This window comes from Pseudomonas sp. PSPC3-2 (assembly GCF_049897085.1).
Lineage (GTDB): Bacteria > Pseudomonadota > Gammaproteobacteria > Pseudomonadales > Pseudomonadaceae > Aquipseudomonas > Aquipseudomonas paraveronii.
Map to the genome: position 1 here is coordinate 56,602 of NZ_JAFCVO010000010.1, position 112,229 is coordinate 168,830.

The window sequence follows — 112,229 nt, forward strand, 5'->3', positions numbered from 1 at the left end:
GAAGTGTCGCTGACCAACATCGTGGCCGGCGAGATCCTCGACGCCAAGCAGCTGCCGCTCAAGCTCGTCGCCCACACGCCATGCTTCCGCAGTGAAGCCGGTGCCTCCGGGCGCGACACTCGCGGCATGATCCGCCAGCACCAGTTCGACAAAGTCGAGATGGTGCAAGTGGTCGAGCCGTCGACCTCCATGGAGGCCCTCGAAGGCCTGACCGCCAACGCCGAACGCGTGCTGCAACTGCTGGAACTGCCGTACCGCGTGCTGGCACTGTGTACGGGTGACATGGGTTTCAGCGCCGTGAAAACCTACGACCTCGAAGTGTGGGTGCCGAGCCAGGACAAATACCGCGAGATCTCGTCGTGCTCCAACTGCGGTGATTTCCAGGCGCGTCGCATGCAGGCGCGTTTCCGCAACCCGGAAACCGGCAAGCCGGAACTGGTGCACACCCTCAACGGTTCGGGCCTGGCCGTAGGCCGTACCCTGGTGGCCGTGCTGGAAAACTACCAGCAGGCCGACGGTTCGATCCGTGTGCCGGACGTGCTCAAGCCTTACATGGCGGGCATCGAGGTCATCGGCTAAATGGAATTTCTGCCGCTGTTCCATAACCTGCGCGGCAGTCGTGTGTTGGTCGTCGGCGGCGGGGAGATTGCCTTGCGCAAGTCCCGGCTGTTGGCCGACGCTGGCGCGCTGCTGCGGGTGGTTGCTCCCCAGATCGAAAACCAGTTGCGTGAACTGGTGCAGGGCAGTGGCGGGGAACTGATCATGCGCGGTTATCAGGAGGCCGACCTCGACGGTTGCACCCTGATCATCGCCGCTACGGACGACGAACCGCTGAACGCGCAAGTGTCCAGCGATGCCAAACGCCGTTGCGTGCCGGTCAATGTGGTGGATGCGCCGGCCCTGTGCAGCGTGATCTTCCCGGCGATTGTCGACCGTTCGCCGTTGGTGATCGCGGTGTCCAGCGGCGGCGATGCGCCGGTGCTGGCACGCTTGATCCGGGCCAAGCTGGAAACCTGGATTCCGTCCACGTATGGCCAACTGGCCGGGCTGGCGGCGCGCTTTCGAGCCCAGGTCAAAGGGTTGTACCCGGATGTGCTGCAACGCCGCGCGTTCTGGGAAGAAGTCTTTCAGGGCCCGATTGCCGATCGGCAACTGGCCGGGCAGGGCGATGAAGCCGAGCGTCTGTTGATTGAAAAGGTCAACGGCGCACCGCCGAATGCGCCGGGCGAAGTCTACCTGGTTGGCGCCGGCCCCGGCGATCCGGACCTATTGACCTTCCGCGCCTTGCGTCTGATGCAGCAGGCCGATGTGGTGCTCTACGACCGCCTGGTGGCGCCAGCGATTCTTGAACTGTGCCGGCGTGACGCCGAGCGCGTGTACGTGGGCAAGCGGCGTGCTGACCACACCGTGCCTCAGGACCAGATCAACCAGCAACTGGTCGACCTGGCCAAGCAAGGCAAGCGTGTGCTGCGTCTCAAGGGTGGCGATCCGTTCATCTTTGGCCGTGGCGGCGAAGAGATCGAAGAACTGGCGGCCCATGGCATTCCGTTCCAGGTGGTGCCGGGCATCACGGCGGCCAGCGGTTGCGCGGCGTATGCCGGGATTCCGCTGACTCACCGCGACTATGCGCAATCGGTACGCTTTATCACCGGGCACTTGAAGAACGGCACCTCGGACCTGCCTTGGAGTGATCTGGTGGGCCCGTCGCAGACCCTGGTGTTCTACATGGGCTTGATCGGTTTGCCGATCATCTGCGAACAGTTGATCAAGCATGGACGTTCGGCGGACACCCCGGCGGCCTTGATCCAGCAGGGCACCACGTCCAACCAGCGCGTGTTCACCGGTACCTTGGCCGACTTGCCGCGCATGGTGGCGGAGCATGAAGTGCATGCGCCGACGCTGGTGATCGTCGGTGAGGTGGTAGTGCTGCGCGAGAAACTCAAATGGTTTGAAGGCGCCCAGGCCCAAGTCTGAGCCTAAATGCATCGGGGGCAAGCCCCCTCCCACATTGGAATGCATTCCAAAAAGTGGGAGGGGGCTTGCCCCCGATAAGGCCATTTGATCCAACCAGTCCTCCGGATCAGCTCCAGACACCCTTACCGCTCAACCGCCCACGATCATGCGGGGCATCAAACACCTGCAACGGCCCCTTGGGCACAATCCCCGTCGGATTGATGGTGCGGTGGCTGGCATAGTAATGCCCCTTGATGTGCTCAAAGTCTACCGTCTCGGCCACTCCCGGCCATTGATACAGTTCCCGCAACCAGTTCGACAAATTCGGATAATCCGCAATCCGGCGCAGGTTGCATTTGAAGTGGCTGTAATACACCGCATCAAAGCGAATCAGCGTGGTGAACAGCCGCACATCGGCCTCGGTCAGGTATTCACCGGCCAGGTAGCGATGCTCGCCGAGGTGCTGTTCCAGGTGGTCAAGTTCGGCAAACAGATCATCGAACGCACGTTCATACGCCTGCTGCGACGTGGCGAAACCTGCGCGGTACACGCCGTTGTTCACGGCTGGGTAGATGCGCTCGTTCAACGCGTCGATGCTCGGGCGCAGAGCCTCGGGGTAGAAGTCCAGGGTGTTGCCGGTCAGCCCGTTGAACGCACTGTTGAACATGCGGATGATCTCCGCTGATTCATTGCTGACGATGCGCTTGAGGTGTTTGTCCCACAGCACCGGCACCGTGACGCGCCCGGTGTAATCGGCCGTGTCGGCGGTGTAGCGCTGGTGCATGAAGTCGAAGCCATCGAGCGTGTCGCCGCTGGAGCCGTGGGCCTTGTCGAAGGTCCAGCCGTTTTCCAGCATCAGCCAACTGACCACGGACACGTCGATCAGGCCTTCCAGGCCTTTGAGTTTGCGCAGGATCAGTGTGCGATGGGCCCATGGACAGGCGAGCGACACATACAGGTGGTAGCGACCGGCTTCGGCCTTGAAGCCACCTTCGCCGCTGGGGCCGGGCTGGCCGTCAGCGGTCACCCAGTGGCGGCGTTGCGCCTGTTCCCGCTGGAAAGCGCCATCCGCGCTACTTTCGTACCACTGGTCGTGCCAGTGTCCTTCGATCAGCAAACCCATGACTGGCTCCTTGGCTAATAAGCGTTAGAGCCCAGTCTAAAGGCATGAGTTCGAACTAAAAGCGCAAAAACTGCGGCGCAATGATCGATTAAATCGATTTATCCCGCGCATCCCAGTAGTGCTGGGCCAGTTCGAACGCTCGCTCGCGCGGATGACCCAGACCGCGCAAGGCCAGGGCCATGGTGGCGATCAAGGCGAGTTGCGGGTAGCTGTCCTCGACATCGCCGCGCCACAGCGCTTTCAACTGCTCGGGCTCCAGGCTGGCCGGTTTGACATGGCGCTGGGCGGAGAGGGCGGGCCATTCTTCATCCCAACTTTCGCCGCCGGTGGTGCCGTAGAGGTGGCTGATCGTGTCGGGGTTGATCTCGATCTCACCGCCATCGCCCTTGACCACAATCACATTGTCGCCGAGCAGGCCGCTGGCATCGCGGTGTACACCCTGGTAACCGGGGTGGAAGATGCTTTGCAGGCCGCAGCGGGCGTTCAGTGGGTTGAGCAGGCGTGCCAGGGAGTGGATCGGCGAGCGCAGGCCCAGGGTGTTGCGCAGGTCGATCATGCGTTGCAGTTGCGGTGCCCAATCGCCCAGCGGGATGAACGCCAGGTTGCCGTGCGCGAAAGCCGTCTCGACCTGCTGCCAATTGCGGCACAGCGGGATCTGCAGGCCTTCGAGCAATTGTTCGGTGTACAACCGGCCAGCGGTGTGGGCGCCGCCGCCATGCATGAGGATGCGCACACCGTTCTGCGCCAGGCACTTGGCGGCCAGCAGGAACCACGGCAGGTGGCGCTTTTTGCCGGCGTAGGTCGGCCAGTCGACATCCACCTTCAGCGCCGGCGCGTGCAGGCGCTCGCGGACTGCTTCGGTGAAACCGGCGAGTTCTTCCGGGCTTTCCTCTTCGTGGCGCAGCAGCATGAGGAAGGCGCCGAGCTGGGTGTCTTCGACTTTTTCGTCAAGCAGCATGCCCATGGCTTCGCGGGCTTCTTCGCGGGTCAGGTTGCGCGCGCCGCGCTTGCCTTTGCCCAGGATACGCACGAACGGCGCAAACGGGTGCTCGGCGGGGGTTTCAAGGGTCAGCGGGGCAAAGTCGGTCATAAGCAATTCGTCGGCCTAGGCAGGCCCGCCAGCTTGGCGGCGAGTTTGGCGGGAGTGCCGTTGAACAGTTTATTCAGGTGCAGGCTGTTGCCCTTGTCTGCGCCCAGCTTCAAGGCGGTGTACTTGATCAGCGGGCGCGTGGCGGGGGACAGCTGGAATTCTTGATAGAACTGGCGCAGCAGCTCGAGGATTTCCCAGTGCGCCGGGGTCAACTCGAGGGCTTCGGCGGCGGCCAGGGCGTTGGCCACGTCGACCGACCACTCGTTCAGGTCGACGAGGTAGCCGTCCTTGTCCAGTTCGAGGGCATGCGTGCCCACGGTCAGGGTGTTCATAGCCAGGAGTTGACCTTGTCGTAGTCGATAGACAGTTGCACGAAACCTGGGTAATCCACGCAGTCGGCCCAGTCGGGCAGCGGCAGGTTGCGCGCCAGGCTGTCTTCGGCCAGCACAAACACCTTCACGCCCTTGAGTTGCAGGGCCGGGTGATGCAGCCCGTAGGCGCCGTCGCCACAGAGCAGGATCGCATCGTCGCTGCCGCAGATGCGCAGGCAGCTGTCGAGGCGGCTATCGGTAAACGGGGAGTGGGACACCACATGTAGAGTCGACATCAGAGGGTTATCACCTGGTCGTAACGGTCAATCAACTGGGAGATCTGTTCGTTGTTCAGCGGCTGCGCATTGACCGGGTGCGTCAGCCCGCGCGCGGCCAGGCTGTGCTCGCAGGCAAACACCTCGTCGATACCGAACAGCCCCAGTGCCTGCAGGTTGGCGCCGAGGTCTTTTTGCTGCACGGCCTTGGCGTCCTGGTGCGGTGCCAGTTGGAACACGCCGTCATCCAGAAACAGCAGGCCGATGGGCAGATCGAACGCGCCGCCGGCCAACACGATATCCAACGCTTCCCGCGCGCTCGGCCCGGACCACGGTGCTTGGCGGCTGATCACCAGCAAGGATGTGGACATGTCACGGCCCTCCAAAACAGATCAAGCGGTCGGCGGTCTGGCTCGCGTCGTGCAATTGGCCAAGGCCCGACAGCTCCCATGGCGCCTCCACGTTCACCGCGCTGCGTTGGTAGCGTGCGGCTTCTTCACTGTTGAGCACACCACGGCGCAGGGCGGCGGCGATGCAGACCACGGCATCCAACTGATGTGCGCTGACAAACTCACGCCATTGGCGGGCGATGTCTTGCTCATCCTGTGGCGCAACGATGCTGTTGGAGGCGCTGTAAACGCCATCCTGATAAAAAAACAGCCGCACAATCTCATGCCCGCCGGCCAGCGCCGCCTGGGCGAACAGCAAGGCGCGACGCGAGGAGGGCGCATGGGCGGCGGAAAACACTGCTATCGCGAATTTCATGGAACACCCTGCAAGCAAACGTGGGCCAATGATAAGGCCGCCGCCGGGAAAAAGCCCGCCGTGATCAAAACGGTCACGGCCGCTGATCGTTCTGACGATTGCCCTGGGCGCTGAAGGCTGACTACGCTGTGGTCTGTCAAATCGGAAACGGAGTCTCCATGTCAGGTCCCTTGGCGTCCCTTAAAGTACTGGATTTTTCCACCTTGCTGCCCGGCCCGTTCGCTTCGCTGATGCTGGCGGACATGGGCGCCGAGGTGCTGCGCATCGAATCGCCCACGCGCATGGACCTGCTACGCGTGCTGCCGCCCCATGATCAGGGCACCTCGGCGAGTCATGCTTACCTCAATCGCAATAAGCGCAGCCTCGCCCTGGATCTGAAGCAGGCCGAGGCGCTGGAGATTGTGCGCGAACTGGTCAAGGGCTACGACATCGTGCTCGAACAGTTTCGCCCTGGGGTGATGGAACGCCTGGGCCTGGGGTATGCGGCGTTGAAGGCGATCAACCCGCGGCTGATTTATGTGTCGATCACCGGGTACGGTCAGACCGGCCCCTACAAGGATCGCGCCGGGCACGATATCAACTATCTGGCGTTGGCTGGAGTGGCCAGCCATACCGGGCGTCAGGGCAGCGGGCCGCTGCCCTTGGGCGTGCAATTGGCAGATGTCGCCGGCGGCTCGCTGCACGCGGTGGTGGGCCTGCTCGCGGCGGTGATTGCGCGGCAACAGAGCGGCGTCGGCCAATACTTGGATGTGAGCATGACCGACTGCTCGTTCAGCTTGAATGCCATGGCCGGTGCTGGATACCTGGCCTGTGGCGTGGAGCCCGGTTGGGAGACCCATGTGCTCAATGGCGGCAGTTTCTACGATTATTACCGCTCCCGTGATGGGCGCTGGATGTCGGTGGGCAGTCTGGAGCCGGCGTTTATGCAGCAATTGTGTGCAACGTTGGGACGACCGGAGTTGGCGGCACAAGGCTTGTCGCCCAAGCCTGCGCAGCAAAAGGCGCTCAAGCAGGCGCTGCAGGTTGAGTTCGAGAAGCGCAGTTTTGAGGAACTGTGCGAGTTGTTTGCCGGGGTGGATGCGTGCGTGGAACCGGTGTTGAGTCTGAGCGAAGGCGTGGAGCATCCGCAGTTGAAGGCGCGGGAGTTGGTCGCCCAGGTGCCTCGGGCCGACGGCTCGACCCAGGCGCAAATGGCTTGCCCGCTTAAGTTCTCCGAGGGGTTGCCAGCGCCCCGGCATATTGGGGTCGCTGTGGGCGCACACAGTGATGAAGTGCTGATGGAGTTGGGCTTGAGCCCACAGCGCATCAGCGAACTGCGCAGCGCCAAGGTGATTGTGTAGTGACTGGGCGGGCGCTATCGGGAGCAAGCCCCCTCCCACATTTGACTGCATTCCAAAGGATGTACGCGGTCAAAATGTGGGAGGGGGCTTGCCCCCGATGAGGCGCTTACAGGCACCGCACCTTTCACTCGACGCGGGTTTCCCCGGTAAACACCAACGTCTGCCGACAGCGCCTGCACAGATAACGCCGCCCCTGCCTCACCAGCCCATGGCGCTGTGACGAAAACGGGAAGTCGCTGTCGGCACACGGGCAGCGGTAGATATAGCGGGTCACCTGGCGACGCTTGATTTCATAGGTGTGGCAACGGTCCGGCGGCAGTTCATACACGCCGCGCATGATCAGTTGCCATTCCTCGCCATGGGGCTGGATGCGTTCGCCAAACAATTGGTGGGCGATCAGGTGCGCCACTTCATGGGCCACGGTCTGTTTGAGGAAGTGTTGGCTGTTTTCTCGGTACAACTGTGGGTTGAAGCGCAGCAGGTTCTCGTGCAAATGCGCGACACCGGCCTTCTGGCCCCGCAGTTTGAGGCTGACCTGGGGGCGTTTGAAGTTTCGTTTGAAAAAGGATTCGGCTAGCAGGAAACAATCTTCGACGCGGGTATTGAGTTGCTCGGGCATGCTGTACCTATCTCCAGAGGCGCTCAGTATGCCGCAAAGGCGGGTGTTTCCGAATCGGTCAGGCGCCGAATGGTCATGCATGACGCACAAAGCCACCTTGCGGTGGCCTTGCCTGCTGGGTGAAACCGCTTAGTTGGTATAGATCGGGCCAACGCCCAGGCCCCAGACGATCACAGTAAACGCCATGATTGCCACCAGCACGACCAGGCCCACGGCCAACACCGAGCTGGAAAACAGGAAGCCTTCGTCCGGATCGATGCTCATGAACGTCGGTAACCCCACATACAGCAGGTACACCGTGTAACAGATCGCCGCCGTGCCGACGACCATCCCCAGCCACATGTGCGGGTAGAGCGCCGCCAGCCCGCCGATAAACAGCGGTGTGGCGGTGTAGGTGGCAAAGGCGATACAACGCGCCATGCTGGGGCTGGCGTCGTAGGTGCGCGCCATCCAGTGAATGAAGGCGCCCATGACCGCTACGCCGCCGAGCATCGCCACGTAAGACATGAGGGTCATCCACAAGGCGCTTTCCTGGGTCAGCATGACCGGGGAGCGGTTGCCGATGACCCAGCCGATCTGAGTGGTGCCGATATAGGCTGATACGGCGGGGATCGCCGCAAGAATCAAGGTGTGTGTGAGGTACATGTGGCCGACGCTTTCTTCTTTATCGCCACGAATTTCCCGCCATTCCTGGTCGGGATGGGTAAAAAGCCCCACGACGTGATGGATCATGCCAGTCACTCCTGTTGTTATTACCATCGCCCCCCATCGGAGCGCCCACGGGCCAGATGGCCTGAAAGGTCTGGATAGTTATGTGCGACCTCAAGTCGCAGTATAGGAAGTGATGACCGGAAAAACCGTAGGGCTTTAGAGCAAATTGCGCTGTAAACAGCGGGCTTAATCGCGGCGCGGTCTGTAGGTTGGCAATGCAGTCAAGTGTGGGAGGGGGCTTGCTCCCGATGGCAGTCTGTCACTAACAAATGGGTGGCTGACACCCCGCTATCGGGAGCAAGCCCCCTCCCACATTGGAACTTGGTCAACCTTACCGGTAAAATACCGCGCTTTTCGTCACACACCTCTAGCGGATCCAAGCGCCATGGGCACTCTTACGGTCAACCAGAACAAACTGCAAAAACGCCTGCGTCGCCTGGCCGGTGAAGCGGTCGCCGACTTCAACATGATCGAGGACGGCGATAAGGTCATGGTCTGCCTCTCCGGCGGCAAAGATAGCTACACCCTGCTCGACGTGCTGCTGCACTTGCAAAAGGTCGCGCCGATCAAGTTCGAGATCGTCGCCGTCAACATGGACCAGAAACAACCGGGCTTCCCCGAAGACGTACTGCCGGCCTACTTCAAGGCATTGGGCATCGAGTACCACATCGTCGAAAAAGACACCTATTCGGTGGTCAAGGAGCTGATCCCGGAGGGCAAGACCACCTGTTCGCTGTGTTCGCGCCTGCGCCGTGGCACGCTCTACACGTTTGCCGATGAGATCGGTGCGACCAAGATGGCCCTGGGGCATCACCGCGACGATATCGTCGAGACGTTCTTCCTCAACATGTTCTTCAACGGCTCCCTCAAGGCCATGCCGCCCAAGCTGCGCGCCGATGACGGACGCAACGTGGTGATTCGCCCGCTGGCGTATTGCAACGAGAAGGACATCCAGGCCTACTCCGATTTCAAGCAATTCCCGATCATCCCGTGCAACCTGTGCGGCTCCCAGGAAAACCTGCAGCGCCAGGTGGTCAAGGAGATGCTCCAGGACTGGGAACGCAAGACCCCGGGGCGGACCGAGAGTATCTTCCGCAGCTTGCAGAACGTGATCCCATCGCAGTTAGCCGACCGTAACCTGTTCGACTTCACCAGCCTGCGTATCGACGAGAGCGCCGCTTCGCGCTTCGTCAACGTAGTGAACCTCTGACGCTTTTCAACGCTCTGAACGACGGCGCTCACAGGCGCCGTTTTCATTTCAATCCCCAGGAGAGGGCATGCGCGATTACAAATGGCTGCACGAATATTGTCTGAACCGCTTCGGTTCGGCGGCCGAGCTGGAAGCCCACCTGCCTGTCCCCAACACCCCGGCGCAATTACGCCAGATCAGTGATGATCGTTACCTGTCGACCCTGGCGCTGCGGGTTTTTCGCGCCGGGCTCAAGCACAGCGTGGTGGATGCCAAATGGCCCGCGTTCGAGCAGGTGTTCTTTGGCTTCGACCCGGAAAAAGTCGTGCTGATGGGCGCCGAGCACCTGGAGCGCTTGATGCAGGACACGCGCATCATCCGCCACTTGGGCAAGCTCAAGAGCGTGCCGCGCAACGCGCAGATGATCCTCGACATCGCCCAGGAGAAGGGCAGTTTCGGCGCGTTTATCGCCGATTGGCCGGTGACCGACATCGTCGGGTTGTGGAAATACTTGAGCAAGCACGGTCATCAGTTGGGCGGGCTGTCGGCGCCGCGCTTTCTGCGCATGGTGGGCAAGGATACGTTCGTGCCGAGCGATGACGTGGTCGCGGCACTGCACGCGCAGAAGATCGTCGACAAGGCCCCCACCAGCCTGCGCGACCTGGCGACGGTGCAGGGGGCGTTCAACCAGTGGCATGCCGAGAGTGGGCGGCCGATGTGCCAGTTGTCGATGATGCTGGCGTATACGGTCAATCATTGAAACCGAGGTGACGCCATCGCGGGCAAGCCCACTCCCACAAGCACAAGGAACTGCATTCCAAGCGTGGGGCTTGCTCGCGCTGACGGCGGGTCAGGCTGGCTGACCCTCGCCCGCCAAGCGCCGATCCAACTGGAACCGCCAGCGCACATACAGCAGCGCCGTACAGAACAGCGCCAGGCTCGCGAGCATTTCCAGCACACCGAACCACTGGCGGTTCGGGTCATAGGCCGCCAGCGCGCCCTTGATGAAATACAGGTTCACCACAAAGCACATCCACGAGTGTCCGCGCGCGCTGCCGCTCACCATCCCCGGCGCCAGCACCAGCAGCGGCACCAACTCGATCAGCAGGATCACCCACGGGCGTGCGCCGTGCAGGTCGGCGATGAACAGGTAATACACGCAGAGCAGACCGACCAGGCCGAAAAACGCCAGCAGGCTCAGCGCGCGTGCGACTTTGACCCGCGGCGCCAGCCAGGCCTGGGGTGGCAGGATTTTAGGTTTTTTGGCCACGGCCGTTCTCCAGCAGCACAGCGGTTTTCGCCAGGCGCAGGCCAAGGGCCTTGCACAGGGCGATTTCATGTTGATCCAGCAGGCGCTTGCCGTCGGGCCCGGCATGGTGGCTGGCGCCGTAAGGCGTGCCGCCACCCTGGGTGTCGAGCAGCGCTTGTTCGCTGTAAGGCAGGCCGGTGATCAGCATGCCGTGGTGCAGCAGCGGCAGCAGCATCGACATCAGCGTGGTTTCCTGGCCGCCGTGCAGGCTGGCGGTGGAGGTAAATACCCCGGCCGGTTTGCCGACCAGGGCGCCGGTCAGCCAGAGGTTACTGGTGCCGTCGATAAAGTACTTCAACGGCGCGGCCATATTGCCGAAGCGGGTCGGGCTGCCCAGGGCCAGGCCTGAACAGTTCTTCAAATCATCCAGGCTGGCATACAGCGCGCCTTCGGCCGGAATGCTCGGCGCTACGGCTTCGCACTCGGTGGAGATCGCCGGCACGGTGCGCAGGCGTGCTTCCATCCCGCCTTGTTCGATACCTCGGGCAATGTGCCGGGCCATTTCGCTGACCGAGCCGTTGCGGCTGTAATACAACACCAGCACATACGGCGTACTCACGGCAGGATCTCCAGCACGTTCTCCGGCGGCCGGCCGATGATGGCTTTGTCGCTGGTTTCGAGGATCGGACGTTCCATCAACTTGGGGTGCTCGGCGATGGCGGCGATCAACTGTGTTTCGCTGAGCGTCGCGTCATCCAGGTTGAGGGTTTTGTATTCCTCTTCGCCGGTGCGCAGTAGTTGGCGTGCGCTGAGCCCCAGTTTGGTCAGCAGGGCTTTCAATTGCGCGGCATTCAGCGGGGTTTCCAGGTAGCGCACCACCGTCGGGGCGAGGCCGCGAGCTTCCAGCAGTTCGAGCGCTCCGCGGGATTTCGAGCAGCGCGGGTTGTGATAAAGCGTCAGATCGGTCATGTGCGGGTCGCATCTTGCGTAAGGTGGCGGGTATTCTACCTGCGCTGCGCCCGGTCCTTAAACCGTAAGAGGCGATCAGCCGCAGCCAACGTTCATTTTTGCGAAGGATTATCCCATGACAAGGCGACTGATCGGTGCATTGGCGATCATCACAACCCTGCTGCTCAGCGGCTGCGGTAATGACTACGGCGTTGACCAATATGGCCAGAAAGTAGCGGCCGAGCGCTTGGACAAGCAATGGCTGGTGGTCAACTACTGGGCGGAATGGTGTGGCCCTTGTCGCACGGAAATTCCTGAGCTCAACGCCTTGTCGGAACAGTTGAAAGGGCAGAACGTCGGCGTGTTCGGAGTCAATTTCGACAATGTGCAGGGCGCAGAACTGAAGGACGCCAGCGACAAGCTGGGCATCAAGTTCACTGTGCTGGCACAGAACCCGGACGGGATCTTTGATATTCCACGCAGCGAAGCGTTGCCGGTGACTTACATCATCGATGACAAGGGCAAGGTGCGTGAGCAGTTGATGGGCGAGCAGACGGCGCAAGGCGTGCTGGCCAAACTCAAGGCCCTGCGCGGTTGAATATGTAGGAGGGGCTTGCTCCCGATGGCGGTGTGTCAGTCGATACACGAGCTGACTGATAGGTCGTCATCGGGAGCAAGCCCCCTCCCACAGTTAGATCACATTGAGCCTGCGGGCTTCGCTATCAGCCTTCTTCAAGCCACAGGCGAATGGGTTTGCCTTCGGCAGGCCAGAAACGGGTCTGCTCGATCGGCGAGATGTCCCAGCGCTCAACGCCTTGCAGGGCCTGGAAGAAACGGTGTTCCTGTTCCATCAGGGCGTCGCCGCAGAGTTTGCGGGTACTGCCGATCTTGCCGAAGCTGAGTTTGTCGCCCTCCACGGTGTACGGTGCAAACCAGTGGTTGCACCCGCCGTTGCCGTAGGCGCGACCATCGGCGCCCAGGGTGACACTCAGGTGCGCGTAATCCATCAGCGGCCGCTCACCGATCCATTCCACCACGTAGCTGTGATCCTGCTCGAGCTTTACCGCATCACCGGCGCAGCCCATCAGGCCGGCCCCGACGGCGGCCAGCAGAAGCAGGCCCTTCATTGCGCAGCCTTCTGGCATTTCGGGCAGCGGTGCTTGGCGCCTTCGCTGGCCCAGCCCAACTCGGCAATGCGCGCATTGGCGGCCGGTTGCAGCGGTTCCTTGGTCAGCTTGGTCTCCACCGCGAATTCAAACTCCAGCACGGCCTCGCAGCTGTCGCAGTTGACGTTCCAGGTGTGAATCTCCAGTTCGCCGAACTTCGGCCCCTGGGCCATGGCGACCCACTGGCCCGCCGGGCGGATGGAGTAGCGCGCGTCACCTTCGACGGTGAGGCGCATCGACAGGGTTTTACTGCCGCGCAGGGTGACGATCAGTACGTCGCCATGCTTGATCGAACCACCGTTGCCGGTGACCTGGTAACGGCCCGGCACCAGGGCGCGGCATTCGATCAGGGTGTGTTGCGGGCTCAGCAAGCTGAAGCGGAAATCGTGTTCGGCCATGGTTCCTCCAAATAGGCGCGGCATCCTAGCACGCGCGCCTGCGGATCATGCGCCTGGTATGTGACCGCTGATCATCCGTCGACACGATTCTGCGCACGGCCATCGGCCCAGGCCGCGATATTGGCCAGGGTGGTGTCGGCGATCGCCGCCAGGGCCTCGCGGGTGAGGAATGCCTGGTGCGCGGTGATGATCACGTTGGGGAACGTCAGCAGGCGCGCGAGCACGTCGTCTTGCAGGGGCAGGTCGGAACGGTCCTCGAAAAACAGCTGGGCTTCTTCTTCGTACACATCCAGCCCCAGGTAGCCGAGTTGGCCGTCCTTGAGCGCTTCGATCAGCGCGGGGGTGTCCACCAGGCCACCGCGTCCGGTGTTGATCAGCATCGCGCCGGGCTGCATCTGCGCCAGGGAGCGCGCATTGATCAGGTGCTTGCTGTCGGCGGTGAGCGGGCAGTGCAGGCTGATGATCTGCGCCTCGGCCAGCAGTTCGGGCAGGCTCACATAGCGAGCGCCGAGGGCCTGGACCAGCGGGTTGGGAAACGGGTCGTAGGCCAGCAGGTGGCAGCCGAAGCCGGCCATGATTTTGGCGAAGGTGGCGCCGATCTGCCCGGTGCCGACCACGCCGACGGTCTTGCCGACGAGGTCGAAGCCAGTCAGGCCGTGCAGGCTGAAGTCGCCCTCGCGGGTGCGGTTGTAGGCACGATGCAGGCGCCGGTTCAATGCGAGAATCAGCGCCACGGCGTGTTCGGCGATGGCATGCGGCGAATAGGCGGGCACCCGCACGATGGTCAGGCCCAGGCGCTTGGCGGCGGCGAGGTCGACATGGTTGTAACCGGCCGAGCGCAGCGCGATCAAGCGGGTGCCGCCCTTGGCCAGGTGCTCGAGCACGGGTGCGCTGAGGTCATCGTTGATAAACGCGCAGACCGCTTCGTGGTGTTCGGCCAGGGCCACGGTGTCGAGGGTGAGCCGGGCGGGCTGGAATTGCAGTTCCAGGCCGGGCGGTAGCGGCACGCCGAGAAAACTGTCGCGGTCGTAGGTCTGGCTGCTGAAAAGAATGACGCGCATTAAAATGCTCCCTGCAATCTATGTTTTGGTAACGCGGACCCTGTGGGAGCGAGCGCACCCGCTCCCACACAAGTCCGCCTCCATAAAAAGTGTCAGGCGCTGACCCTCGCTTCACTGGCCAACCGGGCAATGGCCATGTCCAGCTCGTCCAGCGCGGCCATGGCCTTGGCGTCGTCCTGCTTGAGCAGGGTTTCGGCGCGTTGGCAGGCGGCGCGCAGTTGCGGCACGCCGCAGTAACGGGTGGCGCCGTGCAGGCGATGGACGCGTTCGATCAAGGCGTGGTTGTCATTGGCTTCGCGGGCGAGGGTAATCGCCAGGCGGTCGGCTTCCAGGGAGGCGAGCAACATCGCGAGCATGTCCGCCGCCAGGTCAGCCTTGCCCGCGGCCAGTCGCAGGCCTTCCTCGTGGTCCAGCACGAGCAATCGCACGCCTGGGCCGAGGCCTTCGGTCGGGCGTTCCGGCCCTTGGTTGCGCAGGGCCAGGCCGGTCCATTTCAACACCACCTGGGCCAATTGCCGCTCGCTGATGGGTTTGGTCAGGTAGTCGTCCATGCCGCTTTGCAGCAGCGCACGCTTTTCGTTGGCCATGGCGTGGGCGGTGAGGGCCACCACCGGCAGCGGCGTGCCGTGGCGCTCGCTTTCCCACTGGCGAATCGCCTCGGTACTTTGGCGCCCGTCAATGCCCGGCATCTGCACGTCCATCAGCACCAGGTCGAAGGTTTCCTGCTTGACTGCCTCGATGGCCGCGTAACCGCTTTCCACTGCCTGGACTTTGGCGCCCATGTCTTCCAGCAGGGTTTGCACCAGTAATAGGTTGGCCGGGTTGTCATCCACACAGAGCACGCGGGGCGCGCGGCTGGAGAGTGGCTCGCCCGGCTCGGAGCGAGAGGGGCGCGGGCTGATCAGGTCGGCCAGGGCGCGGCGCAGCTTGCGCGTACACGCGGGCTTGGCCTGCAACTGACTGTTGGGGTTGGGCACCGACTGGTTGAACAGCATTTGCTCGGTGGTCGGGCACAGCACCAGTACCTTGCAGCCCAGGTGTTCGAGGTCCCACAGATGCTGGTTGAGGCGCTCGGGCGGGATGTCATTGGCAGTGACGCCGAGTACCGCCAGGTCGATCGCCTGTTCGGTCTGGTGCGCGCTGGTGATGCCGTTGGTCAGGCTTTCCAGGGTATTGAACGGCGTGACTTCCAGGCCGCAGTCTTCGAGTTGGTGCTGCAAGGCCTGGCGCGCCAGTTCGTGGTTTTCCAGCACGGCCACGCGGCGGCCGAGCAGCGGCGCAGAGGGCAGGTCTTCGACGTCGTCGCGGGTCTTGGGCAGGTTCAGGCTGATCCAGAATTCCGAGCCTTCGCCCGGTGTGCTGTCGACGCCGATTTCGCCGCCCATCTGTTCGATCAAGCGCTTGGAAATCACCAGGCCCAGGCCGGTGCCGCCCGGTTGGCGCGACAGCGAATTGTCGGCCTGGCTGAACGCCTGGAACAGCGTGCGCACGTCCTGGCTGGACAGGCCGATGCCGGTGTCTTGCACACTGATGCGCAGTTGCACGCTGTCTTCCTGTTCATCCTCGATCATCGCGCGGGCCACGATGGTGCCTTCGCGGGTGAACTTGATCGCATTGCTGATCAGGTTGGTCAGAATCTGCTTGAGGCGCAGCGGGTCACCCACCAATGCCAGCGGTGTGTCGCGGTACACCAGGCTCACCAGTTCTAGCTGTTTGGCATGGGCGGCGGGGGCGAGGATGGTCAGGGTGTCTTGCAGCAAGTCCCGCAGGTTGAAGGGCACGCTGTCGAGTACCAGCTTGCCGGCTTCGATCTTCGAGAAGTCGAGGATCTCGTTGATGATGCCCAGCAGGTTATCGGCGGACTTTTCGATGGTGCCCAGGTAATCCAACTGGCGCGGCGTCAGCTCGCTTTTTTGCAGCAGGTGGGTGAAACCGAGGATGCCGTTGAGCGGCGTGCGGATTTCGTGGCTCATATTGGCCAGGAACTCCGACTTGATGCGGCTGGCCTCCAGGGCTTCCTTGCGCGCCAGGTCCAGCTCGATGTTCTGGATTTCGATGGTTTCCAGGTTCTGGCGCACGTCTTCGGTGGCCTGGTCGATGCTGTGCTGCAGTTCTTCCCGGGCGTTCTGTAGGGTCTCGGCCATGCGGTTGATGCCCGAGGCGAGTTGATCCAGTTCCTGGCTGCCCAGCGCAGGCAAGCGGGTTTCCAGGTTGCCGTCCTTGAGTTGGGCCACGGCTTGCTTGATCTGGCCGATCGGCGAATTGATGGTGCGGCTGATACGCAGGGCCAGGGCCGCCGTGCAGATCAGGCCGATGGCGATCAACAGCAGGCTGGCGAACAGGCTGCGGTAACCGCGCAGCAACATGCCGTTGTGGGACAGTTCCACCTCGACCCAACCGAGCAGGCGGTCGGCTTCATCGGGGATCAGCTCGCCGGCAAGGTTGCGATGGCGCCCAAACACCGGCAGCAGGTAGCGGGTGGCATCGTTGCCGGTGCGCTGCAACAGGTGTGAGCTGTTACCCGCCGGCGGCGGGTTGAGCATGGTCGGGCCGGCGTGGGCCATGGACGAGCGGTCCGGTGCGAGGAAAGAAACGGCGCGCACGTCCGGTTGTTCCAGAGATTGGGTGGCGATGCGTTCCAGCAGGTCGGTGTTCTTGCTGCTCAGGGCGGGAGCCGCCAACGGGGCCAACTGCTCGGCGATCATTTCGCCGCGTTGCAGCAACTGGGACTGCAACTCCGAGAGCTGCATCCAGGTGAAATAGCCGCCCAGCAATAAGGCCATCAGGCTGGTCGGTAATAAGGTCAGCAACAGTACGCGGCCTTTTATCCCCATTCTTGTAAGCACGCCACTCTCCTGCAACCACGTTGTTATCAATCGTCCGTGCAGGCATCCGGCCCGCGTCACCCGCGCAGTGTAGCCATTTGCGCGGTCTGGAATCTTGCAAATTAATCACGGATGGCAATCTACGAGCCATTTGGCACGACGTGGCGATTGCCTGGCGGAGGGGAATCTTGAATAATCAGTGATTGAGAATTACTTGCAGACGCTAATGAATCCCGCAGCAATTGGCCTACCCAGTATCCTGACCATCGAAGATGACCCCGTGCTGGGCGCCTATGTCCATGAGCATCTGGGGCGCTGTGGCTTCCAGGTCACGTGGTGCCAGAACGGTCAGCAAGGCCTGAAAATGGCCCGCGAGCAAGCCTTCGACGTGGTGTTGATGGACATTCTGCTACCTGGGTTGGATGGGCTGGAGATCCTCACGCACCTGCGCCAGAGCCATTCGGTGCCGGTGATCCTGGTGTCGGCCCTGGGCGCCGAAGCCGATCGCGTGAACGGCTTTCGCCTGGGCGCGGACGATTACCTGCCCAAGCCGTTCAGCATGGTCGAGTTGCGGGTGCGTATCGAAGCCATCCTGCGCCGGGTGGCCCTGGATCGCCGCCCGCTGGCGAGTTTGCCGCCCGTGCGCGACGACGCCCGTAGCCTGCGCTTTGACGACGAACTGTCCGACGTCTTCTACCAGCGACACTGGGCCGGCTTGACCCGCAGCGAGTACCGCCTGCTGCACACCTTGCACAGCAGCGGCGAGGAAGTGCTGAGCAAGGCCTTCCTTTATCAGCATGTGCTGCAGCGCGGTTATGCGCCGCATGACCGCAGCCTCGACATGCATATCAGCCAGACTCGCCGCAAACTCAAAGCCATCGGCTACAGCGAGCGTGAAGTGTGCACGGTGTGGGGCAAGGGCTATGTGCTGAGCGGTCACGATGACGGCCTTTGAAGGGGGCTTGAAACGGCTGCCGGGTAAACACTCGTTATTCTGGAAACTGGCCTGCCTGCTGATTGCCTTCTGTTTGTTGATGATCTGGCTCAGTTGGTCCTGGGGTCGGTACATGGAGCAGCAGAACGCCTACCTGTCCGAAACCTCTCGCGAGATTCTCAGCGGTTATGCGGCGGGAGCGGAGTTGGCCTGGAGGACCCAGGACAGTGCCGGCGTGGACGCCTGGCTGCAACTGATGGCGGCGCGTGAAAGCATCTGGATCGGCGTGATCGGCAACGACCTGCAGTCCCTTGGCAGCACGCCGTTGACCGACAAGGAAAGTCAGCGCCTGACCTTCCTGCGTGGCCTGGACTGGCCGGTCAGCCGCCACGTCAAAGGCCTGCCATGGTTGAAAATCCCGTTTCCCCTGGACCCCAGCGTCGGCTCGCTGGTGATCGAGTTGCCCCAGCGCTTTATGCCGGGACGTTACCAACTGTTTTGGCGGGTGGTGACCAATGGCGTGATTCCCGGTCTGTTTACCCTGTTGTTGTGCATCGGCCTCTATCGGCTGCTGATCGTGCCGCTGAACCAGCTGCGCGAGCAGGCCAATGCCTGGCGTGTCGACCAATTGAACACACGGCTGTCCTACGCAGCCACCAGTCGTCAGGATGAATTGGGCGAGCTGGGTCGGGCATTTGACCATATGTCCGAGCGTTTGCAGGGCACGGTGGTGTTGCAGCAACAGTTGTTGCGGGACATGTCCCATGAACTGCGCACCCCTCTGAGCCGTTTGCGCGTGGCTTGTGACAGCGAGCAGGATCTGGCGCAACTGCGTGAACGGTTGGGGCGAGAGATCGACGCGATGCAGCGCCTGGTGGAGGACAGTCTTCAATTGGCCTGGCTGGATACCGAACGGACGCCGCTGCCTGTCGAAGATATTCAGGTTCAGGCGCTCTGGGACATGCTCAAGGAAAACGCCTGTTTCGAAAGCGATTGGCCAGCCTCGCGGCTGCCATGCTTGCTGGGGCAAGACTGTTGGGTACGCGGCAATCTGAACGCATCGGCCCAGGCCTTGGAAAATATCCTGCGCAACGCCATACGGCATTCACCGGTGGACGGTGTCGTCAGCCTGGATGGGCGCCGTGATGGCGAATACTGGCACCTGTGGCTGGAGGATCAGGGCGGGGGCATTGATGAGCGCGACCTAGAACGGATCTTCGCGCCGTTTACCCGTTTGGATGGCTCACGACCTGGCGACGGCGGCTTCGGGCTAGGGTTGAGCATCGCGCGCAATGCGGTGCAGCGTCAGGACGGTAGCCTGTGGGCGGAAAATACCGGCCAAGGCTTGCGTGTGCATGTGCGTTTGCTGGCAGCCTAGGGCTCAAGCGCGACGCTGTTTGCGTTTTTTCCATTGGTGCGCGACCCACCAGCGCCAGTACCCCATGGTCAGGCAATAAGCCAGCGTGCCCAGCACCGCGCCCAGTACCACCGAACCGAGCAGGAACGGCTGCCACAGCGTGCTCAACTGCCCGCTGATCCACTCCCATGTCATGTCGTGAGGCAGGCTGCGCGGTGGCACATTCATCAGCCAGGCGCCAGTCATGTAGGTACACAGAAACACCACCGGCATGGTGATCGGGTTGGTCAACCACACCAGGCTGATGGCAATCGGCATATTGCCACGCACGGTGATTGCCAGCGCTGCCGCCAATAGCATCTGCAAGGGGATCGGGATAAAGGCCGCGAACAGGCCCACCGCCATGGCGCGCGCCACCGAGTGCCGATTCAGGTGCCAGAGGTTCGGGTCATGCAACAAGGTGCCAAGAAACTGTAATGACTTGTGTTCCCTGATACTCGTGGGGTCGGGCATGTACCGTTTGAATAAGCGCCGGGGCATAAGGGGTCCAGGTCAGATCGAGGGGCAAGTATGCCCGCATTCTATAAACAGAAAATTCAGACTTTGTGACAAAACATCATAGGCGGTGCCCGGGCGGCGGCTAAGACTGAGTGGATCACTTCAAAGGAATGATCCATGAGGACAGGGATGTTCGCGCTTGCACTCGGGCTGCTTGCGCTGCGATTTCTACCCGCACTGCCGCCTACCGGGGCGCTGTTGGCCCTGCTGCTGGTGGCGTTGATGCTGCTGCCGTTTCGTACTTACCCGCTGGCGTTTTTCCTATTCGGCTTGAGCTGGGCGTGCATGAGCGCGCAGTGGGCGCTGGATGACCGCTTGCGTCCGGCGCTCGACGGCCAGACACGTTGGCTGGAGGGGCGCGTGACCGGGTTGCCGCAGCAGACCGACAGCGGCGTGCGTTTCGAACTGACCGACAGCCGGTCGCGCAAAGCCCGGCTGCCCGCGCGGATTCGGCTGTCCTGGCACGGTGGGCCACCGGTACGCAGCGGTGAACGCTGGCGCCTCGCGGTGACGCTTAAACGTCCGTCGGGCTTGCTCAACTTCCATGGCGTTGACCATGAAGCCTGGCTGCTGGCCCAACGTATTGGCGCCACCGGCTCGGTGAAGGACGGCGAACGCCTGGCGCCGGCCCGCAATGCTTGGCGCGACGCGGTCCGTCAGCGCTTGATGGCGGTGGATGCCCAAGGGCGCGAGGCAGGACTGGCGGCCCTGGTGCTGGGGGACGGATCGGGGCTGGCGGCCGAGGACTGGCGTGTCTTGCAGGACACCGGCACGGTGCATTTGCTGGTGATTTCCGGCCAGCACATCGGCCTGTTGGCGGGGTTGATCTACGCGCTCGTCGCCGCTCTGGCGCGCTACGGCTGCTGGCCGCGCACCTGGCCGTGGCTGCCGTGGGCGTGTGGCCTGGCGTTTAGCGCAGCGCTGGGGTACGGCCTGCTGGCGGGATTCGGCGTGCCGGTGCAGCGCGCCTGTGTGATGGTGGGGCTGGTGTTGCTGTGGCGTTTGCGTTTCCGTCATTTGGGCATCTGGTGGCCACTGTTGCTGGCGTTCAATGGTGTGCTGATCCTTGAACCCTTGGCCAGCTTGCAGCCGGGTTTCTGGCTGTCCTTTGCGGCGGTGGCGGTGCTGGCGCTGACTTTCGGTGGGCGATTGGGGCGGTGGAGCGTCTGGCAGGCATGGACCCGTCCGCAATGGTTGATTGCCATCGGTCTTTTCCCGGTGTTGCTGGTGCTCGGTTTGCCCATCAGTCTCAGCGCGCCGCTGGCCAATCTATTCGCGGTGCCGTGGATCAGTCTGGTGGTGTTGCCCCTAGCTTTACTAGGGACTGCACTGCTGGCGCTGCCGTTCGTGGGCGAGGGCTTGTTATGGCTGGCGGGTGGGGCGCTGGGCGGCTTGTTCAACGCCCTGGCGCTACTGGCGGCGCAATTACCTGCGTGGATACCGGCCGAGGTACCCGTGGGGTATTGGCTGGTAAGCCTGATCGGTGCGGTGTTGCTGCTGCTGCCCAAGGGCGTGCCGTTTCGGCTGCTGGGCTGGCCGATGCTGTTGTTGGCAGTGTTCCCGCCGCGCGAGCCGGTGCCCCACGGGCAGGTGGATGTGTTGCAGTTGGATGTCGGGCAAGGGCAGGCATTGATCCTGCGCACCCGCCATCACACCTTGCTCTACGATGCCGGCCCGCGCTCCGGGGCGGCCGATCTCGGCGCGCGGGTGGTGTTGCCGTCGCTGAAGAAACTCGGAATAGACGCTTTGGAGATGATGTTATTGAGCCATGCCGATGCCGATCATGCCGGCGGTGCGGCAGCTGTCGCCAGCGGGCTGCCGATCAAACGGGTCGTCGGTGGCGAAACCGAAGGGTTGCCGGCGTTTCTTCACACTCAGCCTTGTATCAGCGGTGAGCAGTGGGTGTGGGATGGTGTGTCATTTGAACTTTGGCAATGGCCCGACGCCATTAGCAGCAACCCGAAGTCCTGTGTATTGCAGGTGCAGGCCAATGGCGAACGCCTGCTGCTCACTGGCGATATCGATCGTGCCGCTGAGAAGGCGTTTCTGGCCTCGGCCCTGGCGGTGCCGACCGATTGGCTGCAAGCACCTCACCACGGTAGCCGCAGCTCTTCATCCGGGCCCTTTCTGCAGCGGCTGGCGCCGAAATCGGTGCTGATTTCCCGAGGGCGTGGCAATGCGTTCGGCCATCCTCATCCGCAGGTGGTGGAACGCTATCAAGCATTGGGTAGTCAGGTGTATGACAGCGCCGAACAGGGTGCGGTGCGTTTGCGATTAGGGACCTTCGCGCCACCGATTGTTGCGCGCAGTCAACGCCGCTTCTGGCGAGAAGCGTTACCGTAACCGGGCGTTACCAATGACCGAAGCCTGCGACAGGCGGGTCGTGGGTCGACGAGCCCCGCTGCCTGACCTATATGGTAAAGTGGCGCACTTTTTCGAGGGGACATTCACTGTGTGGGAATTGGTCAAATCCGGCGGCTGGATGATGTTGCCGATCATCTTGAGCTCCATCGCCGCACTCGGCATCGTTGCCGAACGCCTGTGGACCCTGCGCGCCAGTCGCGTCACGCCCGAGCATCTGCTGGGACAGGTCTGGGGCTGGATCAAGAACAAGCAACTCGACAAGCAGAAACTCAAGGAACTGCGCGCCAATTCGCCCCTGGGTGAAATCCTCGCGGCCGGGTTGGCCAACTCCAAGCATGGTCGCGAGATCATGAAAGAGTGCATTGAAGAGGCCGCGGCGCGGGTTATCCATGAGCTGGAGCGTTATATCAACGCCCTCGGCACTATCGCCGCCATGGCACCGTTGCTCGGTCTGCTGGGCACAGTCCTGGGCATGATCGATATTTTCAGCTCGTTCATGGGCTCGGGCATGACCACCAACGCGTCGGTGCTGGCCGGTGGTATCTCGAAGGCCTTGATCACCACGGCGGCGGGTCTGATGGTCGGTATTCCCTCGGTGTTCTTCCACCGTTTCCTGCAACGCCGGATCGATGAGCTCGTGGTCGGCATGGAGCAGGAAGCCATCAAGCTGGTGGAAGTGGTGCAGGGCGATCGTGACGTGGACCTGGTCGGGGGCAAAGCGTGAAATTTCGCCGCAAGCAACGGGAAAATGTTGATATCAACCTCGCGTCGCTGATCGACGTGGTGTTTATCCTGCTGCTGTTTTTTGTCGTGACCACCACCTTTACACGGCAGACCGAGCTGCGGGTCGATTTGCCGGAAGCGGTCAGCGGCTCGCCGGCCGAGGACCAGGAGGTCAAGCAACTGGATATCGCCATCAGTGCCGACGGCGTGTTTTCAGTGAATAACCAGTTGCTCGAGAAGAACGACCTCAACAGCCTGATGGAGGCCCTGCAGAAAGAGTCCGGTGGCGATACCAAGATGCCACTCTCCATCAGTGCCGATGGCAAGACCCAGCACCAGGCGGTGATTACCGCGATGGACGCTGCTGGCAAGCTGGGGTTCAGCCACTTGCGCATGAGCACCGTCGAGGCGGCGAGCCAACCCTGATGGCCATGTCCGATCGTTTGCTCAAGGCCTGGTACGAGGGCCATCCGGCGCTGACGTTGTTGCGGCCGCTGGAGTCGCTGTATCGCGCGGTGGTGCAGCGCAAGCGCGCGCGCTTCCTGGCGGGCGAGGGCGAGATCTACCAATCGCCGGTGCCGGTGGTGGTGGTCGGTAACATCACCGTGGGCGGGACTGGCAAGACACCGTTGATCCTGTGGTTGATTGAGCACTGCCAACGTAGCGGTTTGCGCGTGGGCGTGGTCAGTCGCGGGTATGGCGCCAAGCCACCGCAATTGCCGTGGCGGGTCGAGGCCGGCCACAGTGCCGAAGTGGCTGGCGATGAACCCTTGCTGATCGTGCAGCGCTGCGGCGTCCCCTTGATGATCGACCCTGACCGCAGTCGCGCGGTGAAGACGCTGCTGGCCAGCGAAACCCTGGACCTGATCCTCTCCGACGACGGCCTGCAGCATTACCGGCTGGCTCGCGACCTTGAACTGGTGCTGATCGACGCCGCTCGGGGCCTGGGCAATCGCCGCTGCCTGCCTGCCGGGCCGTTGCGCGAACCGGTGGAGCGCCTGCAGAGCGTGGATGCGCTGCTCTATAATGGCGCCGGGGCCGATCGCGAAGATGGCTTCGCCTTTTGCCTGCGGCCCACGGCGTTGGTCAACTTGCAAACCGGCGAGCGCCAGCCGGTCGATTACTTCCCAGCAGGCCAGCAGGTGCATGCGGTCGCCGGGATCGGCAACCCGCAACGTTTCTTCAACACCCTTGAAACGCTACACTGGCAACCGATACCCCATGTTTTTGCCGACCATGCGCCCTACAGCGCCGAGGTCTTGAATTTCACACCATCATTGCCGCTGGTCATGACCGAGAAGGACGCGGTGAAGTGCCGCGTCTTTGCCCAGCCTGACTGGTGGTACCTTGCGGTGGATGCGGTGCCGTCGCCGGCGTTTGTCGCCTGGTTCGACACGCAACTGATGCGTCTGTTGCCCTCCCGTCTCTTGCCTTAAACGCTTCATTCCAGGAAACACTCATGGACACCAAACTGCTCGACATCCTCGCTTGCCCGATCTGCAAAGGCCCACTCAAGCTCAGTGCTGACAAGACCGAACTGATCAGCAAAGGCGCCGGCCTGGCTTACCCGATCCGTGATGGCATCCCGGTGATGCTGGAAAGCGAAGCCCGCACGCTGACTACCGACGAGCGTCTGGATAAATGACTACAGCCTTTACCGTTGTCATTCCATCGCGCTACGCCTCGACCCGCCTGCCGGGTAAACCGCTGCAACTGATCGGCAACAAGCCGATGATTCAGTTGGTATGGGAACAGGCCTGCAAAAGCAACGCCGAGCGCGTGGTGGTGGCTACCGATGATCCACGTATTATCGACGCCTGCAAAACCTTCGGTGCCGAAGCGGTACTGACCCGCGAAGACCACAATTCCGGTACCGACCGCCTGGCCGAAGTGGCCACACAGCTTGGCCTGGCGCCTGATGCCATCGTGGTCAATGTGCAAGGTGACGAGCCGTTGATCCCGCCGAGCGTGATCGACCAAGTGGCCGCCAACCTGGCTGCCCATGGTGAAGCGCGCATGGCGACCCTGGCCGAACCCATCGAAGATATCGACACCCTGTTCAATCCGAACGTGGTCAAGGTGGTCAGCGACATCAACGGCCTGGCGCTGACGTTCAGTCGCTCGACGTTGCCCTGGGCACGGGATGCTTTTGCCAGGAACCCTGACCTGTTGCCAGAGGGCGTGCCGTACCGCCGTCACATCGGTATCTATGCCTACCGCGCCGGTTTCCTGCAGGACTTCGTTAGTTGGGGCCCGTGCTGGCTGGAAAACACCGAATCCCTGGAGCAACTACGTGCCCTGTGGCACGGCGTGCGCATCCACGTCGCCGATGCTCTGGAAGCACCGCCTGCGGGTGTCGACACCCAGGAAGACCTCGACCGCGTCCGCCGCCTGCTGGGGGCCTGATGGAGGTTCTGTTTGTCTGTCTGGGCAATATCTGCCGCTCGCCAACCGCTGAAGGTGTATTGCGTCATAAATTGTACGAAGCGGGTTTGGCCGGCCAGGTCGACGTGGCGTCTGCCGGCACGGGTGAATGGCATGTCGGCAACCCACCGGACCAGCGTAGCCAGCGTGCAGCGCGGGCGCGGGGTTATGATCTGTCGGCCCAGCGTGCTCAGCAGGTCAGCAGCGCCGACTTTGCGCGCTACGACCTGATCCTGGCGATGGACCACAGCAACCTGCGCAACCTCAAGGCCATGCAACCGGGGCAGGGCAAGGCCGAGCTGGACCTGTTCCTGCGCCGCTACGACTCGGAAGTGGACGAGGTGCCAGATCCTTACTATGAAGGCGAACAAGGCTTTGAGCGGGTCCTGGACCTGATCGAGCGAGCCTGTGATTTATTGGTGATCGAATTGAAGGGGCGGTTATGACCTTGCACGTGCTTGCGCAGGTATCGCTCAAGCCATTCAACAGCTTTGGTATCGACGTGCGTGCCCAGCTCTTCGCCGAGGCCCATAGCGACGCGGATGTTCGCGAAGCCCTGGCCTACGCCGCTGCGCAGGCAGTGCCGCTGCTGGTGATCGGCGGTGGCAGCAACCTGCTGCTGACCCGGGACATTCCAGCCCTGGTATTGCGCATGGCTACCCGGGGCATTCGGGTGCTGCAGGATGATGGCAAGCACGTGCTGGTCGAGGCCGAAGCGGGCGAAGCCTGGCATCCGTTTGTATTGTGGACCCTGGAACATGGCCTCTGCGGTCTCGAAAACCTCAGCTTGATCCCCGGCACCGTGGGCGCGGCACCGATGCAAAACATCGGCGCCTACGGTGTGGAGATCAAGGATGTGTTCGCCGGCTTGACGGCCCTGGACCGCCAGACCGGCGAGTTGCGTGATTTCAACCTGGAAGAATGTAACTTCGCCTACCGGGACAGCCTGTTTAAACACGAAATCGGGCGTTGGTTGATCCTGCGAGTACGGTTTGCCTTGAGCCGCGTCAGCCACCTCAAGCTCGACTACGGCCCAGTGCAACAGCGCCTGGCCGGGCAGGGGATTACCGAAGCCACTCCGAGCGATGTCAGTCGGGCAGTCTGCAGCATTCGTCGGGAAAAACTGCCGGACCCCGCAGAGCTGGGCAACGCCGGCAGCTTCTTCAAAAACCCACTGGTATCCCAGGCGTTGGCGGCTGAGCTGCAAGGCTTGTATCCGGACTTGGTGGCCTATCCCCAGGCGGACGGCCAGATGAAACTCGCCGCCGGCTGGTTGATCGACAAGGCCGGTTGGAAGGGCTTTCGTGATGGCGATGCCGGCGTGCATAAGATGCAGGCATTGGTGCTGGTCAACTACGGTGGCGCCACAGGGCATGACATCGCGAACCTGGCGCTACGTATCCAGCAGGATATTGCCGAACGTTTCAAGGTCGATCTGGAGATGGAGCCCAACCAGTACTGAGCCCAGAACAAAGCCCTCTGAAACAAAAATGCCCCGTATCTCGCGATGCGGGGCATTTTTATGCTGCTGGCAATCAGTCGTCGCGGCTCATGATGCCAAAGATCTGCAACAGGCTGATAAACAGGTTGTAGATCGACACATACAGGCTGATGGTCGCCATGATGTAGTTGCGCTCACCGCCGTGGATGATGGCGCTGGTCTGGAACAGGATGCACACGGAGGAAAACAGCACAAAGCCTGCGCTGATCGCCAACTGCAGACCGCTGATCTGGAAGAACATACCGGCAACCACTGCCCCTAGCAACACGAAGAAACCGGCGGTGATGAAGCCACCCAGGAAGCTCATGTCCTTGCGGGTAATCAGCACATACGCCGACAAACCACCAAACACCAGGGCTGTCATCGCAAACGCCGAGCTGACCACTTCCGCGCCGCCGGCCATGCCGAGGTAACGGTTAAGGATCGGGCCGAGGATAAACCCCATGAAACCGGTCAATGCAAATGCCGACACCAGGCCCCAGGCCGAGTCGCGCAGCTTGTTGGTCAGGAAGAACAGACCGTAGAAGCCGATCAACACGACAAAGATATTCGGGTAGCCGACGCGCATCTGCTGGGCCATGAACGCCATCACGCCGCTGAATGCGAGGGTAAGGGCGAGCAAGCCATAGGTGTTGCGCAAGACGCGGCTGACTTCAAGCTGCTCAGCCTGCGCGTTACCATTCACTGCGTAATTCTGTTCGCGCATGGCGACACTCCTTCGATTTTGAAACGTTCAGTCGCAAAGATCATAACAGACGCTCTGTAACAAGCGATGGTGAGAGTTTGACAGTGTGTTTCATTCGGGTATTATGGCGCCCGCTGAGACAGGATGGGCTGCTATAATCCTGTGATGCAAAAGGGAAATTGGCAGAGTGGTTGAATGCACCGGTCTTGAAAACCGGCGAACGTTAATAGCGTTCCCAGGGTTCGAATCCCTGGTTTCCCGCCAAGATTCATACGAAAGCCCCGCAATGCGGGGCTTTTGTGTTTCTGGGGTTTGGGAAGCATCATTTCAGGCGGTTTCCGCAACTCCGCCAGATTCGAGATCAACGAGTCGGCTTCACGATCTCGCCAGCGCGCCTGTAGACCGTCTCCGTGATGCGCTTGTCAACGATGACGGCAGCGTGACGGAGAGGTGGGAGCAACAGGAGGTCGAGTTAGCGGGCAGGGTAGAATTTGAACCTGAAGAGGAACTGGCACCTTTCTGACAAGCATAGAAATCTATGGTCACCCCCATTTTTGCAATACTGATTAACGGGTGGTGTGGTTGGCTTGCTTAAATCTATCCGGCGTCTGTTGGGGCATGCCCCAGCCCCACGATGAGCGTCGCGCCTGACGATCCTTAAAAAAATGTCGGCTTCTGAAGCCGATTTTTGTGTCAGGATTTTCGCCAGGCCGGTGTGCCGTTCACATCATCTGTTGTTCAGCTATCGCAAAACCTGAAGGGTGATCCAGCCTCTGCATATAGACCCTGGAACACTGCACCAACAGTTGTCGCAGGTGCTTGTCACCCCGCTTGCTGATCCCCAGCAAATTGGCCTTGCCGCCCATGCTGTACTGCCTGGGCACCAAGCCAAAGGAGGCAGCAAAGTCCCGACTGCATCGGTACTGCTTGCCATCGCCCATCTCCACAGCCAGCAGGCTGGCGGTGATCGGGCCGAAACACGGCATGCTCAGCAAACGACTACCCAGGTCATCGTCGGCCAGTTGGCCCGCCAGTTCTTTATCCAAGACCTTGATTTGCTCATCCAGATAGACGAAGTGATCGTGTAGGCGTTGTAACAATACCGTCAGACGAACGGGTAATTCATGCTCGGCCAAGACGCTCGCCAAACGCTTCATGATGGCCAATCCCTTGGGCAGGCTGATGCCAAACTCCAGCAGGAAACCGTGCATCTGATTAGCCGTTTTGGTGCGCTCACGCACCAACGATTCGCGCATCCGATGCAGCACAGACAGGGTTTGCTGAGATTCGGTTTTAGGCGTAACGAAGCGTATGGATGGACGAGAATCGGCTTCGCAAATCGCCTTAACGTCGACAAAGTCGTTTTTGTTGTCCTTGACGAAGGGGCGAACAAACTGCGGAGAGACCAGCTTGGCCGTATGCCCCATCGCCATCAGTTGGCGAGCGACAAAATGCGACCCTGCGCAGGCCTCCATCACCACGACACAGCTCGGCACATTGCCGAAAAGCCGCATCATCTGCGCCCGTGAGCATTTTCTGCGAAAGACCTCGCGACTTATCCTGGCCGTGCAGGTGGAAAGTGTGTTTGCCGAGATCGATACCGATCAGCGCTGACTCGCTCATGATGATGGCCTCCGAAAACAAAACACCCCGTGAAAGCGTAGCCCTCACAGGGTGTTGGGGGTGACCATCTCATTAGCCCGTGATCGGCGGGCTTTAGAGTCCTTAGCCTTCCAGGAGTAAGCGGTGACTAATTCACAACTTTGAATATATTCAGTTTCACTTACCCAGAATTACAAGCCGAAATTGAACGCGATAGAAACACGTGGGCGATGCCCGCTGAACAACTCTACTGAATGCATCAACCAAGAGGGAAATAGAAGCAGCATGCCGCTAGTTGCGGCAAAGCTGGCGTTGCAACCAGCACTCACGCATCCCTCTACCTTCATGCGCAGACTCGGATTGTATACCGAAGGCATCAAGCCGCGAGGGTCAATAAAACTCAAGTCACCACCTATGCTTGGGTCTTCATGACGCCCACCATCGTCTACCCAATAAACTGCAGACCAGAATGCGCCCGCATGGCCGTGCACGGAGTTGCTCTGACCTGCGAGATTGACATTCGCCCAACTGTTACTAGTCCATGGAAACTGCGCTTCGCTTAAGCCGAACTCCTGGGAATGCACAGCGGTTAATTCTGAGGCAGCTTTGCTGGCAAAATCGTGTAATTCCCGCCCCTGAATACCGCCCCACTCATTGAAGTCGCCAGTTGACTGCCATCCACCCTGGTTGCTATGGCGAGATCCTGGATCTTTCTCCATCCGCTCACGGATAATTTCCAGGAGCTGAGGATTGAGGCTGTGTGCTAACGGATGAATTATGCTTGCGACAGGAGTGGTGAATAGCCGAGTTATTTTAATTGCTTCAGGTTCAACCATGGCTTTCATTTTTTTGGCTCTCGGTACATTTGCTGGTTTGCCTTGGTGAGGGGCATGGCGCTAAAGCGGCTGTCCATTCCACACATATAGCACTCGCGCCTGAATGTAGGTATCGTCCCTTCTGATCTTTCGGACACCATGCCTCTCGTTATCAGAAATCATCTCGAAATGGTCTTCATCGAGGATGTGCAGTCGTTTGATGTGCAGGTGGCCCTGCCAGGTGAGCACATAAGTTCCTTCACCCGTGAACTCCCTGATCGTAATATCAACCAGCAGCGGATCACGGTTCTTGATCGTCGGCGCCATCGACTGGCCCCAGCCTGTCACCATTTTCAGGTGAAAGTGCTCTTTGAACTCGATGCCCATCTCGCGTAGGTGCTTAGGGCTTACCCGGATGCCCTGGAGTATCTCGGGATAGCCATGGTGTACCTCACCGGCACCCATTGCGCCACGGACATCGTAGTGTGCGATCCACACCTCATCGCCGACCGGGTCGGGGCGGGAGAAGTCGACTGTGACGACGTTACTCGACTCATCGGCCGCCGCAATAATCCTATCTCTGGCAGTACTCGACAACCCTTTAACGTTGGCAAGCATCAGCCTGACTTGGTCTGCGGTGGTCTGCCCTGACGCGTCACCCACTCCGGCGCTATCAGAATCCCCGCCAACTAAATTGATGGCTTCATCCGCCGAGATTGAATCAAACCAGCCTCTAGGCAAGCCCTCAATTACTTCAATTCGACGCGCAACGTCATCGCCCAAATTCTTTGCAGTCTTGTCAGACAGTATCTGACTCAGGTGCGCAGGAGCCATCCCCCAGCGCTCAGCGCAAGCGCCTTTTCGCTGGGCGCCTATGAGGCTGACTAGTTGCTGCTTGCGAATCTCATAAATATCCATACAGGCAAGAATGCCAGTGTTTAGCTCAATGCTAAATGTGCTCAAGGCTAAACAGTTTTTGCTGAAATAGTAGCTTCAAGCTAAATTTAACCTGTATTTAAGAAGAGATCCATGAATGACCATCTGCGCGATGGGCTCGCCAGCGCTTCAAACGAACGGCGCCAGTCATTGGCTGCCGCAGCTAAGACGACGGTAGGGCACCTGTGGCAGTTGGCAGGCGGTCACCGAAAGGCCTCGGCTGACCTGGCAGACCGTCTTCAGGATGCATCAGGTAGCGAGATCACCATTGCGGGTCTGCACCCGGATCGTGCGTACCAGCCTGAGCCAAGACGGTTACGCCCAGGCACTGAGCCGTGACCTGCACCTGTCGTGCCCGGCGCCGTCGGCGGGGTTTATGGCGCCGCGCGAACCCAACTTGCCCCGGCGCATGCTCAACGAATTAACGCCATCACCAGTGACGGGGACCAAGGACTGATCGTGCTGAGGGCGTGCCAAGCTTATGTCAGAACGATTAGATTTCAGGGGGTAAAATAGCGATTTTCCTACATTTTATTTTGGTTTGCTTGTTACAACAAATAGTCAAAAAAAGAATCTAATTATGGGACTGCGATGGACTGCGGTTACGCTACTCCTAGCGTCACGCCCATGAAAGCGAGATACCTGCCCTGATGCAGTTTGCCAAAAGACTAAAGGGTTACTGGCGAGGCATCGTCAGTCGGGTTCGCTGGCCAATGCACGCTGGTCAGTTGGAAGGAATAAACAATCGAATAAAGGTGATCAAACGTATGGCGTATGGTTACCGGGATAGCGAATTCTTTTTCATGAAGATCAAGAGCGTCTTTCCCGGTAATCCGTGAAGAACCAAAAAAAGGGCCCGCGCACGGGCCAAATGGAAAACCTTCAAAGACGCAGAGGGGGTTTGTTGCTCCTCCTAGGTCTTCTGACAGTTACGCGGTCGTGTTGACTCGTGTACCTATCGATCCTGAGGTTGCTTTGGGCTGTTCGACTTTGCTTGCAGTGCTACCGTCATGATCGCCGTCGCTGTCTGCCGACACGGCTGGCCGGACTTGGGGTTTGATAGCTGCGTGTTGAGGTTGGATGATCTGTGTCGAACCAGTGATTGCCGATGTCATGTGAATCCCCTTAAGAAACGGTGGTTTGAGTTAATACTATCGGCATGTTATTTCAATGTGTTAAGCGGTCTAATTAAAAGTCCCATGAATAAAAATAACTGAGAGAGTTTCTTGAGCTTAAGTTTTTTGTTGCTTTGGTTTTCAAGTGAGTGGTGAAAAGTTTGTGATGATTTCGTGAGCATTTGCTAGTTTGTTTATAGTTTTCTATTGGCGGATAGCTCTACTGTCGCTGCGGCAGGTTGATGATCAAGGTCTTGGCTTGAGGCTATTAACGAGTCGGCTTACCGTTCTTGCGCGGACGTTTGCATCGTGCCATTCCCGGCGGTAAGTCCCTGTTCTCTGTGTTTCGGGGGCGCATTTCAGTTCACTCTGGAAAAATCAGGCGTCCAAGCCGGTCGCGCCTGCAGCGGGTTCTGGTCGACGATCGTTGGGTTGCCCATATCCAACTTCATGCGGCCAAACATGCTGCCCACCAGAGGCCGAATACCCAGTTACGGTTCTTCAGCCACTTGCGCTGTTGGGCACGGTGTTTGTAGCTGGTTAGGTCGGCGAAGGGCTGATGTTTATTCGGGGGCACCGCTGAATCATTGGGCTAATTTGCAGTCAAAAAATTAACCCCCACAAGCAATTAGGACGTTCAAGATGAAGCGCGCAGCAGTAACACTTTTGGCCATTTCTGGTCTTATTCTGCTTAGTGGTTGCGTGCCTATCTGGGACGACGGAGGAAGGTATGGGCATGATCGTTACAGAGGGGATGATCATGGGCGGAGATACGACCAGGGCTACGACAATGATCAAGGTCGAGGCCGTGGGTACGATCGCCGATACGATGATCGCGGGTATGATCGTAATCACGGCCGAGATCGTGATGATCGGGATGACTGATTCCTTGAGTGTCCGTGGCGGCCTATAGCGTTATAGGTCGCGATTTCGTCTAATCCGCGCCACGTTTTCGAATGCGCCAGATCGTGGCGCGAGACTGGAGGCTATCGTTTCAGCCCCATGCATACATCGATTTCTCATCTGATTGGCTGGCTACCACTTAAGCGAACACCATGTCTTGGTTTTGCAAAGTGCGCTAGATAACTTGACCGGACGGATACGATTCATTTTGAAACCGACTTTTAAGATCCTCGCAGACGGTACCGACATTAATGCCCAGATCAACGACTGCCTGATGTGCGGCCTCTGGCGAACTCAAGAATTAGTACCAAAGGTTTTCGGTCAGCGCCAACGAGCATAGTTCAGCCACTATGCTCGCTCCTCATGTTTATTACCCATTTCACCACCTCGAACCACATCAAGCTAAGGGCGACGATGCCAAACGCGAAGAGTATCAATACTGGCGCGGGTGTCACGAAGGAGAACAGCTGGGTAACAGGCGGAAAAAAGAGCGCTAGCGCCAACATGGCCAACGTTGCGAAAGCGATCCAGCTCAGTTGGGCACCAAACGCGCCATGCCCCATCCAGCGCGTGCGGCGCCATGACTTATTTGTATGGATCAGGGCGAGGTTGGCCAGCGCCAGTACGACGAAGGTTAGTGTTCTGGCAAGCTCATCTCGGTCAGACGCTACCGGCGCAAAGAACCTGATACCCGCATACGTCGCTAGAAGCAGTATCAGTAAGCCAATGCCCTGGCAGATACCACGCGTCATCACCGCGCTGTCGAATAACCGTTGGTCCTGTCGACGTGGAGGCGCCTTCATCGCATCTGGCTCAAGCGGTTCGGCCTCGAACACGACCGAGCAGGCAGGGTCGATGATCAGTTGCAAGAATAGAATGTGCGCCGGCATCAGCACCATCGGCCAGCCGAAAAGCACTGGAAGCATGGATAGGCCGACAATCGGCACGTGTACGGCCACCACAAATACGATCGCTTTGCGCAAGTTGGCGAAGATGCGGCGGCCATAGCGCACTGCGGTCAGCAACGACTCGAAATCATCATTGAGTAAAACCAGTGCGGCGGCTTCGCGTGCTACCTCGGTGCCACGCGCACCCATCGCAACGCCAATATCGGCTGCCTTCAGTGCAGGTGCGTCGTTGACGCCGTCGCCGGTCATGGCAACTACATCGCCATGCGCACGGAAAGCGCGTACCAGGCGCAGTTTCTGGTCTGGCTGAACGCGGCAGAAGATCTGCGTCGTGCCAAGCCGTTTGTCCAGCTCCGAATCGTTCAGGGAGGACAGTTCGGTTCCAGTGATCACAGGGGCATCGGTGCCCAGACCGGCCTGCCTGGCGACCGAAATCGCTGTGGCCGGGTGGTCGCCAGTCATCATCACCACGCGGATGCCTGCGGCCCGGCACTCGGCAATAGCCTGCGGCACATCTGGGCGAATCGGATCTTCGAGCCCGACCAACCCTAGAAACCTGAAGTCGAAGTCGTGCTGTAAACCGGGTAGCACCTCGGCGGCGAAGGTCGCTTGTGCGACGCCAAGAACGCGAAGCCCGTCTGCTGCCATTGCCAGGACCTGAGCCGCAATGAGCGCGCTGCGGGCGGGATCCAGATGGCACAAATCGACGATTGCCTCGGGCGCACCCTTTGCGGCAATGAGTCGCTCTCGTTGATTCGGCGATTGCCAGACCCGCGACATTGCGAGCATCTGGGGCGACAAGGGATAGTCTTCGATCAGGGTCCAGTCAGCGTGAAGGTGCTCGGTGAGCGCCAACAGGCTCTGCCCGGTCTCGCCGATGGCCGACTCCATCGGATCGAAAGCATGGCGGTGGCTAGCGAGAACCGCGTACTCAAGCACGCCGTGGAGTGCCTCCTGCAAAGGCGTGCCGACGTGAGTACCGTCCCCAGCGACTTCATACACGGCCTCCTCGGACCAAAGGCGCCTGACCGTCATTCTGTTAGCCGTCAGCGTACCTGTTTTGTCGACGCATAAGACGGTGGTAGCACCGAGCAGTTCGACAGCAGGAATGCTGCGCGCTAACACTTTCTCACGGGCGAGTCGCCAGGCGCCGAGGCCTAGAAAGAGCGTCAGTACAACCGGTAACTCTTCCGGTAGAATCGCCATCGCCAGCGTCAGGCCAGCAAGCATCCCATGCAGCCAGTCACCGCGCAGCAGCCCGAAAGCGATAGCGAGCGCCGCCGCCAGCACCAGGCCCATGAGAGCGACCCGCTTGACCACACGACGCGTTTCCTGTTGCGTCGGGGTGGGTTCCACCTCAATGTTTGCCAGTGACTGGCCAATCCGGCCCAGCGCACTGCGCTCGCCTGTGGCTGTGACACGTCCCTGGGCGGTACCGCATGTGACCAATGTGCCTGAAAACGCCTGTGCAAGCGCCACATCTATTGGTGGCGGCGCTGGATCACCGAGTGTATGAGACTGCGGGGCGACCAGTTTGCTGACGGGCACGGATTCTCCGGTCAGCAAGGACTCATCAATTGATAGGTTGGCGCAAGTTGTCAGTAGCAGGTCAGCGGGTACGCGATCGCCTTCAGCCAGCATTACAACATCGCCAACGACCAAGTCCCGCGCGGGAACGCTGCACTCCTTACCTCCCCTTAGCACTTGAGCCCTGGGGCTGGAGAGGTCCCGCAACGCATTCAAGGAGCGTTCACTGCGCCGCTGTTGGATAAAGCTGATGCTCATCACAACGAAGACGAAGCCCAGCAACATGAGGGCTTCCTGGACATCGCCCAACACCATATACAAAGCGCCGCACGCGACCAGCAGGAGGAACATCGGCTCGAAGGCCACGTCGCATATCAGGCGCAGGGCGCTGCGTCGGCGGGACGCGGGGAGTTCGTTCGGCCCGTCCTGCGTCAGACGTCGCTGCACCTCTTCCTCGCACAAACCCTTAAGCAGCGGCGAACCTGAATGAGGTAGCTCAGTATTCACAGAGCGACCTTTATGAGTGGTTGATCACGATCCATATCAAGAGGGTGCAATGGGACAGTGTGTGTCATCAGGTTCCGTACCCCCACGCCGCTGCGATACTTGCAGGCAGGCTCTATAGCGATGTGATGTCCTGCCTCGAGGCTTATAGTCGTATCGACCTCGATGCGTGCGTCTAAGACCATCATGTAATTCATCCTCCAGGTACGCTAGCACAACGTTGCTTAGTTAGACGTGAATCCGACGCGATCGGCTGCCGCGTATAGATTTCGGCACTCACTTCTTCGTCTTCATTTTTTGAGTGATGGCAGGTCCGGGTGCCAGAGTATGCCGTTTTCATCGAGTACGACTGGGGTTGCCTGGATCGGTTTTATTTCCTCAGACATGACTTCACCCTTGCCGCTATAGCGCTTGAGCTTGATGGGGAATTTAAAGAAATCAATGGGTTGCATTGCTTTGAACGCATTATGTTGTGGACTTTAGATATATGAGAAACATGGATGTCTAACTCATTTCACGCGTTCGCCTTTCTTGTATAAGCCTGAATTGTTACAGAAATGGAAAATTACTTTCACGGGAAACGAGATCATTCTTTCGGCGGGGAGGTGTTATAAGTTCTCCCCCTTAGGGGCTGCCCTGTACAAAAACTAAACCGTTATAAAACGGTGCCTCGCGCTGCGCAGTCAATGCGTTGCGACTTAGAATTTTTCTCATCTGCCATCGACTTATAACTGTTCGCTTTGACGGCCTGACTTCAGGGGGCACCCTGCTGACTGTGCACCGAGAGACGAGGCAGCTCTATTAAAAACAGGGGAACGAACAATGTCTTTTAAGTGGAATTTGGTGGCGCTGACGGTCTCGCTGGGTGTGAGTCAACTAGCCTCAGCCGCCGGCGTGGATGACCAAGCGACGGCTAAGGGGTTTGTTGATGGCAGTAGTTTGAACCTCCTACTTCGCAACTTTTATTTTGATCGTGACGGTAAGAATTCGGCGGGCGACAAACAGGACTGGTTGCAGGTGATGCAAGGCAACTTCACCTCCGGCTTCACCCAAGGCACCGTCGGCTTTGGTGTGGATGCTTACGGATACTGGGGCGTGAAGCTGGATGGTGGCAAAGGCAATGCAGGCTCTGGCAACTTGCCGGTCGACAGCAACGGCCGGCCGGAGAATGATTTCAGCAGCGCAGGTGCGTCGATCAAGGCCCGCGTTTCCAAGACTGAACTGCATTATGGCAACTTGCAGCCCAACAACCCCGTCCTGGCCACGGCGGGTACTCGCGCCACGCCTCAAACAGCGACTGGCTTCAACTTGTTGAGCAGCGAAATTGAAGGATTGAACCTCGACGCCGGACACTTCACCAGTAGTAACGGTCCGACCACGACCAACAATAGCCATGAACTGTATGCCGGTTATGCAAACGTGCCGGCCAAGAGCATTGACTACCTCGGCGGTAAATACACGCTGACCGATAACCTGTCCATGAGCGTGTTTGCGTCGGACCTCAAAGACGTCTGGCATCAATACTACGGTAATGCCAACTACACTATCCCGTTCACTGCCGATCAGTCACTCAACCTGGACTTCAATATCTACCGCACCCTCGATTCCGGCCAGTCCAAAGCCGGTACCATCGACAACACCACTTGGTCGTTGGCCGCGGCGTACTCTTTCTTGAGTGCTCACACTGTCACACTGGCGTTCCAAAAAGTTCACGGCGATACCCCGTTTGACTATGTGGCCGTGGGTAATAACAAGTCGGGTGATTTGGCCGACTCCATCTTCCTGGCCAACTCGGTTCAATACTCTGACTTTAACGGCCCAGGCGAAAGGTCCTGGCAGGCCCGTTACGACCTGAACATGGCGGCTTACGGCGTGCCGGGGCTGAGCTTTATGACGCGCTACTTGAACGGTGACAATATCGACGGCACGCACATGCCGGTCGGCAGTGCCTACCAAGCCTATGGTTATGGCGCTGACGGTAAGCACCACGAAACCAACTTTGAAGCCAAGTACGTGGTGCAGACCGGCCCAGTCAAAGACTTGTCGATGCGAGTGCGTCAAGCCTGGCACCGCGGTAACGCCGATCAGGCGGAAGGGGATTACAACGAAACCCGTTTGATCGTGGATTACCCAATCTCGATTTTCTAATCGGACGACTATCGGCCAAGCCCGAAGGACACAATGCTATGACGGCCAGTTTCAGCCCTGCTGAAGCTGGCCGTTTTATTTGTATAAAGCGCTCTATGTCTGGGTCTGCACTACGAGGTTTAGGCCCCCGTTTTTGGAGCCTAAACCTGCGGATTGTTACGCGGTTGTGTTGATTCGTGTACCGACCGACCCTGAGGTCGCCTTGGTCTGTTCCACTTCGCCTGGTCTGCTACCGTCAGTATCGCCATCACTGTCTACCATCGGAGCGGGGGGCGCTTGGCGCGGAGTGACTATCGCTTGAGGTAAATTGGCTTGAGTTGAGCCGTTGATTGCAGATGTCATGTTGATTTCCTTAAGCAGCTGTAAATTGAGTTAATACTATCGGTACCGTTGTTTGATAGTTGATGTGAAAGCAATGCAATTAAAATAATTGAGAGTGCTTCCCATGCTTAAGGAAGTTGATTGGTTTTGAACCGTGTGAAGTGTGAAAATATTGTGATATTGATGTGAGTGAGCTGCGTGTTTATAAGTATGTATGCAAAGAGGCATGGTGAAACAAAAGCAGTCTGCTTTTGAGTGCGAATGTCTTTTGTTCTATGCCTTTGGATGGGGGCTTGAAGGGGGAGGTGGGCACCTGTTGATAAATGGTTTGTTTAGCCAGGCTAGGCTTATCTCTTCAGTTTCAACCCATTTTCCGCCAGGATGTCGAGCGCACGTCTTGAATCCTATACAGCAACCGCTGTTATCGATCAAAACGTAATTTTTGTAACGGTGATGCGGCGAGAATAGACCAAAACAGAACGCCATGATCGAGCACCTCGTTCGGAATAGCTGAGTATCTTTCTCAGTTTAGAGCCGATACGTCAGGGGTGTAACGATCTGGCAGGCAGCATGCTCATCAATTTTATGTTTTTGTTAATTGTATTCAATCTCGTTTCTATTGATTTGAGTGGTTTCGGTGTCACTTCGGTCGTCGAGCCGGCGTTCAGCGCCCTCGTTTCCCGTTTGAACCGGGACAGCAGGTGCCTTGCAGGAAACGGTATTTAAATTTGCGGGGTTTGCAGGGGCTTAAATATTTAAAGGCCTGTCTTTTGTAGTTATGAATAAACCGCTCGGTATCAGGTTTTGATTGGGTAATCCTGCGGGTCGCGATACGCACTAACATGCGCTGGGCACTTCTCATGAAATTCAGGGCTTTCTGTTGCCTAATCCCGCACTTTTTCGGATTTTTCGGATCTATCTCTGTCCCAGCCACACCCATACTGCGTGTGGACATAAGAACTAGACCTGGTGCAGATGAAGCATACGTTCCCGCCTTTTATCCCCCGATGGATGAGCCGCCCGCTTTGGCTGGTTGTCGTGTTCATGCTCTGCACCACCGCTTGCAGCCAGCAACAGGGGCGGGATATCGCCAGGCAGTTCAGCGATGGCAAACCTGATGAGTTCTTCCAGACCAGTGTCGATCGCATGGCCACCCTGGGCATGCGCGATAACCTGCAAAGCCTGTATCTGCTGATGAATAAGCTGTACCTGCGTAACCCCAACCAGTGGCGGCAGTCGGGTTATCCGGACGCAGTGAGTGCTTCGCGGGAAATCCGTCAGGCCATCGAGAACCGCCAACCGCTGCCTGCCCTGGGGGACCGACGTGATCTGGCGGCCCTGAGCTATTCCTTGAGCCCAGAGTTTCGTGGCGATCGGGTCGGGGCGTTTATCTATGCGATTGGCAGCATGCTGGTGACCGCGCATGGCGGGCGCACCCAGTTCTATATCTCTGACTCGATCGACCCGCAATTCGTCAGCAACGCTGCGCGCAATATCGAAAAGGCCACCTGGCTGCTCAGCCAGCGTCAGGACGCCAACGGCGTGCTGCTGCTGTTTTCCAACGAGATCTCGGAAGAGGGCAGTAACCTCAGTTTCGCCGTCGAGTTCGGCAAGATCGTCGCGCGTCTCGACCTGCTGACCCAGATGCTCGATGAGCGCTACCGACGTATGGGCGTCAATTATGCGCAAAGCCTGTTGCTGATGAATTTCCTGCCGGTGCAGTGAGCGTTGACGTTGCCCGGTTTGAACCCCCAGGCCCGCGTGGATCGCTGGTAGCATCACCGCCAAATTTCTTCGGGTGTCAGGGGTAACCATGCAGATCAACAGCGAGCGTGCCGCCACAGCATGCGGTTTGGTGGCGATTCTCCTGTGGAGCACTGCCGCTGGATTGATCCGCAGTGTCAGTGAACGCTTCGGCCCGTTGGGTGGCGCGGCGTTGATCTCCACACTGGGGCCGGTGTTGGCCTCGGCATTCGCCGCGCTGTGGTTGGGGGCTCACCTCACCGCGCAATTCTGGCAGGGCGCCGTGCTGGTGACGGCCGGCTCGCTGATGTGCTGGCAAGCCACTCGGCAGCGTCGACAGGGCGGTTGAGTGCGGAGTTTCCGTTTCCTCTGTAGGAAGTGCCCTATCTTGCACTGCACTGCACTGCTTGAAACGCCCACCCGTCGGCAATAGCCTCGGACTTTTCTTAAATATGAGGCCCTACCTTGGGTAAGCGAAAAACGGTTTGGCCCACGGATCGCGAAATTCGTCTGCGATTTATCCTGTTTGCGGTGATTGACGCCGCAAGTGTTCAAGGTGTCTCTGCCGACCTGTTGTTACAGGCGCACAAACTGCTGCAGGAGTCGCCGACCGAAGCCCAGTTTCGCGACGCCCTCAGCGCGATTCTGGCCACCGATGAAATGTACGGCTTCCGGTTCCCGGCGGGCTCGGAGGCGGATGATTTCATGCGGGCGTTGGAGCCCGCCGCTGACTAGGGAGCCGCCAGGGCTTCTTTTGCAATGATTGGAGTGCTTATTTCCTTTCGGCTGGTCGCGACTCCCCAATCCCATGGCGTTTAAAAACAGGCAGGGTCCGATGCTGTTGTAGGAAGGCTCCGGTTCGTTAATAAAGCGTGACCTGGCGAGCATCCCTGTCTTCCCATCACAGTTCGCGTGCCTGGCCTGGCCTTCACGCTCCCGCATTCCAAGGACCCGCCCCATGCTGCTGCGCCAACCTCCGCTGCTTTTTGCCGCCCTGACCCTCAGCTCCCTTGTGCAGGCCGAAGACCTGCAATTGGCGCCGATCGAAGTCACCACCCGTGAAGCCAGCGCGGGTGAAGTGGCGCAGGCGCAGCTCAAGAGCGTGCCCGGCGGTACCAATTACATTGACATGGGCAGCGTGCAACAGGGACGGGTGAGCACCAACGAGGACGTGTTCAAGTACCAGGCCGGGGTGTACGCCAAGGCGGCGAATAATGAAGGGGTAAAGCTCTCGATTCGTGGCTCGGGCCTGAATCGCAGCACCGGCGCCCATGCTTCCGGGTTGTACGAGATGCTCGACGGCTTGCCGCTCACAGGCCCCGGCGGTACGCCTTATGAACTCAAGGACCCCTTGTGGCAAAGCCGCGTCGAGGTGCTGCGCGGCGCCAACGGTTTTGACCAGGGCGCGCTGGCCCTGGGTGGGGCGGTCAATTACGTGACCCACACCGGCTACGACGCGCCCAAGTTGCAAGTGCGCTATGAAGCGGGCAGCCGTGGCTATGCCCAGCGCGAGATCAGTTCGGGCCAGGTACTGGGCGACGCCGACTACTACATCAGCCTCACCGATTCCGAATCCGACGGCTATCAGCAGCAGAGCGCCGGCACCGGCAAGGGTGTCGCGGCCAACTTCGGCTACCGCTTCAACCCGGCGCTGGAGACGCGTTTCTACGTGCGCTACCGCGAAACCACCAACGATACGCCGGGCAAGCTCACGCGCTACCAGATCAGCCACGATCCGCGTGCCGCCAACAGCCTCAACGCCGCCCGCGACTCAAAACGCCTGCAACCGGGCTCCACCTGGCTCGCCAACAAGACCACGTTGCAGCTCGACGACAATTCCCGGATCGAAGTTGGCCTGGCCTATCACGACTACCCGATGGACCTGCGCGAAGGCACCAATCGCCTGAAAGTCGCCTACACCGATATCAGCGGCACGCTGAACTACATTCGCCAGGACACGCTGTTCGGCCACGACAGCAAAACCACGATCGGCTTGCGCACCACCCAGGCGATGCCGAACAACGGCGCGTCGGAATACGTGCGCATTCCTGTCGGCAATACCGCAGGCTACGCCCCTGGCACCAAGACCCGCGACTACAGCTACCTGGGCTCCGACACCGTGCTGCACATCGGCAACGACCTGGAACTGGTCCCGGACCTGTGGCTGACCACCGGCCTGGCCGCGATCTACACCCGCCGCGAAACCCAGGTGACCTATCCCGATGGCCAGGCGCCGCTCAGTCAACATGACTGGGACTACGCGCCGCGTATCGGCCTGCGCTATGACTTCACCCCACAATTGCAGGTGTACGGCAACCTGAGCCGATCGGTCGAACCGCCGCATGCCTGGTCGATGATCTGGGGCTCCAACAAATACTTCGGGCCAGGCAGCGGCCCGGCGACCGGACTGCAACGCGAAGGCGTGAGCTTGAAAAACCAGACCGCCACCACGCTGGAAGTCGGTGGTCGGGGTGATGCGTGGTTCGGCCAATGGGACCTGGCGCTGTACCGCTCCGAAGTGCGCCACGAGTTGCTCACCGTCGAAACCCAGGCCCAGACCCCTACCAGCAATGCGATCGTCGCCGAATCCAACGCCAGCCCCACGGTTCACCAAGGCGTCGAACTGAGCCTGCTCAGCCCGCTGTGGGACGGCGGCCGCAGCGGTAAGCTCGCCCTGCGCCAGGCCTACACCTTCAGCGACTTCCACTACCGCGACGATGAGCGCTTTGGCGACAACACCTTGCCGGGCATTCCCAAGCACTACTACCAGGCGCAACTGCGCTATAGCCATCCGACCGGCTTCTACACCAGCCTCAACACCGAGCACTCCTCGCGTGTGGCGGTGGACTACGCCAATTCCTACTACGCGACGGCCTATACCTTACTCGGCGCGACCTTCGGCTACGACGCCCCGCAGCAGGACTGGCAAGCCTGGGTCGACCTGCGCAACCTGACCAACCGCCGCTACGCCAACACAGTCACGCCCGGTTACAACGATAACGGCCTGGACGCCGCCCGCTCCACGCCTGGGGATGGTCGGGGCATTTACACCGGCGTGTCGTGGAGCTGGCGTTGAGACACCGACAACAGGCGCTCGACTTGCGCCTGCTCCCACATACTCATCAATGCCACCGGATTGGTGCCGTAGCGTTGCCAACTGTCCAATGACCCATTCCGCCCGTCGGGTGAGCGGCAGTGCTGGCAGCCCACCAGCACCGCGCCTTGGATCAGCAGCACTACCTGCCAGCCGTCGATTTCCACGCTCACCGTGTCATCCACTGCCGCGCAGGCGCTGATGACCCGCGTTTCCAGGGCCATATCCTTGAGCACTTGATAAGCCTCCCGTGCAGAAACGGTGGCGGCGCTTGCGGTCATCGGCAATGTCCTCGTGATGGGGCGCAGAAGTGTCGCGTGTGGATGGGACGGTTTCAAGTCCGAGGGGGCCCTGTCTCAATCACGTTTGTTCAGTCATTGCCTTGGCGCAGGCGCTTGTACAGCGTGTTGCGGCTCACTCCGAGTTCCCGCGCAAGGTGGGAAATATTCCCGCCCGCCGCTTTCAAGCGCAGCGTCAGATCGACGCTGTCATCCAGAGACGCGCTGGCGGGCAGCGGCGCCGTCACGTTCAGATCCACGAAGAAATCATCCGGCAGATGCTCCGGACGGATCGCCTGCCCCTCGGCCATGGCCAACGCCACCTGCAACACACTGCTGACCTGGCGCAAATTGCCCGGCCACGGGTGCTGCTCGAACAACGCCAGCACCTCGGCGCTCAGCCCGGCCCATTGGGTCGGTTCGCGGTGTTGCTGCCACAGGTGTTGGAATAGCGCCTGCTTGTCAGTGCGCTCGCGCAGTGGCGGCAGCTCCAGGGTCAATCCGCCAATGCGGTAGTACAAATCCTCGCGAAAGCGCCCGGCCTGCACCTGCTCGCGGAGTACATGGTTGGTGGCGGAAATGATGCGCAAATCCACCGGGAACAGTTCGCTGCTGCCCACCGGTTGCACGCAGCGCTCCTGCAAGACCCGCAGCAAGCGGGCCTGGGTCGGCAGTGGCATATCGCCGATCTCGTCGAGAAACAGTGTGCCCTTGTCGGCCTTGCGGATCAGGCCGATGCTGCCTTTTTGATTTGCACCGGTAAACGCGCCTTTTTCGTAGCCGAACAGTTCCGATTCCACCAGTTCAGCGGGAATCGCCGCACAGTTCACCGCGATAAACGCCTGTTGGCTGCGCGAACTGGCCTGGTGCAGGGCTTTGACGAACACCTCTTTGCCCACGCCGGTTTCACCGTGGATCAGCAGCGGAATGTCCTTTTCCAGCAGGCGTTCGGCCTGGCGCACGGCCTTTTCCACGCGCACATCGCCGAAATGCAGGGTGTTGAGGCTGATCGATGCGGCTTTAGGCGGCGCCGGTTGGCTGAAAACGCGCGCGTGTACCGGCATCTGCTTGGGCCGCTTCAATAAACACTGGAAGCGATTGCGGCCTGCCGCCTGCAAGGAAAACGGCAAACCCTGCGGCTGATTCAGTAACTCCAGCATCGACACCTTGAACAAACGGTCGATCATCACCCGCGACAGGCTGATGCCCAGCAAATTGTCGGCGCGCCGATTGGCCGACAACACCTGGCCGCTTTCATCAAAGATCAGCAGGCCCGCCCATTGACTGTCGAGGTTGTTCAGCCCGGTGTTGAAGGTCAGTTGGAAATGCTCGCCGCGAAACAGGTTGAGGATCAGCCGGTTTTCCACGGTCTGGCTCATCATCTTGACCATGCCCAGGGTGTGGGAGGGCGGCAGGTAGCTGTCGCTGGACACGTCCAGCACCGCGATGATTTCGCGCTGGGCGTCGAAGATCGGCGCCGCCGAGCCGGTCATGAAGCGGTTGGCCTTGAGGAAGTGCTCATCGTGTTCGATATGCACCGCCTGGGCGCAGGCCAACGCTGTGCCGATGGCATTGGTGCCACTGGAGCGCTCCATCCAACTGGCGCCGGCGCTGAAACCACGGGCCAACTTGGGTTCGATGAAGCGTTGGGTGCCCCACGACGTCAACACCTGGCCCTGGTTGTCGGCCAGCATGATCAGACAGTTGGAGTTGCTCAGGATGTTCTCGTAGTAAGGCAATACTTCCTGGTGGGTGGTCTGCACCAAGGAATGCTGGCTCTCCAGCAATTGGCTAATGCCCTCGGCGGGCAGTTGGTCAAAGCTGGGTGGGCTCAGATGGTCCAGGCCGAACGCGCGGCAGCGGCGCCAGGAGTCCTGGATGAGGGTGTCGTGAGTCAGCGGTTCGGCCATGGAGACCTTCTTTTTATTGTTTTGGGGTCTTGCACAATCTAACGGATGTAACCAAGTCAATGTCGGAGGGGCGGTGTTCAGTAAATCGGGTTAAAACAGTGTTGTTCAGAACTGTTCATTGTCAACCCGGCGAGTGTTCAGTTGTTCAGTCAGCATTGTTCATTTTTGTTCACTCCCGAACATCTCTTTCAGGGCATTTGCTTGTGGATCAAGCACCTGCCGCAGTTGGCATGAAACTCGCTCTGACGACTGGCCAGATTCATTCCAATAATAAAAAAGGGCGTGTCATGTCATTGACCCTGGAACATGTCTCCCGCGTCATCGAAGGCCAGACCTGGATCGACGATGCCAACCTGCGTTTCGAGGCCGGCTCTTTCAACGTGCTGCTCGGTCGCACCCTGTCCGGCAAGACCAGCCTGATGCGCCTGATGGCCGGCCTGGACAAGCCCGACAGCGGCCGCATCCTGATGAACGGCGTGGATGTCACGCATAAACCGGTGCGCCTGCGCAACGTGTCGATGGTGTATCAACAGTTCATCAACTACCCGACCATGACCGTGTTCGAGAACATCGCCTCGCCGTTGCGCCAGGCCGGTGTGTCCAACGAGCTGATCCAGAGCAAGGTGCTCGAAACCGCGAAGATGCTGCGCATCGAGAAATTCCTCAAGCGTCACCCGCTGGAACTGTCCGGCGGCCAGCAGCAACGCACGGCGATGGCCCGCGCGTTGGTGAAGGATGCCGAACTGATCCTGTTCGATGAGCCGTTGGTGAACCTGGACTACAAACTGCGCGAAGAACTGCGTCAGGAAATGCGCGAGCTGTTCAAGGCCCGCCACACCATTGCCATCTACGCCACCACCGAGCCCAACGAAGCGCTGGCGCTCGGCGGCACCACCACCATCCTCCACGAAGGCCGGGTGATCCAGAGCGGCAAGGCGGCCGAGGTCTACCACCAGCCGCAAACCGTATTGGCCGCCGAGTTGTTTTCCGAACCGCCGATCAACCTGATGCCGGGACGCATCAGCGGCAACGAAGTGAGCTTCGCCAATTTCATTCATTTCCCGCTCAACGTCGACCTGCGACCCATCGGCGAGGGCGAGTTCCGCTTTGGTGTGCGCCCCAGCCATATCGCCCTGGTGCCCAGCAACGACGACGACCTCGAACTGGCGGTGACCGTGGAAGTTGCCGAGATCAGTGGCTCGGAAACCTTCCTGCATGTACGCAGCGAGCATTTCCTGCTGGTGCTGCACTTGCCGGGGGTGCATGAGTACGACGTCGACGCGCCGATCCGCGTGTACATCCCCACCCATAAACTGTTTGTGTTCGACAGCCAGGGCCGTTTGGTCCAGGCGCCCGGACGCCGTGTAGCGAGGGTTGCCTGATGGCCGAGATCCATTTGCAGAACTTGGCGCACAGCTACAGCCCTACGCCGACTGGTCCTGAAGACTACGCCATTCGGGAAATGAACCATGTGTGGGAGCAGGGCGGTGCCTACGCCTTGCTCGGGCCTTCGGGCTGTGGCAAGTCGACCCTGCTCAATATCATCTCCGGCCTGCTCAGCCCGTCCGAAGGGCAGGTGCTGTTCGACCATAAAGTGGTCAACGAGCTGACCCCGGAAAAACGCAACATCGCCCAGGTGTTCCAGTTCCCGGTGGTGTACGACACCATGACGGTGTTCGACAACCTGGCTTTCCCGTTACGTAACCAGGGCATGGCCGAGGCGAAAATTCACAGCAAAGTGCAGGAAATCGCCGAAGTCCTCGACCTGCAAAGCCTGCTGGGCAAAAAGGCGCGCAACCTCACCGCCGACGAAAAACAGAAAGTTTCCATGGGCCGTGGTCTGGTGCGCGACGATGTCTCGGCGATCCTGTTCGATGAGCCGCTGACGGTGATCGACCCGCACCTCAAATGGAAACTGCGGCGCAAGCTCAAGCAGATCCACGAGCAGTTCAATATCACCATGGTCTACGTGACCCACGATCAACTGGAAGCCTCGACCTTCGCCGACAAGATCGCGGTGATGTACGGCGGGCAGATCGTGCAGTTCGGCACGCCACGCGAGTTGTTCGAGCGGCCGAGCCATACGTTTGTCGGCTATTTCATCGGCAGCCCGGGGATGAATCTGATCAAAGTGCAGGCCGAGGCGGGCGGCGTGCGCTTTGCCGGCACCCATCTGCCCATGTCCGCCGCGTTGCAGCAACGCATTACCGATACGCACTACACGACCTTGCAGGTGGGCATCCGCCCGGAATTCATTCACGTGTGGGATGAGCCAAATTCCGACGCCCTCCAGGCCGACGTCGTTTATGTGGAGGACCTCGGCACCTACAAGATCCTGACCCTCAACCTCGACGGCGCACCGCTGAAAGTGCGCCTGGCCGAAGACAAACCGGTGCCCGAGGGGCGCGCCTCCATCAGCTTCCCCACGCAGTGGTTGATGCTCTACGCCGACGATTACCTGCTGGAGGTGCTGCCATGAACAAGGTGCAGAACAACAAGGCCTGGTGGCTGGTGTTGCCGGTGTTCCTGCTGGTGGCATTCAGTGCGGTGATCCCGATGATGACGGTAGTCAACTACTCGGTGCAGGACATTTTCGACCAGTCCAGTCGCTATTTCGTCGGCGCCGACTGGTACAAGCAGGTGTTGCTCGACCCGCGTCTGCACGACTCGTTGTTGCGCCAGTTCATCTACTCGGCGTGCGTGCTGCTGATCGAAATCCCGCTGGGCATCGCCATCGCCCTGACCATGCCGACCAAGGGGCGCTGGTCATCGCTGGTGCTGATCATCCTCGCCATTCCGCTGCTGATTCCGTGGAACGTGGTGGGCACCATCTGGCAGATCTTCGGCCGCGCCGATATTGGCCTGCTCGGCTCCACCCTCAATGCCATGGGCATCAGCTACAACTATGCGGCCAACACCATGGACGCCTGGGTCACGGTGCTGGTGATGGACGTCTGGCACTGGACGTCCCTGGTGGCGCTGCTGTGCTTCTCGGGGCTGCGCGCCATTCCGGACGTGTACTACCAGGCAGCGCGTATCGATCGGGCGTCGGCGTGGGCGGTTTTCCGACACATCCAGTTGCCGAAGCTGAAAAGCGTGCTGCTGATCGCGGTGATGCTGCGCTTCATGGACAGTTTCATGATCTACACCGAGCCCTTCGTACTGACCGGCGGCGGGCCGGGTAACGCCACCACGTTCCTCAGTCAGACGCTGACCCAGATGGCTGTCGGCCAATTCGACCTGGGCCCGGCCGCAGCGTTTTCCCTGGTGTACTTCCTGATCATCCTGTTGGTGTCCTGGCTGTTCTACACCGCCATGACCCATTCCGACGCCAACCGCTGAGGCCGCCAACATGAGCAAGCGCAAACTCATACCGCTGCTGATCTACATGCTGTTCCTGCTGGTGCCGATCTACTGGCTGCTGAACATGTCCTTCAAAAGCAACACCGAAATCCTCGGCGGGCTCACGCTGTTTCCGCAGCATTTTACCCTGGCCAACTACAAGGTGATCTTCACCGACCCGAGTTGGTACACCGGTTATCTGAACTCGCTGTACTACGTGAGCCTGAACACCGTGATCTCCCTGAGCGTGGCGCTGCCGGCGGCCTATGCGTTCTCGCGCTATCGCTTCCTGGGCGACAAGCACCTGTTCTTCTGGCTGCTGACCAACCGTATGGCGCCACCGGCGGTGTTTCTGCTGCCGTTTTTCCAGCTGTATTCGTCGATCGGCCTGTTCGACACGCATATCGCGGTGGCCTTGGCGCATTGCCTGTTCAACGTGCCATTGGCGGTGTGGATTCTCGAAGGCTTCATGTCTGGCGTGCCCAAGGAAATCGACGAAACGGCCTACATCGACGGCTACTCCTTTCCCAAGTTCTTTGTGAAGATTTTTATCCCGTTGATTGGCTCCGGCATCGGCGTGACGGCGTTTTTCTGCTTCATGTTTTCCTGGGTCGAACTGCTGCTGGCGCGCACGCTGACCTCGGTCAACGCCAAGCCCATCGCGGCGGTGATGACCCGCACCGTCTCGGCGTCGGGGATCGATTGGGGCGTGCTGGCAGCGGCGGGGGTATTGACCATCCTGCCCGGCATGCTGGTGATCTGGTTTGTGCGCAACCACGTGGCCAAGGGCTTTGCCCTGGGCCGGGTCTGAGGAGTCGATGATGGAATGGATGGCCTGGACCACCCCGACCGCGCTGTTCTTTGGCGGTATCGCCCTGATTCTGGCGGGCATGACCACCTGGGAACTGCGCTCGCCGAGTATCCCTCGGCGCGGTTTTTTGCCGATCAGCACCACCCGTGGTGATCGTTTGTTTATCGGTCTTCTCGGAAGCGCCTACCTGCACCTGCTGGTGATCGGCGTAACCGACTGGAGCATCTGGGTGGCGTCCGCGCTGTCTGTGGTGTGGCTGTTGTCTGTGATGCGTTGGGGCTAGCGCTCCGTATGAATAAACAACCAGGAGGTCTCTATGTTCGATAAAAACAATAAGCTGCGACATAGCATTTCATTGGCCGCCGTACTGGCCCTCAGTGGTTTGAGCGCCACGGCCTGGGCCGATGCGTATGAAGAGGCGGCGAAAAAATGGATCGGCAGCGAGTTCAAACCGTCGACCCTCACGGCCGACCAGCAGCTCGAGGAACTCAAGTGGTTTATCAAGGCCGCCGAACCGTTCCGTGGGATGAAGATCAACGTGGTGTCGGAAACCCTCACCACCCATGAGTACGAATCCAAGGTACTGGCCAAGGCCTTCAGTGAAATCACCGGCATCAAGCTGACCCACGACCTGCTGCAGGAAGGCGACGTGGTGGAGAAACTGCAGACCCAAATGCAGTCCGACAAGAACATCTATGACGGTTGGGTCAACGATTCCGACTTGATCGGTACGCACTTTCGCTACGGCAAGACCGAATCCATCACCGACCTGATGGCCAACGAAGGCAAGGACTTCACCTCGCCGACCCTGGACATCAAGGACTTCATCGGGATCTCCTTCACCACCGCGCCGGACGGCAAGATCTACCAGTTGCCCGACCAGCAATTCGCCAACCTGTACTGGTTCCGCGCCGACTGGTTCGAACGTCCCGAGCTGAAAGCCAAGTTCAAGGAGAAGTACGGCTATGACCTCGGCGTGCCGGTGAACTGGTCGGCCTACGAAGACATCGCCAAATTCTTCAGCGAAGACGTCAAGGAAATCGACGGCAAGCGCATCTATGGGCATATGGACTACGGCAAGAAAGACCCGTCCCTGGGCTGGCGCTTCACCGATGCCTGGTTCTCCATGGCCGGCGGTGGCGACAAGGGTTTGCCCAACGGTTTGCCGGTGGATGAGTGGGGCATTCGCGTGGAGGACTGCCACCCGGTGGGCTCCAGCGTGACCCGTGGCGGCGACACCAACGGCCCGGCCGCCGTGTTTGCCACGCAGAAATACGTGGACTGGATGAAAGCCTATGCGCCACCGGAAGCGGCGGGCATGACCTTCTCCGAGTCCGGCCCGGTGCCGTCCCAGGGCAATATCGCCCAGCAGATCTTCTGGTACACCGCGTTTACCGCCGACATGACCAAACCGGGCCTGCCTGTGGTAAACGCCGACGGCACGCCGAAATGGCGCATGGCGCCATCGCCCGTCGGGCCGTATTGGGAAAAGGGCATGAAGAAGGGGTATCAGGACGTGGGTTCCTGGACCTTCCTCAAATCGACGCCTGAGAAGCAGAAACTCGCGGCCTGGCTGTACGCGCAGTTCGTCACCTCGAAAACCGTGTCGCTGAAGAAAACCATCGTTGGCCTGACGCCGATTCGTGAGTCCGACATCAACTCCCAAGCCATGACCGACCTGGCGCCGAAACTCGGTGGCCTGGTGGAGTTCTACCGCAGCCCGGCCCGGGTGGAGTGGACCCCGACCGGCACCAACGTGCCCGACTATCCACGCCTGGCGCAACTGTGGTGGAGCAACATCGCAGCGGCCGCCAGTGGCGAGAAAACCCCGCAACAGGCGCTCGACAATCTGGCCAAGGAGCAAGACGCGATCATGGCGCGCCTGGAGCGTTCCAAAGTGCAACCGGTGTGCGGGCCGAAAATGAACCCGGAACGCGACGCCCAATACTGGTTCGACCAGCCGGGCGCGCCGAAGCCGAAACTGGCCAACGAGAAACCCAAAGGCGAAACCGTGGCCTACGGCGACCTGCTCAAACAGTGGGAGGCGGCGCGTAAATAAACGCACTCGGTAGAAAATGTGGGAGGGGTCTTGCCCCCGATTGCGGCGCCAGTCGATACATGCATTGACTGAACCATCGCTATCGGGGGCAAGCCCCCTCCCACATTTTGATCTTCATCTGTCAGGGGGATAGACCTGTTCCCCGACAAACCGCTTGGCCAGAAAGCCATACAACAGATACCCGAACGCCAGCACCAGCATCGCGCCAAACACCGCGTCTTCACCGCAGGCATAAATCGCATACAGCGAATACCCCACGGCCACCAGCACCACCAGCGTATTGCGCGCCTGCACCGTCGCGCTGGCGTGCGCCTTATACATCATCACCAGCAAGCCGGTGAGGGCGGTCACATAAGGCAACAGGTTAGTCACCACCGCCAGGTTCACCAGTTTGCTGAACTGCGCGCTGGCAGTGGGCGAGATGGTCGACAAGGCAATCAGGCTTTGCAGCGTGGCACAGGCCAGCAACCCCAGCACTGGCGCATTCGCGGCGCTGACGCGGCTGAAAAAGCGCGGAAACAGGCGCTGGTCCGCCGACATCTTGGCCGTTTGCGCCAGGGTGAATTGCCAGCCCAGCAACGAACCGATACAGGCTAGCACCGCCAGCGCCATGATCAGCTGGCCGACCCCGGGGTTGAACATCTGCGCGTAAACCAGCGCAAACGGTGCCGAGGACGCGGCCAGTTCGGCATTGGGCACGATGCCCTGGATCACCGAGGTCGACAGCACATACACCACGGCCACCCCAAGCGTGCCGAGCAGGCAGGCCAGGGGCACGGTGCGGTTGGGGTTCTCCACCGCATCGTAGCCCTGGGCGGCCGACTCCATGCCAAGAAAGGCCCACAGGGTCAGAGGAATACTCGCACTGACGGCGTCCCACAGGTGCAGTTGGTGTGGGTTCCAGGCGGCCGTGAACACCTCGGGCTTGAAATAGAACCAACCGATCACACAGAGCCCCGCCACTGGAATGATCACGCCCCATACCGTCACCACACCGATGCGCCCAGTGATGCGCGGGCCGCCGAAGTTGGCCACGGTGGTCAGCCAGATCAGCGCCAGGCTGCCGACCAACAACGGCACCGGCCCGCTACCCAGCCACGGAATAAACGATGACAAATAGCCCACCGCCGAAATTGCAATCGCCACATTGGCGATGATCAGCGACAGAAAATACAGAAACGAACACAGGAAAAACCCCGACTTGCCGTGGGCCTCCTCGGTATACGCCGACATCCCGCCGGTGCGGGTACAGAACATCCCGCATTGGGCGAAGCCGTAGGCAATCGCCATTGAACCGAGCGCGGTGACGACCCACGACAGCAGCGAAATCGCACCCAGTTGCGCCATGCTGGCCGGCAACATGATGATCCCCGAGCCCATCATGTTAATCGCTACCAGGGTGGTCAGGCCCAACAGGCTCATCTTCTTGCTGGGTGTGGTCATCCGAAACTCCTTGTGATCAATGCAAAACCCGAGCCTGTGCTGAGGCCGTCAGACGACGGTTTTAGCCGCTCTATCCTTTAGTCGCGCTGAGAATCCGCGCCGTATCGCGTGCCGGTGGCAAGCCGAACACCCGTGCGTAGTCCCGGCTGAATTGGGTCGGGCTTTCATACCCCACCTCGAACGCGGCCTGGGTCACGCTGCTCGCACTGGCCACCATCAATGTGCGCGCGTGCAGCAGGCGCACGCGTTTCTGATACTGCAACGGGCTCAGGTTGGTCACCGCCTTGAAGTGCCGATGAAACGCCGAAGCACTCATCGCCGCCAGCGAAGCCAGCGCGTCTACCCGGATCGGTTCGGCAAAGTCGCGGCGGATCCACTGGATCGCCTGGCTGACCCGCGCCATGGCGGTGTCCGGCGCGGCGATTTCCCGCAGCATCCAACCGTGCGGGCCTTGCAGCACGTGGTAGAGGATTTCCCGCTCGTAGGCTGGCGCCAGGGCTGCAATCGCCACCGGATCGCCCATCAGGCGCAGCATGCGTACCCAAGCGTCCATCAATGAAGGCGTCACCGCCGCCACGGAAAACCCGGCTTCCTGCTCGCCGCGGCCGCTGGGCGCCGGCAGGTCATTGAGCAAGGTGCTGAGCACCGTCGGGTCCAGGGTCAGGCTGACCGCCAGGTACGGCTCACCGGTACTCGCCGGGTTGACCACCCCCACGGCGGGCAACTCGATGGACATCACAAAATACGTCGCCGGGTCGTAATGCAAGGTGCGGTCGCCCACGGTCATGCACTTACTGCCCTGGAGGATCAGGTTGATCATCGGGTCGTACACGGCCGCGAGCATATGCTCCGGAATCGCGCCCTGGACCATCGCCACGCGCGGGATGCCAGTCTCGGTGCGACGGTTTTCCGCCTTGGCGGCCAAGGCGCGCAGTTCGATCAATTGATTATTCATGAGAGCCATGCTGATCCCACTGATGAACCTTGCGCAAGGGAAAAGCAGAAACAGGCAGGATTGGAGTAGGAACGGCAGCGTCCCAGGGTAGGGCGATCGCTATTGTGGTCACTTAACTTTTCGACAGTGGAGCAGGCCATGAGCGTCATCGTGATTACCGGAGGCAGCCGTGGAATCGGTGCCAGTACCGCCGAATGGTGTGCCCGCCAGGGCCACGGCGTGATCCTCACTTACAACCGTAACACCGACGCGGCACAGGCGGTGGTGCAGCGCATCGAAGCCGTCGGCGGTAAGGCGCTCGCGCTGCAACTGGACGTCGCCGATGTGAGTGCTTTCGCGGCCTTTCGCGACACAGTGACACTGGCCCTGAGCGCCACGTGGGGCGTGAACAGCTTGAGCGGGCTGGTCAACAACGCTGGCTACGGTCTGTTCAACCCCCTTGAGTCGGTGACCGAGGCGCAGTTCGACGGCCTGTTCAATGTGCATCTCAAGGGCCCGTTCTTCCTCACCCAAACCTTGCTGCCGCTGCTGGAAGAGCATGCCGGCATCGTCAACCTCACCAGCGCTACCACCCGTGTCGCCACTGCCGGCGTCGCACCGTATGCCGCGTTCAAGGGCGGCCTGGATGTGCTCACCCGCTACATGGCCAAGGAGTTCGGCGCGCGGCGTATCCGCGCCAACGCGGTGTCCCCTGGCGCCATTCGCACCGAACTGGGCGGTGGCTTGAACGATGAATTCGAAGCACTGCTGGCCGGGCAAACTGCCCTGGGTCGGGTCGGCGAGCCGGAAGACGTGGCGCGCGTGATTGCGATGCTGCTGTCTGAGGAAGGCCGCTGGATCAATGCCCAGACGATTGAAGTCGCGGGCGGTTACCTCATCTGATTGGAAGTACACCTTATGAAAACGTTGATGATCTACGGCGCCACCGGCTACACCGGGCGCATGGCGGCCGAGCACGCCAAGGCACTCGGGCTCGACCTGGTGATTGCGGGCCGCAACGCAACGGCCCTGGCAGCTCTCGCCGCACAGTTGGACGTTGCCTACCGTGTGTTCAGCGCGGATGAGCATGCCGCCGCCAGCCTCACGGGCATCGACGTCCTGCTCAATTTCGCCGGGCCGTTCGTACACACCGCCCAGCCATTGATGCGCGCCTGTATCGCCAGCGGTACCGATTACCTCGACATCACCGCCGAGATCAATGTGTACCGGCTGGCCGAGCAACTCGGTGTTGACGCCCGTGAGGCCGGCGTGATGCTGCTGCCTGGCGTGGGCTGGGACGTGGTTCCCACTGACAGTCTGGCGATGCACGTCGCCCGCCGCGTGCAGCAACCCCATGCGCTGAGAATCGCGCTGCAGGTGCCCGGCGCCATGTCGCGTGGTTCGGCCATGAGTGTCGGCGAGATCATCGGCGCCGGCGTCCTGGCGCGCATCGATGGTCACCTGGTTGCCACCCCGGACGCGCCACCGCAACAGCTGGATTTCGGCGACGGTCCGGTCCTGTGCGCGCCGCTTTCGTTTGGCGACCTGGTCACCGCGTGGCACTCCACGGGCGTCGCCAATATCGCCATGTTCGTGCATATCACTGGCGAGGCCTTCCCTGACGGTGACCTGTCACAACTGCCCGACGGCCCTAGCCAGGCACAACGCGATGCCCACCGCGCCCGCGCCGTGGCCGAAGTGACCGCTGCCGACGGCAGCGTTGCGCGCTCCGTGATCGAGACCGTCAATGGCTATAGCTACACGCCGTTGGCCGCCGTGGAAGCCGCACGTCGCGTACTCGGCGGCGAGCGGCGTGTAGGTTTTGCAACCCCGGCAGGCCTGTTCGGCGTTGGCTTTGCCCAGACGATTGCAGGCACGCGGATCATCGATTTATAGCCCCGGCGCCTGAGCCGCAGATTGGACGGTGGTGGTTTTCAGGGGAGGTGATCAGGCCATCGCCTGCGGTTGGATGCGCAGTTCGCCGTCCACCTCCTTTGCCAACCCACTGGCCAGAAACAGCGGCGCCAGGCGCTTGTGCAACTGCGGCTCGACAAACTCCTTCACCGCCGGCAGCGCCAGCACGCCACTGAGCGGCAACTCCGCCTTGGTGTACGAGAGCCACGCCTTCTTCAGCATCAACAACACATCGCTGCCGGCCGTCGAGGCAAAGCGGCGGTGGGTGGGTTTGGCGTCGAGGTTGAAGGTGTGCTGGAACGCATAGCCGGTTTCATCCCCGCCACTGGCAGCACAGCGCACGCAGGTGCATGGGCCGTCGCCAAACGCGTTGCGCAGGTAGGTGTTGAAGTCCACCACGGGTTTGAGTGACAGGCGCTTATCCACCTCGAACAGGTCCCCGGTCATTTTTTCGTCAGTGTTCAACGTCCATTTCCTTGCTGGTAGGCGGCGGCTTTTCAAAGCGCGGCACAATAGCAGCCAAGCACGGTTTTGGGGACTATTTGCATCACAATAGATCCGGACGCCGGCTTGCCTGCGACCGTGTTTTGGTCGCCGGCAAGCCGGCCGCCAGCCTCAATCGGCGGAGAACTTGAAGACGGTGCGCTGGGTGTAGGTCTGCCCTGGGTCTAAGCGTGTCGAGGCAAACTTCGGTTGGTTCGGCGCGTCGGGAAAGTGCTGGGTCTCCAGCGTGAAACCGCTCCAGTGCTTGTAGGTTTTGCCTGCCTTGCCCTTCACCGAGCCATCGAGGAAGTTGCTGGTATAGAACTGCACCCCAGGTTCGGTGGTGTAGAGCTGCAAACGGCGGCCGGAGTCGGGGTCGTACACGTCGGCGGCGAGTTGTTTGAGATCGCCTTGGGTGTCCAGCGCCCAGTTGAAGTCAAACCCGCCCTGTTTCGGCTCGGCGAATTTGAGTTGCGGATGATCGTCCTTGATGTGCTGGCCGATGGCAGTGGGCTGGAGAAAGTCCATCGGCGTGCCCTTGACCGGTGCCAGTTCGCCGGTGGGGATCAAGGTCGCATTCACTGGCGTGTAGTGGCTGGCGTGCAACGTCGCCACCTGCTTGAGGATATCGCCGTTGCCCGCGCCAGCGAGGTTGAAATAGCTGTGGTTGGTGAGGTTGAGCACCGTCGGTTTGTCGGTGGTGGCCTTGTAGTCGATGTGCAGTTCGTTGTTGTCGTTGAGCCGATACGTGACTTCGGTGGTCAGCTTGCCGGGAAAGCCCATCTCGCCGTCCTTGGACAGGTAAGTCAGGGTCACGCCGACCGAATCCTTGTCCTTGACGGGCTTGGCTTGCCACACGCGCTTGTCGAAGCCCTGGGCGCCGCCATGCAGAGAGTTGGGACCGTCGTTGAGTGGCACCTGATAGCGCTTGCCGTCGAGTTCAAACGCACCGCCAGCCAGGCGATTGCCGAAGCGGCCGATGGTCGCGCCAAAAAACGCCGTGCCGCGCTGATAGCCCTGCACGTCGTCGAAGCCGAGCACCACGTCCTCGACCTTGCCGTGCTTGTCCGGCACTTTCAGCGCCTGCAACACGCCGCCATAGGTGATCACCGTGGCTTGCATGCCATGGCTGTTGCGCAATATGTATTGCTCGACGGCGCTGCCGTCGTTGGTTTTCCCAAACGGTTTATGTTCACTGGACAGACCGGCCGCTTGCGCGCCACCGCTGGCGATCAGCATGGACAAGGCAAGGCCGGACAGCAGGTATCGAGGGTGCTTCATGGTCGAACTTCCTTTTGTTGTTTTGAGTGGAATAGTTCTACTAATGTGCGATATTTTGTCGGTGTGACCGCAAATTTATAGCCTTAAACGCCGATTTCGTAAAATAAAATAAGACTAATTGATCGAGGCAACCTTGATATGAGTACTGAACAGGCCGTTTATCCCGACCTTAAGGGCAAGACCGTGTTGATTTCCGGAGGCGCTTCGGGGATCGGCGAATTCATGGTGCGCGCCTTCGCCGGGCAGGGGGCCAAGGTGGCTTTCGTCGATCGCGCGCAAGGCCAGGGCGAGCGCCTGGCCGCGTTGTTGAGTGCCCAGGGGCATACCGTCGAGTTCGGGCATTGCGACATCACCGACGAGATTGCCTACAAGGCCGCGATTGCGCGCTTCGAATACGCCCTGGGGCCGATCACCGTGCTGGTGAACAATGCCGCCAACGACGTGCGTCATACCCTGGAGGAAGTCGACTCGGAGACCTTCGACAAGCTGATTGCCGTCAACCTCAAGCACGCCTTTTTTGCCACCAAGGCCGTGGTGCCGATGATGAAGCGGGCGGGCGGCGGTTCGATCATCAACCTGGGCTCCGTTGGCTGGATGATGGCCTCCGCCGGCTACCCGGTGTACGCCGCCAGCAAGGCCGCCGCCCACGGCATGACGAGAGCGCTGGCGCGCGAACTGGGCCCGGACCGTATCCGCGTGAATACGCTGGTGCCGGGCTGGGTGATGACCGAAAAACAACTGATGATGTGGGTCGACGACGCTGCCAAGGAACTGATCAGCCGCAGCCAGTGCCTGCCTGGCAGCGTATTGCCGGAACACATCGCCAACATGGCGCTGTTTCTCGCTTCGCAGGCGTCGGCGATGTGTTCGGCGCAGAACTTTATTGTCGATGGCGGCTGGGTGTAGAGCGGGTTACACGATCGGGCAGCGCTTGAAGGCTGGATGCTGCTCCAGTCGCTCGGCGTGGCGTTGCACATGGGGGAACGCGTCCGCCTTGACGACCGAGGCCACGGTGAACTGGCTGAAGGACCAGGCGACCGCCGCCGTCAGCGAGGCCTGGGTCAGCGCTTCGTTGTCGGTCTGGCTCAGGTGTTGGTCCAGCAGCGTATACGCGGCCAGCAATTGCGCGTTGACGCGCTCAAGCCACGGCGCATGCTGCTTCTCGGCCGGCCGCAGGTTGTGTTCATACACGATCTGCACGCTTTTCTCACAGGCCGCCAGGGCCAGCCCGAGCAGTTGCAGGTCTTTGGCGCGTGCCGTAGGGGCCTGCGGCAGCAGTTTTTTGTCGGCCGGGGCCAGGGCTTCGAGGTAATCCAGGATCAGGCTGGAGTCCATCAACACGGTGCCATCGTCCAGCACCAGGGTCGGGGCCTTGACCACGGGGTTGATCCGCGCAAATTCGCTGTAGGTGCTGAACACGGACAAGGGCTCATGCATAAAATCCACGCCGTACAGTTCCAGGGAAATGGCCACGCGACGCACGTAGGGTGAGTCGAGCATTCCGATCAGTCTCATAAAGCCTCCATTGATGCCGGGTGAATTGCGGTGCCTGGAAGATTAAAAGGCACTCGTTCGGTCTGTGCAATGTTTGAACGCGCAATGCCCGTGCGCCGCCCATTACGGTGGGCGCGGCGCTGCTGGTGTGACGCGCCACCTGCCTTTGGTTTAGTCTGGAACGCTTCGTTGACCGCAAGCACATCAGGAGCCGTGAGCATGACCGAATACGTACCCCCCAAGGTCTGGACCTGGGACGCCGAAAGTGGCGGCACGTTCGCCAGTATCAACCGCCCCATCGCCGGGGCGACCCACGACAAGACCCTGCCGGTCGGCAAACACCCGTTGCAGTTGTACTCGCTGGCCACGCCGAATGGGCAGAAAGTCACGATCCTGCTCGAAGAGCTGTTGGCCCTCGGGCATACCGGTGCGGAATACGACGCCTGGCTGATCAAGATCGGTGACGGCGACCAGTTCGGCAGCGGCTTTGTCGCGGTGAACCCGAACTCGAAAATCCCTGCTTTGCTCGACCGCAGCGGTGCTACGCCGATTCGCGTGTTTGAGTCCGGCGCGATCCTGCAGTACCTGGCGGAGAAATTCGGCGCGTTCTTCCCCACTGAACCCGCGGCCCGTGCCGAGTGCCTGTCGTGGCTGTTCTGGCAGATGGGCAGCGCGCCGTACCTGGGGGGTGGTTTTGGGCATTTCTACGCGTATGCGCCGAGCAAGATGGAGTACCCGATCAACCGCTTTGCCATGGAAACCAAGCGTCAGCTGGATGTGCTCGACCAGCGCCTGGCGGTGAGCGAGTACATTGCCGGTGACGAATACACCATCGCCGATATCGCCATCTGGCCCTGGTACGGTGGCCTGGTCAAAGGCCGCTTGTATGACGCGGCAAAGTTTCTCTCGGTGCAGGATTACAAGCACGTGCTGCGTTGGGCCGATGCGATCGACGCGCGGCCGGCGGTGCAGCGCGGGCGGCGGGTCAACCGGGTGTCCGGGCCGCTCGAAGAGCAGTTGCCGGAGCGGCACGATGCGCGCGATTTCGATCGTTAAGGTCGATGCCGCGCCGTTGCGCCCCTGAGGCTTAGCTCAACAACCCGGTGCTGACCGCCACGATCAGGAAGATCCCCAGCAGTGCGCGGTAGATCACGAACGGCCAGGTGGAGAACCGCTCCAGGAACTTCATCAGGCCCCAGATCGCGAAGAACGCCGAGACGCTGGCGACCACCAGGCCAAACAGCAAGTGCGGCCAGGCATGGGCCGGCATGTCGGCGTGCAGCAGCACCCACAGCTCCTTCAAACCGGCGAGGGCGATAGCCGGCAGGCCCAGCAGGAACGAGAAACGCGCGGCTTCTTCACGCTTGAAGTTGAGGAACAGCGCGGCGGTCAGCGTGGAACCGGAGCGCGAGACCCCAGGAATCAAGGCGCCAATCTGTGCGATGCCGACGATCAGCGCGTCGCGCAGGCGCATTTCACTCACCTTGCGCGTATGCCGCGCACTCAGTTCGGCCGCCGCCAGCAACACCGCCATCACCACGCAGGCAATGCCGATCACCATCAGCCCGCGCAGCGGTGAGTTACACGCATTCAAGGTCGAGGACAACGCCAGGCCGGCAATGCCGATCGGAATGGTCGCCAGCACAATCGCCACCGCCAGCTTGAACCACTGATTGTTGTAATCACCCTGGCGTACCGCGCCAATACTGCCGGTGACCACCTGGCGCACATCGCGCCAGAAGTAACTGACCACCGCTGCCAGCGCCGCCAATTGCATCGCCGCCGAAAACGCCGAGCCCGGGTCCTGCCAGCCGAGCAGGGCGGGCACCACACGCATATGGGCGGTGGACGACACCGGCAACAGCTCGGTAATGCCCTGGATCACGCCCAGGATGAAAATCTGCAGGTAATCCAGGGAGGCAAAGCCCACATCCAGGCCGGCGGAACAGACGTTGGTCAAAGTACGTGTCCTTGAGAAAAAAGAGGCAAGCCGGCGAAGTTTATTCGAAATGTTTCGAGGGTTCGGACAAGGCCGCGCCTATTTGCAATCGGTTCAGCAAGTAGAAAGGTTCAAGCCGCTATTGGACTGGGGCAGGGTTTTGTGAACAATGGCGCCCTGCGTTTTTTCACCGAGAGCCTCATGCCTGAAACCACCGTCGAATTGATCCAGACCGGCCCGGAAGCGTCCGAGCTGATCCGCAACCTGTACCAGTACTACGCTTATGAGTCTTCGGACTGGGAGCAAGAAGATGTGGAGGCGGACGGCCGCTTCTACATCCATGACGAACACCTGAACCGCTACTGGCAAGACCCGCAATGGAGCGCCAACCTGCTGCTGGTCGATGGCTATATCGCCGGTTTCCTGCTGATCGAAGGCAGTGAGTTACCGGGCATCGATGCCCTGGAACTGGCCGACCTGTTCATCCTCAAGCGCTATCGCCGCAAGGGCATCGGCAGCGCGATCGCCACCCAGGTGCTATGCAGCGGCGCGGCCAACTGGCTGGTGCGTTTCTATGATCAGGATGAAGTGTCCCAGGCGTTCTGGCGTACCGTGCTGGATAACCTGCCACGCCCGGTGCAGACCCTCGAGCTGGACGATGATCCGCAATTGACCAGTTACCTGATTACGCGGGCGTCGTTGCACTAAGCGCTGCGTTCGCCAAAAAAAGCCTGTTGCATGGCCTGGGGCGGTTGCCCAAAGGCGCGCAGAAACGCCTGGCGCATGCGCTCGCGGTCGCCGAAGCCGGTTTCGCGGGCCACCACTTCGACCGGGTGGCGGCTGGTTTCCATCATCGCCCGCGCGGCTTCCACTCGCAGTGACTCGATGGCCTTGGCCGGGGTCTGCCCGGTTTCTTCACGAAACACCCTGCTGAACTGACGCGGGCTGAGCCGGGCGACATCGGCCAGGGCTTCCACCGACAGGTCGTGGGTCAGGTTTTCGCGGGCGTAGGCCAGGGCCAGTTGTATGCGGTCGGACTTGGGGTCCAATTCCAGCAACGCCGATAGCTGCGACTGTTCGCTGCCCCGGCGCTGGGCAATCACCAGCTTGCGCGCGATGCGCCGGGCGAGGTCGCTGCCCAGGTCGTTCTCCACCATCGCCAGCGCCAGGTCGACCCCGGCGCTCATGCCGGCGCCGGTCCAGATCTGGCCGTCGACGACGAACAGCTTGTCTTCTTCCAGCTGAATATCCGGGTAGCGCTTGCGAAACGCCGGCGCGTGAATCCAGTGGGTGGTGGTGCGTTTACCCGCCAATAATCCGGCCTCGGCCAGCACAAAAATGCCGGTACACAGCGAGGCGACGCGCCGCGATTGCGCCGACGCAGCCTTGACCAGCTCCAGCAGGTTGGCCTCCGGCAGACGAAACTCCAGGTAACCGCTGACGATCAGGGTGTCATAGCCCTGCGGCCGGATCGGCGTGGTATTCACCGAGAACCCCTGCGACGTCATCACCGCGCCGCCGCTCTCGGACACCAGGTGAAACTCATAGGCCGGCTCGCCGCGCAGCAGGTTCGCGCACTCGAACACCGAGCCCAGGCTGAGGCTCAGGGACTGGAAGTTCGGGTAAACCATCAGCGCAACGCTGTGCATCGCCATTCTCCAATGCGGGCGGGAGGGGCGATTGTCGGCGCGTGCCGGGAAAACGGCAACCGGGTTCGCGTCATGTCCGGAATCCTTGCGCATATGACATTGTGGGCGTCCGGCCCGGCTCCTAACATTCACCCCACGAACTAGACGACTGGTCTAATCGGACGGAGTGAAGCATGAACAGCGCAACCAAAAGTGCCCGGCAGACCATTCTGGAGACGGCGCAATCGATTGTCGGCGCCAAAGGGTTTTTTGCGGTGGGCCTGAACGAAATACTTCAAGCTGCCGATGTGCCGAAAGGTTCGTTTTATCACTACTTCCACTCCAAAGACGCGTTCGGTGTGGTATTGCTCGATACCTACTTCGATCACTACGTGCAGGGGATGGCGCAACTGTTCGACGCGCCTGGGCTATCCCAACACGCCAAGTTGATGCGCTATTGGCAATGCTGGATCGACAATCAGACCGGTTGCACCGACGCGGGCAAATGCCTTGCCGTCAAACTCGGTGCAGAAGTGTCAGACCTTTCAGAACCGATGCGATTGGCCCTGGATCGCGGCACATCCAGGACCATCGCCTTGCTGGCCGACGCGATTGGGCGCGGCGTCGAAGACGGTTCGCTGACAGTGACGCAAACCCCGCAAAGCCTGGCCCGCAGCCTGTATGCGTTATGGCTGGGGACCAGCGTCATGAGCAAGATCACCCGTACATCCGCGCCTTTTGATCAGGCGCTGCTACTGACCCGACAGCTGTTGGGTTGCCCTGACACACACTGACCTTCACCCTATCGAGGCACTGGAAAATGAAAGTATTAATGGTACTGACCTCTCACGACCAGCTGGGCGATACCGGCCGCAAGACCGGCTTCTGGCTCGAAGAATTTGCGGCGCCGTATTACGTGTTCAAGGACGCCGGCGCCGATGTGGTGCTGGCATCCCCGGCCGGTGGCCAGCCGCCGCTGGACCCGGTGAGTGATCAAGCGGATGCGCAGACCGAACAGACCCGCCGCTTTGCCGCCGACCCGGCCGCGCAACAGGCCCTGGCCAGCACCGTCAAGCTGGACACGGTCAACACCGCCGACTTCGACACCGTGTTCTACCCAGGTGGCCACGGCCCGCTGTGGGACCTGGCGGAGTCGCCGGTGTCCATCGCCCTGATCGAGGCGTTCGAGCGTGCCGGCAAGCCCATCGGTTTTGTCTGCCACGCACCGGGCGCCTTGCGCCACGTCAAGGCGGTCAATGGCGAGCCGCTGATCAAGGGTCGTCGCGTCACCGGCTTCTCCAACTCGGAAGAAGCCGCAGTCGGCCTGACCGACGTGGTGCCGTTCCTGATTGAAAACGATTTCAAGGCGCTGGGCGGCAAGTATGAGAAGGGCGCCGATTGGCAATCCTTTGTGCTTGAAGATGGTTTGCTGGTCACCGGGCAGAACCCCGCCAGCTCCAGCGATGTGGCCAAGGCCCTGCTGAAACTCACCGCGTAAGTTAACCCCTCACTTTTACTGCTTTATTGCTTGGCGGCTCTCAGGAGTCGCCGACGCTTTCGTTCGTCCTGAATTTGGAATATTTCGAATGACCCACAGTGTTTTAAGTACCCCGATACAACTCGGGCACCACACCTTGAAGAACCGTGTCGTGCTGCCACCGCTGACGCGCCAACGCAGCGCGCAACCCGGCGATATCGCCACCGAGTTGATGGCTGAGTATTACCGTCAACGTGCCTCGGCCGGTTTCATGGTCACTGAGGGCACGCAGATCGAGCCGCGTGGCCAGGGTTACGCCTGGACGCCGGGCATCTACACCCCGGCGCAGATCGATGGCTGGCGCACCGTCACCGACGCGGTGCATGCCGAAGGCGGGGTGATCTTCGCTCAGCTCTGGCATGTGGGCCGGGTGTCCCATAACGCGTTGCAGCCTGACGGCGCCGCGCCCATCGCGCCGTCCGCGATCCAGGCCGAGCAAGCGAAGGCGTTTATCGCCACCGGGCCTGGCGTGGGTGACTTGGTACAACCGCCCGTGCCCCGTGCGTTGACCACCCTTGAGGTCAAGGAACTGGTCGGGCATTACGCACAGGCCGCACGCAATGCGCTGGACGCGGGGTTTGACGGGGTCGAGATCCATGCCGCCAACGGTTATCTGGTCAACCAGTTCATCTCGGCCCGCGCCAACCAGCGCGACGATGAGTACGGTGGTTCGCTGCACAACCGTCTGCGCTTTTTGCGTGAGATCGTCGAGGCGGTCAGCAAAGTGGTTGGACCGGAACGCCTGGGGGTACGTTTTTCGCCGTTGTTCAGCGGCACCGACCAGGACCGGGTGTACATCGGCCTGGTGGAAGACGACCCGCACCACACCTACCTCGAAGCGATCAAGGTGCTGCAAGCGTCGGGCATCGCCTACGTCTCCATTGCCGAAGCTGATTGGGACAACGCGCCCGACCTGCCCGACACGTTCCGTCAGGCCGTGCGTGACACCTTCCAAGGCCGAATTATCTACGCCGGGCGTTACACCGCCGAGCGCGGTGCGCGGTTGGTCGACGCGGGGCTGGCCGACCTGATTGCGTTCGGGCGTCCATTCATCGCCAACCCGGATTTACCGCAACGGATTTTCAATGGCTGGCCGTTGAATCCGCTGCGGGCGGAGGGGATGTATGGCGGCAATGAGGTGGGCTATATCGATTACCCGGTGCATGCGAAATAGGTTGTCGACTGGCTCGCAAAGGCCGGTTTTTGTGGAACCTGTCGAGCCCTGCCAAGGCCCGACAGTGCCTGCATCAAGGCGACTGTTTAGGTGTCAGGCCACCCGCAACACAATCTTGCCGATATGCTCCCCACCTTCCATCCGCGCATGGGCCTGGGCGGCATCGGTGTATGCGTAGACCTTGTCGATGATCGGCAGGCAACGCCCGGCGGCCAGCACGGGCCATATGTATTCGCGCAGCTGTTCGGCAATTGCGGCCTTTTCCTCCTTGCTGCGTGCGCGCAAGAGTGAACCGGTAATCACCGCGCGTTTGGCGAGGATCGTCAGCAGGTCGACGTCATTGGCCTTGCCACCCCCGAGAAAGCCCAACATCACCAGGTGACCGTCCATGGCCAGGGCCTTGAGGTTGTTGTTCAGGTACGAGGCACCCATGATGTCGAGGATCACATCAACCCCCTTGTCATCGGTCTTTTGCGCGATGACGTCGGCGAAATCCTGCTCGCGGTAATTGATCGGTTCGGCGCCCAGCTTGGCGATGGCCGCACATTTGTCGGCGCTACCGGCAGTGGCGAAGGCCTGGATGCCGAACTCGCGGCAGAGCATCAGCGCGGTGGTGCCGATGCCACTGGTGCCGCCGTGGACCAACACACGCTGGCCTGTGTGCGCGTCGCCGAGGCCGAACAGGTTGGCCCACACGGTGAAGAAGGTTTCCGGCACGGCGGCGGCTTGAATCCAGTCCATACCCTCTGGGATCGGCAGCGCCTGGCTGGCGGGCACCGCGCAAAACTGGGCATAGCCGCCGCCATTGGTCAGGGCACACACCTTGTCGCCGAGGGCGTACTCGCTGACGCCGTCACCGAGCGCCACCACTTCACCCGCCACTTCCAGCCCTGGAATCAGGCTCATGCCGGGTTTCATCGGGTACTTGCCGGCGCGTTGCAACGCGTCCGGGCGATTGACCCCGGCAGCCTGCACCCGAATCAGGATCTCGCCCGGGCCTGCCACCGGTACATCGGCCCGGCGCGGTTGCAGTACGTCAGGGCCGCCGGGGCGGGTGATTTCTATCAGGGTCATTTCTTTCGGGAGCGTCATTCGAGAGTTCCTGTAGCGATGAGCGTATGGCTTGGGACCGCATCGAGCGGCGGGCGGTTCAGCACAAACATGCAAGCGTACACCCAGCTTGGCGAACACAATCGATGTCGATGATTTTTTACGGATGCAGGGTGTTTATGAATGAATCAACAAACCAGGCCCTCGGCCTCCTGTTTTTGCGGATCAGCGCGGCTGCGTTCCTCTTGTGGGTACACGGTTTGCCCAAGCTGTTGGGTTACAGCGAACAGCTAAAGCTGATCGAAGACCCGTTTCACCTGGGGGCCAACGTCACGCTATTGCTGGCGATTTTCGCCGAAGTGTTGTGCCCGCTGCTGATCATCGCCGGGGTGCTGGTGCGCCTGGCTTGCCTGCCGATCCTCTCGGTGCTGCTGATCGCGATGCTCGTGGTGCATCCGCAATGGACGTTGTTTGAAGGGCAGTTCGGCTGGCTGCTGTTGATCATTTTCACCAGCATCCTGATCGCCGGGCCGGGTCGCTTCACCCTCGGTCAACGTGTTGCCTGAGCAAAAAAAGGCCGGGCAAGCCCGGCCAAAATAAGGAGAAGGGAGTCTAAGCGCTTCAGCGCTTGAGGAACGCCAGCAGGTCTTCATTCAAGGCCTGGGCGTGGGTCACTGCAAACCCGTGCGGCGCATCCTTGTAGACCTTCAACTCGGCACCCTTGATCATCTCGGCTGCCACCTTGCCGGTGGTTTCGAACGGCACGATCTGGTCGCCATCGCCGTGGATCACCAGGGTCGGCACATCGATCTTGGTCATGTCTGCACGGAAGTCGGTCTCGGCGAAGGCCGTGACGCAATCCACGGTCGACTTGAGCGACGCCAGCAGGGCGATCTGCAGGGTTTGGGTCAGTACGCCGTCGGAGACTTTCTGGCCTTTGTTGATGCCGAAGAACGCCGGGTTGAAATCAGCAATGAACTGTGCACGGTCTTTCAGCAGGCCGGCCTTGATGCCGTCGAACACATCGGCGGGAACGCCCTGCGGGTAGTCCGGTTTCTGACCGAACAGCGGCGTCACCGCCCCCAGCAGCGCCAGGCCGGCGACACGGGCGCTGCCATGGCGGGCGATGTAGCGCGCGACGTCGCCGCCACCCATGGAGAAACCCACCAGGGTCACGTCCTTGAGGTCCAGGTGTTCGATCAATTGGGCGATATCGTCGGCAAAGGTGTTGTAGTCGTTACCGGTCCACGGCTGGTCAGAGCGCCCGAAACCGCGGCGGTCAAACGCGATGGTGCGAAAGCCGCGGCTGCTCAGGTATTCCATCTGGTATTCCCACATGTCGGCATCCAGCGGCCAGCCATGGCTGAACAGCACGGGTTTACCGCTGCCCCAGTCCTTGAAGTAGATCTGGGTACCGTCTTTGGCAACGAATGTGCTCATGGAAAACTCCTGGGGTGAGAGGGAAAGGGCTCGGCTTCACTATTGCCGCAAACCCGACGAAGGGCTTGTATGCATGTGCTCGGTTGAACGGTTCAGCGTCTACGCTGGTCCACTGACCTCTACCGTCAGATCACACAGGTGAACGAAATGGCTAAGACTTACAGCTACGCGGCTCGGGACTCCAAGGATGCGCTCAAGCCCTTTACCTTCGAACGTCGCGCGCCGGGGGCGGATGACGTGCAGATCGACATTCTTTATTGCGGCGTCTGCCACTCCGACCTGCATACCGTGCGCAACGAGTGGAACAACACGTTGTACCCCTCGGTCCCCGGCCATGAAATCGTCGGTCGCGTAACGGCGGTCGGGGCCCATGTGAAAAAATTCAAGGTCGGCGACCTGGCCGGGGTCGGCTGCATGGTCGACAGTTGCCAGCACTGCGCCTCCTGCGCCGAGGGCGAGGAGCAATACTGCGAGAACGGCTTTACCGGCACCTACAACGGCCCCGTGTTCGGTGGCGAAAATACCCTTGGCGGCTATTCGGACAACATCGTCGTCAAGGAGCAGTTCGTGCTGCGCATCTCCCATGATGACGCCAACCTGGCGGCCGTGGCGCCGCTGCTGTGCGCCGGTATCACCACCTATTCGCCGCTGCATCACTGGAAGGTCGGCCCCGGCAAGAAAGTCGGCGTGGTCGGCCTCGGCGGGCTTGGCCATATGGCGGTGAAGATCGCGCATGCCATGGGCGCACACGTGACGCTGTTCACCACCTCGCCGAACAAGCGTGAAGACGGCCTGCGCCTAGGCGCCGATCACGTCGTGGTGTCGAAGAACCCGGACGAAATGGCCAAGGTCGCCAACAGCCTGGATTTCATCCTCAACACCGTCGCCGCGCCGCACAACCTCGACGTGTTCCTCAACCTGCTCAAGCGCGACGGCACCATGACCCTGGTCGGGGCCCCCGACAGCCCGCACCCATCGCCGACGGTGTTCAACCTCATCTTCAAGCGCCGCAGCCTGGCCGGCTCGCTGATCGGCGGCATCCAGGAAACCCAGGACATGCTGGATTTCTGCGCCCAACACGGGATTGTCTCGGACGTGGAGATGATCGATATCCAGGACATCAACGAAGCGTATGAGCGCATGCTCAAAGGCGATGTGAAATATCGGTTCGTGATCGATATGGAAAGCTTGAAGAAAGAACCTCACGTGGCCTGAAACACCCTTTAGCGGCGTGCTCCCAGAGGTCTTCAGACCGCAAGCGTACAACCGGTCAGCGGCTCAAGGCCGCTGCGGTTTCATCGCCGTCCCAAACGTATTGCCCATGCGGATGCTGGTCGCCGCAGGGGTGGATAACCCCACCTGGTTCGGCGGCCGTTTCTGCACCGGGATGTTCTGCGCCTCGCGGTTCTTCTGCGCCGCCTTGGCCGCGTCCGGGTCATTGCCCATCTGCTGGCTCATGCAGCCATAGTCGCGGGCTTTGTAGCCATCCACTGTGACATCGGTGCAGCCTTTGGCGGCGGTTTCGGCGTGGGCGAGCAGTGGCAGCGCGGCGCACAGCAACAGGCTGGCGAGGGTTGGGAACAGCTTCATGGGGCCTCCTGGCGGGCCCGAGGGAGTGGGCCGGTAGGCTTGAAAGTGTAGTGCAGCGGGTTTCCCGTCACCGTGATGTTTTTTTTGCTGTCACCGTAACATCAGGTTCATAAATTGGCCTCAGGATGACGGTTTTCAAGGACACGTCGGCCGTGCAGCAATGCAGAGCGGGGGGTGAGCAGCGGGGCTTGCGGCGTGCCATCGGCGCCCTGGCCTTGCTGTTGCTGCTGGCGTGGGGCACCCCGGCGAGAGCAGAGCCGCCGCTGTTGGTACTGGACCTGCCGGCGCAAGATCTGGAGCACGCACTGCAAGCGTACAGCCGCGCCAGCGGCATGGCGGTGCTGGTCGACCGTGAACTGACGCGGGGCCGGCGCGCCATCAGCGTGCGTGGGCGCTTCACGGCGCAGGAGGCTTTGGCGATGTTGCTGACCGGGAGTGGCCTGATGGCGCGCTATGCGCGCAGTGACGCGTTCACCTTGCAACTGCCCGAGGTCAGCCCACCCGCTGTCACCCGTGGTGCATCGGCGCGCAACGCTGCCCGGATCAACAACAGCTATGCCACGGCGGTGCAACAGGCGATCGAAACCAGCCTGTGCCGTTCGCCGTTGACCCGCCCCGGGAGTTTCAGGGCGCTGGTGCAACTCTGGGTCAGCCCTGAGGGGGTGATCGAATACAGCCGGTTGGTCAGTTCCACTGGCGATGAACAACGCGATGAAGCCCTGGTGCGCAGCCTGGGCGCTGCCCGGGTCGAACGCCCGGCGCCCAGTTCGCTGCGCCAGCCGGTGACTTTACTTTTGATGCCCGACACAACAGGAACACGCATGGAATGCACAGCAGGGAAAGGAGCCTGGGGCGGATGAAAGATTCCGGGCACAGCACGATGGTCAGCTTGTTCCTGGCGTCCTACGAGGACTTCAAGGTGCGTTTGCGCAAGCGCCTGGGCTCGGAGGACCTGGCCAACGACGTCCTGCACGAAACCTACCTGCGCGTCGACCGCATGGACGTGCCGCCGAACCTGGCGCAACCCAATGCCTACCTGTACCGCATGGCCCTGAACATCGCCGCCGACCGCCGCGAGGCCGACGCCCGCCTGTTGACTGGCAGCGAGGTTGAAGAGCTGCTGCAAAGCGCCGACGAAGCCCAGGACCCCTCGCGGGTGGTGGGTGGTCAAAAAGAAATCCAATCCCTGGTCAAGGCCCTCTACGAACTGCCGGCACGCCGGCGCAAGATCCTCATCGCCGCGCGCCTGGAAGAAGCGCCGCACCTGGAAATCTCCCAGCGCTTCGGTATTTCCACGCGCATGGTCGAAAAAGAAATCAAGGCCGCCCTGGGCCACTGCGCCAAGCGTCTGGAAAGAAAAGTCATCCAGCGGTTCGGTCCCGGGGCCGGAAAACCGTCTTAGTGTTGAGTCCCTGATAAATCCGTGAGTATTTGCGCGCTTGAACATTTTTAGCCTCTCCACCGTCCGGGCAACCCCCGCCAGCCCATTGCACGATGAAGCCCGCGACTGGCTGCTCCTGCTGACCTCGGGCCGCGCCACCGTGGCGGATGCCAAGGCCCTGAAGGCGTGGTGCGCCCAGAGCCCGGAGCATGCCCAGGCTTTCGAGCAGATCAAGGCGATGTGGCGGCAATTGGGCACGGCGATTGAACAGGCGCAGCGCCCGCACCATTTTGGCCGGCGGGCCTTCCTCGGCGGTGCGATAGCGGCGTCGGCGGCGTTGGTGATGGTGGGCGTCGGCGCACCGGGTGGGCTGGCCGGTTTGACTGCGGACTATCGCACCGAGGTCGGCGAGCAGCGCCAGGTCCTGTTGAGCGACGGCGTGAGCCTGGAACTCAATACCCAGACGCGCATCAGCCGGGTGGGGCAGGGGATCGAATTGCTCGAAGGCGAAGTCGAAGTGCTCGCCCGCGTGGCCCAACCGCTCAAGGTCCAGGCCGGCGTTGGCTGGGTCAGTGCGGCGCAGGCGCGGTTCAATGTGCGGCATACCGATCGCAACGTGTGCGTGACCTGCATCGAAGGGTGGCTGTCGGTGGATGTCGCCGGGCGCACTGTGCACATGGAGAGTGGCCGGCAACTCACCTACGGCGCCGACTTGATCGGGGAGGTGGCGACGGTGGACACCCAGGCAGTGGTGGCTTGGCGCGAGCAGGTGCTGGTGTTCAACAACGCGACGCTGGCGACGGTGGTGGATGAGATCAACCGATATCGCCCGGGGATGTTGGTGTTGTTGAACAAAGAACTGGGCCAGCGCCGGGTGCAGGCGCGGTTCAATTTGCAGCAGTTGGCGGGGGTGGCGTTGTTGATTCGTGATGCGTATGGGGCGAAGTGTACGGAGTTGCCTGGGGGCGTGGTGTTGTTGAGTTAGGTTGACCGCGCATTTTTTGGATTGGATTGGATTGAGTACATATCCATTTCTGCGGTAACGGCTGCTATGGGTTCCGCCCTTACGGCGGGTCACTTTGGAAAAGCCCCAAAGTAACCAAAGGGCTCTTGCCCCACCACTCGGCACCTCGCTAGTGCTCGGTGTGCCCTCACTCCGGCTTGAATCCGTGGGCCGCCGTCATGGGCCATCCCTGGCCCAGGACGGCTAACCCGGCGTCCTGCCGGGTTGCCCACGGATTCAAGCCTGCGTTCGGCCAGCGTGGTTTTACGGGGCGCCTAAGATCAAAAGCCAAAGCAAAAGCGAGGCGGCCTTATAGCCGACCTGATCCTGGAAGCCGAACCCGGTCAAAAATGTGGGAGGGGGCTTGCCCCCGATGGCAGTGTGTCAGTCACTACATGCATGACTGATCCACCGCTATCGGGGGCAAGCCCCCTCCCACATTTTGATCTCCATGGATCAGATAGACCTCATTCTGCTCTGGCTCTGGCTCTGGCTCTGGCTCTGGCTCTGGCTCTGGCTCTGGCTCTGGCTCTGGCTCTGGCTCTGGCTCTGGCTCTTGATCTTAGGCGCCCCGTAAAACCACGCTGGCCGAACGCAGGTATTACGCAGCGGGTAAACCGGCAGGGATGCCGGTTTAGCCGTCCCGGGCCAAGGATGGCCCGTGACGGCGGCCCGCGGAGTAATGCCTGCGTTCGGGCACACCGAGCCTAGGCGAGGTGCCGAGTGTTGGGGCAAGAGCCCTTTGGTTACTTTGGGGCTTTTCCAAAGTGACCCGCTGTAAGAGCGGAACCAATAGCAGCCGTTACCAAAAAAACGGATATGTACTCAGCCGCCGCCGTTACCAAAAAAACGGATATGTACTCAGCCGCCGCCGTTACCAAAAAAACGGATATGTACTCAGCCGCCGCCGTTACCAAAAAAACGGATATGCACTCAGCCGCCGCCGTTACCAAAAAAACGGATATGCACTCAGCCGCCGCCATTACCGAAAAAACGAATATGCCCCCATCACCCAACCCTACCAAAGCGGCCCCACCACCTGCCGATACCGCTCTACTCCCTGCGCCGTCTGCCGCACCAGACTCACCTCCACCCCCAGCGGATCTTCCCGCCGATTCCCGCTCAACTGCCGCCAGCCCTTGTCCGCCTCCCACACCCGCACCTGCACATCACTGACCCCGGTCAACACCACCACCCCATCCTTCGCCGCCGGCAACGGAAAACGATCCCGCGCCGGCGCTGCTGCGCGGTACAGGCTGTCGCCCTTGAGCCACCAACGCACCCGTTGCAACCCATCCCCCGCGACCGGCGCGCTGCGGATCACGTCCAGGCGAAAACCCTTGCTGTCGGAACTGCGCACCGTCACCGCCGCCAACCCGCTGGGCTTGGATTTTTCCTCTTGCAGGGAAGCCGGCACGCTCAGCTCAACGCTGGCGCGCATGTTGAGATCGCGCTGCAACTGGTTCAGCGCCCGCAACAGCGCCTCGGTCTGTTCCGTGCTGGCCTGCAGGTGCTGATCCGCGCGGGTCACGCTGTCGAGGCCGCGCCAGGCGATGAGGCTGACCAGCGCCATCAGCATGATCGCCACCATCACTTCGATCAGCGTGAAGCCTTGCTGGGCGCGGCTCATGGTGGGCTCACCACGCGCATCAAACCGGCGGCATCACGTTGCAGGCTAAGGCGGTGTTGCCCGTCGGACAGTTCCACCCGCACGGGCGGGTTGATCCATTCGGCGTCGAGCACCAACGTTTGCCGGGGCTCGATCGTGACCTGCATCGGCGTGCTCTCCCACGGGCGCGGGCGCAGTTGGTCGTCGCCCTGGAACGACTCCACGCCCAGGCCGTCATCGCTGCGGCGGTTGAAGCGGAACCCCTTGGCGTCCGCGCGCCAGGTGATCGGCCGCCCATCGGCGCGGGCTTCGGCCTGGGCCACTTGCAGCAACTGGCTCAAACGCTCGGCATCCTTGCGCAGCAGGTGCAGCGGGTCGGGCTTGATCGTCAGGCTGATGGCGGCGCTGGCGATGCCGATGATCACCAGCACCACCATCAACTCGATCAGGGTGAAACCTTGCTGTTTCATGGGGCGGCACCTGGAAAGCTGGCGAGGTTATGAAATAAAAACGTGCGAATTGGCCTGTAGGCTGGTGCCACGGACAAACAGGAGGTCCTCCCCATGGCATTTGCCCTTCGTTTCTCTGCCGCCCACGGCGTGCAGGCGCTGGCCTTGCTTGCGGCGTTGGCCGGCGTGGCGGTATGGACGCCGTTGCTGCTCAGCACTGCCGAATCCCACACGCCGCCGGCCGCAGCCGATGCGGCGGCGCGCAGCGATAACCCGGCGTTGCAATGGTTTTCTACGGCGCCAGCGGCGCTGCAGGTCAAGGTCTCGGGAGTCTTGGCTGGAGCGCGGGGCGCGGTGGCGATCCTCAGCCTCAACGATGGCCCGCCGCGCAGCTTTCTGCTCGGCGAGCGCGTCAGCCCAGGCGTGCGTTTGACGGCCATCGCGGGCGACGGCGTCGAGATCGAACGCGGCGGCGAGAAGGTGCGCGTGCAGCTCGATACGTTGCCGCAGGCACCCGCCTTGCCACGGCTCACTCGGCCTTGACCTGTGGCCTGGCCAACGACGTCGCCAGGCGCGCCAGGGGCGGCGCCTCGCGGCTGATGTCCCACACCTGCACATCGACCTGCACCAGCCGGCTATCGGTGCCGCTGCTGAGGGTCTGCTCGCAACGCAATTTCAAGCGGCCCTGATCGCACTCGAAGGTCTTTTTGCCGGGGGTCAAATGCCCCTCCAACTGCAACTCCGCCAGGCGACTTTGCGCCGCCAGCAGCGCCATCGACTTGTCGCGCAACAGGCCGTTGCTCTGGGTCATCAGCCCGGCCACGCGCACGGCCGCGGCCATGGCCACCGCGATGATCGCCAGCGCCACCAGCACTTCAATCAGGGTAAAACCTCGCTCGTTGCGGTGCCTGCGCATGGCGTTCTCAAAGCCTGGAAACAGGTGCGCAGCCTAGCGCCGGCAGTTGACCGATTGGCGACCGAAACTCCCGAGGATTTTCAATACGACTGACATGTGTTCTTGCAACACTGCGCCCCGAAACGCACTCAAGCCAAGGAATGTCGAGATGGATATCGCACGCCTAACATCCCCATTGCCAGGCCCTCGCGGCCAGCGTGGCTTCACCCTGATCGAGATCATGGTGGTGGTGGTCATTCTTGGGATTCTGGCGGCGATGGTGGTGCCCAAGGTGCTCGATCGCCCGGACCAGGCACGTGCCACCGCAGCGAAACAGGACATCGGCGGGTTGATGCAGGCGCTGAAACTCTATCGCCTCGACCACGGCACCTACCCGAGCATGAACCAGGGCCTCAAAGTCCTGGTGGAGCGCCCGGCGGATGCGAAGAACAGCAACTGGCGCGCTTACCTCGACCGTCTGCCCAATGACCCGTGGGGCCACCCCTATCACTACCTCAACCCGGGCGCCAACGGTGAGGTCGATGTGTTCTCCCTGGGCGCCGACGGCCAGCCGGATGGCGACGGCGTGAATGCCGATATCGGCTCCTGGCAGCTATAAGGCGCCCCATGAAACGGCATTCGCCCGCAGCGGCGAAGCAGCGCGGCATGGCGATTATCAGCGCGTTGCTGATCGCGGCGGTGGTGGCGGTGATCGCCGGCGCCATGCTCACGCGTCAGAGCGTATTCACCCGCAGCGTGGAGGCCGAGCAATTGCGCATTCAGGGCCAATGGTTGTTGCAAGGCAGCCTGGAACACAGCCGGCTGCTGCTATGGGATGCCCGTCAGAAGGACGTGCTGACCCGTCTTGATCAACCGTGGGCACGTCCTCAGGGCGGCGCGTTTGAAGGGCGCCTGGAGGATGAGCAGGGCAAGTTCAACCTGCGCAACCTGGTCAGTCGCCAGCAGGTAGTTGCCGAACAGGTGCAAAGTTTCGAGCGCCTGTGCCGCCTGATCGGCATCGATTCGGCTGTGAGCCAACGCATCAGCCAGCGAGTGATCGGGTCCTACGAGCAACGTGCCGACAAGTCCCTGCTGCCGGCCCGCTACCCGATGCTGCGCAGCCTGGATGACTTGAGCGGTATCGACGGCCTGGACCCGTTGCTGCTAAGGCGCCTGCAGACCTTCGTCAGCGTGCTGCCCGGTAATACTTGGGTCAACGGCAACACCGCCAGCGCCGAAGTGCTCAGCGCGGTGGTGCCGCAGCTCAGCCTGGCCCAGGCCCAGGCGCTGGTGGCCGAGCGCGACAGCGGGCGTTGGTTTATCAACCGCGGCGATTTCGTCAACCGCCTGCACCTGCCGCAAGTGGCGGTAGAGAGCGTGCAGGTGGGCATTACCAGCGAGTGGTTTCGCCTGCAGGGCCAGGCCCGCCGTGAACAGCGCCGGGTGACGATCGACGCGTTGTTGCATCGCCCCGAAGACCGCCGGCCCCAGGTGATCTGGTCGCGGGTGGGCGCATGAAACGCCTGCGGATCGGCTTGCCGCCACTCGATCAATTGACGGCCGACAGCCAGGTGCAATTTGCCTGGCTGGAGCGTGGCGCGGTGCTGAGCGAAGGCCGCGAAAGCCTGCTGCAGTTGGGCCGGTCCAAGCCGCAGGTGGAGTGTTTTCTGCACCCTGCTGACAGCCTGCTGACCAGCCTCGACCTGCCGCCGCTGGCCGCCGCCAAAACGGCGGCCGCCGTGGCCTGTGCCGCACAGGCGTTGATTCTCGGGCCGGTGGAGCAGATGCAGGTGGCCCACGGCCCGCGTGACAGCGATGGGCGCGTGCAGGTGGCCTGGGTGCCCAAGGCCGGGTTGGCGCGACTGGGCCAGGTGTTGGCGCAGGGCCGGCTCACGTTGCGCGGCCTTTACCCGGCGCCGTATGCCTTGCCGCCAGGCGCTGCGGCCATGCACGAGGGCTACTTGCTGACGCGCCATAGCGTGCAACAAGCGACGGTGCATCCGCTCGGGCAACAGGCGTTGGATCAAGGGCTGGAGGTGCCGCTGGTGCAGGAGGCACAGCGCTGGAGTGGCCTCGTACCCGGCTGGGGCTTGCACGGCCGTCTCAGCCAACCGGCGAGCGGCGGCTGGGGCAGGGCGCTGGCCGCTGTCGCCCTGGCCACTGCCATTTGGACCCTGGGCCTGAACCTGTACGCCGCGCGCCAGGCGGACGAAGGCCAGCAGCTCAAGGCGCTGCTGAGCCAGCAAGTGCGCCAGGCCTTCCCCGAACTGCCGGTGATCCTCAACCCCTTGCAGCAGGCCCGCCAACAGTTGGCCGCCCGCCAAACCGGCGCCGCCGCCGACCCCGGCCAGCGCTTTGGCAGCCTGCTGCAAGTGGCCGGTAGCAGCCTGCCGTTCATGGTCGGCAACGTCGACAGCCTGACCTTCGAACAGGGGCGCTTGCACCTCGGGTTGCTGGCCGACAGCCGTAGCCCCGCCGTGCAAGGCGATTGGCAGGCGGCGCTGGCCCAGGCCGGGTTTGGCGCGACGCGCGATGAGCACGGCTGGACCCTCGGCCCGGTGGACGCCGCTGAAAAACCGGGAGCGGGTGATGAATAAGTGGCGCCGCCTACGCAGCCAGGCCCAGGCGTTCTGGAGCGGCCTGGCCCTGCGCGAACAACGCATGCTCAGCGGTGCCGGCCTGGTGTTGGCCAGTCTGTTGACCTGGCTGGTGCTGATTCAGCCACCCTTGAAGAAGATTGCGTATTGGCAGGCCGAAACGCCCAAGTTGCGCGCCCAGGCCGACACCTTGCACGCGCTGTTGCAGGGCGTCGTGGCGCCTCGTCCCGCCGATGCCGCCGGGCTGCAACAGGCCCTGGATAGCGCCGGCCTGCAAGGTCGTTACCAGTTGCAGGCGCTGGACGCCGGTGGCTGGCGCCTGAGCTTCGACAACGCGCCGGCCGATGCGGTGGTGGAGTGGTTGCTGGGCAACCCGCGTTCATTTTCCCTGGAGGTGTCCGAGGCGCGTTTGCAGCGTAGCGCGGACGCCGTCGACAGCTCGGCCGGCACTGTGTCCGGGACCGTTCGCATGGATCAGGCGCTTGGCGCTAAGGAAGCTTCATGAAGTGGTCAGTCCCCAACCCTGCGCCTTTTCGCAAGGTCGCGCCGCTGCTGTTACTGGCCTTGAGCGCGTGCAGCAACAACCCGTCGCCGACCACGCCGTTGCTGGTGGACAGCGAACTCGGCCAACCCCTGGCCGACACCCGGCGCAGTAGCGAGAGTGTGCTGGAGCGTCAGCACGAACCCGCGCCCAAGCCCCGCCTCCAGCACCCGCTGACCAACAGCGCCCGTGGCCACGCCCCGGCGGCGGTCAAGGCGCGCAACCCACTGGGCGATCAGCCGGTGCAACTGAATTTTGTCGACGCCGATATCCAGGCGGTGGTGCGTGCGCTGTCCCGTGCCACCGGCCAGCAGTTTCTGGTCGACCCTCGGGTCAAAGGCAACCTGACCCTGGTCAGCGAAGGCCAGGTGCCGGCGCATCAAGCCTACGACATGCTGCTGGCGGCGCTGCGCATGCAGGGCTTCAGCGTGGTCGACGTCGGCGGCGTGGCGCAGGTGGTGCCGGAGGCGGATGCGAAGTTGCTCGGCGGGCCGATCTACAGCGCCGGCAGCAGCGGCATGCAGACCCGCACCTTTCGCCTGCAATATGAAAACGCGGTGAACCTGATCCCGGTGCTGCGCCCGATCGTCTCGCCGAACAACCCGATCAACGCCTACCCCGGCAACAACAGCATCGTCATCACCGACTACGCGGAAAACCTTGCGCGGGTGGCGCAGATCATCGACGGCATCGACACCCCCAGCGCCATCGACACCGACGTGGTGATGGTGCAGAACGGCATCGCCGTGGACATCGCCGCCATGGTCAGCGAACTCCTCGACACCCAGGGCGCCGACCAGACCCAGAAGATCAACGTGATCGGTGACCCGCGCTCCAACTCGATCATCATCCGTGCCGGCAGCCCCGAGCGTACCGAGCTGGCGCGCAACCTGATCTACAAGCTCGACAATGCCCAGAGCAACCCGAGCAACATGCACGTGGTCTACCTGCGCAACGCGCAGGCGGGCAAGTTGGCGCAGTCGCTGCGTGGCTTACTCACTGGCGAGAGCGAGGCCGGCGTCAGCGACGAGGCGCGGGGCAAACTCAGTGCCATGGGCGGCAATGCGCAGAGCACGCAGGGCAGCAGCACCGCGCAGAATAGCAGCGGAACGCCCACCGGCAGCGGCGTGCAGACCGGGTATGGCCAGGATAAGAAAGCGACTGGCAGTACCCCCGGCAGTGATCAGAACACCGCGTTCAGTGCTGGCGGCGTGACGATCCAGGCCGACGCCACCACCAACACCTTGCTGATCTCCGCGCCGGACCCGCTGTACCGCAACCTGCGCGAAGTGATCGACATGCTCGACCAGCGCCGCGCCCAGGTGGTGATCGAAAGCCTGATCGTCGAAGTCAACGAAGACGACGCCAGCGAATTCGGCGTGCAATGGCAGGCCGGCAACCTCGGTGGCAAGGGCGGTTTTGGCGGGGTGAACCTGGGGGGCAGCGGGGTGAATGCCACGTCCACCAGCAAGACCAGCATCGATGTGTTGCCCAAGGGCCTGAATATCGGCCTGGTCGATGGCAGCGTGGACATCCCCGGGATCGGCAAGGTGCTCGACCTCAAGGTGCTGGCCCGCGCCTTGAAGAGCAAGGGCGGCACCAACGTGCTGTCGACGCCGAACCTGCTGACCCTGGACAACGAAGCCGCGAGCATATTTGTCGGGCAGACCATTCCGTTCGTCACCGGCAGCTATGTGACGGGCGGCGGCGGCACCAGCAACAACCCGTTCCAGACCGTGCAGCGCGAAGAAGTGGGGCTCAAGCTCAACGTGCGCCCGCAGATTTCCGAGGGCGGCACGGTGAAGCTGGATATCTACCAGGAAGTCAGCAGCGTGGACACGCGGGCGTCGGTGGACGCGGGCACCGTGACCAACAAGCGTGCGATCGATACCAGCATCCTGTTGGACGACGGGCAGATCATGGTGCTCGGCGGGTTGTTGCAGGACGGCTACAGCCAGAGCAATGACGCGGTGCCGTGGTTGTCGGATATCCCGGGGTTGGGCGCGTTGTTTCGCAACGAAAAGCGCAGTGTGAGCAAGACCAATTTGATGGTGTTTTTGCGGCCCTACATCATTCGCGACAGTGGCGCGGGGCGCAGTATTACGTTGAACCGCTATGAGTTCATGCGCCGCGCCCAGGGTGGCTTGCAGCCGGAGCGCAGTTGGGCGCTGCCGGATGTGCAGGCGCCGCAGTTGCCGTCGGTGGAGAAGGCGATTCCGGGGGCTGGGCCGAGGGCGGTGATCAGGGCGGTGCCGGCTTCGGGGGGGGCGCAGCGGTGATGGAGTACATATCCGTTGTTGCGGTAGCGGCCTCTAATGGTTCAGCTCTTACTGCGGCTCACTTTTGGAAGGCCCCCAACTCCCGGGCACTCACCGCTTCAAAATGTGGGAGGGGGCTTGCTCCCGATAGCGGTGTGTCAGTCAATTCATCTGTAACTGAACCACCGCTATCGGGGGCAAGCCCCCTCCCACATTTACAGCGCGCGCCAGTTCCCGCGCCGTGCCATGGATGGCCCGTCGCGGCGGCCCGCGGAGTAATGCCTGGGTTCGGGCACACCGAGCCTAAGCGAGGTGCCGAGTGGTGGGGCGAGAGCCTTTTGGTTACTGTTGGGCTCTTTCCAAAAGTGACCCGCCGTAAGGGCGGAACCCATAGCCGCCGTTACCGCAGCAACGGATATGTACTCAGTCCATCTAAAGCCAGCGCAAGCGAGCAAATCCCATGAGCCTGCTCCCCTACGCCTGGGCCAAATCCCAGCGCATCCTTCTGCGCCCCGGCGCGGCCGGCATGCGGCTGACCGTCTGCCCGTCGACCCCCGGCTGGTCGATCAGCGAAGTCCAGCGGCAGTTCGGCCAGAGCCACCTTGAACAGGTGCGCGACGACGAACTCGACGGCCTGCTCGCCAGCGCCTATGCCGACACCGGCAGCGCCGCCGCGGTGGTTGGCGCCGCCGAAAACGAAGTCGACCTCGACCGCCTGATGCAGGACATGCCCGAGATCACCGACCTGCTCGACACCCAGGACGGCGCGCCGGTGATCCGCATGATCAACGCCTTGCTGACCCAGGCCGCCCGCGATGAGGCCAGTGACATCCACATCGAACCCTACGAAACCCATTCCGTGGTGCGCTACCGCGTCGACGGCACCCTGCGCGACGTGGTCTCGCCGCGCAAGGCGCTGCATGGCGCGCTGGTGTCGCGGATCAAGATCATGGCCCAACTCGACATCGCCGAAAAACGCTTGCCCCAGGACGGCCGCATCGCCCTGCGCGTGGCCGGGCGGCCGATTGATATCCGCGTGTCGACAGTGCCCACCGGCCATGGCGAGCGCGTGGTGATGCGGCTGCTCGACAAACAGGCCGGGCGCCTGCAACTGGAAACCCTGGGCATGGAAGCGCACCTGTTGGCGCGCCTCGACACGTTGATCCGCCAGCCCCACGGCATCGTGCTGGTCACCGGGCCTACCGGCAGCGGCAAGACCACCAGCCTCTATGCCGCGCTGGCGCGACTGGATGCGAGCACCAGCAATATCCTCACCGTCGAAGACCCGGTGGAGTACGACCTGCCAGGTATCAGCCAGATCCAGGTCAACGCCAAGATCGACATGACATTCGGCCTGGCCCTGCGCGCGATCCTGCGCCAGGACCCGGACATCATCATGATCGGCGAAATCCGCGACCTGGAAACCGCCCAGATCGCCGTGCAAGCCTCGCTCACCGGCCACCTGGTGCTCGCCACCCTGCACACCAACGACGCGGTATCGGCAGTCAACCGCCTGATCGACATGGGCGTCGAACCGTTCTTGCTGGCGTCTTCGCTGTTGGGCGTGTTGGCCCAGCGCCTGGTGCGGCGCCTGTGCCCGCACTGCAAGCAGGCAGACCCGGCCGCGCCCGGCACCTGGCGGCCGGTGGGCTGCGCGCAGTGCAACCAGATCGGCTACAGCGGGCGTACCGGCATTCATGAATTGTTCTGCGTTGACGACGAGGTGCGCAGCCTGATCCACCAGGGCGCTGGCGAACAGGAACTGCGCCTGGCTGCACGCCGCGCCGGTATGTTCAGCCTGCGTGAAGACGGCGAGCGTTGGGTGCGCAGCGGCACCACCGCCGCCGAAGAAATCCTGCGCGTGACACGGGACGCCTGATGAATCGCTATCGCTATGAAGCCGCCGACGCCAGCGGCAAAGTCGAGGCCGGGCACCTGGAGGCCGACAGCCAGAGCGCGGCGTTTGCCGCGTTGCGCAGCCGTGGCCTGACCGCGTTGCGGGTGCAGGTCGAAGGCAATCAGCAGGCAGCGGGCGCCAGCAGCCTGTTCAGCGCCAAGCTGTCGGACAACGACCTGGCCTGGGCCACACGGCAACTGGCGAGCCTGCTCGGCGCCAGCCTGCCGTTGGAGGCGGCGCTGAGCGCCACGGTGGAACAGGCCGAGAAAAAACACATCGCCCAGACCCTGGCCGCCGTGCGCGCCGATGTGCGCGGCGGCATGCGCCTGGCCGATGCCCTGGCGGCGCGGCCTCGGGACTTTCCGTCGATCTACCGCGCGCTGATCGCGGCGGGGGAGGAGTCCGGCGACCTGGCCCAGGTGATGGAGCGCTTGGCCGACTACATCGAAGAGCGCAACAACCTGCGCGGCAAGATCCTCACCGCGTTCATCTACCCTGGCGTGGTGGGGCTGGTGTCCATCGGCATTGTGATTTTCCTGTTGAGCTACGTGGTGCCCCAGGTGGTCAGCGCGTTCTCCCAGGCGCGCCAGGACCTGCCGGGGCTGACCCTGGCGATGCTCAACGCCAGCGACTTTATCCGCGCCTGGGGTTGGCTGTGTTTTGCCGGGATCGTCGGCAGCTTCTGGGCCTGGCGCCTGTACCTGCGCAACCCCGTGGCGCGCCTGAACTGGCACAGCCGGGTGCTGCGCCTGCCGCTGATCGGGCGCTTTGTGCTGGGCCTGAACACCGCACGGTTTGCCTCGACCCTGGCGATCCTCGGCGGCGCGGGGGTGCCGCTGTTGCGCGCCCTCGAAGCGGCGCGCCAGACCTTGTCCAACGAGCGCCTGAGCCAGTGCGTCAACGACGCCACCGCCAAAGTGCGCGAAGGCGTCAACCTTGCGCCCGCGCTGGCGGTGGAGAAGGTATTCCCGCCGGTGCTGATCCACCTGATCGCCAGCGGCGAAAAAACCGGCTCACTGCCGCCGATGCTCGAACGCGCGGCGCAGACCCTGTCGCGGGACATCGAGCGCCGCGCCATGGGCATGACCGCGCTGCTCGAGCCACTGATGATCGTAGTGATGGGCGCCGTGGTGCTGGTGATCGTGATGGCGGTGCTGTTGCCGATCATCGAGATCAACCAACTGGTGACCTGACTACACGCGGTCAAAAATGTGGGAGGGGGCTTGCCCCCGATTGCGGTGGGTCAGTTTATGCATCTGTGGCTGACACTCCCTCATCGGGGGCAAGCCCCCTCCCACAGTGGACCCTATCTGTTCAGTTGATGTAGGGGTGGGCCGATACCGCCAGCCCGCAACCTCGGGTTCATCGTTTCGTCACAGCCAAGCCCCTCGCCACCGCCCGCGCCGCCTTGACGAAACCCCCACTGAAACCGCGCTGTCACCTGCCTCCAAACCGCTCAAAAGCATGACCAAAACACCCGAGAATCTTTTTAAAAATCAAGCCCTTCCTCCCGAGGTTTTTTCCCATTGCTGTCATCGGAAACTGCGAAATTCTCTAGCCATGGCCTCACCCCCAGCCACCCCCGAGACACGGCTTGGGACCGGAGCCATGGCGTCATGCAAGAGCCATCTACCCAAACGTACAAACACGACGAAAGGAGATTCTTCATGTTTAAGCGCAACGTTCTCGCGGTATCCATGACCCTCGCTGCACTGTGCTCGGCACAGGCGGCAATGGCTGACATCAACGGCGGCGGCGCCACTTTGCCACAAGCGCTGTACCAGACTACAGGCGTCCTCACCACCGGTTTCGCCCCTTACATCGGTGTGGGCAGCGGCAACGGCAAGGCAGCCTTCCTGACCAACGACTACACCAAGTTCGTGGCGGGCGTTACCAACAAGAATGTGCATTGGGCCGGTAGCGATTCGAAACTGAGCGCGACTGAGTTGTCGACCTACCTCACCAACAAACAACCTACCTGGGGCAAGCTGATCCAGGTGCCATCGGTCGCCACTTCGGTCGCCATTCCCTTTAACAAAGCAGGCACTGCGAATGTCGATCTGAGCGTCAACCAGTTGTGCGGCGTGTTCTCGGGCCGTCTGACTGACTGGAGCCAGGTCACTGGTTCCGGCCGCACTGGCGCCATCACCTTGGTGTACCGCAGCGAGTCCAGCGGCACCACCGAACTCTTCACACGCTTCCTTAACGCCAAATGCTCCGAGGCACTGCCTTTTGCCGTGACCACGACGTTTTCGTCGAGCTACGGCACTGGCGTTCCATCCACCGCAGTGGCCGCCACCGGCAGCCAAGGCGTAATGACTGCGCTGAACGCGACTGACGGTGGCATCACCTACATGAGCCCGGACTACGCCGCGTCTACCCTGGCTGGTCTGGATGACGCTACCAAGGTCGCCAAGGTTGGCGGTGTTTCCCCAGCCCCGGATAACGTCTCGGCAGCCATTGCGGTGGTGCCGGTTCCAACCAACGTCAACGATCAGAACGCCTGGGTACCGGTGTTTGGCCCTGCCGGTTCGGCGGACCCAACCGTTGTGCCATACCCCACCACTGGCTACCCGATCCTGGGCTTCACCAACCTGATTTTCAGTCAGTGCTACGCCGACGCGACCCAAACCTCGCAAGTGCGTGCGTTCTTCACCCGCCACTTCGGTTCCAGCGCCTTGAACAGCAACGACAACGCCATCAAGGCCAACCGCTTTGTGCCGCTGCCGACCACCTGGAAAACCGCTATTACCAATAACTTCGTCACTGCGACCAGCACGCTGAGCATCGGCAAGGCTGACGTCTGCAACGGCATCGGTCGTCCGCTGTAACCCTCGCTTCAACGACCTGCAATACCTGATCAGCAACGGCCCGTGCCGTTGCTGATTTTTTGCATTTCTGCCTGCGGTTAGCAGGCCTATATGAACTTTGCATGACAGAAGTTCAGTCGTGCTCCTTGCCAACCGCCTAACCCACATACGTGAGCCTGTCTTACCCCTGGGCGTTAACAAAGAAGGAAGATTCCCGATGGTCCGCTGCAAACCAACGCTTAAGCTGAATGCCCAAGGCCCGAGTGCCCCGGCTGTGTTGCGCCTCAAGCCACTGGCCCAGGCCATTGCCCTGTTGATGGTGGCCGGCAATGCCCAGGCGGCCACGGCGTTCAGTTCCGGTTGGTTTGCCGAAAAAGGCGCTTCCCAGGCAGCGACGGCGGCGCGGATCAGTGCCGGGCAGGTGCCGGGGATTCCGACGCTGAACCAGCAGGCGCAGGTCAACCAGCAGCTAGCGCGTTCGATCAGCACCTTGAACACCAGCGTCGCGGCGATTGCGGCCCAGCAGGCGGCGCAAGCGGCAGGGCGCCAGGCGGCGTTCGGCCAGGTCTCGACGATTCCCGATGGCCTGGGCAAGGGCGGCCTGCAGGTCGACAACAGCCTGACCCAGGGCTGGACCAACGCCAAGGGCCCGACCCAAAGCCAGTCCGGTGGCAAGACCACGGTGACCGTCGAGCAGACCGCCGACAAAGCGATCCTCAACTGGGAGACCTTCAACGTCGGGCGCAACACCGCCGTCGACTTCCAGCAGCAGTCCAACTGGGCGGTACTCAACCGTGTCAATGACCCCAACGCGCGCCCCAGTGAGATTCAGGGCCAGATCACCGGCGCAGGCACGGTGATGATCCTGAACCGTAACGGCGTTGTGTTCAGCGGCACCAGCCAGGTTAACGTGCGCAATCTGGTGGCCGCCGCGGCGAACATCACCGACGAGCAGTTCACCCAGCGCGGTATTTACGTCGACACCAACGGGACCCAGCCGACATTCACCGACGCGGCCGGCAAGGTTGAGGTGCAGCACGGCGCGTTGATCCAGACCCACAACCCCGCCACCTCCACCGATGCGGGCGGCTATGCCTTACTGCTCGGCAGTGAAGTGGAAAACGCCGGCACGCTCATCACTGCCAAAGGCCAGACCACCCTGGCGGCCGGCGACAGTTTCTACATTCGCAAGGGCGTCGGCACCACCGGCAACGACCGCTCTACCACCCGTGGCAATGAAGTGGCGACCAGCCTCAAGGCTGGCTCCACGGCGGGCAAGGTCAGCAACAGCGGCCTGATCATGGCCTCCACCGGTGATATCACCCTGACCGGGCACCAGGTCCAGCAAAATGGCGTGGTCCTGACCAGCACTTCGGTGGACACGCGCGGCACCGTTCACTTGCTCAATTCGGCCACTGACACCACCGGCAGCGTGACCCTCGGCGAGGGCAGCACCACCGCGATCCTGCTCGATGCCGGCGACTGCAGCGCCCTCGACAGCCAGAAGAGCGCCGGCCTGACCAAGCTCGACGGCCAAGCCGCCAACTTGATCACCGGCCAGTTCAACCACCTCAGCGCCGTGGCCGACCGCACCGACCAGTCGCGCATCGAGATCGTCAGTGGCGGCACCGTGGATTTCCAGAAGGGCTCGATCACCCTGGCCACTGGCGGGCAGGTCGCCGTCAGCGCCGCTGGGCGCAGCCTGGTGCGCGATGGGGCGATGATCGACGTGTCCGGCGCGGTCGGCGTCAAGGTGGCGATGAACGCCAACAACATCAAGATCAACGTGCAGGGCAACGAGCAGCGCGATGCGTCGGTCAACCGTGACGACGGCAAACTGATCAACAACGACGTGTGGGTCGACCTGCGCGAGCTGGTGTTTGTACCGGCGGGCACCAACGGTTATGCAACGGACCGCTGGTACACCGCTGGCGGCTTGCTGGAAGTCGGCGGTTACCTCGGCACCCAGGGCCACTCGGTGGGCGAGTGGATGGCCCAGGGCGGCACCGTGACCTTTACCGGCAAGGACGTGGTGACCCAGCAGGGCGCGCAGATCAACCTGTCGGGCGGCACCGTGGATGTGCAGGCCGGTTATATCGAACAGACTTGGCTGAAGGGCCCCGATGGGCGTTTGTATGAAGTGTCCAGAGCCCCGGGCGACATTCTCTACTCCGGCTTCTACAAGGGCTTTGAAGACACCAGTAAACGCTGGGGCCAGACCGAGTACTACTACAACCCGATGATCGCCACGCAACGCCGTTACGAGTCCGGTTACACCGTGGGCCGCGATGCCGGCAAGCTGGTGGTCGGCACTGCCAGCGCGGTGTTGGAAGGGCAACTGATCAGCGACGTGTTCCAGGGCGAACGCCAGACCCAGGCGGCGAATATCAACCTCGATGGCTACCAGCAATCGCAGAAGGCCCAGGCCCAGCGCGCGCAGTTGATCATTGGCCAATACCTACCGATCTACAACAAGACCACCGGCACCTTGCGTTATGCATTGGGCGCGACCACCGACCAGGTGCTGATCGACAGCAACACCCAGAAAGTCGCCGAGGGCCTGGACCTTGCCACCGCGCTGCCGGCGGATCGCCAAGGCAAGATGGTGCTCGACAGCGATCAGCTCAACGGCTACCAACTGGGTGCGATCAAGGTCGGGGCCCGACAGCAAATGAGCGTCAACGCTGCGCTGCAGGTGGCGGACGGCGGCGATATCACCCTGTTCGGGCCAGGGGTCAATATCAACGCCAACCTGACGGCCCACGGCGGCACCCTCAACGTGGGTAACATCCTCAGTCAGGTCGACCCGACGAAAGGGCTGGTGGTCGATACGATCCTGGCGGGCAGCGCCGGGATCAGGGTGGCCGGCGGGGTCAGGCTCGATACCAGCGGGCGCTGGAACAACCTGGCGCTGGACTCTTCCAGCATCGGCGGCGTTGCCTATGTGAATGGCGGCAAGGTGTCGCTTCGCAGCACCGGCGACGTAAACCTGGGCGCAGGCAGCGTGGTGGAGGCCTCTTCCGGTGGCACCCTTGGCGTGAATGGCACGCTCGCAGGCGGCAAGGGCGGTGACGTGACCCTGGCTGCGCTCGGTGCGCTGGGGCTGCAAGGTGAGGTGCTCGGCTATGGCGTCAACGGCGGCGGCACGCTGGCGTTGCAGGCGCGCCAGGTGCAGATCGGCGACAGCACCGACGTGCCGGCTGCGGATACCTTGAAATTGGCCGGCGATTTTTTCAACAAAGGCTTCTCGGCCTATGACATTACCGGTAATGAAGGGCTGATCGTTACCGACGGCACCCAGGTGGAGGTCATCGCGCCCGTTTTGCGGCAGGGCGAACAAGCCTCGAACATGCCAACCGGGAGCGACCCGGCTAAGGCCCTGGAACGTTGGACCTCGTCGGTGTACCAAGAAGACGCGGCCAAGGGCGTGCTCACCCAGCGCCGTGGTGCCAGCTTGAACCTGAATGCCGGGCACGCGGATTCCACGGCGGCGCAGTTGGCAACCACGGCGCTGACGGTCGGCCAAGGCGCAGTGATCACGGTCGACCCGGGGCAGGCCATCAACCTGCGCAGTGTCGGGCAACTGACCCTGGAGGGCACCCTCAATGCCTGGGGCGGCACTGTCAGTCTGGGTAGCCCGACGGTTGTGCCCCAGGCGATGGAGCAGGCCAACGCGATCGGCCATCGCCGCTCGATCTGGATCGGTGAGCACGCGCTGATCGATGTCTCGGCGCGCGCGGTGACAGCGCTGGACTACCTTGGTCGCACCTACGGCCAGGTGCGCGACGGCGGCAAGATCAGCATCGGTGGCGAGATTGACACGGCCACCGGCATCGCCAAGGCCAGCGACCTGTTTGTGGTGGTGCGCGATGGCGCGCGGCTGGAGGCGTCCGGTACCGAGGCCCGGTTGAACGTTGCCGGGCAGGGCACGGTGCCCGTGGCCAGTAACGGTGGCAGCATCAGCCTGGCGTCCAACAACGGCCTGTATCTGGACGGCAGCTTTGTCGCCAAGGCCGGCGGTGCCGGTGCGGCGGGTGGGACCCTGGCGGTGGCGCTGGAAAGCCCGTATTACCAAAAAGGTGTGGTCACCGATCGCGTGCTGCAAGCCCGCGAACTGGTACTGAGCCAGACTCATCAACCCCACGCATTGGCCGGCACCGCCGAGGATGCCGCCGCCAGCCTGACATACGGCCATGGCAGCTTGGGCGTGGATCAGGTCAGCGCCGGGGGCTTCGATAACCTGGCGCTGTTGAGCAATGGTTTGTTGAGCGTTGCCGGTGATGTGAACTTGAACATGGGCCAGAGCCTGCGGCTGTACAGCACCGGCTATAGCCTCGCCGACAGCGCGTCTGCGAGCTCCCGCGTCAACCTGTCGGCCCCGTATGTGCTGCTGGCCGGCATCCTCGCCCCGGAGGAGGCTAACCGGGATAACTACGTGCGCGCGGTGCCGACGCTGATCAAACCGTCGTTGCTGGCGACCCAGGCGCAGTTCAATGCCAACGCCCAGGTGATCGATGTGCAGGGCAGCGTGGTATTCGGCAACAGCAGCAGCCTGCGCCAGGCTAACGGCAGTCTGGCGAGCCTGCAGCGGCGCGGTTTTGATCAGGTCAACCTGACTAGCCAGGGCGACCTGCGCTTTCTTGCCGGCGCCAGTACCAACGCGGTTGCCAAGGGCATCAGTACCCAATTGCTGACCCAGGGCGATATGACCTTGCGCGCGGCGCAGTTGTACCCCGGTACGGAAGTCAGTGCGCGGGTGGTCGCCGGCTATCAGGGCGAAGGTAATGGCGGCGATCTCAAGTTCGACCCTCTGCGCACGCTGACGATTGGTCGCGCCGGAACGGCGCAGGCGACGATGCCGTACTCGGTGTTCGGGCGTTTGCAGATGAACGCAGCCACTGTGCGACAAGGCGGCGTGGTGCGGGCGCCCCTGGGTTTGATCGATATCGGCAGCCTGGGCAGCAACCTGGTGCAACTGCTGCCGGGTAGCCTGACGTCGGTGAGTGGCAAGGGCCTGGTGTTGCCGTATGGCGGCACGGTGGATGGCCAGGTCTACAACTACAACGGCAAGCAGGTGGCATTTATCGGCCAAGGCGGGGTGATCACCGAAGAACTGGCGATTGGTGTGGTGCTGGGCGGCAAGTCGGTCAGCGTGCTGCCGGACGCCACCCTGGACCTTTCCGGTGGCGGTGAGCTGTTGGGCGCCGGTTTCGTGTCCGGGCGCGGTGGTTCGACGGATGCGCGGTACAACCCGTTGGTACAGTTTGGCGCCGACGGAACGTTTGTGTTGCCGGGGCTGTCCACCAACCCGGTCTACGCGATTGTGCCGGGCGTGCAGCCCGTTGTTGCACCTGCGGGCGGGGACAGCGGGGCGGGGTCGCCGTTGATTGGCCAGCAAATCACCATTGGCGCCGGGGTGCCGGGGCTGCCAGCGGGTACTTACACGCTCATGCCGTCGACCTACGCATTACTGCCAGGCGCGTTCCGGGTCGAGGTCAACGGCTTGGCCGGGCCCGGCAACGAAGCCGCGACCCAGTTGATGAGCAACGGCTCGTGGACGACTGCCGGGCGCTTATCGATCGCCAATACCGGTATCAGCAACAGCGTTGCCAGCCAGGTGGTTCTGACCTCGGCCGATACCCTGCGCCAGTATTCCCAGTACAAGGAAACCAGCTATGCGCAGTTCGCCAGGGCGGATGCGGCGAAACTCGGGGTGCCGCGACCGATGCTGGAAGTCGACGCCAAGACCCTGAAGCTGGCGTTGCGCTCGGGCGGTGGGGCGGATGCGTTTTCCTTCCAGGGCACTGGCCGTTTCGAGGCGGCGGAGGGTGGCTACGGCGGCACCGTCGCGGTGATCGACCCGGGCCATGGCGGCATCGAAGTCATCGCGGCGGACCAACCGGCGACCAGCGGCTTTACAGGCATTACCCTCAAGGCCGACAGCCTCAATGCCCTGGGCGCATCACGCCTGATGGTGGGAGGGATGACGGCGGTGGTGTATGGCCAGTCCGGCAACTACATCATCTTGGCGAACGGGTCGAATCGGGCCAACAGCTCGATCATCTTGCGCGAGGGCACCACGCTTGCCGCGCCTGAGGTGTTCCTGGTGAGCAACATTGGCGCGATCACTCTGGAGCAAGGCGCATCGATCGATACGATCGGCCACGGCCAGGCCAGCTACGATGCCAAAGACGGCTATATCTACAAGGTCGCCAACATGCTTGCGGTGTCCAACGGCCAGCTCAATGTGATCGCGGCACCGGGCGCCGGTGGCGAGGTCAGCGCGGGGATCAGCATTGGCACATGCAGCGACGTGCTCTGCAGTGGGCAGACCGGGCTGTACTCCGAAGGCAGTATCGTTGCGTTGACCGACGCCAGGTTCGAGTTGGGTGACCAGGTGCGTTACGGTACGCGCCACCTTAACCTGGGCGTCAGCGCCATCAACCTGGGCAGCGCTGAAGCGCTGGCGGCTGCTGCTGCCGCGAACCAAGTGCCGGCTGGCCTGACACTCACCCAGGCCCTGCTCGACCGCCTGTTGCGTGGCGATACCCAGTTCGGCGCGCCCGCCCTGGAAACCCTGCAACTGTCGGCACGCGACAGCTTCAATTTCTACGGCAGCACCTCCCTGGACACCTACGACCCGCTCACCGGCAAATCGCTGCTGAGCAACCTGATGATTGCCACGCCGGCCATCTACGGTGCCGGCGGGACAAACGATGTGGCCAGCATCCACACCGCCAACCTGATCTGGCAGGGCGCAACCGACCCGGCGGGCGCGGTGGTGAGCGGCGGTGCCGGCACCGGCAGCGGGCGCCTGGATATCAATGCCGAGCGCATCGAATTCGGTTACGGGGCGTTTGCGCAGCCGAGCACCACCCTGACATTCGACCGCCTGGCCTTGGGCTTTGCCAACGTCAACCTGAACGCCAGCGAGCGCATCACCGCCAACCACAAGGGCAGCCTGTCGGTTTATCAGGCCCAGGGCGCCTACGATTCGGTGAAGGGCTTTGAGTACAGTGGCGGCAACCTCACGATTCTTACGCCGTTGATGACAGGTGAAGCCGGCTCGGTGAACCGGATCACCGCTGGCGGTGCGATTGATGTGGCGAGCTCCGCCGGCCCACGTGGCACAGTCGACGGCCAGGGCGCCGAGCTGTCGTTGCAGGGCGACAGCCTTCGCCTGGCCAGCGCGGTGGTACTGCCCAGCGGCAAGGTCAGCCTCGGCGCCCGCGGCGACGTGGTGTTGACGGACACTGCGTTGATTGATGTCGCCGGCCGTGGGATCGGGTTCAACGATGTGACCCAGTACGGCTGGGGGGGCGATGTGCTGCTCGACAGTCGCAATGGCAACATCTACCAGGCGGCAGGCTCGACGATCGACCTGTCGGCCAAGAACAACCAGGCCGGCAAACTGCGTGCCGTCGCAGTGGATGCGGCGGGCGGCATTGTCGACATGCAAGGCAAGATCCTCGGCAGCAGCAGCGGCGACTACGACGCGGGCGGCACCTTGATGCCGTACCAGGCCGGTACCGTGGAAATCCAGGCCCAGCGCCTGGGCAGCAGCGGTTCGCTGGACCAGCAGTTTGCGGACTTGAACCAGCGCCTCAATGCGGGCCAAGTCTTCGGCGCGCGCAGCTTCCAGCTCAAGCAAGGCGACTTGACCATCGGCAACGGCGTCAAGGCCAGCACCGTCAGCGTCTCGGTGGACAACGGCAGCCTGCGCGTCACCGGCCTGGTGGATGCCAGCGGTGAGCGCGTCGGCAGTATCAACCTGGCGGGCAAACATGGCCTGAGCCTGGACGGCAGCGCCATGCTGGACGCCCACGGCGGCCGGTTGCGGGTGGACAGCTATGGCAAGATCATCGACTCACCCAACCGCGCCATGGTGGTCCTCGGCTCCGGCGACGGCCAGTTGACCCTCGCCGACGGCATGCGCATTGACCTGCGCCACGGCACCAATGGCTCGTCCAGCAACGACGGGCGCAATCGCGGCACCCTGGAGCTTAATGCACCGCGGCTGGTCAACACCGATGGCAGCAGCAACGATATCAACATTGACGCCCGTGGCCGCCTGGCCATCCAGGGCGCGCGTTCGATCACCCTCAACGGCATGGCCACCTATGACGATGCGCCATTGGTTAACGACCCTACCGCCAGCGGGCGGCCTTACCAGCAGATCGACCAGGCCTACCTGGATGGCAAGCATGCGCTGAGCACGGCGTTTATCAACGCGGCACTGCTCAACCAGGACCTGTTGCAGGGCAAACTGGCGGGGCTCAACAATGCGACCTACGCCAATGCCTTCCATTTGCGCCCGGGTGTGGAAATCGTCAGCCGTACACCGGACGGCGATCTGGTGGTGCAGGGCGATCTGGACCTGTCCGGCTACCGCTACGCCAGCCTCAACCCCAACAGCCAGAAAACCTCGGTGTACGGCTCCGGCGAGTCCGGCAGCCTGACCCTGCGTGCTGGTGGCGACCTGAACATATACGGCAGCATCAACGATGGTTTTGCCCCACCGCCAGACACGGTGGACGACAAGGGCTGGGTGTTGCTGCCCGGAATCGACTTTACCGGCGGCGCGGTGGTGGTGCCGGGTAACGGCGTGACCCTGGCCGATGGCACCGCGTTCCCGGCGGGGGCCACCTTGAACTACGACGTGCCGATCAAAGGCCTGACGGTGGCGGCCGGCACTCGTCTGCCCGTGGCGGCGACCCTCGACCAGACCCTGGTGCTGCCGGCCGGCACCGTCCTGGCGGCGGCAATACGCGATGCGGGCGGCAACCTGCTGTTTGCCGCCGGCACCTTGCTCGACCGGGCGCAAACGCTGGTGGCCGGTACGCAGTTGGAGGCGGGCACCCTGCTGGCCCAGGGCACCCGCCTGGCGGCGATGACCTGGCCAAAAGGCGTACCGCTTCCGGCGGTGGCGGGGGCGAACCTGAATAACAACATCGTCATGCTCAATGGCAGCAAGGCGCTGCCACGGGGTGCATTGATCCCCGCCGGTACCAACGTGAAGTTGCCCGACGGGGTTGGCTCGGTGCAACTGCGCCCGGAAGTCGCCGGACGCCAGGGCAAGTTGTGGGCGATTGCACCGATGTTGGCCGAGGGCACGCAATCCTGGTCGCTGCGCCTGGTCGCTGGCGCCGATACCGAGGCGGCCGACAGCCGCATCCTGCAAAGCCATCCGCGCAGTGGCGACCTGCGCCTGGCTGACGCTCACTACGGCATGTTTGCCAAGGAATTGCCCGCCACCGGCGTGCAGACCTGGAGCGCCTTTGCCGTCGAAGATTTTGCCGCCAACGGTGTGACCGTCAAGGAAGGCGACCCGGTCGACCAGGCGATTCTGGATGGTTTCGGGTTGGGCTCGATTGCCGATTTCTGCAACGGCAACCCGGCGTATTGCGCGGTTAAGGTCGATTACCTGTGGACCCAGTCCGCTGCGCTGGAGCTGGCCGATTATGGGGTCTTCGTGAAAGCGGGCGATGTGATCAAGCAAAGTGAGCTGGACCAACTGGGCTTGCCAGCTATCGCTGATTTCTGCACCAGTTCACCGTCGTACTGCCTGCTGGGTGGCGGCAAGCAGTATGCGGCCACGCCGTCCAGTACGCGCTTCAGTGTGATCCGCACCGGCACCGGTGACCTGGAGCTGTTGAGTGGCGGCAACCTGAGCATGGAGTCACTGTTCGGGGTCTATACCGCAGGCACCTCCTCTGTTACCACCCAAGCCGGCGATCCGTATAACCAGGCTAAGGTGCTGAACAGCAACAAGACCGTACTCAATAGCCCAAACAGCTACTACGAGCAGTTCGTCAACGGCTCTTCGGACAGCCTGTACCGGGCCTGGTACCCGGAGGCCGGCGGCAACCTTACGTTGAACGTGGGCGGGAATCTCACCGGTAATATCGTGAGCCCTTCGACCTCCTTTCTCGGTCGTCCCGACACTCAGGACGTCGGCAACCCATCGGCCGCCGTCGGTAACTGGTTATGGCGCCAGGGCAGCGCGGACGTGGTGACGGGCGAGCAAGCCCAGCCGACCGCCTGGTGGGTCAATTTCGGCAGTTTCACCACGGTCAAGACGGCCCTGACGACATCCGATCAGTTAGTGGGCTTCACCGGTTTTGGCACCCTCGGCGGTGGTGACCTGGACGTGACTGTGCGCGGCAATGCGGGGGCCTTGAATAGCCTCGCGGACAGCGCCAACAACGCGGCGCTGAACGTGCGCACTGAAGGCCTGGTGCTGGCGGTGGGCAGTACCGGTCGGGTGGCCAGCGATGGCAGCCTGGTGCTGACCGGCGGCGGCGACCTGCAGTTGCACATCGGCGGTTCGCTGAACCCGGTCGCCTCACAGGCTGTGGATTCGCGCAATGGGGTGCTGGTCAACCTGCGCGGCAATGCGCAAGTAAGCAGTGGTACGGCGGGTGATATCAGCCTGACGTATGGCAGCATTTCGATACAGCACAGCCCCGGCGAAACACGCGCATACGACCCGTTGCAGGCCACCCGTGGCTTGCCTTCGGGCGGTATCACACTGGTACCGGGTGATGCCACGTTCAGTCTGGCCACGGCCGGCGATCTGGTCGTGCAGGATGTACTCGACCCGGGACGGGTCGAGGTGGCTAACAGGTCCGCCTTTACTCGCGGGACCCAGTCGGGGGACGGGGAAAGTTGGTTCACGTTGTGGACGGCCCACACGGCGATAGATCTGTTCTCGGCAGGCGGCAATTTGACCCCGAATGTCAGCGGCACAGCGACTGACCTGGCAATCGTCTATCCGTCGATTCTTCGTGCGACCGCGGCTGGAGGCAATCTCTACTATGGGAAGGCCGCGCATATTTCCCAGTCCGATGGCAGTTATTCGGGCACGCTGTTGCTTGCCCCGGGCCCTGACGGTGAGTTGCAGTTCCTGGCCCGCGACTCGATTTACGCCGGCGGCATGTTCGTCACGCCGTCTGCGGCCGACCCGGGCATCATGGCCACGCCTTGGCAGCCGGCATTTGTCGGCAGGATTGACGGTCAGGTGGTCGCCGATGGCAATAATCTGTCAGCCAACAGCGGTCTGCCGACGGAGGGTACGGTCACCTATTCTGACCCGCGTCCATTGTTGACGTTTGGGTCGGCCACGGCGTCGGCTGCTGCCTATGTGCCCAAATCCCCAGCGCGTTTCTATGCGCTGAGCGGCGACCTGGTCGGGGTCAGCAGCGGCAGGGTCATTGGCTTCAACAGTGCGCCGACGGCGAGCAATTCGGGGCAGACCTGGTACGAGGGCAACGGTCCGGTGTGGATGATGGCCGGGCGTGACATTGTCAGCAGTGGCAGCCTGTTCAACGATGCCCGGGGAACCTTGTCGGAGCAGCAGACGGGCAACCTCTTTATTCATAACAACCCCAACGACATTTCCATCGTTTCCGCCGGCCGCGACATTCTCTACAGCAACTTCCAGGTCGCCGGCCCCGGCCTGCTGGAGGTGACGGCGGGCGGCAATATCCTGATGGCTGGGCGGCCAGCGGCGGCGGGGGGCGAGGTCAGCGTCACCAGCCTCGGCGCAGTGGTGGCAGGCGACAATCGCCCGGGCGCGAGCATCGTGATGCAGGCCGGTGTCGGTCCGAACGGCCCGGATTACCTGCACTTTGTCGAGGCTTACCTGGACCCTGCCAACCTGGCACAAGCGGGCGAGTCCTTGCAGGGCGGCAGGGTGGCCAAGACTTACGAAAACGAACTGGTCCGCTGGTTGGCCGAGCGTTTCGGTTTCGTCGGCAGCAGCGAACAGGCCCGCGCTTACTACGCAGCGTTGCCCGCCGAACAACAGCGGGTCTTCGCCCGTGATGTGTACTTCGCCGAACTCAAGGCCGCCGGCCGTGAATACAACCAGGACGGCAGTGTGCGCCAGGGCAGCTATGTGCGTGGTCGTGCCGCGATTGCCAAGTTGTTTCCTGAGACGGACGTGGCCGGTAACCCGATTACCTACAAGGGCGACATCACGATGTTCGGCGGCTCGGGCGTACACACCAACTTCGGCGGCTCGATCCAGATGCTCACCCCAGGCGGCAGCCAGACCTTCGGTATCGAAGGCGCAGCGCCACCGTCCACGGCCGGCGTGATCACCCAGGGTGCGGGGGATATCCAGCTGTACTCCATGGGCAGCATTTTGCTCGGCCAGAGCCGCATCATGACCACCTTCGGTGGCTCGATCATGGCCTGGACCAGCGAGGGCGACATCAACGCCGGGCGCGGCTCCAAGACCACCGTGGTGTACACGCCGCCCAAGCGCGTCTATGACAACTGGGGCAACGTGAGCCTGTCGCCGGCGGTGCCAAGTACCGGCGCGGGGATCGCCACGCTGAACCCGATCCCCGAAGTACCGGCGGGGGATATCGACCTGATCGCGCCTTTGGGCACCATCGACGCGGGCGAGGCGGGCATTCGGGTCTCGGGCAACGTCAACATCGCCGCCTTGCACGTGGTCAACGCGGCCAACATCCTGACCCAGGGCAAGTCGTCCGGGGTGCCGGTGACCGCCAGCGTCAATACCGGCGCCATGAGCTCGGCCAGCGCGGCGGGGGCGGCGGCGTCCCAGGCGGCGGAAGACGCGGCGCGCAGCCAGCAGGCGGCGGCCAAGCAGGGCAGGGCGTCGATCGTGACGGTGGAGGTGTTGAGCTTTGGCTCCGAACCGGTGCAGCGCGAGCCGCAGGAACAGCAGAAAACCTCGGAGTACAACCCCAACAGCCCGGTGCAGGTACTGGGCGCCGGGCCGTTGAGCGAACAGGCGCGTGCGCGGTTGACGGATGAGGAGCGCAAGCAGATCACGTTGTAAGTGGAAGGACCTCTCGATGTACGTTTGGGGCGATCAGTGATTGCCCCGTTTTTTTTGTTGGCGCGGCGGCCTAATAGCCGACCTGATACTGGAAGCCGAACTCGGTCAGAAATGTGGGAGGGGGCTTGCCCCCGATAGCAGTGGGTCAGTTACAGATTAGTTGACTGACACACCGCTATCGGGGGCAAGCCCCCTCCCACATTTGGATCTCCATGGATCAGATATCTCCATAGGTCAGATAGACCTCATTTTGCTTTTGCTCTGGCTTTGCTCTGGCTTTGCTCTGGCTTTGCTCTGGCTTTGCTCTGGCTTTTGATTTTGATTTTGATCTTAGGCGCCCCGTCAAACCACGCCGGAGTGAGGGCATGCCGAGCCTAGGCGAGGCACCGAGTGGTGGGGCAAGAGCCCTAATGGTTACTTTGGGGCTTTTCCAAAGTGACCCGCCGTAAGGGCGGAACCAATAGCCGCCATTACCAAAGAACCGGATATACCCACCGCCCCACCAACCGCCACGCTCAAAGAACCGAATATGTACCCGCTCACCCTCCCCAAAAAATGCCCCCCACTCAATCCCAAATGAAGCTTTCATGACAAAAGTTCGGTAGCTCCCACCCACGCCCGTCTTGCCTATGTAACGCGCTGGAGGCGGCCACAAGTCGCCTCCCCAGCCGTCAGCAGGACGCCAGGAGTGGGGCAAATGGGAACTATGGAACGTTACTCGAAAGTCGGCATGCAGGAGCTCGATCAGCGCCTGTCGAAGATCGTCGAAGCCGCGCGCAAAAAGCCGGTTTCGGTCTACCGCTACGGCGCGCCCTGGGTGTGGATCGTCTCGCAGGACGATTGGCAGGGCGCCTTGAAGGAAGTTTCCAGCTACATCCCCGCGGGCCATTCGCTGGTGTTGTTGCGCCCGCAGATCGACGAGATGTTCGACCGGCACCACGCCCTGCTGCGCCCCGCACCGGAGATGCTGATCGCGCCGCGCACCGTGCTGCAGATCCTGCTGTTGCAACTGCTGTATTCCGTGCCCAGCGAACAGCAACTGCACGAGCAGCTCAATTACAACCTGCTGTTCCGCTGGTTCGTCGGCCTCGACCTGCACCAGAAGGTGTGGGGCATCCATGTGCTGCAACGCGATATCGCCACCCTGTTGAACGACCCACGGGCGGTGCAATTGATCCAGACCATCATCGGTGACGTGTTTTGCGGTGCCTTGCTGCACATGCCGGAGTTCTCGTTGAACTTCGCCTTGTTGCACACCTGGCTGGCACGGCACAGCCAACTTTCGACAACCCGCAATTGAGCAGGCCAAACGCCGTGCAATCGGCGAGGGCGCAATATTTTAGACATTTAGGGGGCTGTGTGGAGCATCTGTTCAAGTCAACGCTGGCGCTGTGTTGCCTGGCGCTGGGCACCTTGGTGCAGCCGGCGCTGGCCGAGGAGGGCGATGCCCCGGCGCGCCGGGTGGACGTCAACGAGTACTTCGTGCGCGGCAATACCGTGCTCGATGCGGCAACGATCGAAGAGGCGGTGTACCCGTTTCTCGGCCCGCAAAAGACCCTGAACGATATCGAAGGCGCCCGCGATGCGCTGCAGAAGATCTACCAGGCGCGCGGCTACCAGTCGGTGTTTGTGGAGCTGCCGGAGCAGAAGGTCGATGACGGCATCGTCTACCTGCAGGTCAGTGAAACCAAGGTCGGTCGCGTGCGGGTGGTGGGGGCCAAGCACTATTCGCCGGTGGACATCCGCGAGGAAGTGCCGGGGCTCAAGGAAGGCGCCGTGCCGGATTTCGCCAGCGTGCAAACCCAGCTCGCCGCGCTCAACCGCAGCGCCGGACGCCAGGTCACGCCGCAGGTACGTGAGGGCCAGCGCGCCGGCACGATGGATGTCGACCTGCAAGTGGAAGACCAGAACCCCTGGCACGCCAGTATCGGCCTGAACAACGACTACAGCGCCGACACCGAGAAGCTGCGCTCGGTCGCGACCCTGGGCTACGACAACCTCTGGCAACTGGGCCACAGCCTCTCGCTGACGTACTTCACCGCGCCCCAGGACAGCTCGAATGCCAAGGTCTGGTCGGGTTCCTACAGCGCGCCGCTGGATGAACGCTGGACGTTGCAGTTCTCCGGTTACCAGTCCGACAGCAACATCGCCACCATCGGCGGCAGCAACGTGTTGGGTAAGGGCCACTCCTACGGGGTGTCGGCCATTTACAGCCTGCCGGCGGCGGGCAATTGGGCCAATTCGTTCTCGTTCGGGGTCGACTTCAAGGACTTCGACGAGGAGATGAAGTTCGGTTCCAGCAGCGACCAGGTGCCGCTCAAGTACGCGCCGTTCACCCTGGGTTACAACGGCTATCGCTACACCGAGCAATCCCAGTTGGGCCTGGGCTTGAACCTGGTCGTCGGCACCCGCGCATTCTTTGGCTATGGCAGCGACGCCAAAGAGTTTGACTACAAGCGCTACAAGGCCAGCGCCAGCTTTGCGGTGCTCAAGGGCGACCTGAATTACACCTACACCTTCGCCAACGACTGGCAGTCGGCGTCCAAGGCCGGCTTCCAACTGGCGTCGGGGCCGCTGGTGTCCAACGAGCAATATTCCGCCGGCGGCGCCACCTCGGTGCGCGGCTACCTGGCGGCCGAGCGCACCGGGGATGAAGGTTACCTGCTCTCCCAGGAGTTGCGCACACCGTCCCTGGCCAAGTTCCTCGGCAGCTACGTGCAGGAGTGGCGCTTCTACGCGTTCGCCGAAGGCGCACGCATGCGTCTGCACGACCCGCTGCCCGAGCAGGAAGACGAATACAGCCTGGCCAGTGTCGGCCTCGGCACCCGCGCCAGTTTGAGCAAATGGTTGTCCGGCAGCCTGGATTGGGGCTACCCGCTGCTCGACGGACCAAACACCCAGAAACAGGACTCGCGACTGCACTTCAGTGTGCAGGCGACTTTCTGACCCTTTTCCCCGGAGATTCTTCCCATGCAACGCCTATTCCTGAGCCTGTTGATCTGCCTGGGCTTCGCGCTCCCGGCCACCGCCCATGCCTGGTGGCAGGACGATTGGCACTACCGCAAACAGATCAGCGTGGACACCACCGCCCAAGGCGCCGCGATCAACCAGGCCCTGGGCCGCACCGCGCTGCTGGTGCGCCTGCACACCGGTAACTTCACCTTTGACGGGGTCAAGGATGACGGCAGTGACGTGCGCTTTGTCAGTGCCGACGACAAGACCGTGTTCAACCACCAGATCGAAAGTTTCGACCCGCTGATGGGCATGGCGCTGATCTGGGTCGATGTGCCCAAGGTCGAAGGCGGCCAGCGCCAGGATCTGTGGATGTACTACGGTAACCAGAAGGCCCCGGCCACCACCAACGGCCAACTGACCTTCGACCCGAACTACACCGCGCTGTATCACTTTGATGGGGCCAGCGGTACACCGCCACGGGACACCACGGCCTACGCCAACACCGCGCTGAACGCCACCGGCAGCAGCATCGACGGTGTGGTCGGGCGTGCCTTGCAGTTCAGTGGCCAGCCCTTGCTGTTGCCGGCCAGCCCGTCGCTGCAACACACCGCCGGCAGCGCCTTCACATTCAGCGCCTGGCTGCGCCTGGACCAGGCCAACGGCGAGCAAATCGTCCTGGCCCGGCGTGAGGGCCTGCATAGCCTGTTGCTCGGGTTGAACCAAGGCACGCCGTTCGTGGAAATCGACGGTCAGCGCGCCGTCTCGACCCAGCCGCTGAACCCTGGCCAATGGCAGCACCTGGCGTTCACCGCCGAGGGTGAAAAACTCGCGCTGTATGTCAACGGCCGCGAAACCGCGAGCCTGGCAGTGGCCATGCCGGCGTTCAACACCCAACTGGCGATTGGTGCCGATCTGCCGGAAGCGGCGAGCCCGCACCTGCCGTTTGCCGGGGCGATGGATGAGCTGCGCCTGTCCAAAGTGGCCCGTCCAGCGACCTTGTTGCTGGCTGACGCGAGTGCCCAGGGTGCCGAGTCGAAACTGGTGGCTTATGGCGTGGATGAAGAACAGTCGGGCTACGGTTTCGGCAGCCTGGGCTTTTTGCTTAACGCGGTGCCGGTAGACGCTTGGGTGATCATCCTGGTGCTGGTGGCGATGATGTTCCAGTCGTGGGTCATCATGATCCGCAAGAACCGTATGGTCAGCCGCGTGAGCAGCGGCAACGAGGCGTTTCGCGAGCAGTTCGCACAGATCGGCACTCGCCTGGAAATGTTCTACGACGACAGCGTACTTGCCCAACGCCTGACCCATTCTTCGCTGTGGCGCCTGTACTGCGTGGCGGTCAAGGAAATCCGCACCCGCCGCGCCCAGGGCGCCGACACCTCGTCGGTCTCGGCGGCGACCATCGAAGCCATCCGCTGCTCCATGGACGGCGTGCGCACCCGCGAAAACCAGGCACTCAGTTCCAAATTGTCGACCTTGTCCAACGCCATCGCCGGCGGCCCATACATCGGCCTGCTCGGTACGGTGCTGGGCATCATGGTGGTGTTCCTCGGCACGGCCATGGCCGGTGACGTGAACATCAATGCGATCGCCCCGGGCATGGCGGCGGCCTTGCTGGCCACGGCCATGGGCCTGTTCGTCGCGATCCCCGCGCTGTTCGGCTACAACCGCCTGATCACGCGCAACAAGGAAGTCAGCGCCGACATGCGCGTGTTTGTCGACGAGTTCATCACGCGCCTGGCGGAGATGCACGGAGAGAGCCAGTTCAGTGAAGCGGCGCACCGCGTGCCGCACCACGCGCCGGTTTCGGCCTGAGGAGAATCGCCATGGCTTCCGTAAATGCCTCCCACGACGATGACGACGATGCCGCCGTCGACAGCATCAACATCACGCCCCTGGTGGACGTGCTGATGGTGGTGCTGGTGATGTTCATCCTCACCGCTACCGCCCAGGTCTCGGGCATCCAGATTCACCTGCCCAAGGCCAGCGCCTCGGTGTCGCTGTCGCAGGCCAAGACCAAGGCCATCTCCGTCAACGATGGCGGCCAGGTGTTCCTCGATGCCTACCCGGTCACCCTGGGGGAGCTGGAGGAGCGCCTGCGCATCGAGAAAGCGCTGAACCCGGATTTCCCGGTGATCGTGCGCGGCGACGCCGCCGTGCAGTACCAGAAGGTGATCGAGGTGCTCGATTTGCTGCGGCGGCTGGAGCTGTCCCAGGTCGGGCTGGTCACCGGCAAACCGAGCCAGGGCTGAGTCATGACCGCACAGATCCCGATGCCGCCATTGCCCGTGAAGAACAAGCCGCCGTTGCGCCCGCTGAAGTGGGGCGCCGGCCTGCTGCTGGGCGCCGTGGCCGCCTGGTTTCTCTGGCAATGGGCCAATGACATGAGTGGGGTACGCCGCGAAGCACCGAAGGTGCCGACCATTATCCCGTTGCCGCCACCACCGCCACCGCCGCCGGAAAAACCCAAGGAGCCCGAGCCCCAGGTGGAGGAAAAAGTCCCTGAGCCGGTGCCCACACCTGAGCCCGAAGAGGTGAAACCGGCGGAAGAAGCGCCGCCTTCACCGGCCGATGACTTGGCCAACCCGATGCAGATCGATGGCGATGCGCAGTCCGGCAACGACGGCTTCAACATCGGTGCTGGCAAAGGCGGTGGCATGGCCGGTTCCGGCGGCGGTGGTCTCGGGGCCGGCACGTACAAGCAATACCTGGCGGGGGTGTTTCAACGCCTGCTGAGGGAAGACCCGGAGTTGCGCAAAAAGGCCTACGCGGTACAGGCGGATGTGTGGTTGAGCGCCGAGGGCCAGGTCACGCGTGTGGAGCTGGCCAAGTCCAGCGGCGACAGCGAGACCGACGCCCAGGTGCTGGCGGCGTTGCGTGTACCCCATGCGGGGCAACGCGTTCCAGCCTCGGTGAGCATGCCGGTACGCCTGTCCCTCAAGGGCCGGCGCCCGGATTGATCGAACCCATTTTTTGCAGTTTTTTACAGGAGTTGCTTACGAATGATTTCCCCCGTGAATCGGCTGACCCTGGCGGTCGGCATGGTCATCGCGACCCTGGTCGGCCAGGCGACGGCAGCCCCGGTCGCCCCTTCGGAAAACGTCACGATCAACCTGATCCGCCTGCTGGTGCAGCAAGGCGTGCTCACCCAGGACACCGCCAATGGGCTGATTGCCCAAGCGGAAAAAGAAGCCCAACAGGCTCGCCAGGCGAATGCCGCCCCGGTGGTCGCCAGCGGCCCGACGGCGGCGCCTGGCGACGTGCGCGTGCAGTATGTGCCGCAAGCGGTGCGCGATCAGATCCGCGATCAGGTGAAAGCCGAAGTCATGGCCACCGCCAAGCAGGAAAACTGGGCGCAGCCCAATACCTTCCCCGACTGGGTGTCGCGCGTGACCTTTGACGGCGATATTCGCCTGCGTGACGAGTCGCGCTATTTCTCGGGCAACAACAGCCCTCAGATCACCGACTTCGCCAAGGTCAATGAAACGGGGCCCTATGACGTCAACAAAAACTCGAACACCAAGTTTCCGCCGTTGATCAACACCATCAAGGACCGCGAAAACCTGTTCCGCCTGCGCGCTCGCCTGGGCATGAAAGCGGTGATCTCGCCAGAGTGGACCGCCGGTATTCGCCTGGGCACCGGTTCTGACAATAACCCGGTGTCTACCACCCAGACCCTGGGCGGTGGCTTCGGCAAAAAAGACATCTGGCTCGACCAGGGTTACCTGAGCTGGAAAACCACCGACGCCATCACCTTGACCGGCGGGCGAATCGCCAATCCGTTCTACGCCACCGACATGATGTATGCCAACGAGCTCAATTTTGACGGTGTGGCCGCGATCTTCAACCATAAGCTCAACAGCGAGTGGGGGCTGTTCGGCACCCTCGGCGCATTCCCGGTTGAATACTCCTCGGATGCCGCCAGCACCAACGGCATCGACAAGCAAGACAGTGAGACCAAGTGGCTGTTCGGTGGGCAAATCGGCGCGAATTGGAAGATCAACCGCGCCAACAGCCTCAAACTTGCCGCTGCCTACTACCAGTTCCAGGACATCGAGGGTCAGCGTTCCAGCCCGTGCTCCCCGTGGAAGGGCGAACCCGGTTGCGACACTGACGGCACGCGTGTGGCCTTTATGCAAAAGGGCAACAGCGTGTTCAACCTGCGCAACAACACCACCAACCCGACGGACCCTGCCAAAACCCCGGACCCACAATACGTCGGCCTGGCGTCCAAGTTCGATGTGCTGGACCTCAACCTGGTCTGGGACAGCGAACTGCCCAGCGACTTCAAGCTGCGCACCCAAGGCAACTACATCCGCAACCTGGCCTACGACAAGGGCGAAATGCTCAAGCGCAGCGAAGGCGAGATCGTCAACAACCTCAATTCCAACGGCCAGTTTGAAAGTGGCGGCAACGCCATGATGGTCTCGTTCACCCTCGGCAGCGCGCTGGAGATGCGCAAACGCGGCGACTGGAACGTGTTGGCCGGCTACAAATATATCCAGCCTGATGCGTTGCCCGATGGTTTCAACGACTCCTCGTTTCACCTCGGCGGCACCAACGCCAAGGGCTACTTCATTGGCGCTAACTACGGCATCGACAAAAACATCTACGCCAGTGCGCGTTGGTTGAGCGCCTCCGAAGTGTATGGCGCGCCGTTCGAAGTCGATGTGATGCAACTGGAACTCAACACGCGCTTCTGATGCGCAGGGAGATGCCCCATGAACACGCGAATATGCGCGCTGCTGTTGCTGCTGGTTGCCACCGGCGCCTCGGCCGAAGGCATGGAAGAGCGCCTGCGCACGCAACTGCGCAGCACCACCCAGCAGTTGCAGGCGCTGCAAAGCGAGCAGGCCCAGGCCAGTGCTGCACGCCTGGCCGCCGAGAACCAGGCCAAGCAGGCCCAGGCGCAAATCAAGCAACTGACCGCCGAGCTGGATAAGGCCCGTGGCGTCGCCGAGCAAATGGCCGGCCAGCAACAGAGCCTGCACAGCCAGGCGCAAGCCCAGGTGGCCGCGAGCAACGAGCAGATCGGCAAGTTCAAGAAGGCTTATGAAGAACTGCTGGTGTTGGCCAAGGGCAAAGAAACCGAACGTGCTCGCCTGCAGGCGCAGTTGAGCGAACGTGACACACAAGTGCAGCAATGTTCAGCCAAGAATCAACAGATGTACGGCGTGGCCCAGCAGTTGCTCGCGGCCTACGAAAAAATCGATGTGGCCGAGGTGATGAGTATTCGCCAGCCCTTTGCCAGCGGCGCGCGGGTCAAGTTCGAGGAACTGGCCCAGGGCTTTGGCGACGAGTTGTACAAGAGCCGTTTTGATGCGCCCCAGGCAGCCGCCAATCACTGATAGACAAGGAACAGATCCCATGAGCGAATTGATCACCAGCGTTACCGTCCAGAGCCTGACCGCGCTGTTGCAGGAAGCCGGCTACCGGGTCAACCAAAGCGAACAGAACGGCATCGTGCAACTGCTCAGCGCCAGCCAAGGCATCGGCTTTGCCGTGCGCTTCGGCAACCCGGCGGCGGAGCAGGACAGCTACGTGGATTTCACCTACAGCTGCGCGCTGCGCGTGCAGGGCGACTTGCCCGAAGGGCTGACTCAGGTGTGGAACGCCTCGCGCCGGTTTGCCCGGCTGTCCGTGCAGGGCGAATTTTTGCTGATGGAAATGGACGTGGTGGTGGCCGGTGTCGGTGCCACGCACCTGCGCAGCCAACTGGAACTGTGGGACCGTCTGCTGCAGGAATTTATCGTCTATCTGCGTGAGTACAGCCAGCACGCCGCGCAGCTGCAGGCCCAGGCGGCTGAGCCTGTCGCTGAAGAGGTACCGGTGCTGTGAAGAAGCGAACCGTGGTTGTCGGCGCCGGGGCGCTGACGTTGCTGGTGGTGGCGGTGGGGTTGAGCCTGCGACCGGGCAGCGACCCGGTCGCCGCTCAGCAACCGGCGCCTGTCATCACGTCCTCGCCGAGCGAGCGCGGCGCACCGGCCGTGGCGCGCCTGGGCAACCAGCAGATCGACCTGCCTGAACTGAAAAGCGTGCTGGCGAGCCTGCCGGCCGAATCCCGTGAGCAACTGCGCGGCAACCGTGGCGCCCTGGAGAGCTGGCTGCGTTCACGCTTGGCGCAAAAGGCCGTGCTCGAACAGGCCGACGCCCAAGGCTGGCGCCAGCGCCCGGAGGTGGAACAACAGACCCGCACCGCCACCGAACAGATCGTGTTTCGCGACTACATGCTCTCGGTCAGCCAGGTGCCGGCCGACTACCCCAGCGCCGCTGAATTGCAGCAGGCCTACGACAGCGGCAAGGCGCAGTGGGTGACGCCGCCGATGTATCGGGTCAGCCAGATCTTCCTCGCGGTGAATGACCTGCAAAGCGTCGACGCGGTACGTCGCCAGGCCCAGGAGCTGAGCCGCAAGGCCCAGGCTGCGCCGGGCGACTTTGCCGCCCTGGCCACGCAATATTCCCAGGACCCGGACACCGCCCAGCGCGGCGGCGACTCGGGCTTGCAGCCGTTGCAGCAACTGGTGCCGCCGGTGCGCGAAGCGGTGTCGCGGCTCAAGGTCGGCGCGGTGTCGGAGGTGGTGCAAAGCCCGGCGGGGTTCCATGTGCTCAAGCTCACGGCCCAGCAACCGGCGCGCACCGCCACCCTTGACGAACTGCGCGAGCGCCTGACCCAGGCCCTGCGCGCGCAACGTCAGGAACAGATCGCCAAGGCGTACCTGGAAGGCATGCTCAATACCGCGACGTTGAGTATCGACGGCGCGCAGTTGAACACGTTGCTGGAGTAACCCGCGTCGACCGCATTGGATGCACAAGACCCACAAGACAGGGAGTCTCCCATGGCATTTCTAGAACCGTCTGGCCCCCCGGGGCGCGCACCCTATCGCGAGCCGAATCAATCCCGTAGCGCCTGGCTGGCGCTGGCCAACGACATCGAACCGGAGGTCGCGCGCTACTTTCTGGTGAGTGCGCGCTGCGGCTGTTTCATGCAGGCGGCGCGCAGCCTGAATATCAAGGCGACGCTGCTGCGCAAACGCCTGGCGCAACTGGAAGAGCAGCTGCACCATGCGTTGTTCAGCTACCAGGGCAACGGTCTGGTACTCAGCCGCGATGGCCAGCAGTTGCAGGCGCAGTTGCTGGCCCTGGCTCACGCGCGGCGCTTGCCGGCGGTGGCGCAGCCGCTGATTCGCTTGGCTGTGGCCGAGCCGATCCTGCACGACATCCTCGGGCGCGACTTGATCGCCTTGCTGCGCCGCAACGCCAGCGTGCGCCTGGAGATCATCTCCATCGACAGCCAACTGTCCCTGCAAGCGGTGGACGTTGACGTGGTGCTGTGGCTATCCGACGCGGCCGGCCCCGCGCCCGGCCCGAGTTTTCTCACCGAGCCGCCTCGGGTCCTGGCACGTTTGCACTACCTGCCGCACATCGCCAAGCGTTACTCGCGGCCGACGACCCGCCCCGACAGTGTCGAAGACCTCGATGACTACATGTTGGTGCAGTGGCAGCCGGATGGGCAGGTGGACGCCTTGCAGCCGTGGAACACCGTAGTAGCACAGCGCCTGGCCGCAGTGGTGCAAGTGCATGCCTATTCGCTGATGCTGGAGATGATCCGCTGCGGTGCCTGCATCGGTTTGCTGCCGCACTACATGGGCAGCTTAGACCGCGGCCTGGTGGCCTTGCCGGGATTGCTCGCCGAGCCCATGCAGCGCCAGGTGTGGCTGGCGGTGAATGCGCGGGTGCAGCATGCCGAGGCGGTGCAGAGGATTGTCGAGTTGATCGCCAGTACGTTCGAGGGGCGGCGGGAGTGGTTTGATTAGCTCAGCCGCGCCCTCTGGCTCAAGGCGTTGCGTCACGGCGCCAATTGCGCCAGTCTTGGTCGCCTTATCCTTTACCCAGCTGCGATCTGCGATGCAAGCCAGCCGTTTGACACTGATCTGCCATGCCGCCACGCCGTTGCAAAAGCGCGGTTGCTTTGCCGATGACGAATCGGTGGCGATGGATTGGCAAAGCGCGGCGTTATCCCTGGCCGGCCGCTACAAGAAAGGCCTGCGGCTGCGCTGTGGGCCCGAGGCGCGAACCCGTCAGACGGCGAGCTTGTTCGGCAATCAGGCGGTGATCGACGAAGCCTTGCGCGATGGCGATGTGGGGCACTGGAAAGGTCAGGACATCGCCGCACTCGACAGCGCCGAACTGACCACCTGGCTCACCGACAGCGCCAGCGCACCTCACGGTGGCGAGTCGGTGGATCAGCTCTGCGCGCGGGTCGCGCAGTGGATGCAGTCGCTGCAAACCGAATCCGGCCAGGTCGTGGCAATTACCCACCCGTTTGTCATCCGCGCCGCAATGCTGTACGTCATGCAGTTTCCCGTCTCGATGTTCTATCGCATCGATGTGGAGCCGCTGTCTTGCACTGAACTGCGTTTCAACGGCGTCTGGCGTCTGCGCCTGGAAACTCACGCCTGAGTGCGTGAACATGGCAAAATCCACGCCCCGCAATGAGAGCAACCCATGAAACGCATCCTGATCATCGGCATTGGTGCCGGCAACCCTGACTACATCACGATGCAGGCCGTGAAAGCGCTGAACCGCACCAACGTGTTTTTCCTGATGGACAAGGGCCAGAGCAAAGACAAGCTGATCGACCTGCGCCGTGAGATCTGCGCGACCTACATCACCGAGCCCGGCTACCGCTTCGTCGAGGCCGATTGCCCCGAGCGGGTGCGCGGGGACATCGACTACACCACCGCCGTGCAGGACCTCAACCGCGACAAGCAGCAGACCTTCGAGCGCATGATCAACGAGGAAATGGCCGACGGCGAAGTGGGGGCTTTCCTGGCGTGGGGCGATCCTGCGTTGTACGACAGCACCCTTCGCATTTTGCAGGCGATCCTGGCCAGTGGCCGCTGCGTCTTTGAATTCGAAGTGATCCCCGGCATTACCAGCGTGCAGGCCCTGGCGGCCCAGCACAAAGTGCCGTTGAACCGCATCGGCCGCTCCATCGAGATCACCACCGGGCGCCGCTTGGCGGCGGGGCAGGCGAGTGATGCCGACACCCTGGTGGTTATGCTCGACGCCGAAGATTCCTACCGCACCGTGGCCGATCAGGACCTGGATATTTATTGGGGTGCCTACCTCGGCACGCCGGATGAAATCCTCATCAGCGGCAAGGTGAGTGAGGTCGGTGAAGAAATCCAACGGGTGCGCAAGGCTGCGCGTCTGGCCAATGGCTGGATCATGGACACTTATTTGCTGCGCAAACCCTGAGGTCGATTCCCATGATCAAACTGTTCGCTCTGGCACTGACCCTGGTGGCCGGTGCCGCCCATGCCGATTCCAGCCTGCACACAGACTTGCCGCTGTCGTACCTGGAACAGACCCAGGGCGATGCGCGCAACCAGCCGCTGGTGATCTTCCTGCACGGTTTCGGCAGCAACGAGGAAGACCTGTTTGGCATCAAGGATGCGCTGCCGTCCACCTGGACCTACCTGTCGGCGCGGGCGCCGACGCCGGTAGGCCCCAATGGGTTTCGCTGGTTTACCAAGACCCCGGGCGACGGCGATTACGATGGGGTGACTGAGGACCTGCAGAACAGCGCCAGGCTGATCAAGGCGTTTGTCGCCAAGGCCACCGCCAAATACCACACCCAGCCTGACCGGGTGTTTTTGGTAGGGTTCAGCCAGGGCGCGATCATGTCCTACGAGGTGGCGTTACGTGACCCTGAGTGGGTGCGCGGGATTGCTGCGCTCAGTGGCAGCGTGCTGCCGGTGCTCAAGGCGCAGCTCAAGCCGGATGAGCGATTGGGCCAACTGGCGATTTTCATTGGCCACGGCACGTTGGACCAAGCGCTGCCGTATGCCTCGGCGACGCGGGCGAACGAGGTGTTGTCGGGGTTGGGGTTGAAGCCGGAGTTTCATACTTACCCGGGCATGAACCACACCATCAGCGCGGCAGAAGTGCAGGATTTGAAGGTCTGGTTGGAAACCAATGTGAAGTGAACACCGCTAGAACTGTGGGAGGGGGCTTGCTCCCGATAGCGGAGTGTCAGTCAGTACATCTATCAACTGATACACCGCCATCGGGAGCAAGCCCCCTCCCACAGTTGATCTGTGTCGCTTGATAGATCGGTTTACTTGCCGCCGGTGATCTGTTTCACCAATTCTGCATGCCCCTTCACATCATCCGCCCGCGAAATGGCCTGGATCACCAGCAAGTGATTGCCGGAACCGCCGAGGAAGGTGGAGTTCAAGGTCTTGCCGCCGCCCTGGGTGGCCGTGCTGTCGACCTGGCGCAGGCCAAGGCCCTTGAAGGTCAGTTTCTTTTCGTTCTGTTTCTTGAAGTCGGGCAGGGCGGCGCTCTGGTCCTTGATGAAGCCAGCTACCGCGCCGTCGAGGAACTGCGGGTCATTGTCTTTAATGGTTACCCCGTCGTTGCGCACGGTTTCGGCGACGATGACCACACTTTTCGTGGTCGGGTTCGCGTACATCGTACCTTGGGTATCCCCGGTGCCGTCTGCTGCCTTGCCGGCTGGCAGGGTGTCGGCGACGTAGGCTTTGGGCAAGTTGAAGGTGAACTTGCCGCCCAAGGTGGAGATGCTCTGGTCAGCCGGTTTGGCCGCGGCGAATACGCAGCCGGCGCTAAGCGCCAGGGCTAGCAGAACGGCGGTCTTGGTGAAAGTGGCCATGAAGAAGCGCTCCAGTAGATGAACGAAATTGCGCCGTATTCTGTCAGAAAATTCGCAAGATCGTTCATCCACGCGATCACACCTTGTCGGACTCTTCCTCAAGCCGGTCCATCTCAAACAACCGCGCCAGTTCTGCACGCGCTTCCTGGGCGGTCTGCATGACCTTGGCCGCGTCGTCGTACACCGCGTGCTGGGCGGCGAGGACTTGCAGGTCGTGGTTCTTGAAGCGGGTGATGCGTGCGTCGGCCTGGGCCTGGCTCAGGCCGAGACCCACCAGGGTGCGGCGGCTCATCTCCAGGCTGGAATAGAAGGTTTCGCGCACCGGTGACGCGTCGAGGTCCACCAGGCGGTGGACGTGCTGACGGTTACGGGCGCGAGCGATGATCTTCATGTGCGGATAGAGGCTGCGCACCAGTTCGGCGGTTTTGATGTTGATCTCCGGGTCATCCATGGCGATGACGAAGAACTCTGCCCGGTCGACCTTGGCTGCGTGCAGGATTTCCGGACGTTGCGGGTCGCCGTAGAACACCGGCATGCCGCCGAAACTGCGGGTCAGCTCGATGGTTTCCACCGAGGTGTCCAGCGCGATAAACGAAATGTTTTGCGCGCGCAGGATTCGCGCGACGATCTGACCCATACGGCCCATGCCGGCGATAACCACGCGCGGTGCATCGCTTTGGATGGTGCGATATTCCTCGGGGACTTCCACGGGTTTGACCCTGGGCTTGAACAGTTTCGGGCAGACCAGCAACAGCAGTGGCGTCACGGCCATCGACAGGGTGATGGTCAGCACCAGGATGTCGTACAGGTGCGGTTCGAACAGGCCCTGGTCGCGGCCGATCTTGAACAC

The 112,229-nt window shown here is 61.9% G+C and carries 104 protein-coding genes, 1 tRNA gene and 2 pseudogenes (2 of these 107 only partly in view); 67 read left to right on the forward strand and 40 right to left on the reverse strand.

Translation table 11 applies throughout. The features are described 5' to 3' along the window. Window positions 1-579: the final stretch of a serine--tRNA ligase gene (gene serS, locus ACP7CJ_RS17665; RefSeq protein ID WP_276197533.1), read on the forward strand. The gene continues 702 nt to the left of window position 1, outside the view; only the last 579 of its 1,281 coding nucleotides appear in the window; its start codon lies off the left edge, out of view; the stop codon is at window positions 577-579. Further along, window positions 580-1,974 carry a siroheme synthase CysG gene (cysG, locus tag ACP7CJ_RS17670; protein ID WP_426100848.1) on the forward strand — a complete coding sequence of 465 codons (1,395 nt, stop codon included), beginning with the start codon at window positions 580-582 and terminating at the stop codon, window positions 1,972-1,974. Window positions 1,975-2,080: 106 nt separating this feature from the next. On the opposite strand, the gene ACP7CJ_RS17675 is transcribed toward cysG, so the two are convergent. The 6 genes from ACP7CJ_RS17675 to tusD all read right to left on the reverse strand — a co-directional run bounded on the left by ACP7CJ_RS17675 (window position 2,081) and on the right by tusD (window position 5,517). Then, complete coding sequence (locus tag ACP7CJ_RS17675) at window positions 2,081-3,076, reverse strand: glutathione S-transferase family protein (RefSeq protein WP_426100850.1); 996 nt, start codon at window positions 3,074-3,076, stop codon at window positions 2,081-2,083. Window positions 3,077-3,164: 88 nt separating this feature from the next. Then, a complete protein-coding gene (locus tag ACP7CJ_RS17680) occupies window positions 3,165-4,166 on the reverse strand; it encodes a glycosyl transferase family protein (RefSeq protein WP_426100852.1) in 1,002 nt (333 codons plus the stop codon). Beyond that, complete coding sequence (locus ACP7CJ_RS17685; protein WP_247404614.1) at window positions 4,163-4,498, reverse strand: TusE/DsrC/DsvC family sulfur relay protein; 336 nt, start codon at window positions 4,496-4,498, stop codon at window positions 4,163-4,165. Before ACP7CJ_RS17685 ends, ACP7CJ_RS17680 begins: the two co-directional genes overlap by 4 nt. Then, window positions 4,495-4,773: a sulfurtransferase complex subunit TusB gene (gene tusB, locus ACP7CJ_RS17690; RefSeq protein ID WP_247404616.1), complete on the reverse strand. Its 279-nt coding sequence runs from the start codon at window positions 4,771-4,773 to the stop codon at window positions 4,495-4,497. Before tusB ends, ACP7CJ_RS17685 begins: the two co-directional genes overlap by 4 nt. Further along, entirely contained in the window at window positions 4,773-5,123 is a 351-nt protein-coding gene (tusC, locus tag ACP7CJ_RS17695) for a sulfurtransferase complex subunit TusC (protein ID WP_321847684.1), read from the reverse strand. Before tusC ends, tusB begins: the two co-directional genes overlap by 1 nt. A gap of 1 nt (window position 5,124) precedes the next feature. Further along, complete coding sequence (gene tusD / locus ACP7CJ_RS17700; RefSeq protein ID WP_426100854.1) at window positions 5,125-5,517, reverse strand: sulfurtransferase complex subunit TusD; 393 nt, start codon at window positions 5,515-5,517, stop codon at window positions 5,125-5,127. Window positions 5,518-5,675: 158 nt separating this feature from the next. Here tusD and ACP7CJ_RS17705 point away from each other — a divergent pair, with 158 nt between their 5' ends. Continuing rightward, a complete protein-coding gene (locus tag ACP7CJ_RS17705) occupies window positions 5,676-6,857 on the forward strand; it encodes a CaiB/BaiF CoA transferase family protein (protein ID WP_426100856.1) in 1,182 nt (393 codons plus the stop codon). Between the two features lie 124 nt (window positions 6,858-6,981). Here the strand turns inward: ACP7CJ_RS17705 and ACP7CJ_RS17710 are convergent, their stop codons facing one another. Further along, a complete protein-coding gene (locus ACP7CJ_RS17710; RefSeq protein ID WP_247405138.1) occupies window positions 6,982-7,476 on the reverse strand; it encodes a SprT family zinc-dependent metalloprotease in 495 nt (164 codons plus the stop codon). Window positions 7,477-7,605: 129 nt separating this feature from the next. Next, window positions 7,606-8,208, reverse strand: a complete 603-nt coding sequence (locus ACP7CJ_RS17715) for a Yip1 family protein (protein WP_247405141.1) — start codon at window positions 8,206-8,208, stop codon at window positions 7,606-7,608. A gap of 364 nt (window positions 8,209-8,572) precedes the next feature. On the opposite strand from ACP7CJ_RS17715, the gene ttcA reads away from it, so the two are divergent. Both ttcA and ACP7CJ_RS17725 read left to right on the forward strand, forming a co-directional pair. After that, a complete protein-coding gene (ttcA, locus tag ACP7CJ_RS17720; RefSeq protein ID WP_426100858.1) occupies window positions 8,573-9,397 on the forward strand; it encodes a tRNA 2-thiocytidine(32) synthetase TtcA in 825 nt (274 codons plus the stop codon). Window positions 9,398-9,464: 67 nt separating this feature from the next. Then, window positions 9,465-10,136 (forward strand): DNA-3-methyladenine glycosylase I, encoded by a 672-nt coding sequence (locus ACP7CJ_RS17725; RefSeq protein ID WP_276197543.1) that lies wholly within the window; start codon window positions 9,465-9,467, stop codon window positions 10,134-10,136. A 90-nt stretch (window positions 10,137-10,226) separates the two neighbouring features. Here the strand turns inward: ACP7CJ_RS17725 and ACP7CJ_RS17730 are convergent, their stop codons facing one another. The 3 genes from ACP7CJ_RS17730 to arsC are packed head-to-tail and all read right to left on the reverse strand — an operon-like array spanning window position 10,227 to window position 11,594. Beyond that, complete coding sequence (locus ACP7CJ_RS17730; RefSeq protein ID WP_276197544.1) at window positions 10,227-10,646, reverse strand: DUF2069 domain-containing protein; 420 nt, start codon at window positions 10,644-10,646, stop codon at window positions 10,227-10,229. Beyond that, complete coding sequence (wrbA, locus tag ACP7CJ_RS17735; protein WP_426100860.1) at window positions 10,630-11,244, reverse strand: NAD(P)H:quinone oxidoreductase; 615 nt, start codon at window positions 11,242-11,244, stop codon at window positions 10,630-10,632. Before wrbA ends, ACP7CJ_RS17730 begins: the two co-directional genes overlap by 17 nt. After that, on the reverse strand, window positions 11,241-11,594 hold the full coding sequence (arsC, locus tag ACP7CJ_RS17740) for an arsenate reductase (glutaredoxin) (protein ID WP_247405158.1): 354 nt from the start codon (window positions 11,592-11,594) through the stop codon (window positions 11,241-11,243). The genes wrbA and arsC overlap by 4 nt, the downstream gene beginning before the upstream one ends. A 115-nt stretch (window positions 11,595-11,709) precedes the next feature. On the opposite strand from arsC, the gene ACP7CJ_RS17745 reads away from it, so the two are divergent. After that, window positions 11,710-12,171: a TlpA disulfide reductase family protein gene (locus ACP7CJ_RS17745; RefSeq protein WP_247405160.1), complete on the forward strand. Its 462-nt coding sequence runs from the start codon at window positions 11,710-11,712 to the stop codon at window positions 12,169-12,171. Between the two features lie 124 nt (window positions 12,172-12,295). Here the strand turns inward: ACP7CJ_RS17745 and ACP7CJ_RS17750 are convergent, their stop codons facing one another. The 4 genes from ACP7CJ_RS17750 to ACP7CJ_RS17765 form a co-directional block, all read right to left on the reverse strand. Next, window positions 12,296-12,700 (reverse strand): META domain-containing protein, encoded by a 405-nt coding sequence (locus ACP7CJ_RS17750; RefSeq protein ID WP_253396716.1) that lies wholly within the window; start codon window positions 12,698-12,700, stop codon window positions 12,296-12,298. Then, window positions 12,697-13,137 carry a hypothetical protein gene (locus ACP7CJ_RS17755; protein WP_169881558.1) on the reverse strand — a complete coding sequence of 147 codons (441 nt, stop codon included), beginning with the start codon at window positions 13,135-13,137 and terminating at the stop codon, window positions 12,697-12,699. The genes ACP7CJ_RS17750 and ACP7CJ_RS17755 overlap by 4 nt, the downstream gene beginning before the upstream one ends. 71 nt (window positions 13,138-13,208) lie before the next feature. Then, window positions 13,209-14,198 (reverse strand): 2-hydroxyacid dehydrogenase, encoded by a 990-nt coding sequence (locus tag ACP7CJ_RS17760; RefSeq protein ID WP_426100862.1) that lies wholly within the window; start codon window positions 14,196-14,198, stop codon window positions 13,209-13,211. 92 nt (window positions 14,199-14,290) lie between these two features. Then, window positions 14,291-17,044 carry a response regulator gene (locus ACP7CJ_RS17765; protein ID WP_276197547.1) on the reverse strand — a complete coding sequence of 918 codons (2,754 nt, stop codon included), beginning with the start codon at window positions 17,042-17,044 and terminating at the stop codon, window positions 14,291-14,293. Window positions 17,045-17,249: 205 nt separating this feature from the next. On the opposite strand from ACP7CJ_RS17765, the gene ACP7CJ_RS17770 reads away from it, so the two are divergent. Beyond that, the gene (locus ACP7CJ_RS17770) at window positions 17,250-17,978 is read left to right on the forward strand and encodes a response regulator transcription factor (RefSeq protein WP_426100864.1); all 729 of its coding nucleotides are present in this window, start codon (window positions 17,250-17,252) and stop codon (window positions 17,976-17,978) included. Continuing rightward, window positions 17,965-19,335: a sensor histidine kinase gene (locus tag ACP7CJ_RS17775; protein ID WP_276197549.1), complete on the forward strand. Its 1,371-nt coding sequence runs from the start codon at window positions 17,965-17,967 to the stop codon at window positions 19,333-19,335. Before ACP7CJ_RS17770 ends, ACP7CJ_RS17775 begins: the two co-directional genes overlap by 14 nt. Before the next feature lie 3 nt (window positions 19,336-19,338). Here ACP7CJ_RS17775 and ACP7CJ_RS17780 read toward each other — a convergent pair whose 3' ends face one another. Further along, window positions 19,339-19,854: a DUF2062 domain-containing protein gene (locus ACP7CJ_RS17780; RefSeq protein WP_426100866.1), complete on the reverse strand. Its 516-nt coding sequence runs from the start codon at window positions 19,852-19,854 to the stop codon at window positions 19,339-19,341. Between the two features lie 135 nt (window positions 19,855-19,989). Here ACP7CJ_RS17780 and ACP7CJ_RS17785 point away from each other — a divergent pair, with 135 nt between their 5' ends. From ACP7CJ_RS17785 to murB, 8 genes are all read left to right on the forward strand, one after another. Further along, entirely contained in the window at window positions 19,990-22,215 is a 2,226-nt protein-coding gene (locus ACP7CJ_RS17785) for a DNA internalization-related competence protein ComEC/Rec2 (protein ID WP_426100867.1), read from the forward strand. A gap of 109 nt (window positions 22,216-22,324) precedes the next feature. Further along, window positions 22,325-22,960 carry a MotA/TolQ/ExbB proton channel family protein gene (locus ACP7CJ_RS17790; RefSeq protein ID WP_276197552.1) on the forward strand — a complete coding sequence of 212 codons (636 nt, stop codon included), beginning with the start codon at window positions 22,325-22,327 and terminating at the stop codon, window positions 22,958-22,960. After that, window positions 22,957-23,385 carry an ExbD/TolR family protein gene (locus ACP7CJ_RS17795; RefSeq protein ID WP_024076131.1) on the forward strand — a complete coding sequence of 143 codons (429 nt, stop codon included), beginning with the start codon at window positions 22,957-22,959 and terminating at the stop codon, window positions 23,383-23,385. Before ACP7CJ_RS17790 ends, ACP7CJ_RS17795 begins: the two co-directional genes overlap by 4 nt. Continuing rightward, the gene (gene lpxK / locus ACP7CJ_RS17800) at window positions 23,385-24,395 is read left to right on the forward strand and encodes a tetraacyldisaccharide 4'-kinase (RefSeq protein ID WP_276197553.1); all 1,011 of its coding nucleotides are present in this window, start codon (window positions 23,385-23,387) and stop codon (window positions 24,393-24,395) included. The genes ACP7CJ_RS17795 and lpxK overlap by 1 nt, the downstream gene beginning before the upstream one ends. Before the next feature lie 23 nt (window positions 24,396-24,418). After that, complete coding sequence (locus ACP7CJ_RS17805; RefSeq protein WP_003174668.1) at window positions 24,419-24,604, forward strand: Trm112 family protein; 186 nt, start codon at window positions 24,419-24,421, stop codon at window positions 24,602-24,604. Continuing rightward, window positions 24,601-25,365 carry a 3-deoxy-manno-octulosonate cytidylyltransferase gene (gene kdsB, locus ACP7CJ_RS17810; RefSeq protein WP_426100869.1) on the forward strand — a complete coding sequence of 255 codons (765 nt, stop codon included), beginning with the start codon at window positions 24,601-24,603 and terminating at the stop codon, window positions 25,363-25,365. Before ACP7CJ_RS17805 ends, kdsB begins: the two co-directional genes overlap by 4 nt. Next, window positions 25,365-25,829, forward strand: a complete 465-nt coding sequence (locus tag ACP7CJ_RS17815; protein WP_276197555.1) for a low molecular weight protein-tyrosine-phosphatase — start codon at window positions 25,365-25,367, stop codon at window positions 25,827-25,829. Before kdsB ends, ACP7CJ_RS17815 begins: the two co-directional genes overlap by 1 nt. Beyond that, on the forward strand, window positions 25,826-26,845 hold the full coding sequence (murB, locus tag ACP7CJ_RS17820) for a UDP-N-acetylmuramate dehydrogenase (protein ID WP_426100871.1): 1,020 nt from the start codon (window positions 25,826-25,828) through the stop codon (window positions 26,843-26,845). The genes ACP7CJ_RS17815 and murB overlap by 4 nt, the downstream gene beginning before the upstream one ends. A 73-nt stretch (window positions 26,846-26,918) precedes the next feature. Here murB and ACP7CJ_RS17825 read toward each other — a convergent pair whose 3' ends face one another. Next, window positions 26,919-27,590 carry a Bax inhibitor-1/YccA family protein gene (locus tag ACP7CJ_RS17825; protein ID WP_247404731.1) on the reverse strand — a complete coding sequence of 224 codons (672 nt, stop codon included), beginning with the start codon at window positions 27,588-27,590 and terminating at the stop codon, window positions 26,919-26,921. 152 nt (window positions 27,591-27,742) lie between these two features. On the opposite strand from ACP7CJ_RS17825, the gene ACP7CJ_RS17830 reads away from it, so the two are divergent. Beyond that, window positions 27,743-27,833, forward strand: a tRNA-Ser gene (locus ACP7CJ_RS17830). 488 nt (window positions 27,834-28,321) lie between these two features. On the opposite strand, the pseudogene ACP7CJ_RS17835 reads toward ACP7CJ_RS17830, so the two are convergent. The 3 genes and pseudogenes from ACP7CJ_RS17835 to ACP7CJ_RS17845 form a co-directional block, all read right to left on the reverse strand. Next, window positions 28,322-29,192: pseudogene (locus tag ACP7CJ_RS17835) on the reverse strand (IS110 family transposase); the annotation flags it as partial. A gap of 170 nt (window positions 29,193-29,362) precedes the next feature. Continuing rightward, complete coding sequence (locus ACP7CJ_RS17840; protein ID WP_276197606.1) at window positions 29,363-30,016, reverse strand: putative 2OG-Fe(II) oxygenase; 654 nt, start codon at window positions 30,014-30,016, stop codon at window positions 29,363-29,365. Window positions 30,017-30,067: 51 nt separating this feature from the next. Further along, complete coding sequence (locus ACP7CJ_RS17845) at window positions 30,068-30,904, reverse strand: S24 family peptidase (RefSeq protein WP_426100873.1); 837 nt, start codon at window positions 30,902-30,904, stop codon at window positions 30,068-30,070. 307 nt (window positions 30,905-31,211) lie between these two features. On the opposite strand from ACP7CJ_RS17845, the gene ACP7CJ_RS17850 reads away from it, so the two are divergent. From ACP7CJ_RS17850 to ACP7CJ_RS17860, 3 genes and pseudogenes are all read left to right on the forward strand, one after another. Continuing rightward, window positions 31,212-31,379, forward strand: a complete 168-nt coding sequence (locus tag ACP7CJ_RS17850; RefSeq protein ID WP_426100875.1) for a hypothetical protein — start codon at window positions 31,212-31,214, stop codon at window positions 31,377-31,379. A 166-nt stretch (window positions 31,380-31,545) separates the two neighbouring features. Beyond that, window positions 31,546-31,761, forward strand: a pseudogene (locus ACP7CJ_RS17855) (transposase); the annotation flags it as partial. A gap of 1,006 nt (window positions 31,762-32,767) precedes the next feature. After that, complete coding sequence (locus tag ACP7CJ_RS17860; protein ID WP_346429966.1) at window positions 32,768-32,950, forward strand: hypothetical protein; 183 nt, start codon at window positions 32,768-32,770, stop codon at window positions 32,948-32,950. Between the two features lie 331 nt (window positions 32,951-33,281). Here the strand turns inward: ACP7CJ_RS17860 and ACP7CJ_RS17865 are convergent, their stop codons facing one another. Then, a complete protein-coding gene (locus ACP7CJ_RS17865) occupies window positions 33,282-35,882 on the reverse strand; it encodes a cation-translocating P-type ATPase (RefSeq protein WP_426100877.1) in 2,601 nt (866 codons plus the stop codon). A 287-nt stretch (window positions 35,883-36,169) separates the two neighbouring features. Next, window positions 36,170-36,331 (reverse strand): hypothetical protein, encoded by a 162-nt coding sequence (locus tag ACP7CJ_RS17870; protein WP_426100879.1) that lies wholly within the window; start codon window positions 36,329-36,331, stop codon window positions 36,170-36,172. A gap of 370 nt (window positions 36,332-36,701) precedes the next feature. Between ACP7CJ_RS17870 and ACP7CJ_RS17875 the strand changes: the two genes are divergently transcribed. The 5 genes from ACP7CJ_RS17875 to ACP7CJ_RS17895 all read left to right on the forward strand — a co-directional run bounded on the left by ACP7CJ_RS17875 (window position 36,702) and on the right by ACP7CJ_RS17895 (window position 43,167). Continuing rightward, complete coding sequence (locus ACP7CJ_RS17875) at window positions 36,702-38,027, forward strand: OprD family porin (RefSeq protein ID WP_426100881.1); 1,326 nt, start codon at window positions 36,702-36,704, stop codon at window positions 38,025-38,027. 1,332 nt (window positions 38,028-39,359) lie between these two features. Next, window positions 39,360-40,073, forward strand: coding sequence for a hypothetical protein (locus ACP7CJ_RS17880; RefSeq protein ID WP_426101012.1), 714 nt, complete (start codon window positions 39,360-39,362; stop codon window positions 40,071-40,073). 88 nt (window positions 40,074-40,161) lie between these two features. Beyond that, window positions 40,162-40,440, forward strand: a complete 279-nt coding sequence (locus tag ACP7CJ_RS17885) for a hypothetical protein (RefSeq protein WP_426100883.1) — start codon at window positions 40,162-40,164, stop codon at window positions 40,438-40,440. 116 nt (window positions 40,441-40,556) lie between these two features. After that, window positions 40,557-40,826, forward strand: a complete 270-nt coding sequence (locus ACP7CJ_RS17890) for a hypothetical protein (RefSeq protein WP_247397819.1) — start codon at window positions 40,557-40,559, stop codon at window positions 40,824-40,826. A gap of 223 nt (window positions 40,827-41,049) precedes the next feature. Then, on the forward strand, window positions 41,050-43,167 hold the full coding sequence (locus ACP7CJ_RS17895) for a TonB-dependent receptor family protein (protein WP_426100885.1): 2,118 nt from the start codon (window positions 41,050-41,052) through the stop codon (window positions 43,165-43,167). On the opposite strand, the gene ACP7CJ_RS17900 is transcribed toward ACP7CJ_RS17895, so the two are convergent. Together ACP7CJ_RS17900 and ACP7CJ_RS17905 are read right to left on the reverse strand one after the other, a co-directional pair. Beyond that, the gene (locus ACP7CJ_RS17900; RefSeq protein ID WP_276197612.1) at window positions 43,137-43,466 is read right to left on the reverse strand and encodes a DUF7693 family protein; all 330 of its coding nucleotides are present in this window, start codon (window positions 43,464-43,466) and stop codon (window positions 43,137-43,139) included. The two genes, ACP7CJ_RS17895 and ACP7CJ_RS17900, sit on opposite strands and share 31 nt — an antisense overlap. Before the next feature lie 89 nt (window positions 43,467-43,555). Next, the gene (locus tag ACP7CJ_RS17905; RefSeq protein ID WP_276197613.1) at window positions 43,556-45,373 is read right to left on the reverse strand and encodes a sigma-54-dependent Fis family transcriptional regulator; all 1,818 of its coding nucleotides are present in this window, start codon (window positions 45,371-45,373) and stop codon (window positions 43,556-43,558) included. A 287-nt stretch (window positions 45,374-45,660) separates the two neighbouring features. On the opposite strand from ACP7CJ_RS17905, the gene ACP7CJ_RS17910 reads away from it, so the two are divergent. Genes ACP7CJ_RS17910 through ACP7CJ_RS17935 form a run of 6 tightly spaced genes read left to right on the forward strand, consistent with a single transcriptional unit; the run spans window position 45,661 to window position 51,585 of the window. Further along, window positions 45,661-46,755: an ABC transporter ATP-binding protein gene (locus ACP7CJ_RS17910; RefSeq protein WP_276197614.1), complete on the forward strand. Its 1,095-nt coding sequence runs from the start codon at window positions 45,661-45,663 to the stop codon at window positions 46,753-46,755. Beyond that, the gene (locus ACP7CJ_RS17915) at window positions 46,755-47,852 is read left to right on the forward strand and encodes an ABC transporter ATP-binding protein (protein WP_426100887.1); all 1,098 of its coding nucleotides are present in this window, start codon (window positions 46,755-46,757) and stop codon (window positions 47,850-47,852) included. Before ACP7CJ_RS17910 ends, ACP7CJ_RS17915 begins: the two co-directional genes overlap by 1 nt. Then, a complete protein-coding gene (locus tag ACP7CJ_RS17920; protein ID WP_247397808.1) occupies window positions 47,849-48,715 on the forward strand; it encodes a carbohydrate ABC transporter permease in 867 nt (288 codons plus the stop codon). The genes ACP7CJ_RS17915 and ACP7CJ_RS17920 overlap by 4 nt, the downstream gene beginning before the upstream one ends. 10 nt (window positions 48,716-48,725) lie before the next feature. After that, window positions 48,726-49,526, forward strand: a complete 801-nt coding sequence (locus ACP7CJ_RS17925; RefSeq protein WP_276197616.1) for a carbohydrate ABC transporter permease — start codon at window positions 48,726-48,728, stop codon at window positions 49,524-49,526. 10 nt (window positions 49,527-49,536) lie between these two features. Continuing rightward, the gene (locus tag ACP7CJ_RS17930; protein ID WP_247397802.1) at window positions 49,537-49,809 is read left to right on the forward strand and encodes a DUF2160 domain-containing protein; all 273 of its coding nucleotides are present in this window, start codon (window positions 49,537-49,539) and stop codon (window positions 49,807-49,809) included. A gap of 33 nt (window positions 49,810-49,842) precedes the next feature. Beyond that, window positions 49,843-51,585, forward strand: coding sequence for an ABC transporter substrate-binding protein (locus tag ACP7CJ_RS17935; protein ID WP_247397799.1), 1,743 nt, complete (start codon window positions 49,843-49,845; stop codon window positions 51,583-51,585). A 114-nt stretch (window positions 51,586-51,699) separates the two neighbouring features. On the opposite strand, the gene potE is transcribed toward ACP7CJ_RS17935, so the two are convergent. Both potE and ACP7CJ_RS17945 read right to left on the reverse strand, forming a co-directional pair. Continuing rightward, window positions 51,700-53,028 (reverse strand): putrescine-ornithine antiporter, encoded by a 1,329-nt coding sequence (gene potE, locus ACP7CJ_RS17940; RefSeq protein ID WP_276197617.1) that lies wholly within the window; start codon window positions 53,026-53,028, stop codon window positions 51,700-51,702. A gap of 70 nt (window positions 53,029-53,098) precedes the next feature. Next, the gene (locus ACP7CJ_RS17945; protein WP_426100889.1) at window positions 53,099-53,983 is read right to left on the reverse strand and encodes an AraC family transcriptional regulator N-terminal domain-containing protein; all 885 of its coding nucleotides are present in this window, start codon (window positions 53,981-53,983) and stop codon (window positions 53,099-53,101) included. 138 nt (window positions 53,984-54,121) lie between these two features. On the opposite strand from ACP7CJ_RS17945, the gene ACP7CJ_RS17950 reads away from it, so the two are divergent. Next, the gene (locus ACP7CJ_RS17950) at window positions 54,122-54,865 is read left to right on the forward strand and encodes an SDR family NAD(P)-dependent oxidoreductase (RefSeq protein WP_426100891.1); all 744 of its coding nucleotides are present in this window, start codon (window positions 54,122-54,124) and stop codon (window positions 54,863-54,865) included. A 15-nt stretch (window positions 54,866-54,880) separates the two neighbouring features. Beyond that, window positions 54,881-55,858 (forward strand): saccharopine dehydrogenase family protein, encoded by a 978-nt coding sequence (locus ACP7CJ_RS17955; protein ID WP_426100893.1) that lies wholly within the window; start codon window positions 54,881-54,883, stop codon window positions 55,856-55,858. A gap of 51 nt (window positions 55,859-55,909) precedes the next feature. Here the strand turns inward: ACP7CJ_RS17955 and ACP7CJ_RS17960 are convergent, their stop codons facing one another. Further along, a complete protein-coding gene (locus ACP7CJ_RS17960) occupies window positions 55,910-56,341 on the reverse strand; it encodes a hypothetical protein (protein ID WP_426100895.1) in 432 nt (143 codons plus the stop codon). A 150-nt stretch (window positions 56,342-56,491) separates the two neighbouring features. Next, entirely contained in the window at window positions 56,492-57,640 is a 1,149-nt protein-coding gene (locus ACP7CJ_RS17965; protein WP_426100897.1) for an aldose epimerase family protein, read from the reverse strand. A gap of 138 nt (window positions 57,641-57,778) precedes the next feature. Between ACP7CJ_RS17965 and ACP7CJ_RS17970 the strand changes: the two genes are divergently transcribed. Then, window positions 57,779-58,546: an SDR family NAD(P)-dependent oxidoreductase gene (locus tag ACP7CJ_RS17970; protein WP_276197623.1), complete on the forward strand. Its 768-nt coding sequence runs from the start codon at window positions 57,779-57,781 to the stop codon at window positions 58,544-58,546. Window positions 58,547-58,552: 6 nt separating this feature from the next. On the opposite strand, the gene ACP7CJ_RS17975 is transcribed toward ACP7CJ_RS17970, so the two are convergent. Further along, a complete protein-coding gene (locus tag ACP7CJ_RS17975) occupies window positions 58,553-59,155 on the reverse strand; it encodes a glutathione S-transferase family protein (RefSeq protein ID WP_426100899.1) in 603 nt (200 codons plus the stop codon). 198 nt (window positions 59,156-59,353) lie between these two features. Here ACP7CJ_RS17975 and yghU point away from each other — a divergent pair, with 198 nt between their 5' ends. After that, complete coding sequence (gene yghU / locus ACP7CJ_RS17980; protein WP_426100902.1) at window positions 59,354-60,190, forward strand: glutathione-dependent disulfide-bond oxidoreductase; 837 nt, start codon at window positions 59,354-59,356, stop codon at window positions 60,188-60,190. A gap of 31 nt (window positions 60,191-60,221) precedes the next feature. Here the strand turns inward: yghU and ACP7CJ_RS17985 are convergent, their stop codons facing one another. After that, entirely contained in the window at window positions 60,222-61,094 is an 873-nt protein-coding gene (locus ACP7CJ_RS17985) for an undecaprenyl-diphosphate phosphatase (RefSeq protein WP_276197626.1), read from the reverse strand. 180 nt (window positions 61,095-61,274) lie between these two features. On the opposite strand from ACP7CJ_RS17985, the gene ACP7CJ_RS17990 reads away from it, so the two are divergent. Continuing rightward, entirely contained in the window at window positions 61,275-61,781 is a 507-nt protein-coding gene (locus tag ACP7CJ_RS17990) for a GNAT family N-acetyltransferase (protein WP_247408585.1), read from the forward strand. Here the strand turns inward: ACP7CJ_RS17990 and ACP7CJ_RS17995 are convergent. Continuing rightward, the gene (locus ACP7CJ_RS17995) at window positions 61,778-62,722 is read right to left on the reverse strand and encodes a GlxA family transcriptional regulator (protein WP_253396638.1); all 945 of its coding nucleotides are present in this window, start codon (window positions 62,720-62,722) and stop codon (window positions 61,778-61,780) included. The two genes, ACP7CJ_RS17990 and ACP7CJ_RS17995, sit on opposite strands and share 4 nt — an antisense overlap. Window positions 62,723-62,895: 173 nt before the next feature. Here ACP7CJ_RS17995 and ACP7CJ_RS18000 point away from each other — a divergent pair, with 173 nt between their 5' ends. The 3 genes from ACP7CJ_RS18000 to ACP7CJ_RS18010 all read left to right on the forward strand — a co-directional run bounded on the left by ACP7CJ_RS18000 (window position 62,896) and on the right by ACP7CJ_RS18010 (window position 65,412). Further along, on the forward strand, window positions 62,896-63,495 hold the full coding sequence (locus tag ACP7CJ_RS18000; RefSeq protein WP_426100904.1) for a TetR/AcrR family transcriptional regulator: 600 nt from the start codon (window positions 62,896-62,898) through the stop codon (window positions 63,493-63,495). Between the two features lie 26 nt (window positions 63,496-63,521). Further along, window positions 63,522-64,199, forward strand: coding sequence for a type 1 glutamine amidotransferase domain-containing protein (locus ACP7CJ_RS18005; RefSeq protein ID WP_276197628.1), 678 nt, complete (start codon window positions 63,522-63,524; stop codon window positions 64,197-64,199). A gap of 88 nt (window positions 64,200-64,287) precedes the next feature. Further along, window positions 64,288-65,412, forward strand: coding sequence for an alkene reductase (locus tag ACP7CJ_RS18010; protein WP_276197629.1), 1,125 nt, complete (start codon window positions 64,288-64,290; stop codon window positions 65,410-65,412). 93 nt (window positions 65,413-65,505) lie between these two features. Here the strand turns inward: ACP7CJ_RS18010 and ACP7CJ_RS18015 are convergent, their stop codons facing one another. Beyond that, entirely contained in the window at window positions 65,506-66,504 is a 999-nt protein-coding gene (locus ACP7CJ_RS18015; protein ID WP_426100906.1) for an NAD(P)H-quinone oxidoreductase, read from the reverse strand. Window positions 66,505-66,641: 137 nt separating this feature from the next. Here ACP7CJ_RS18015 and ACP7CJ_RS18020 point away from each other — a divergent pair, with 137 nt between their 5' ends. Then, window positions 66,642-67,028 (forward strand): DoxX family protein, encoded by a 387-nt coding sequence (locus ACP7CJ_RS18020; RefSeq protein ID WP_426100908.1) that lies wholly within the window; start codon window positions 66,642-66,644, stop codon window positions 67,026-67,028. A gap of 55 nt (window positions 67,029-67,083) precedes the next feature. Here the strand turns inward: ACP7CJ_RS18020 and ACP7CJ_RS18025 are convergent, their stop codons facing one another. Then, window positions 67,084-67,902, reverse strand: coding sequence for an alpha/beta fold hydrolase (locus ACP7CJ_RS18025; RefSeq protein ID WP_247406268.1), 819 nt, complete (start codon window positions 67,900-67,902; stop codon window positions 67,084-67,086). Window positions 67,903-68,049: 147 nt separating this feature from the next. Between ACP7CJ_RS18025 and ACP7CJ_RS18030 the strand changes: the two genes are divergently transcribed. Further along, window positions 68,050-69,117 (forward strand): NAD(P)-dependent alcohol dehydrogenase, encoded by a 1,068-nt coding sequence (locus ACP7CJ_RS18030; protein ID WP_247406271.1) that lies wholly within the window; start codon window positions 68,050-68,052, stop codon window positions 69,115-69,117. A 63-nt stretch (window positions 69,118-69,180) separates the two neighbouring features. Here the strand turns inward: ACP7CJ_RS18030 and ACP7CJ_RS18035 are convergent, their stop codons facing one another. Beyond that, window positions 69,181-69,492: a hypothetical protein gene (locus ACP7CJ_RS18035; RefSeq protein ID WP_426100910.1), complete on the reverse strand. Its 312-nt coding sequence runs from the start codon at window positions 69,490-69,492 to the stop codon at window positions 69,181-69,183. Window positions 69,493-69,707: 215 nt separating this feature from the next. Here ACP7CJ_RS18035 and ACP7CJ_RS18040 point away from each other — a divergent pair, with 215 nt between their 5' ends. The 3 genes from ACP7CJ_RS18040 to ACP7CJ_RS18050 are packed head-to-tail and all read left to right on the forward strand — an operon-like array spanning window position 69,708 to window position 71,858. Next, a complete protein-coding gene (locus ACP7CJ_RS18040; protein ID WP_426101014.1) occupies window positions 69,708-70,352 on the forward strand; it encodes a secretin and TonB N-terminal domain-containing protein in 645 nt (214 codons plus the stop codon). Continuing rightward, window positions 70,349-70,894: an RNA polymerase sigma factor gene (locus ACP7CJ_RS18045; protein WP_247408728.1), complete on the forward strand. Its 546-nt coding sequence runs from the start codon at window positions 70,349-70,351 to the stop codon at window positions 70,892-70,894. The genes ACP7CJ_RS18040 and ACP7CJ_RS18045 overlap by 4 nt, the downstream gene beginning before the upstream one ends. 37 nt (window positions 70,895-70,931) lie before the next feature. Beyond that, window positions 70,932-71,858: a FecR family protein gene (locus ACP7CJ_RS18050; RefSeq protein ID WP_426100912.1), complete on the forward strand. Its 927-nt coding sequence runs from the start codon at window positions 70,932-70,934 to the stop codon at window positions 71,856-71,858. A gap of 1,036 nt (window positions 71,859-72,894) precedes the next feature. Here ACP7CJ_RS18050 and ACP7CJ_RS18055 read toward each other — a convergent pair. Together ACP7CJ_RS18055 and gspH are read right to left on the reverse strand one after the other, a co-directional pair. After that, window positions 72,895-73,506 (reverse strand): type II secretion system protein GspJ, encoded by a 612-nt coding sequence (locus tag ACP7CJ_RS18055; protein ID WP_276197635.1) that lies wholly within the window; start codon window positions 73,504-73,506, stop codon window positions 72,895-72,897. Further along, window positions 73,503-73,955, reverse strand: coding sequence for a type II secretion system minor pseudopilin GspH (gene gspH / locus ACP7CJ_RS18060; RefSeq protein WP_276197636.1), 453 nt, complete (start codon window positions 73,953-73,955; stop codon window positions 73,503-73,505). Before gspH ends, ACP7CJ_RS18055 begins: the two co-directional genes overlap by 4 nt. Window positions 73,956-74,048: 93 nt before the next feature. Between gspH and ACP7CJ_RS18065 the strand changes: the two genes are divergently transcribed. Further along, window positions 74,049-74,477, forward strand: a complete 429-nt coding sequence (locus ACP7CJ_RS18065; protein ID WP_426100914.1) for a type II secretion system protein N — start codon at window positions 74,049-74,051, stop codon at window positions 74,475-74,477. Here the strand turns inward: ACP7CJ_RS18065 and gspI are convergent. Next, complete coding sequence (gene gspI / locus ACP7CJ_RS18070) at window positions 74,464-74,850, reverse strand: type II secretion system minor pseudopilin GspI (RefSeq protein WP_276197638.1); 387 nt, start codon at window positions 74,848-74,850, stop codon at window positions 74,464-74,466. The genes ACP7CJ_RS18065 and gspI overlap by 14 nt on opposite strands. Window positions 74,851-74,998: 148 nt before the next feature. Between gspI and gspG the strand changes: the two genes are divergently transcribed. The 9 genes from gspG to ACP7CJ_RS18115 all read left to right on the forward strand — a co-directional run bounded on the left by gspG (window position 74,999) and on the right by ACP7CJ_RS18115 (window position 97,746). Next, window positions 74,999-75,448: a type II secretion system major pseudopilin GspG gene (gspG, locus tag ACP7CJ_RS18075; RefSeq protein WP_058427239.1), complete on the forward strand. Its 450-nt coding sequence runs from the start codon at window positions 74,999-75,001 to the stop codon at window positions 75,446-75,448. A gap of 8 nt (window positions 75,449-75,456) precedes the next feature. Beyond that, on the forward strand, window positions 75,457-76,347 hold the full coding sequence (gene gspK / locus ACP7CJ_RS18080) for a type II secretion system minor pseudopilin GspK (RefSeq protein ID WP_426100916.1): 891 nt from the start codon (window positions 75,457-75,459) through the stop codon (window positions 76,345-76,347). Next, window positions 76,344-77,426, forward strand: a complete 1,083-nt coding sequence (gene gspL / locus ACP7CJ_RS18085; RefSeq protein WP_426100918.1) for a type II secretion system protein GspL — start codon at window positions 76,344-76,346, stop codon at window positions 77,424-77,426. Before gspK ends, gspL begins: the two co-directional genes overlap by 4 nt. Beyond that, window positions 77,419-77,931, forward strand: a complete 513-nt coding sequence (gene gspM / locus ACP7CJ_RS18090; protein WP_276197641.1) for a type II secretion system protein GspM — start codon at window positions 77,419-77,421, stop codon at window positions 77,929-77,931. The genes gspL and gspM overlap by 8 nt, the downstream gene beginning before the upstream one ends. Beyond that, window positions 77,928-80,246, forward strand: a complete 2,319-nt coding sequence (gspD, locus tag ACP7CJ_RS18095) for a type II secretion system secretin GspD (RefSeq protein ID WP_426100920.1) — start codon at window positions 77,928-77,930, stop codon at window positions 80,244-80,246. The genes gspM and gspD overlap by 4 nt, the downstream gene beginning before the upstream one ends. Before the next feature lie 439 nt (window positions 80,247-80,685). After that, window positions 80,686-82,104 carry a type II secretion system ATPase GspE gene (gspE, locus tag ACP7CJ_RS18100; protein WP_276197643.1) on the forward strand — a complete coding sequence of 473 codons (1,419 nt, stop codon included), beginning with the start codon at window positions 80,686-80,688 and terminating at the stop codon, window positions 82,102-82,104. Next, window positions 82,104-83,315 carry a type II secretion system inner membrane protein GspF gene (gspF, locus tag ACP7CJ_RS18105; RefSeq protein WP_276197644.1) on the forward strand — a complete coding sequence of 404 codons (1,212 nt, stop codon included), beginning with the start codon at window positions 82,104-82,106 and terminating at the stop codon, window positions 83,313-83,315. Before gspE ends, gspF begins: the two co-directional genes overlap by 1 nt. A 474-nt stretch (window positions 83,316-83,789) precedes the next feature. After that, window positions 83,790-84,953 carry a substrate-binding domain-containing protein gene (locus tag ACP7CJ_RS18110; protein WP_247407671.1) on the forward strand — a complete coding sequence of 388 codons (1,164 nt, stop codon included), beginning with the start codon at window positions 83,790-83,792 and terminating at the stop codon, window positions 84,951-84,953. 196 nt (window positions 84,954-85,149) lie between these two features. After that, window positions 85,150-97,746, forward strand: coding sequence for a filamentous haemagglutinin family protein (locus ACP7CJ_RS18115; protein WP_426100922.1), 12,597 nt, complete (start codon window positions 85,150-85,152; stop codon window positions 97,744-97,746). A gap of 217 nt (window positions 97,747-97,963) precedes the next feature. Here the strand turns inward: ACP7CJ_RS18115 and ACP7CJ_RS18120 are convergent, their stop codons facing one another. Then, the gene (locus tag ACP7CJ_RS18120; RefSeq protein WP_426100924.1) at window positions 97,964-98,335 is read right to left on the reverse strand and encodes a hypothetical protein; all 372 of its coding nucleotides are present in this window, start codon (window positions 98,333-98,335) and stop codon (window positions 97,964-97,966) included. 117 nt (window positions 98,336-98,452) lie between these two features. Here ACP7CJ_RS18120 and ACP7CJ_RS18125 point away from each other — a divergent pair, with 117 nt between their 5' ends. From ACP7CJ_RS18125 to ACP7CJ_RS18185, 13 genes are all read left to right on the forward strand, one after another. Further along, entirely contained in the window at window positions 98,453-99,046 is a 594-nt protein-coding gene (locus ACP7CJ_RS18125; protein ID WP_276197931.1) for a transposase, read from the forward strand. 59 nt (window positions 99,047-99,105) lie between these two features. Next, window positions 99,106-100,692, forward strand: a complete 1,587-nt coding sequence (locus tag ACP7CJ_RS18130) for a ShlB/FhaC/HecB family hemolysin secretion/activation protein (protein WP_276197646.1) — start codon at window positions 99,106-99,108, stop codon at window positions 100,690-100,692. Window positions 100,693-100,716: 24 nt separating this feature from the next. Beyond that, window positions 100,717-102,516, forward strand: coding sequence for a DUF2341 domain-containing protein (locus ACP7CJ_RS18135; protein ID WP_426100926.1), 1,800 nt, complete (start codon window positions 100,717-100,719; stop codon window positions 102,514-102,516). Between the two features lie 11 nt (window positions 102,517-102,527). Beyond that, window positions 102,528-102,953, forward strand: a complete 426-nt coding sequence (locus tag ACP7CJ_RS18140) for an ExbD/TolR family protein (protein WP_276197648.1) — start codon at window positions 102,528-102,530, stop codon at window positions 102,951-102,953. Between the two features lie 3 nt (window positions 102,954-102,956). Next, window positions 102,957-103,661 (forward strand): energy transducer TonB family protein, encoded by a 705-nt coding sequence (locus ACP7CJ_RS18145; RefSeq protein ID WP_276197649.1) that lies wholly within the window; start codon window positions 102,957-102,959, stop codon window positions 103,659-103,661. A 42-nt stretch (window positions 103,662-103,703) separates the two neighbouring features. Continuing rightward, window positions 103,704-105,404, forward strand: coding sequence for a putative porin (locus ACP7CJ_RS18150; RefSeq protein ID WP_276197650.1), 1,701 nt, complete (start codon window positions 103,704-103,706; stop codon window positions 105,402-105,404). An 18-nt stretch (window positions 105,405-105,422) separates the two neighbouring features. Beyond that, a complete protein-coding gene (locus ACP7CJ_RS18155) occupies window positions 105,423-106,049 on the forward strand; it encodes a DNA repair protein (RefSeq protein ID WP_276197651.1) in 627 nt (208 codons plus the stop codon). Window positions 106,050-106,068: 19 nt separating this feature from the next. Continuing rightward, the gene (locus tag ACP7CJ_RS18160; protein ID WP_426100928.1) at window positions 106,069-106,539 is read left to right on the forward strand and encodes a YbjN domain-containing protein; all 471 of its coding nucleotides are present in this window, start codon (window positions 106,069-106,071) and stop codon (window positions 106,537-106,539) included. Next, the gene (locus tag ACP7CJ_RS18165; RefSeq protein WP_426100930.1) at window positions 106,536-107,486 is read left to right on the forward strand and encodes a peptidylprolyl isomerase; all 951 of its coding nucleotides are present in this window, start codon (window positions 106,536-106,538) and stop codon (window positions 107,484-107,486) included. Before ACP7CJ_RS18160 ends, ACP7CJ_RS18165 begins: the two co-directional genes overlap by 4 nt. A 51-nt stretch (window positions 107,487-107,537) precedes the next feature. Next, window positions 107,538-108,515: a LysR family transcriptional regulator gene (locus ACP7CJ_RS18170; RefSeq protein WP_426100932.1), complete on the forward strand. Its 978-nt coding sequence runs from the start codon at window positions 107,538-107,540 to the stop codon at window positions 108,513-108,515. 91 nt (window positions 108,516-108,606) lie between these two features. Continuing rightward, window positions 108,607-109,161: a histidine phosphatase family protein gene (locus ACP7CJ_RS18175; protein ID WP_426100934.1), complete on the forward strand. Its 555-nt coding sequence runs from the start codon at window positions 108,607-108,609 to the stop codon at window positions 109,159-109,161. Window positions 109,162-109,206: 45 nt separating this feature from the next. Beyond that, window positions 109,207-109,962 carry a precorrin-6A synthase (deacetylating) gene (gene cobF / locus ACP7CJ_RS18180; protein ID WP_426100936.1) on the forward strand — a complete coding sequence of 252 codons (756 nt, stop codon included), beginning with the start codon at window positions 109,207-109,209 and terminating at the stop codon, window positions 109,960-109,962. Window positions 109,963-109,973: 11 nt separating this feature from the next. Then, window positions 109,974-110,693 (forward strand): alpha/beta hydrolase, encoded by a 720-nt coding sequence (locus tag ACP7CJ_RS18185; RefSeq protein WP_276197657.1) that lies wholly within the window; start codon window positions 109,974-109,976, stop codon window positions 110,691-110,693. 131 nt (window positions 110,694-110,824) lie between these two features. On the opposite strand, the gene ACP7CJ_RS18190 is transcribed toward ACP7CJ_RS18185, so the two are convergent. Together ACP7CJ_RS18190 and ACP7CJ_RS18195 are read right to left on the reverse strand one after the other, a co-directional pair. Next, window positions 110,825-111,379 carry a hypothetical protein gene (locus tag ACP7CJ_RS18190; protein ID WP_276197658.1) on the reverse strand — a complete coding sequence of 185 codons (555 nt, stop codon included), beginning with the start codon at window positions 111,377-111,379 and terminating at the stop codon, window positions 110,825-110,827. A 76-nt stretch (window positions 111,380-111,455) separates the two neighbouring features. Then, window positions 111,456-112,229, reverse strand: the 3' portion of a protein-coding gene (locus ACP7CJ_RS18195) for a monovalent cation:proton antiporter-2 (CPA2) family protein (protein WP_426100938.1). It continues 1,035 nt past the right edge of the window; 774 of the gene's 1,809 nt are visible here — the last part of the coding sequence; its start codon lies beyond the right edge, outside the window — the gene reads right to left on this strand; it ends in the stop codon at window positions 111,456-111,458.

Excerpts from the sequence above, each read along its gene's own strand:
- ACP7CJ_RS17745 (WP_247405160.1), top strand. The coding sequence starts at position 11,710 with ATGACAAGGCGACTGATCGGTGCATTGGCGATCATCACAACCCTGCTG.
- ACP7CJ_RS18170 (WP_426100932.1), top strand. The coding sequence starts at position 107,538 with ATGGCATTTCTAGAACCGTCTGGCCCCCCGGGGCGCGCACCCTATCGC.
- ACP7CJ_RS18035 (WP_426100910.1), bottom strand. The coding sequence starts at position 69,492 with ATGAAGCTGTTCCCAACCCTCGCCAGCCTGTTGCTGTGCGCCGCGCTG.
- gspM (WP_276197641.1), top strand. The coding sequence starts at position 77,419 with ATGAATAAGTGGCGCCGCCTACGCAGCCAGGCCCAGGCGTTCTGGAGC.
- ACP7CJ_RS17965 (WP_426100897.1), bottom strand. The coding sequence starts at position 57,640 with ATGAAGCACCCTCGATACCTGCTGTCCGGCCTTGCCTTGTCCATGCTG.
- ACP7CJ_RS17815 (WP_276197555.1), top strand. The coding sequence starts at position 25,365 with ATGGAGGTTCTGTTTGTCTGTCTGGGCAATATCTGCCGCTCGCCAACC.
- ACP7CJ_RS17995 (WP_253396638.1), bottom strand. The coding sequence starts at position 62,722 with ATGCACAGCGTTGCGCTGATGGTTTACCCGAACTTCCAGTCCCTGAGC.
- tusD (WP_426100854.1), bottom strand. The coding sequence starts at position 5,517 with ATGAAATTCGCGATAGCAGTGTTTTCCGCCGCCCATGCGCCCTCCTCG.
- ACP7CJ_RS18020 (WP_426100908.1), top strand. The coding sequence starts at position 66,642 with ATGAATGAATCAACAAACCAGGCCCTCGGCCTCCTGTTTTTGCGGATC.
- ACP7CJ_RS17955 (WP_426100893.1), top strand. The coding sequence starts at position 54,881 with ATGAAAACGTTGATGATCTACGGCGCCACCGGCTACACCGGGCGCATG.
- cysG (WP_426100848.1), top strand. The coding sequence starts at position 580 with ATGGAATTTCTGCCGCTGTTCCATAACCTGCGCGGCAGTCGTGTGTTG.
- ACP7CJ_RS17935 (WP_247397799.1), top strand. The coding sequence starts at position 49,843 with ATGTTCGATAAAAACAATAAGCTGCGACATAGCATTTCATTGGCCGCC.
- ACP7CJ_RS17775 (WP_276197549.1), top strand. The coding sequence starts at position 17,965 with ATGACGGCCTTTGAAGGGGGCTTGAAACGGCTGCCGGGTAAACACTCG.
- ACP7CJ_RS17840 (WP_276197606.1), bottom strand. The coding sequence starts at position 30,016 with ATGAAAGCCATGGTTGAACCTGAAGCAATTAAAATAACTCGGCTATTC.
- tusC (WP_321847684.1), bottom strand. The coding sequence starts at position 5,123 with ATGTCCACATCCTTGCTGGTGATCAGCCGCCAAGCACCGTGGTCCGGG.
- ACP7CJ_RS17910 (WP_276197614.1), top strand. The coding sequence starts at position 45,661 with ATGTCATTGACCCTGGAACATGTCTCCCGCGTCATCGAAGGCCAGACC.
- yghU (WP_426100902.1), top strand. The coding sequence starts at position 59,354 with ATGACCGAATACGTACCCCCCAAGGTCTGGACCTGGGACGCCGAAAGT.
- lpxK (WP_276197553.1), top strand. The coding sequence starts at position 23,385 with ATGGCCATGTCCGATCGTTTGCTCAAGGCCTGGTACGAGGGCCATCCG.
- gspI (WP_276197638.1), bottom strand. The coding sequence starts at position 74,850 with ATGCGCAGGCACCGCAACGAGCGAGGTTTTACCCTGATTGAAGTGCTG.
- ACP7CJ_RS17755 (WP_169881558.1), bottom strand. The coding sequence starts at position 13,137 with ATGGCCGAACACGATTTCCGCTTCAGCTTGCTGAGCCCGCAACACACC.
- ACP7CJ_RS18155 (WP_276197651.1), top strand. The coding sequence starts at position 105,423 with ATGAACACGCGAATATGCGCGCTGCTGTTGCTGCTGGTTGCCACCGGC.
- ACP7CJ_RS18125 (WP_276197931.1), top strand. The coding sequence starts at position 98,453 with ATGGAACGTTACTCGAAAGTCGGCATGCAGGAGCTCGATCAGCGCCTG.
- ACP7CJ_RS18045 (WP_247408728.1), top strand. The coding sequence starts at position 70,349 with ATGAAAGATTCCGGGCACAGCACGATGGTCAGCTTGTTCCTGGCGTCC.
- ACP7CJ_RS17870 (WP_426100879.1), bottom strand. The coding sequence starts at position 36,331 with ATGCAACCCATTGATTTCTTTAAATTCCCCATCAAGCTCAAGCGCTAT.
- ACP7CJ_RS17785 (WP_426100867.1), top strand. The coding sequence starts at position 19,990 with ATGAGGACAGGGATGTTCGCGCTTGCACTCGGGCTGCTTGCGCTGCGA.
- ACP7CJ_RS17885 (WP_426100883.1), top strand. The coding sequence starts at position 40,162 with ATGCAGATCAACAGCGAGCGTGCCGCCACAGCATGCGGTTTGGTGGCG.
- ACP7CJ_RS17945 (WP_426100889.1), bottom strand. The coding sequence starts at position 53,983 with ATGAATAATCAATTGATCGAACTGCGCGCCTTGGCCGCCAAGGCGGAA.
- ACP7CJ_RS17900 (WP_276197612.1), bottom strand. The coding sequence starts at position 43,466 with ATGACCGCAAGCGCCGCCACCGTTTCTGCACGGGAGGCTTATCAAGTG.
- kdsB (WP_426100869.1), top strand. The coding sequence starts at position 24,601 with ATGACTACAGCCTTTACCGTTGTCATTCCATCGCGCTACGCCTCGACC.
- ACP7CJ_RS18135 (WP_426100926.1), top strand. The coding sequence starts at position 100,717 with ATGCAACGCCTATTCCTGAGCCTGTTGATCTGCCTGGGCTTCGCGCTC.
- ACP7CJ_RS17845 (WP_426100873.1), bottom strand. The coding sequence starts at position 30,904 with ATGGATATTTATGAGATTCGCAAGCAGCAACTAGTCAGCCTCATAGGC.
- ACP7CJ_RS17925 (WP_276197616.1), top strand. The coding sequence starts at position 48,726 with ATGAGCAAGCGCAAACTCATACCGCTGCTGATCTACATGCTGTTCCTG.
- ACP7CJ_RS17895 (WP_426100885.1), top strand. The coding sequence starts at position 41,050 with ATGCTGCTGCGCCAACCTCCGCTGCTTTTTGCCGCCCTGACCCTCAGC.
- ACP7CJ_RS17710 (WP_247405138.1), bottom strand. The coding sequence starts at position 7,476 with ATGCCCGAGCAACTCAATACCCGCGTCGAAGATTGTTTCCTGCTAGCC.
- ttcA (WP_426100858.1), top strand. The coding sequence starts at position 8,573 with ATGGGCACTCTTACGGTCAACCAGAACAAACTGCAAAAACGCCTGCGT.
- ACP7CJ_RS18115 (WP_426100922.1), top strand. The coding sequence starts at position 85,150 with ATGGTCCGCTGCAAACCAACGCTTAAGCTGAATGCCCAAGGCCCGAGT.
- ACP7CJ_RS17780 (WP_426100866.1), bottom strand. The coding sequence starts at position 19,854 with ATGCCCCGGCGCTTATTCAAACGGTACATGCCCGACCCCACGAGTATC.
- ACP7CJ_RS17750 (WP_253396716.1), bottom strand. The coding sequence starts at position 12,700 with ATGAAGGGCCTGCTTCTGCTGGCCGCCGTCGGGGCCGGCCTGATGGGC.
- ACP7CJ_RS17805 (WP_003174668.1), top strand. The coding sequence starts at position 24,419 with ATGGACACCAAACTGCTCGACATCCTCGCTTGCCCGATCTGCAAAGGC.
- ACP7CJ_RS17975 (WP_426100899.1), bottom strand. The coding sequence starts at position 59,155 with ATGAGACTGATCGGAATGCTCGACTCACCCTACGTGCGTCGCGTGGCC.
- ACP7CJ_RS17970 (WP_276197623.1), top strand. The coding sequence starts at position 57,779 with ATGAGTACTGAACAGGCCGTTTATCCCGACCTTAAGGGCAAGACCGTG.
- ACP7CJ_RS18120 (WP_426100924.1), bottom strand. The coding sequence starts at position 98,335 with ATGAAAGCTTCATTTGGGATTGAGTGGGGGGCATTTTTTGGGGAGGGT.
- ACP7CJ_RS17905 (WP_276197613.1), bottom strand. The coding sequence starts at position 45,373 with ATGGCCGAACCGCTGACTCACGACACCCTCATCCAGGACTCCTGGCGC.
- ACP7CJ_RS18005 (WP_276197628.1), top strand. The coding sequence starts at position 63,522 with ATGAAAGTATTAATGGTACTGACCTCTCACGACCAGCTGGGCGATACC.
- ACP7CJ_RS18160 (WP_426100928.1), top strand. The coding sequence starts at position 106,069 with ATGAGCGAATTGATCACCAGCGTTACCGTCCAGAGCCTGACCGCGCTG.
- tusB (WP_247404616.1), bottom strand. The coding sequence starts at position 4,773 with ATGTCGACTCTACATGTGGTGTCCCACTCCCCGTTTACCGATAGCCGC.
- ACP7CJ_RS18175 (WP_426100934.1), top strand. The coding sequence starts at position 108,607 with ATGCAAGCCAGCCGTTTGACACTGATCTGCCATGCCGCCACGCCGTTG.
- ACP7CJ_RS18015 (WP_426100906.1), bottom strand. The coding sequence starts at position 66,504 with ATGACGCTCCCGAAAGAAATGACCCTGATAGAAATCACCCGCCCCGGC.
- ACP7CJ_RS17705 (WP_426100856.1), top strand. The coding sequence starts at position 5,676 with ATGTCAGGTCCCTTGGCGTCCCTTAAAGTACTGGATTTTTCCACCTTG.
- ACP7CJ_RS18110 (WP_247407671.1), top strand. The coding sequence starts at position 83,790 with ATGTTTAAGCGCAACGTTCTCGCGGTATCCATGACCCTCGCTGCACTG.
- ACP7CJ_RS18065 (WP_426100914.1), top strand. The coding sequence starts at position 74,049 with ATGGCATTTGCCCTTCGTTTCTCTGCCGCCCACGGCGTGCAGGCGCTG.
- ACP7CJ_RS17685 (WP_247404614.1), bottom strand. The coding sequence starts at position 4,498 with ATGAACACCCTGACCGTGGGCACGCATGCCCTCGAACTGGACAAGGAC.
- ACP7CJ_RS18190 (WP_276197658.1), bottom strand. The coding sequence starts at position 111,379 with ATGGCCACTTTCACCAAGACCGCCGTTCTGCTAGCCCTGGCGCTTAGC.
- gspH (WP_276197636.1), bottom strand. The coding sequence starts at position 73,955 with ATGAAACAGCAAGGTTTCACCCTGATCGAGTTGATGGTGGTGCTGGTG.
- arsC (WP_247405158.1), bottom strand. The coding sequence starts at position 11,594 with ATGACCGATCTGACGCTTTATCACAACCCGCGCTGCTCGAAATCCCGC.
- cobF (WP_426100936.1), top strand. The coding sequence starts at position 109,207 with ATGAAACGCATCCTGATCATCGGCATTGGTGCCGGCAACCCTGACTAC.
- ACP7CJ_RS18055 (WP_276197635.1), bottom strand. The coding sequence starts at position 73,506 with ATGAGCCGCGCCCAGCAAGGCTTCACGCTGATCGAAGTGATGGTGGCG.
- potE (WP_276197617.1), bottom strand. The coding sequence starts at position 53,028 with ATGACCACACCCAGCAAGAAGATGAGCCTGTTGGGCCTGACCACCCTG.
- ACP7CJ_RS17680 (WP_426100852.1), bottom strand. The coding sequence starts at position 4,166 with ATGACCGACTTTGCCCCGCTGACCCTTGAAACCCCCGCCGAGCACCCG.
- gspK (WP_426100916.1), top strand. The coding sequence starts at position 75,457 with ATGAAACGGCATTCGCCCGCAGCGGCGAAGCAGCGCGGCATGGCGATT.
- ACP7CJ_RS17920 (WP_247397808.1), top strand. The coding sequence starts at position 47,849 with ATGAACAAGGTGCAGAACAACAAGGCCTGGTGGCTGGTGTTGCCGGTG.
- ACP7CJ_RS17825 (WP_247404731.1), bottom strand. The coding sequence starts at position 27,590 with ATGCGCGAACAGAATTACGCAGTGAATGGTAACGCGCAGGCTGAGCAG.
- ACP7CJ_RS18145 (WP_276197649.1), top strand. The coding sequence starts at position 102,957 with ATGACCGCACAGATCCCGATGCCGCCATTGCCCGTGAAGAACAAGCCG.
- gspG (WP_058427239.1), top strand. The coding sequence starts at position 74,999 with ATGGATATCGCACGCCTAACATCCCCATTGCCAGGCCCTCGCGGCCAG.
- ACP7CJ_RS17915 (WP_426100887.1), top strand. The coding sequence starts at position 46,755 with ATGGCCGAGATCCATTTGCAGAACTTGGCGCACAGCTACAGCCCTACG.
- ACP7CJ_RS17715 (WP_247405141.1), bottom strand. The coding sequence starts at position 8,208 with ATGATCCATCACGTCGTGGGGCTTTTTACCCATCCCGACCAGGAATGG.
- ACP7CJ_RS18140 (WP_276197648.1), top strand. The coding sequence starts at position 102,528 with ATGGCTTCCGTAAATGCCTCCCACGACGATGACGACGATGCCGCCGTC.
- ACP7CJ_RS18185 (WP_276197657.1), top strand. The coding sequence starts at position 109,974 with ATGATCAAACTGTTCGCTCTGGCACTGACCCTGGTGGCCGGTGCCGCC.
- gspD (WP_426100920.1), top strand. The coding sequence starts at position 77,928 with ATGAAGTGGTCAGTCCCCAACCCTGCGCCTTTTCGCAAGGTCGCGCCG.
- ACP7CJ_RS17760 (WP_426100862.1), bottom strand. The coding sequence starts at position 14,198 with ATGCGCGTCATTCTTTTCAGCAGCCAGACCTACGACCGCGACAGTTTT.
- murB (WP_426100871.1), top strand. The coding sequence starts at position 25,826 with ATGACCTTGCACGTGCTTGCGCAGGTATCGCTCAAGCCATTCAACAGC.
- gspF (WP_276197644.1), top strand. The coding sequence starts at position 82,104 with ATGAATCGCTATCGCTATGAAGCCGCCGACGCCAGCGGCAAAGTCGAG.
- ACP7CJ_RS17930 (WP_247397802.1), top strand. The coding sequence starts at position 49,537 with ATGGAATGGATGGCCTGGACCACCCCGACCGCGCTGTTCTTTGGCGGT.
- ACP7CJ_RS17880 (WP_426101012.1), top strand. The coding sequence starts at position 39,360 with ATGAGCCGCCCGCTTTGGCTGGTTGTCGTGTTCATGCTCTGCACCACC.
- ACP7CJ_RS17990 (WP_247408585.1), top strand. The coding sequence starts at position 61,275 with ATGCCTGAAACCACCGTCGAATTGATCCAGACCGGCCCGGAAGCGTCC.
- ACP7CJ_RS17860 (WP_346429966.1), top strand. The coding sequence starts at position 32,768 with ATGGGCATGATCGTTACAGAGGGGATGATCATGGGCGGAGATACGACC.
- gspE (WP_276197643.1), top strand. The coding sequence starts at position 80,686 with ATGAGCCTGCTCCCCTACGCCTGGGCCAAATCCCAGCGCATCCTTCTG.
- ACP7CJ_RS17675 (WP_426100850.1), bottom strand. The coding sequence starts at position 3,076 with ATGGGTTTGCTGATCGAAGGACACTGGCACGACCAGTGGTACGAAAGT.
- ACP7CJ_RS18000 (WP_426100904.1), top strand. The coding sequence starts at position 62,896 with ATGAACAGCGCAACCAAAAGTGCCCGGCAGACCATTCTGGAGACGGCG.
- ACP7CJ_RS18025 (WP_247406268.1), bottom strand. The coding sequence starts at position 67,902 with ATGAGCACATTCGTTGCCAAAGACGGTACCCAGATCTACTTCAAGGAC.
- ACP7CJ_RS17725 (WP_276197543.1), top strand. The coding sequence starts at position 9,465 with ATGCGCGATTACAAATGGCTGCACGAATATTGTCTGAACCGCTTCGGT.
- ACP7CJ_RS17950 (WP_426100891.1), top strand. The coding sequence starts at position 54,122 with ATGAGCGTCATCGTGATTACCGGAGGCAGCCGTGGAATCGGTGCCAGT.
- ACP7CJ_RS18010 (WP_276197629.1), top strand. The coding sequence starts at position 64,288 with ATGACCCACAGTGTTTTAAGTACCCCGATACAACTCGGGCACCACACC.
- gspL (WP_426100918.1), top strand. The coding sequence starts at position 76,344 with ATGAAACGCCTGCGGATCGGCTTGCCGCCACTCGATCAATTGACGGCC.
- ACP7CJ_RS18030 (WP_247406271.1), top strand. The coding sequence starts at position 68,050 with ATGGCTAAGACTTACAGCTACGCGGCTCGGGACTCCAAGGATGCGCTC.
- ACP7CJ_RS17875 (WP_426100881.1), top strand. The coding sequence starts at position 36,702 with ATGTCTTTTAAGTGGAATTTGGTGGCGCTGACGGTCTCGCTGGGTGTG.
- ACP7CJ_RS18150 (WP_276197650.1), top strand. The coding sequence starts at position 103,704 with ATGATTTCCCCCGTGAATCGGCTGACCCTGGCGGTCGGCATGGTCATC.
- ACP7CJ_RS17770 (WP_426100864.1), top strand. The coding sequence starts at position 17,250 with ATGAATCCCGCAGCAATTGGCCTACCCAGTATCCTGACCATCGAAGAT.